Source organism: Arsenicibacter sp. R0_47, assembly GCF_057652235.1.
Window position 1 is genome coordinate 1 of the sequence record NZ_JBYFCJ010000021.1, and the last position, 115343, is coordinate 115343.

The following is a 115343-nucleotide window of genomic DNA, read 5'->3' on the forward strand; positions in this document are numbered from 1 at the left end:
AGGTGGTAGAAGAGGGTGTTGATGTGGTGAAGATGAACGCCAAGCTGCTCGAAAAAATCGAAGAACTCACGCTCTACATGATCGATCTGAAAAAAGAAAATCAGCAGATTAAAGCCGAAAACAAAGAGATTAAGCAAATGCTGAAAAAGCAGGCAACTAAAAAATAGTTGACCGAAGGCGTTTGATACCTATATTGTAGCCCGTAGCTCCCGAGAGCTGCGGGCTATTTTTTTACCGGAATGATACTGAATACCGACATAGAAGCGGCACGTACGCTTGCCTTACAGTTATACGAAAATTACCACGCTTACCGCGAGCCGTATTTTACGCACCGCCGGTTTAAGCATAAAGACATTGAACCGCTGATTCAGGAACTGGCCGCGATAGATCCCTTTGTAGTATCCGTAATTGGTAAATCACTGGAAAACCGGCCGGTTTATCAAATTAAAGCCGGAAACGGTCCGGTTCCGGTGCTGCTGTGGTCGCAGATGCACGGTGATGAAGCAACGGCCACGATGGCCATGTTCGATATATTCAACTTTCTGCGGGTATCCGGGGATGGGTTGGATATGCTCCGGCAGGACTTACTGACCAAAACAACGCTTTATTTTATTCCGATGCTGAACCCCGACGGGGCTGAACGTTTTCAGCGGCGGACCGCCCTCGACATCGATATGAACCGCGATGCGCTGCGGTTACAATCGCCGGAATCCGTTATGCTGAAAGAGCGGCAGCAAACCCTGAAACCACTCGTTGGCTTTAACCTGCATGATCAGAATCCGCGTTATACGGTCGGTTCAACCGGCAAACAGGCCGTTATGTCGTTTTTGGCAACGGCTTACGATGAAGACCGGAATATCAATGAGGTTCGGAAACGTTCGATGCAGCTCATTGTGGGGCTGAACCGGGTGTTGCAGCAGTTTATACCTGACCAGATCGCGCGCTTCGATGATGAGTTTGAGCCACGGGCCTTCGGCGATAATATCCAGAAATGGGGAACAACGCTGATTCTGGTAGAGTCGGGTGGCTATAAGGGTGATCCGGAGAAAATGTACATCCGCCGCCTGAATTTTGTCGGTATTATGTCGGCGCTGGCTGCCATTGCTAATGAGACGTATGTGCAGGAAGATATCAGCGGCTATCAGGTAATTCCGGAAAATGGCCGGACATTGCTCGATGTCCTGATACGGAATGCGCAGGTTACCTATCGGGAGCACACAACGGGTATGGACATTGGTATACTGCGCCATGAAGAAAACACAACCGGCGCTACCGGTTTTTATTACCGGAGCGTAATCGATGACCTGGGCGATTTATCAACATTCCACGGATTGCAGGAAATTGATGCAACCGGATTAACGATTCTGCCGCCGAAAGTATATCCGGACGTGCTCGAAAACCCTGATGCCGTAGCCGGGCTGGATCTGGTGGCATTACGGGAACAGGGAATTGTGGTTTTTACTGTAAAGGAAGTCCCCGATGACTATACACCTGTGCTGCCCGTTCATATTGTGCATCAGGGTAAGCTGCCGTCAGTGCCGTTGTGCCCTGGACAGATTCCGACGTTTTTGCTGGCCGACGACACACAGATTCGCTATGTGTTTGTGAACGGCTTTGCCATCAATACCATGCTGGACATCGGTTATCAGGTGACCGGTGTAGTTGATTAGCCAGTCCGGTTGCCTGGCAGGTCCGGCGTTCACACAACTTTCAGGATGTGTAAACGCCGGATTTTTGTTTCCGGGCGGATTCGTTTTCGTATTAAGCGGGCATGATAAACAGACTGAGAAAGAGCAGGAAAGATAATTTAGGCATAACGGTGGCATAACATTGAGGTAATATTAGGGCTCTAGTTTTGTGCCGTAATTCTACCAGTCGGTAATAATGCCAATATGAAAAAGATCTCGTTAATAATTTTCCTTTTAACACTAAGCATCGGCGCGTTTGCCCAGAAAGGAACCATCAGAGGTTCGGTGAAGGACGCCAAAACCAAAGAAGCGCTCATCGGCTGTACGGTTCGGATTGACGGTACACAACTTGGGTCAACAACTGATATCGAAGGGAACTTCAACGTCGCTAACGTACCGGCCGGTAACTACAACATTGTCATTTCGTACGTCTCGTACAAAAATAAGTCGCTTGCCAACGTACGGATCGAATCAGGTAACACAACGGTCATTGATACGGAACTGGAAGAAGAAGGCAAATCGCTTCAGGAAGTTGTGGTTCGGGCAACCCGCGCAACCAACACCGAAATCGCCGTTATCTCCGAAATCAAGCAGCTAAAGCCAATCGCGGTTGGTTTGTCGGCACAGCAGATTGTTAAGTCGCAGGACCGCGATGCGGCGGCGGCCATCCGCCGGGTACCAGGCGTTAGTATTGTTGACAACCGCTTTGTAATGGTTCGCGGCCTCGGCTCACGCTACAATGCCGTATTGATTAACGATGTCATTACACCCTCTACCGAAGTAGATACCCGCTCATTCTCTTTTGACTTAGTACCCAGCAATATCATCGACCGGATGATCGTCTACAAATCCGGTTCGGCAGAACTGCCGGGTGATTTTGCCGGTGGTGCCATTAAAATCTACACAAAACGTCGTCCGGATCAGAACTTTATGGACGTCGGTTTTACGGTTGGTTACCGGCCAATGACTACGCTGAACGATGCCCAGACACATTCCCGTTCAGGCGCGAACTGGCTGGGCCTGTGGGGTGCCGATCAGCAGATTCCGTCCAGCTTCCCGTCAAAGGCCGCGACGTTTAATAACCAGAGTGCGCTGCAGCGGGCAGCCTATGCCAAACTGTTGCCAAACTCGTGGGGTCTGAATACAATTACTGTTTCGCCGGATCTGCGTTTTGCCCTGAACATGGGCCGCCGGTTTGATGTCGGAAATGTCCGGGTAAGTAACCTGACCAGCATCAACTATTCAATGACGCATCAGAGCGCCAATGTGAACTTTAATCTGTATCAGAACGGCCTGACCGCAAATGACCTTTTTGAACAATATACTGATAACAGCTACGCCCGTCAGACCCGCTTAGGATTATTACATAACTGGACCCTTCGTTTCTCGCCTGCGTTTGTTCTGGAATGGAAAACGCTCTTCAACCAGTTAGGCAACACAGAAACCGTGGCACGTAACGGTCAGAAAGTAGTGGATGGCTATGATGTGCGCAGCTACTCAGAGCGCTTCGAAAACCGCAGTATCCTGACAACACAAGTATCGGGTGAACATACACTGAACGAACTGACCAAGCTGACCTGGATCGCCGGTTATGGCTATACCGGCCGTTGGGAGCCGGACTGGAAGCGTGTTCGCTACCAGCGCGCAACCAGCGCAGCCGGCAATGAGGCATCTTTCCAGATTGCTGCCCCGGTTGACCCTAACCCGATCGACGTAGGCCGCTTCTACTCAAAACTGGGCGAGCGCGTGGCTACATTCGCCGCCAACGGTGAGCATACATTCGGTAACCCGACTGACCGTGAGCCAAACCGCATCCGTTTCGGTGTCTACGGCGAAAAGAAAGACCGTGATTACTCGGCCCGCTTCTACGGCTACAATACCATTGGTAATGCTTCGGCCATTACACAACAGTCTATCAACACGGTCTTCGACCTGAAAAATATTACCGGTCAGGACGGTGGTCTGTCACTCCGCGATGGTACAAAAGACCTTGACTCCTATCAGGGCATCAATAACTACGGCGCCGCTTACGTAACGGGCGATGTCTACTTCGGCCCGAAAGCAAACCTGACGCTGGGTTTCCGTGGTGAATACAACGACCAGGGCCTGAAAGCGACAGTCGCAAACGCAAACCGCCGCCTCGTTAATAACAAGGTGTTCAGCCCGCTGCCTTCGCTGAACTTTACCTACAAACTGGACGAGAAACAAAACCTGCGTTTTGCATTCTCATCGACGGTAAACCGTGCCGAATTCCGCGAACTGGCGCCGTTCAGTTACTTCGATTTTAACCTCCTGGCCGATGTTCGTGGTAACACTGCCCTGAAAACGGCTAACATCCAGAACGTAGATGCCAAATGGGAACTGTACCCGACGCAGAATGAATTGATTTCGATTACTGCTTTCTATAAGCACTTTACAAATCCGATCGAAACGTTCCTGCTGCCAACCGGCAATGGCTTAGCTTACACTTTTACAAACGCAAAGTCGGCGCAGAACTACGGGGTTGAACTGGAGATCCGGAAAGGCTTCCCGAACGCATCCAGTGTGTTCCTGCAAAACCTGACGTTTGTCGGTAACGCATCATTCATCAAGAGCCGCGTAAATCTGGGTCAGTTTGTAACGGCTCCTGACCTGAGCGGTGCTACACAGAACTACGATCTGACAGGTGTTGCCGACAAAGAGCGCGCACTGGCCGGTCAGTCGCCGTACCTGCTGAACATGGGTCTGTACTACAGCGATCCTAAGTCGAACTGGAATGCAAACCTGCTTTACAACGTATTTGGTCAGCGGATTTTTGCGGTGGGTAACGTGAACAGCCCGACCGTTTACGAAATGCCGCGTAACGTTGTTGACCTGAACATCAGCAAGCAATTCAAAAAGCAACTGGAAATCCGTCTGGGTATCCAGGACATCCTGAACCAGTATGTCCGGTTTAGCCAGGATTTCAACCGTAACGGTAAAATCGACAGCGATGTGACATCAAAAACAGCTAACGCTGATCAGGATGTCCGGAAGTTCAAGCGGGGAAGCTACTTCACTTTGTCTGCGGTGTACACGTTCGGCCGTCGAACCATTATCCCATAAACCGCTCCGTCTGTAAAACGTATTGCAGGTCGGGCAGAACAGTCTAAAACAACCAAATCCGTTTATTTATGCAATTCCTCAAAAACTGGTCGTATTGTTTACTCGTTGTCACGGGCTTATTCATAGCCGTCTCGGCCTGTAAGAATGACAGCACGCCCGAACCTGTTTTGACAATTGAATCAATCTCCAATACGTCGGCTCCGGTTGGAACGACCATGACTATCACCGGTACCAAATTTGACGCAACAGCGGCTAACAACGTGGTTAAGTTTGGTAGTGTACAGGCTACGGTTGTTTCGGCAAGCACAACACAACTGGTTGTTCGGGTACCGGCCGGTGCGCAGAACGGCCCGATCACGGTAACCGTAAATGGTGTAACCGTGAGCAGCACACAGGCTTTCTCACTGAGCAACCGCCCGGTAATTACTGTACAGGGTGCCATCACGGCCAACACAACCTGGTCAGCTACTAACGTCTACAAGATTCTGGGTTTTGTTTATGTCCGTAACGGCGTGACACTGACCATTGAGAAAGGTACTATCATCAAAGGTGCTCCGAAGGAAGAAGATCCGGCCGCATCCGGTAAAGGTGGTACACTGATCGTGCAGCCGGGCGGCAAACTGACCGCTATCGGTACGGCTGATCAGCCAATCGTATTTACATCAAGCAAAGCTATCGGTCAGCGGAACTACGGTGACTGGGGCGGTATCGTTCTGATCGGTAAGGCTCCGATTAACCAGCCGGGCGCAACCACATTCGAAGGCGGTATCGAAGGAACAACCGGTACGTATAACGAACCAACAGACAACTCAGGTACGTTGCAGTATGTCCGGATTGAATTCGGTGGTATCGCGCTGACTAACGCATCAAACAGCGAAATCAATGGTCTGACACTGTACGGTGTAGGTTCAGGCACAACAATTGACCACATCCAGGTTTCATACAGCGGTGACGACTCATACGAGTGGTTTGGTGGCACAGTAAACGCGAAATACCTGGTGGCTTTCCGTGGCTGGGATGATGACTGGGATACTGACTGGGGTTTCTCCGGTAAAGTTCAGTACGCTGTTTCACTGCGTGACCCTGAAGTAGCTGACCAGTCGGCGTCAAACGGATTTGAGTCAGATAACTTTACCGGTACGGGTGAACCGGCAACAGGCCCTAACGCAGGTCTGCCATTGACAGCTGCCGTTTTTGCTAACGTAAGCAACTTCGTATTCAGCGGTACGCCGTCGACAGCAACGGTTAAAGGTAGCGGTGGCTATCAGTCAGCGATGCACCTGCGTCGTAATACGTCGATCAGTATCTATAATTCACTGTTCGTAGGTTACCCGGAAGGGCTTCGTCTGGACGGTACAGCAACCGGTACACTGGCTAACATAAACAGTGGTGCACTTGACCTGAAAGGTATTGTACTGGCTAATGTCGGTACCGCATCAACAACGGCCGTACGCGGTGCAAGTGCGATCACAAACCAACAGGCGCAGGATTACTTTAACGCTGCTGCCCGTAAGAACCAACTGGTTGCTTCTGCTGATATTGCTACTCTGTTGCTGAACGCAGCCTCGTTTAACCTGACAGCGCCTAACTTCCTGCCGCAAACCGGTTCACCGTTGCTGACAGGTGCCGTATGGGAAGGCAAAGGTGCTGATGCATTCTTCACGAAAGAAACGTTCCGTGGCGCCTTTGGGACAACTAACTGGACAACCGGCTGGACCAACTGGAATCCACAGAATACTGATTACGATAAATAAACTCTTTTTTTAATTCATATTGGTGTCGCAGAAAAGCCGGGAGCCTTGCCCCCGGTTTTTTTTATACTATTCATAATCAATTATATAACTGCACAAAAAAAGCAACTTATCAAACGGTGGTAAAAGTGTTAGCTGTTACGCCGGGGTTTTCCGAATTTAGCTGATCAAAAACCAAATTATCCGACCTGATGCAAAGCCAATACCCGGAATCAGTAAACCGCTATCAGAATTTATCAGTACGGAGACGGATGTCTTCTTTTGTTAATGCGCTGGCAGCCATCTTAGTGGCTGTACTGTTTTTATACGGATGTAAGAAAGAGGAGGATGTGCAGCCTGCACCGACCGTTGCCTGGACCCAGACAACCATGGAAGCTGCTGCCGGGCAGTTGATTACGATCGGGGCATCTGTCAGTGCACCCGCCGGCCTGAAAACAGTAACCGTGACACGGAACGGTGCCGCTTTTGACAGCAAAACCTACACCACCGAAACCACGGCGGCCTACAGCGCCAGTTATACAGTACCCAAAACACAGCCATTAGGCTCACAACTGGTATTTACCATTGTAGCGCAGGATAATATGAGCCGGCTTTCGCAAACCAGTACGCTGGTCGTGACCATTACGCCGAAACCGATCATCACCGTTACGGGTTCTATCACGACCAATACGACCTGGACCAACGACAAAATTTATAAGCTTTCAGGCTTTGTCCGGGTCGGTGCCGATCAGACCATTACCGGCAGCCCGTCGGCAACGGCTGTGCTGACGATTCAGCCGGGGACGATTATTCTCGGGGAGCGGTCAACACACGGTACGTTGGTAGTACAGCGGGGGAGCCGGCTAATGGCTGAAGGAACTGCCGACGCACCGATTATTTTTACGTCGGAACGCGAGCCGGGCCTGCGCGAGCCGGGTGACTGGGGCGGTGTGGTCCTGTGTGGCCGGTCAACGTTTAACCAGGACGGCTGGGGTGAGCTGGAAGGTAATTACGGCGCCTTTGCGGGCGGCGGGCCGTCGCCGGTACTGGCTGATAATTCGGGGACGCTGCGCTATGTGCGGATTGAATACGCCGGCTACACCATTTCGCCGAATGCCGAAATTAATGGCCTGACACTCGGAGCGGTCGGTAGCGGTACGACGCTTGAATATATTCAGGTATCGTATTCGGGTGATGATGCCTTTGAGTGGTTCGGCGGTACCGTAAACAGCAAGTACCTGGTGGCTTACCGGTCAATTGACGATGATTTTGATACCGATAACGGGTATACCGGCTACAGCCAGTTTGGCCTCGGGATTCGCGGCAGCATGCTGGCCGACGGGTCTGGCTCGAACGGATTTGAGTCGGATAACAACGCTGCCGGAAGCAGTGCATTGCCGGTAACCGCCGGGGTGTTTGCCAATTACAGTTTGATTGGTCCGAAAGCGGATGCCAACACGGCAATCAATGTGCAGTTTAACAATGGCATTCACCTGCGCCGCAATACGCGGCTGAAAGTGTATAACACCTTTGTTACAGGTTATCCGAACGGCTTGTATGTAGATCCGGCCGATGGCGGCAGTACGCTGACCAATGCGCTGAACGGCACTGTACTGCTTAACGGCGTAGTACTGGCCGGGATCCAGAACTGGGGTTCAAACGGCTTCGGATTGGGCGCTGCAACAGCACCAAGAGGTTATCCGGTTCGGAATGTGACCCTGTCGGCCACCGAAACGCCGTACAACATCGGCCTCCAGACGCCGACGCAGTGGTTCCTGGCGCAGACAGGCAACAAGATACTGGCAGACAACCTTACTACAGGCGTAACACCGGCCAGCATTGTTACCGGCCGGCCCTTGTTGACGGTGGCGTCAGCCGGAACATTGTTGAGCGGCTCGGCCACGTTGCCGACAAATGCCTTCCTGACGACAGCGGCCTATATCGGGGCCTTTGGCGCCACAACTGACTGGACAACCGGCTGGACAGAGTTCAACCCGCAGGTGCAGGCCTACCGTTAAGGACGGGTTTGCTTACCAAACAGGAGAAACGCAAGACTGCCGGCTGCAAGGAAAAGAAAAAAATAGGTTGTCCTTGATAAAAGCGTTGATACTGAAGCTGTTTCGGAAGCCATATCGGTTGCAAAACGGGAGGCATGCGGATACATGAGCTGATGTACAGCCAGCAGGCTTCCGGCAAAAATAAGTGTCAGTACAATTCTGATTTTATCTGAGGATATATTCATTTCTCTGGTATACTAACTGCTGATTGGGGGATTTCCGTTGACAGAAACGGCCTCTGATCAGCAGTTTTTTGTTTGAAGGCCGGAAGTTAAGCCCCATTTCCTCAAAAATTTATATAAAAATGACGCAATGGCAAGACTTTTAGCAAATGAGCGATATTAACCAAAAAACGCCTTTGTTTTATAGCTAACCTTAAACCGGTTACATTTCAGATGAAACACATCTCCTCCTTTCTGACGGGCATTATGAGCCTTTGGTTGATGATGAGTACCGTTGCGTACGCGCAGTCACCAACGCCGGTTGCCGCCAACGGCCGCCTGAAACTGGTGGGCCGCCAGTTATCGAATGAATCAGGGAAGGCCATTCAGCTGCGGGGAATGAGCTCCCACGGCTTGCAGTGGTTCGGACAGTGTTACACGGCCGGTGCGGTGCAGACACTGGCCACCCAATGGGGTGCCGACGTATTCCGGGCAGCCATGTATGTAGATGAGGGCGGGTATACCAGCAATCCGGCCGGTTTGCGGGCAACCGTCGACAACATTGTGGACTGGACCGAGCAGAATGGCATTTACTGCGTTATTGACTGGCATATCCTTAATCCCGGTGACCCGAACATTCATCTGAATGAAGCGAAGCAGTTTTTTCAGATCATGGCGCAGAAGCATGCCGGTAAAAAACATGTGATCTACGAAATCTGTAACGAACCGAACGGGGTGAGCTGGAGTTCGGTAAAAAGCTATGCCGAGCAGGTGATTCCGATCATCCGGCAATACGATAGTGAGGCTATTATTCTGGTCGGTACGCCGAACTGGAGCGGTACACCGGGTGATGTCATCAGCAACCCGCTGACAGGAGCCAATGCCTACAATGTTATGTATACCTTTCACTTCTACGCCGGTTCGCACTACTCGCAGAACTACATCGACGATGTGCTGAAAAGTGTTCCGCTGTTTGTTTCCGAATGGGGAACCAGCAACTATTCCGGCAACGGCGGCAATGACTACGTAAACGGGCAGAGCTGGATTAACCTGATGGCGGGGCAGAATTCCTCGGGAATCAAAGTGAGCTGGTGTAACTGGAGTTTCTGCGATAAAGATGAGTCGTCGGCTGCGCTGGCGCCGGGCGCATGCGGCAATAATGGCTGGAACAACACAAGCCAGTCCGGAACGTATGTAAAAAACTGGATACTGAGTCCGGCAGATGATTTCGGACCGGCCACACCGACGGTTGCCATCACCAGCCCGGCAAACAATGCCACCGCTGTTATCGGCTCTAATGTGGTGATTTCGGCCACGGTCAGCAATACCACGGCTACGTCGGTCGCGTTCTACAGCGGCAGCACGAAACTCGGCGAGGATACGACCGCGCCTTATGCCTGGACCATTACCGGTATCGCGGCGGGTTCGTATACATTGATCGCACAGGCTACCCTGCCAAACGGACAGACGCTTACGTCAACAGCCGTGCAGCTAACGGCCGTGCCAGCCCCGAACCAGATCCCGACCGTCTCTCTGACCGCTCCGTCTGCGAATGCCAGCTTTACGGTGCCCGCCCTCATTAACCTGTCGGCAACGGCAGCCGATGCCGACGGTAGTGTGGTTAAAGTCGAATTCTACAACGGCAGTACGAAACTAGGGGAGAGCACAAGCGCACCGTACACGTATGCCTGGACGAATGTAGCCGCCGGTTACTATACCGTATCCGCAAAAGCAACGGACAATCAGGGAGCTGTCGGTTCATCGGCGACGGTCAATATTATCGTCACCAACCCGGGCAGTTCGGGCGCCGATCTGATCGGGCCGGACTGTGTCAGTCTGAACGATAGTAAGGTATTCGAACTAAACCCGAATCTGTTGCAGAATGCGGCCAGCTTCTCATGGTGGAGTACAGGGTCGACCAGCAGCATCACCCCGACGCAGCCCGGCAAGGCAACGTTTAATTTCGGACCTTATTTTTCCGGTGGACAGGTTTGTGTGGGTGTAAATTATTCGGCTGCGCCGTGGTATCAGCAATTCTGTAAAACCGTAGCGGTGTGCTCAACAACCGTGACACCGCCTGCCAACCAGCCGCCGACGGTGACACTGCTGAGTCCGGCCGCCAACGCTACGTTTACTGCACCGGCTTCAGTGACGATCTCGGCCAATGCGGCAGATACCGACGGTACCGTCGCCAAAGTAGAGTTCTATAACGGCAGCACGAAACTCGGCGAGAGCACAAGCGCGCCGTATCAATTCAGCTGGGGCAGTGTGGCTGCCGGAACCTATACGCTGTCGGCAAAGGCAACGGATAATGCCGGCGCCGTCACCACATCGGCTACCCGTACAATCACCGTTGTAGCACCGGCGCCACCCAATCAGGCTCCGACCATAACGCTGACCGGTCCCGCGGCCAGTACGACCTTTGCCGCACCGGCTTCGGTGACGATTTCGGCCAATGCTGCTGACAGTGACGGCAGTGTCGCGAAAGTTGAATTCTACAATGGCACCACTAAGCTGGGTGAGACCACTACAGCGCCATACCGGTTCGTGTGGAGTAACGTGGCGGCGGGCACCTACACGCTGTCGGCAAAAGCAACCGACAATGCCGGCGCCATGACCACATCGGGTGCTGTCACCATCAATGTGCTGACTGTTACGGTAACCCCGCCGACGCCGGCCACGGCCGATATTGTAGGGCCGGATTGTGTGCCGGTCAATGCCGTAACAACGTTTGAGTTAAACAGCACATATCTGGCCAATGCAACTAACTTTTCGTGGTGGAGCACCGGTTCAACCAGCAGTGTAACGCCGACCCAGCCGGGTAAGGTAAGTATCAATTTCGGGCCGTGGTTTACGGGTGGCGATGTCTGCGTGGGAGTCAACTATTCTGCTTCGCCCTGGTACCGGCAGTTCTGCAAGCGGGTAAACAAATGTTCAGCAGGCGCGCGGGAGGCCATCGTAGAAGAAGTCCTGAACGTTGCCTATCCGAACCCGACCACAGACCGGTTTACGTTCGTGGCTGATGGCGACATTTATGCACTGCGTGTGCTGGATATGCTCGGTGTAGAACGGAGTGTGCTGGGAAGTGCACAGAAGGGCGAAAAAGTACTGTTCGGCGACAATCTGAATGCCGGGCATTATCTTCTGGACATTCAGTATACAGCCGGCGGGCGACGGACTATCAAGCTGCTGAAAGCCGGCCGTTGAGCGGACAATCAATAAAAAAAAGGTAAAAAGTAAGCCAAAGACTGCGAATGGGGGTTTATGCTAGCATGTGTTAGTGTAAACCCCTTTTTGCTTTGACAAAGAACCTGGCCTCACCGGATATTCTTTTTGGCGAACTGTTCAGGGATGTGCAGTTGAGCCGCATTTTTACGGATACCAAGACATTTGTGGACGCCGTTCCCATGTTGTCGCCTGATACTATTCTGATGCTGTACCGCGCTGAAAAAGAAAAGCCGGATTTTAATCTGGAGCAGTTTGTACGGCAGTATTTCCTGATTCCTGAATCAGCCACCAGCCATTTTGTGAGTGATACGTCGATGACGACAAAAGCGCACATCGAACGGCTCTGGGATGTGCTGACCCGACCGGCTGACCAACTGGTTGAGGGCAGTTCTCGGTTGCCGCTGCCCCATCCGTATGTGGTACCGGGCGGCCGGTTCCGCGAGATTTTCTACTGGGACAGTTACTTTACCATGCTGGGGCTTCAGCGTTCCGGACGCAACGGACTGGTACGTGGAATGGTCGATAACTTTGCTTATCTGATTGATACCTATGGTTTTATCCCGAACGGAAACCGTACCTATTTCCTGACCCGCTCGCAACCTCCTTTTTTCGGATTAATGGTCGAATTGCTGGCTGAGATCGATGGTCCGGATGTGTTCTGCGAATACCTGCCGCAGCTCGAAAAAGAATATGCCTACTGGATGGCAGGTGAACACAGCGAAGCAGCGGTAGCTGACCATGTGGTAAAGCCGGGAACCGGGGGTGTCCTGAACCGTTACTGGGATCCGACGCCCACACCCAGGCCGGAAGCGTTCCGGGTAGAGACCGAATTAAAGCAGGAGGCTAATTTTCTGGAGGTTAATCCTGATGACATGTACCGTAATCTGCGGGCGGCATGCGAGTCGGGATGGGATTTCAGCAGCCGCTGGATAAGCGATGAACAGAGTATTCCCTACACGGAGACGGTTGATATCCTGCCGGTTGATCTGAACTGCCTGTTGTATTCCTATGAACGTACACTGGCCAGGGCATTTACGCAGTGCGGGCAGGAAGCACAGGCAACGGTTTTTAACCGGAAAGCCGACGACCGGAAGCAACTGATTCAGCAGTTGTTCTGGGATGAGCAGGCCGGTTTTTACAAAGACGTCCGGATCGGAACGTTGCAGCCCACACCCGCGCTGACGCTGGCCGGGGTGTTCCCTTTGTTTTTTCAGATAGCTACGTTTGAACAGGCGCAACGGGTGCATGACCTGCTGGAACAGGAGTTCCTGCAGGCGGGTGGCTGGGTCACTACCCTCAAACAGTCGGGGCAGCAATGGGACTGGCCAAACGGCTGGGCTCCCCTGCAATGGATTGTCTATCAGGGGTTACTGAATTACGGGTTTACAACAACCGCCCGGAAAGCCCGCGACCGCTGGCTGATGCTGAACGATAAGGTATTTCAGGTAACCGGCAAAATGATGGAAAAATACAATGTCGTAGACGATGTACTGGTAGCCGGTGGTGGTAAATACCCGAATCAGGATGGCTTCGGCTGGACCAACGGCGTGTACATGGCACTGCTGCACAGCTGATCAGCGGCGGAAGTCGAGATCCCAATACACACTCAGTGTAAAGCCGTTATTCCGTTCCAGAACAGGCAGGCCGGTTGCCGGATCGGGTTCGGCATGCTGAACAAGCTGATTCAGAAAACCGCCCTCAAGCTTCAGGGATGGTGAAAACTGATAGCCAAGACCCAGAAAAATCCGGTTTTGATCAAACACATCCAGCTGAACATTTGGCCCGAAACCAATGAACAGCTCGTCGTAAGCCGTTGCGTACCACGTTGCTGTTTCCATGGTGGGTGCACCAAGCGGCAAGGCGCCGCGGATACGGTACCGGGCGCGGTTCTGGTACTGCCAGCCCAGGGATTTGCGTCCGCCTGCATCCGACCAGTTGCTCATCCAGCGTTGTTCGAGCCGGAAACGATGCGTGAGTTGCAGGCGACCGGCCGTTTGTTCCAGCTCAAGATCCTGATAAATCCGGTGCTCCGGATTGGGAACGCCCGCTTCTGATTCGGGGAAGCGTCCGTATGGAAATCCCAGCAGCAGGGTATAACCGGCCGATGCTTTGATGCGGTCGGTCAGGCTATACTGAAGTCCAACCCGGGCCAGGGATTGTTGCCAGCTCCGGATGAGGTCAATCCGCCGCCACTGGTATTCGGTATGGACAGCCCATTTATCCGACAGCTTGTGGTCGCCGAAGTAGGCGTACCAGCCAATGAGATTGGGGTCGTGTATCCGGTTCTGGGCTGATACACAGCATGGGAGAAAGGACCAGAACAGGCAGATGATAAGATAACGCTGATGAACAGACATGGATGGCGGCAGTGCCGGCTTGTTTCAGTAACAAAACCGGTAATGCAGCATCGGGGCTGAAAACCATATCAAAAGGGACTGAATACCTGGTAAGCCGGTTATTTAAGGACTCTCACTCAACAAATTACCGGTTTCCCCGTTTTTAGTCTTACTTTACCCCGGGAATGTTACAGACCATCGTGAACAATAAAACCTATGCAAGTACAACATAGATGGAAACGGGAAGCCGCTGTGCTTCTGACTGCCGCAACGATACTGGGCAGCGGCCTGCTGCCTGCACAAGGACAGGGAGCCGCGGCTGTCCGGACGGATACGGTTAAGGCCGGTCCGTACGATATGGGCAAAATGTGGACGTTCGACAGTCCGCCGAAAGATTACTTTGCCAAAACGTACGGTTTCAAACCGGATGACAAATGGTTTGAGGAAACACGGCTGGCCTCGCTTCGGTTTGCCGACTATTGCTCCGCGTCGTTTGTGTCGGCGAGCGGGCTGGTCATGACCAACCACCACTGCGCCCGTGAATCCGGCACGGGGGTAGCCCGCAAAGGAGAAGACCTGAACAACACTGGTTTTTATGCCAAAACACTGGCTGAGGAGCGCAAGGTGCCAGGCCTGTTTGTCGATCAGCTGGTGAAGATCGAAGATATTACCAAACGGGTGCAGGATGCGATGGGAACCGGCTCAGAGCGGGAGCAGCTGCGTGGCCGCGAGCAGGCATTTGCCGCCATCAAACAGGAATACACTGCCCGCGCCGACTGGAAGGGGCTGGAGCTGCAAACCGTTACGTTTTACAACGGTGGCCGCTATGCACTGTATGGATTCAAGCGGTATACCGACGTGCGGCTGGTGTTTATGCCCGAGTTACAGCTGGGCTTTTTCGGCGGCGATCCCGACAACTTTACTTATCCGCGCTATGCCCTCGACTGCTCGTTTTTCCGGGTCTACGACAATGGTAAGCCATTGCAGACCAAACATTTCTTTAAATTTAATACCAACGGTGTCCGTGAGAATGAGCCGATTTTTGTGATCGGCAATCCCGGCAGCACCGAGCGGCTGAAAACGGTTGCCGAACTGGAATTCGACCGTGATCTGAAAATTCCGTACATCCTGACCCTGATCCGGAACCGGTCGGCGGCGCTTCAGGCCTATAACGCAACCGCTAAAAGTGACAGCATCCTGAACGAGATTTTCAGCTTTGAAAACAGCTACAAAGCCTACAGCGGTCAGCTCGATGGATTGCGTGACCCGTATCTGCTCGCCCGTAAAGCGGCGTTTGAACGACAGTTCAAGGCTGATGCCCTGCTGGGGCAGTCGGCAAAGCGGGAGGCGCAGGTCGGCGGAAGTTCAGCGGCAAGCGGTGTACCGGCTGCGGGCAGTACAGCAACGGGTGGCACAGCTACCGGCCGGGCCGATGTCTGGGCTGATATGGCAGAAAACGTAGCGGCCATGCGGCAGGTGTTCAACGATAATACCTACCTCTCCCCCAACCCGCTGGCGCGGGGTGAATTGCTGACGTTTGCGCATTTACTGGCACAGTACGGAGAGTTTTTTCTGGCCCAGCCGCGGCAGGCGGAACGCATGCGGACCATGCTGGAAATGCCGGAGGTCGCTAGCCGGTCTCTGGAAGAAAGTTACCTGGCAGCCCATTTAGCCGAAGCGCAGGCCGCGCTTGGGAACGACGATCCGTATGTAAAAGCAGCGCTGACGGGTGAAAACGGGCAACTGCGGACGCCGAAAGAAGCAGCGGCTTACCTGCTCCGCTCGACAAAGCTGTTTGACAAAGCGTTTGTCGAAGACCTCATTACACGGGGCGGGGCCATCACCTCGTCGACCGATCCGATGCTGGTGCTGGCGCGGGCGGGCCAGAAACGGTATGATGCCGCCAGCCAGAAAATGCAGCAGGTCAATGCCCGTCAGGAAGTGCTGAGCAGTCAGCTGGGGCGGTATGTGTATGATGTGTATGGCAATAACGTGCCGCCGGATGCCACCTTCTCGCTGCGGATCAACGACGGCATTGTGAAAGGGTATCCGTATAACGGAACGGTTGCACCGGTCATCACTACCTTTGCGGGGCTGTATGACCGTAATTATTCGTTTGGCGATAAGTATCCGTGGAGCCTGCCCGCCCGCTGGAAAAATCCGCCGGCCGAGCTGCTGAAGCAACCGATGTGCTTTATTACGACCAACGATATTATCGGCGGCAACTCCGGCAGCCCGATGATCAACAAAAACCGGGAAGCCGTCGGGCTGGTTTTCGACGGCAATATGGAGAGCCTGCCAGGCAGTTTCATTTTTGTCCCTGATAAAAACAGAAGTATTTCGGTGCATGCCGGCGGGATGGTGGCCGCCATGCGTTACATCTACAAGGCCGACCGCCTGATTCTGGAACTGACCACAGGGAAATAACCGTGGATGCAGCCCATACGAGCCGGCGTTTCCCTATGGAATCATTCATAAGGAAACGCCGGTTTTGCATACAGGGGCGAAGAATCTTAGTAATGTTGCTTATTTTACGTTAGGATTTGAAAAAAGCAGGAAAACAAAACACATGAATTATATTGAATTGTCGCTGACACTCTCGCCCGATTATACCGATATTCTGATGGCAGAGTTGGGAGAGCTTGGTTTTGAGTCATTTGTTGAGACCGACGAAGGGCTGTTGGCATATGTTACCGAAGACCTGTTCGACGAGGCAGCTATTCAGGAAGTTATCGCGAAATACGCGGAGCTGACTGCAATAGCCTATCAAGCCAGTTCGTTAGAGAAAAAGAACTGGAATGCCGAGTGGGAACAGAATTACGAACCCATTACGGTGGGCGAAAATCTGGTCAGAGTGCGGGCGTCGTTTCATGAGCCGGATGCTGCGTTTCAGCATGAACTCGTGATTAACCCGAAAATGTCGTTTGGCACCGGCCACCACGAAACAACTTCCATGATGCTGGAACACCAGATGAGTATTGAGCACGCCGGTAAAGCCGTGCTGGATGTGGGTTCGGGGACCGGTATCCTGGCGATTCTGGCCGCTAAAATGGGGGCCTCGCCGGTGGTTGCGTTTGACATTGAAGAATGGGCCGTGGAAAACGCCGTCGAAAATGCGGCGCTGAACGACCATCCGGAAATCCGGGTCTTTCAGGGAACCATCGCCGATGTTGATCCGGCCGACCGTTATGACATTGTGCTGGCTAATATCAACCGCAACGTGCTGCTGGTCGAAATTCCGGCGTATGTGGGGTTACTTACTGACGGCGGCTACCTGTTTGTCAGCGGGTTTTATGAGTACGATGCGGCCGATATTCAGGCCAAGGCTACTGAATCGGGTATGGAACTGGTCCGCTCGCTGACGAAAAACCAATGGTCGTCGCTCGTCTTCCGGAAAGCATAACAAAAGCCCGTTGGGCAACCTTAATTGATCGATCACAAACGGGCTGGCCTGCGGGTCGGCCCGCGTAGTTGAATACAACAGATGCGGTTTATGAAACGTGTTTACCTGCTTTTGCTCGCAAGCTGGCTGGCTGGCTCAATGGCCTTCGCACAAGCCATTAAACTTTCCGAAAATCCCGACCAGTTCCTGACCGATCTCCAGAAACTGATGGCCACCGGCGGGCCTGTGGCCGCAAAGGCCCAGAAGGATCTGGAGTCGCTTTGGGCCGACAACCGGTTAAGTCAGCCGCAAAAAGAGCGCGTTATCGCGTTAAGCCGGAAAATGAACACAAAGCGCTACCAGCCGGCGACCCATTTCGCCCCGTTTTTTCAGGCGCTTTATCATGCGTTGTATACCCAGAAAAACGTCTCGCCACCCGATATCGATAACCTGATTCTGGTGGCCGAAAAGCAGTTCGACGCCAACGACCCTAAGGCTTTTACGCGGGTAATGGAAACGGCGCGGCTGTTTCTGGAACGGCGGTTATTCTACAGCAGCAACTACAATAAGCTCTATGCAGAGGGCGGTACGTTCAGCTTCCGGTACATTGAGGCAAACGCCACGGCACCGGCCAATGGTACCGTTACTGACCCGCTGGCTAATACCGGTTCGGCCGCTACCCGTGTGCTGGACGATGACGGTTGGGGTACCCCGCCCAGTCAACGTGATACGACCCAGCCTAAGCAGTACGGCAATGTGTTTATTCCGCAAAAACGGGCGCTTCCGGCCGTAACAGGTCCGGTGCTGACGGTAAAGGAGGTCTTTCTGTCCATTGTTGCCAACGGCGATTCGGTTATTGTGTCGAATACCGGCGGTGATCTGCTGCTGAAAGACGGGGTATTTGTCGGTAAAGACGGTAAGCTGACGTGGGATATTGCCGGCCGTTCGGATATTTCGGTGACCCTGGCCGACTATGCAATGGTAACCATGAACCCGCGCCTGTCAGCCGACGATGTGACGCTGAACTTTGACAAGGCAAAACCCATCAAAGGGGTACTGGAATACGTGAGTAAAAAACGGGTTGCCGGTCAGGCCGCCCAGTATCCGCGGTTTGTGTCGTGGCAGAACAACGTAACCATTCCCGACCTTGGCCCTGACATTGAGTACCGGGGGGGGCTGGCACTGATCGGTGTGCAGGTCGTCGGGGCGTCGGCCAGCGGGCAGCCGGCGGTACTGCTGGTAAAACATGCCGGTAAACCTGCTTTTAAAGCGAGCAGCCGCCGGTTCGAATTCAGCGACTCGCTCATTACAGGGAATGCCGTACAGTTTGTCGGCTACATTCAGCCGGCCGATTCGGTTACGCACCCGGCCGTGCAGTTTAAGTATTCGAAACCGCAGAAAATTGCGTGGCTGAACCGCGTTGACCGGACAGGCTACGGTCAGGTGCCGTTTGCCGATTCATACCATAAATTCTACATTCAGCCGGAGGTGGTACGCTGGGATCTTGGTCGCCAGAAGGTTGACTTTTACCAGGTTGGGGCCAAACGTGAGGTGCCGGTGCGCTTCGAATCCTACGATTATTTCCATCCGCAGCGCTATTCCGACCTGTCGGTAGATTACGGCTACCACCCGCTGCAGCTGATCGGTAACTACATTACCGTTAAGAAAACGCAGAGCTTCTTCCCTGAGGATATTGCACAGTTTGCCAAAGTGAACCCGGGCACAATGGCCGGTACGCTGGACCGCATGGTGCAGGAGGGGTATATCGACCGGGAAGCCAACGGAATGATGCACCTGAGTCGCAAAGGGATATTGTATGTGCTGGCCTACAACGACAAAAAAGATTACGACAACTTCCAGGTTCAGTCATACTTCAACTCGAACGACAGTGTTAAGAATGCGACGATTAACCTGAACGACAAGTATCTGGTCGTGCGGGGGGTATCGCAGTTTACCATCAGTGATTCGCTCAAAATATTTGGCCGGCCATCTGACAAAACGCTCAAAATCGGCAAAAACCGCTCATTTACGCTGAATGGCCAGCTGAAGTCGGGCAACTTCCGGTATTCGGGCCGTGACCTGGTATTCGATTACGATAAGTTCGGGATGAACCTGAACAAAATTGACTCCATCACCTTTACGCCCCAAAAGCTGGCTGCCCAGGGCAAAAGCGGGGAGATTGGCGGTGATATCAAATATGAAAAGCCGGGGATGGTGTATTTCGCAACAACCGACAATAAGTCGGGGCGGATGAAAGACAAAAAGACCACCCAGCGGCTGGTAATGCCGGAAGGGATGACGGTCTACTTCAACCAGCCGGATCGGGGCAATATTACCTACAACACAAAGGTCTATTTCAAAATCCCGGCCATCGATAACGACAGCATCGGCAAGGGGGATATTTCGTTTGTGGGTACATTCTACTCCGACGGTATCTTCCCGCCGTTTAAGGCTGAGCTAAAAACCATGGCTGATAACACGCTCGGGTTTGTGCACAAGGCACCGGCCACCGGCTATCCGGTATACGGCAGCAAACCGGGACCGAATCAGTCAAATGTGAAGTTTACGGGCGAAATTAAAATGGACAAAAGCGGGCTGCGGTCGGAAGGTATGCTGCATCACCTGACAAGCAACCTGACAGCAACCGGCATTTTGTTCATGACCGACTCACTGCTGGCATCCGGCGACAAGGGCGAAATCAAGGAAGGACTGATCGGGAAAGGCTACTACCCGCAGGTGCAGCTGAATAACTACAGTATGAAGTGGTTTCCGAAGGCCGACAGTATGGTGATTATGACCCAGAAGAACAACTTCAACTTCTATAACGGGACAACCAAGCTGGACGGCAATCTGCTCGTGCGGGCAACGGGTCTTTTCGGCAATGGTACCCTGCGCCGGAGTGATTCGGAGACGTTATCGGAAAGCATTAAGTTCAACAAAGAGGGCTTCTTTGCTGATAACGCGAAATTCCGGATCGTATCTGATGCAGCCCAGCGGAATGTGGCCAACAAACCGATTCTGTTAGGCAGTGCCGTCGATGTTGACTTTAATCAGGTTAAGGGCATTGTCAATGTGGCTATTAACCAGAAAAAGACGCAGAGCATTGATGACACCCTGCAATCAAGCATGGAGTTCCCGTATGCCGCCTACAAAACGAGCATCAGCCGGGCGCAGTGGAACATGAATGCCAAAACCATTGCGATGAAAGGGGATGTGAAAACGTCGACGTTTACCGGCACAAGTGATGAACTGGAAGGCTTGACCTTCAACGGGGCAGCGGCGATTTATGATATTGAAAAAATGACGCTGAATATCAGCGGCGTTCCGCATGTCAACTCGGCCGATGCACGGATTTACCCGGATAAAGGGCTGGTCTCCATCCGCCGGAACGGCGAGATGGCGGCATTGAAAAATGCCCGTATCGAGCTGGATACCATCACCCTGCACCACCGGATGAAAAACGGGAATATCCAGATTGTGTCGAGAACCCGCTTCTCCGGCGATGCAACCTACCAGTTTGCCACCGCTGCGGGAGACACGGCGAATATCAAAATGGGTAGCTTCGAGCTGAAAGAAAGCATTGGCACGCCAACCGCCCTGGCGTCGGCAAGTCCGTTGTCGGCCGCTGAAAAAGCGATGGTAGGGGATGTGAAGGAGACAAAGGAAAAAGAGAAGGAAAGCCGGTCTAAGAAGAAGACAACCAATGCGCCCGCCCGGACTTACTTTACCGTAGCCAGAGCTGAGATTGAGGAGAAGGACAACCTGATGCTGGCCCCGCGGATTGCGTTCAAAGGCGACATTGTGATGCAGGCGCCTGACAAAGACCTCGCACTCGACGGATCGATCAAGCCGGTGCTGCGGAAGCGGCAGGACCTGGTCAGCGGCTGGATTCCGTTTAAGGAAAAAGTCGTGGAGCGGATTGAGGTAAAAGTCGATAAAAACCTGAAAAATGAAGGCGATCAGCCGCTGGTAGCCGGTATCCATGCACGGGCAGACGGAACTGGTCTTTACCCGACGTTCCTGTCGCCGAAAGAAGATCCGAAGGATGCAGACCTGTTTACGGCAAACGGGGTGATGCGTTATGACGAAAAAGAAAAAGTCTACCGCATTGTACAGAAAGGCGCCGACGGGCTGGAAGATATCGAAGGCGCTTTTACCTTCAATGACCCCAAAGGCATCATGATCTTCAAGGGTAAGCTGGGCCTGATTACAACCACGTCGGAAACAAATCCGGCGGCACCGGCCCTGGTGTCATCGGCAGGCTCGGCGCGGGTGAATGTGGATAGTGTGAAGTATGATATCAACGCCTTACTGTCGTTTGCGTTCCCGGTTCCGGAACCGCTGAATCTGGCCATTGCCGACAAGATTGTCAAAACCAACCTCGACGAGAAAAACGACGATCCGGCCGATGACGACCTGAATGAGCTGGCTGATAAAATGATTCCCCTGATCGGGCAGAAAGAGACGGAGGCGTACCGTCTGAAAGCGCAGAATGCCCACGTACCCCTGGTACAGGCGTCGCCGAAGCTGAATACGGCGCTGGTGCTGTCAAATGTCAACCTGCGCTGGTCCGATAAGTTCAAGGCGTTCTACAGCACCGGTCAGCTCGGGGTGTCGCATATGAACAACACCGATATCAACGCGCAGATGGATGGCTTTGTCGAGATCCGGAAGACGGCCAACGGTGATGAGTTCAGTATCCTCCTCGAGGCTTCGCCGGATGTGTGGGTATTCTATGACTATAAACCGAGCGGTACGCTCTCGATTGTTTCATCGGAGCAGGAGATTAACGACCGTTTACTGGCTGGGTCAAAAAATACCGCCAAAGGTACTATTGAAATTGTAGCGGGTGAGGCTGAAGAGAAAAAGCAGTTTATGGCGCTTTACCTAGACCAGTATAAAACGCGGCCGAAACCACAGCCGAAAGGCGCTAAAGTGGTGAAGAAAGACGCGCCGAAAGAGAAGAAGAAAGAAAAAGAAGAGAAGCAGGAAGGCTTCTGATCAGATCATTTTTAACTCCCCGAAAGTTTAAAACTTTCGGGGAGTTATTTTTTATACCATTACTTCCGTTCGCCTTTCGGGACGTACGTATACGTTCCGTGTTCAAGCTGGCGGGCGCGGTCAAACAACGTCAGGGCCTTCTGATACGTATCATCAACTTCACCGGCCACTTTGAAATATTCGTTATTTTGGCCATTGCGGTTGTTTCGCTGATAGAGGTAGCGCGCTACATAAGCTTTCAACTGCGTCCGGATGTATTCCTTCGAGCGGGCGAATTGAGCCGGATTGGGCTTAATGCCTTCAGATGAGGCCAGACTTACCAGTTTATTCAGTTGATCATCGTCGAAGTTAACCGTCCGGTTAAACTCAGCAAATGGTATTTTCTCGAATTTCTTCCGGTTGTCATTAGCATATTCCAGCGCGTATTCCCGCAGCAGGTTTTTGCCAAACAACTGTGCTATGTATGGGGTCTGCCAGCTTGTATCGCGTGGTACAAAGTAGTCTGGCGTAATCCCGCCGCCACCGTATACTAACCGGCCTGCGTCTGTTTTAAACCGCAGTTTCGGATCATTCTTAATCGAATCGGCGATAAAGTACTCACCACGTTTCGAGCGGGCTTCCAGATCTTTTTCGTAATCACCTTCGTGACCCGGCACATAGGGTTTCTGGATACTCCGGCCGCTCGGCGTATAGTAACGTGAGATAGTCAGGCGTAACTCCGAGCCGTCGAACAGTTGCACCGGCATCTGAACCAGTCCTTTTCCGAACGACCGGCGACCAACGATCAGTGCACGGTCATGGTCCTGAAGCGCACCGGCCACAATCTCCGAGGCTGAGGCGCTGCCTTCGTCGACCAGAACGATCAGCGGGCCGTCTTCAAACTGGCCGGCAATGCGGGCAAATGTCTGGCGGTCGTAGCGACTGTCTTTGCCGTTGGTATAAACCAGCAGCTTGTTGCCACCGATAAATTCGTCGGCCAGGCTCGTAGCGCGGTCCATGTAGCCGCCAGGGTTATTCCGCAGATCAAGCATGAGCTGTTGCAGCCCCTGCTGTTTCAGAGAAGCCAGCGCCGTTTTAAACTCATCATACGTGGTTTCCGAGAAGCGGTTCACCTTGATATAACCCGTTTTATCGTCAACCATATACGCTGCATCTACCGAATAGGTCGGGATACGATCACGCACGACCGTTACGACTTTAGGCTTTTTTTCGCCACGGCTCAGGATCGTCAGCCGGACTTCGGTTCCCCGCCGGCCGCGCAGGGCCTGAAAAATAGAACCGTTGTCGACTTTATTACCCGTCAGCGCTTTCTCGTCGACTTTCAGGATTTTGTCTCCGCTCTGAATACCGGCCGTTTCCGACGGGCCACCTGCCAGCGGGGTTACCACATAAACGGTGTCCTTGTAAAGGTTAAACTCGATACCGATACCGTCGAATCCACCTTCCAGCTGCGTACGGGCCGCTACGGCGTCGTCCGGATTCATGTAACTGGTATGCGGATCCAGTTTTTCAAGCATTTTACCGATTGAATAGTCAACCAGCTCGTCGGTATTTACCGTATCAACGTAGTTGTTTTCAATGAGTTGTAAGATCTCTTTGTATTTGGTGTAGCCTCGTCCAATGTTGTTGAGGTTCTTTGAACCTCCGAAAAAAGTAGCCCCGATAAGAATACCGCCAGCCATCGTAACACCCAGCATCATGGGTAGCCGTACGGTGGCTTTGTTGTTTTGTATTGGCTTATCGCGCTTAATGCCGAACTCCTCTTTCTCTGCCATAGCCCATTAGTAAATTAAAGTTGTATCCCTGGTTGTGCCTGACGGGTTTATGTTTATGGCGATAAGACAAAGCGTTCTTTACACCACACATACGCCGATAACGTATTACGAAAGGCATAATGTTTGCCAAAAAAAAGATTTTTGTAAAAAAAGTATGTGTGTGGAAGAAAGTTTACACAAAAAGGGCCAAAACCATGACAGATACAGATTTAACGGTATACTCACTTAGTGCCTGGTAAAAAAAGTGGGGAAACTACTGTGTAGCTTCCCCAACAACTCTGTTGATTTCTCGCCAGACTCAGAGCGGTTTTATCGGCAGGCTTTTCAGGTGTACAAAGAAATTACTGCCCCCTGCCTTACGCTGTACCGATGAGCCGATAACGGTCAGCGGGTTGTTGTTGCGGATACCGAACCGACCGCTGCCGGTTCCGCTGATTTGCTGAAGTGCCGTGCTCAGGAGGTCTTCGTTCACATCGCCCAGTGGTTTGAGGGTAATCGGTTCTTCGATCTCAACCGTTGGGGCAAATCCGCCTGTATAGTCCGACTGGCCGAGGCTGTTGTACGCCTTTACGATAATCGGTTGCAGCCCCCATTTGATTTTGCCGGTATCGTCGGAGATCGTTGTCGAACCGACGTTTTTGCCATAGGTTGTCGAACCGATCGTAACCACAGACATGTATGGTTTAAGGCCGTTGATGATCAGTTCACTGGCTGATGCTGTCCAGTCCGTAGTCAGCACAAATACCCGGTTCAGGTTAGCGCCGATGCTTTGGGCTTTGTTCGTGAAATTGTTAACAAACACGCTGCTGCCATACTGGCTTTTCAGGTACTGGGTTACCTGCGAGTTGTATTCTTCATGGAAGAACTCTTTCGTGTTGTCTACATTTTTTCCGATCAGACTGGCCAGATTAATGGCCGACCGCTCGTCACCGCCGCCGTTGTAGCGCAGGTCAAGAATCAGTTCGGTGACACCCTGCGCCTTGAAACCGGCAAAGACCGCATCTACTTCATTATCATATTGTGTACCTGTGCTCCCGTAAGGAGCCTGCGTGAAGAGGTTATACACAAGATAACCGACTTTCTTACCATTGACGGTATAAACGGAATCCATAAAGACCGGATCTTCCTGAAAGGTCTCAGCCGTAACGCTGCGGGTGTCATCCGTATCGACCAGGGTGCTGTTGCTCACCTTTGCCAGTCCGAACGTAAACGACGTTTGCTGGAAGAGCAGAGCGTAGTAGTTCGTTTTCGTGAGTGAGGTACCGTTTACCTTACTGATAATGTCGCCCCGGACAAGTCCTGCTTTAGCGGCCGGTGAGTTAGGCAGCACATACAGGACCTGCGCGATAACTGCATCAGAACCTGACGATCGCAGATAAAGGTTAAATTCCATACCGGTTGTTTTGCTCTGCCCGCTCAGCTCTGCTTCAAGTGACTGGCTGTCGTCTTCAATCCACGAAAAGCGGTCGCCGTCAGGGCGCAGTGTGGCATCGTACTTATAGAGAATCGAATCAAAGAAATCTGCCGGAGCAAGTGTTGTATCCGGCTTCGCCGGTAGTTTGTCGTTCCAGTAATACAGATCACGCATATTCGACAGAATCCAGTTGTCTACCAGACCATTTTCTGCCAATGCCGGATCCGGTGCCGGTGTGACCGCATCATCTGCTTTTTTGCAACCCGTTACTACCCATGTACTGATGGCCATCAACCCTAGTACCCAACCCTGACGCAGTGAAAAGTTTGTGAGCATAAACTGTGATTATTTAGTAAACCAATAGAGCTAGTCAACTAGAGGAAAACACTGCCACGCAGTATTAACGCTCTCATAAACCATTACGCTATTGGCTTACAGGTCTGTTGCAGGGGGTAAGTGAATTAATTCGCTTTTAATTAAAAAAGGTTACAGCATCAGACCTGATCCTGGTAGGCGACAAAGGCTTCGAGCGCATCGGGATTGCGCATGGTGTCTTTGGCCGCCACGAGCGATGGGTCTAACCCGGAAAGGATCTTTTTCACCGGCATTTCCATTTTTTTGCCGCTGATAGTGTACGGAATTTCGCGAACCGCAAAAACCGCATCGGGCACATGGCGCGGACTGCATTGGGCCCGCAACGCTTTTTTAATCCGGTCAATGAGCTCGCTGTTCAGTGTCTGATCCGGTTTCAGAACCACAAACAAAGGCATGGCATATCCGCCGTGCTCCTTCTCCAGCCCGATCACGAGGCTGTCGGCAATTTCGGGCAACTGCTCAACTGCGCTGTAAATCTCGGCCGTACCGATCCGGACGCCGTCGCGGTTGAGGGTTGCGTCGGAGCGGCCGTAGATAATGACACCGTTGTGGCCCGTGATTTTGATAAAATCGCCGTGCCGCCAGACGTTCGGCCCGAAGTTGCTGAAATAACTGTCGGCGTAGCGCTGGTTATCTGTGTCGTTCCAGAAATAGATGGGCATAGAGGGCATCGGCGCCAGAATAACCATCTCGCCCAGTGCATCGCGGACTGGTTCGCCGGTCTCATCGAATGCATCGAGCTTACAGCCCAGCAACCGGCGCTGAATCTCGCCCCGGTAAACCGGCAATATCGGGCATCCCCCCACGAAACCGCTGCATATATCCGTGCCACCGCTGAACGAAATAAGCCAGACATCTTTCTTTACGGACTGGTAAATCCAGTCGAATCCTTCGTTTGGCAGGGGTGAACCGGTTGATCCGATCGAACGCAGCGCCCCCAGCGAATGGGTTTTCGCGGGCTCAAGACCGGCCCGCAGCGATGCCAGGTAATACGCAGCACCTCCCCCGAAATGGGTAACGCTGAGCTGTTCGGCCAGATCCCACAAGACGTTCATTGTTGGGTAGGCCGCTGAGCCGTCGTACAGGACCAGCGTGGCCCCTACCAGCAGTGAAGCCACCGAGAAATTCCACATCATCCAGCCCGTTGTCGAGTACCAGAAATAGCGCTCACCCGGCTTAACGTCCTGATGCAGCGCCAGTGTTTTCAGGTGTTCAATCAGGCAGCCGCCTACGCTGTGAGTGATGGCTTTCGGTTTGCCGGTTGTTCCCGACGAGTAAAGTACCCAGAGCGGATGCGAGAACGGAACGGGCGTAAATTCGAGGCCGGTATGGGGGGTATTCAGCACCTCCTCCCAGTTGATACTCCATTCGAGCCGGCTGTCAGGATTGAGGTACGGGAGCCAGACGACTTTTTCGAGCGTGGGCAGTTGCTGACGCAATTCGCGGAATGCGCTGATTTTTTCGATGGGTTTGCCGTTGTAGGTATACCCGTCGGCCGCGAAGAGTACTTTCGGCTCAATTTGCTGAAACCGGTCAAGAATGCTGCTGGTGCCGAAGTCCGGCGAGCAGCTCGACCAGATAGCGCCGACTGCGCTGGTGGCCAGAAAGGCTACTACTGCCTCCGGGATGTTAGGCAGTACGGATACCACGCGGTCGCCGGGGCCAACGTTGACGGAGCGCAGGTAGGCCGCCACGGCCGCTACTTCTTCTTCCAGCTGTACCCACGAAACAGCGACGGGCTGGAGACCGGCCGCCATTGTCCGCTCCGAATGAAAAAGAATCGCCGGGGTTTGCCTGTTTTTGAACCGGAAGGCATGTTCGGCGTAGTTAACGGTTGCGCCGGTAAACCATTCCGTGCCGATCATGCCGTCGGGGTTGCGGTCCAGTACGTCCCTGTAAACGGAATGTGATTGTATATCGAAGAACTGATAAATGCTTTCCCAGAAATCCTCCAGGTCGGTAACAGACCAGTCCCACAAGTCGTCATAGTCCCGGATGTATAATCCCTTTTTGACAAAAAGCCAGTCCATGTACCGCTTCAGTGTCGAATTTTCGATAAATCGGCGGTCAGGCTTCCATAGATACGAAGATGTTTGTTTCTGTGTCATCTGCCGGTAGTCGTTAGCCCGAAAAGATGAGTCCTGCATGGGTTAATAAGTAAGCTAACAACTTACCACTAACGATTGCTACCCCTTCGGGATTGTTTTCAGGGAAAATTACGTTGTTAAGTAACGGGCATTGCAGGTGCCAAAATACGTAAATCGGGCTAAAAAGTAAGTACTGATGTCTGGTGTAGTAAATGTCTTTTTTTGATGCATGACAGGCTTTATTCCGGCATTAATCAGAAAAGCTGTAACTTTGCATCCCTTTTACAAGCTATAAGTAAAAACAAGCTGATAATCAGCAGATATGCATGTCGACAACAGTAACTATTACTGTACAATTCCATGAAACGAGATAACGACTTCGAAGGAAACGACCGCCGCGAGGGTGGACGTGGGAAATTTGGCCGTCGCGACGACGACCGCTTTGGCAATAACCGCCGTGGCGAAGGACGCCAGACCGGCGGACCGCGCCGGGATTCCGGCAGTACTGACCGTCCGCGCGGGGCGGGAGACGGCGAGCGCCGGTTCGGACAAAACAGACCATTCGATAACAATAACGATAAACCGCGTTTTAACCGCGACAGCGACCGGCCACGGTTTAACCGGTCGGATGATGAGCGGGGAGAACGCCCACGCAGTGGCGGTTTCGACCGCAAACCATTTAACCGTGACGGCGGCGACTTTAAACCACGTTTCAACCGTGAGGAAGGTGACCGCAAGCCGTTTAACCGTGAAGAGGGTGATCGCAAGCCGCGTTTCAACCGTGAAGAAGGCGACCGTAAACCGTTTAACCGCGATGGCGGCGATTTCAAACCACGTTTTAATCGCGAAGAAGGTGACCGCAAGCCGCGTTTCAACCGCGAAGAAGGCGACCGCAAGCCGTTTAACCGTGATGGCGGTGACTTCAAACCGCGCTTCAACCGCGACGGTGATGACCGTAAACCACGTTTCAATCGTGAAGAAGGCGATCATAAACCGTTTAACCGTGATGGCGGCGACTTCAAACCGCGCTTCAACCGCGATGGCGATGACCGCAAACCACGCTTCAACCGCGACGGTGATGACCGTAAACCACGCTTCGACCGCGACGGCGATGACCGCAAACCACGTTTCAATCGTGAAGAAGGCGACCGTAAACCGTTTAACCGTGATGGCGGCGACTTCAAACCGCGCTTCAACCGCGATGGCGATGACCGCAAGCCACGTTTCAATCGTGAAGAAGGCGACCGTAAACCGTTTAACCGTGATGGCGGCGACTTCAAACCACGCTTCAACCGCGACAGTGATGACCGCAAGCCACGTTTCGGCCGCGACGGTGATGACCGTAAACCACGCTTCGACCGTGATGGCGATGATCGCAAGCCGCGCTTCGGCAAAGACCGTGACGAAAAGAAAGGACGCAGACTTGGTCGTCAGGAAGAGGCAGAAAACGGCCGTTTTTCGCGGGAACAGACTATGGACAGCCGTGAGCGCCGCGTAGGTAAGTTCGAAAAAGCACCGACGTACAACCTCGATGCGTTACGTGAAAAAATGCCGGCCGGTAAGAAAAAAGCCGCCGCCCGTGAAGAAGGTGGCAAAAAGACGGTCGATGACGGAACGGTACGCCTGAACCGCTACATTGCCAACGCCGGTATCTGCTCGCGCCGTGAAGCGGATGAACTGATTGCCAGCGGAGATATTTCGGTGAATGGCAAAGTCGTTACCGAAATGGGCTACAAGGTTAAGCCAAACGATAAGGTAAAGTTTGGTACAAAAATCCTGAACCCAGAGAAAACAGTATATATCCTGCTGAATAAGCCGAAAGATTATATCACTACAACTGACGATCCGGAAGAACGCCGCACCGTAATGGAGCTGGTAGCTGATGCCGGCCCGTTCCGGTTATATCCGGTTGGCCGTCTGGATCGTAACACAACCGGTCTCCTGTTATTGACTAACGACGGTGAGCTGGCGGAAAAATTAACGCATCCGTCTAACAACGTCCGGAAAATTTATCAGGCCGAACTGGATAAACCGCTGACCGAGGAGCACTTCGAAGCGATCCGGAACGGGATTGAACTGGAAGACGGCCTCATCAAGCCGGACGATTTAGGCATTGTTACGCCGGATGCGCAGGTGATTGGTATTGAAATCCACAGCGGCCGTAACCGGATCGTACGTCGTATCTTCGAACATTTTGGTTATGAGGTAACTAAGTTGGATCGTACAACCTATGCAAGCCTGACTAAAAAGGAATTACCACGCGGAAAATGGCGCTTCCTTGAACCAAAAGAAGTCGTTAAGCTGAAGTTTTTTTAAGGAGCCGCGTGCCCCTCTTCCATAAAGAGGGGCACGTGTATTGAAAAATCCATTACATTCGCTCCGAACTCTTCAAAACTGTCATTTCGAAGAGACACAAAACAAAAGGTAGGTTAAGTTAGTTGTTGCATGACAGGCACTTCTCGTCGTCGCGTATGTTAATCACTCCCGGTAAACTTTTAGCCACCATCAATACGCCCGAAGATCTCCGGCGGCTTGACAAAACAAAACTGCCGCAAGTCTGTGACGAGCTTCGTCAGTTTATCATTGACAACGTATCCGTTTATGGCGGTCACTTCGGTGCCAGCCTCGGTGTTGTCGAGCTTACGGTCGCATTACACTACATCTTCAACACACCCGATGACCAGCTGATCTGGGACGTAGGCCACCAGGCATACGGCCACAAGATTCTGACCGGCCGTCGGGATAAGTTTCATACCAACCGGTTTTATGGCGGGCTGTCGGGTTTCCCGAAACGGAAAGAGAGCCCCTATGATGCCTTTGGTGTAGGTCACTCCTCAACATCGATTTCAGCGGCGCTCGGTATGGCTGTGGCTTCACAGCTGCAAAACCAGATGCACCGTCACCACATTGCGGTGATCGGCGATGGGGCAATGACCGCCGGTGAAGCGTTTGAAGGCATGAACCATGCAGGGGCTACCAACAGCAATCTGCTTATCGTGCTGAATGACAACTGCATGAGCATTGACCCGAACGTGGGAGCGCTCAAGGAATACCTGACCGATATTACCACCTCTCATACCTATAACCGGGTAAAGGATGAGGTCTGGAATCTGCTCGGTAAGATGAGTACGTTCGGCAAGAGTGCGCAGGAAATTGTGTCAAAGGTAGAAGCAGGCATGAAAGCTACTCTCCTGAAAAGCAGTAACCTGTTTGAATCGCTGAATCTGCGGTATTTCGGCCCGATTGATGGTCATGATATTGACCATATGACGAGCGTGCTGGAAGACCTGAAAAATATTCCCGGTCCCAAACTGCTGCACTGTGTGACGGTAAAAGGCAAAGGGTATGGCCCTGCCGAGAAAGATCAGACCAAGTGGCACGCGCCGGGTCTGTTCGACAAGGTGACGGGTGAGATTAAGAAAAAAGTATACGAAACGCCGCAACCGCCGAAGTATCAGGATGTTTTCGGACATACGCTGGTGGAGCTGGCGCAGGCGAATGAACGGATTGTGGGTGTAACACCGGCCATGCCGTCAGGCTCGTCGATGAACCTCATGATGAAAGCCATTCCGGAGCGGGCGTTTGATGTCGGTATTGCCGAACAGCATGCCGTGACGTTTTCGGCCGGTATGGCAACACGGGGCGAAGTGGTGTTCTGCAACATCTATTCGACATTCATGCAGCGGGCCTATGATCAGGTCGTCCATGATGTCTGTATTCAGGAACTGCCGGTGGTATTCTGCCTTGACCGTGCCGGTTTTGCCGGTGCCGACGGTCCGACCCACCACGGTGCCTACGACATTGCCTTCATGCGGTGCATTCCGAATATGATTGTGGCGTCGCCGATGAATGAGAAAGAGCTCCGGAACATGATGTTTACGGCCGCCTCAGATACCATTCAGTCCGGCAAACAGGCGTTTACGATCCGTTATCCGCGCGGCGAAGGCGTGATGCCGAACTGGCGGACGCCGTTTGAAGAAATCCAGATCGGCAAAGGCCGGATGGTACAGGACGGTGAGGGTGTTGCCATTCTGACGTTCGGGCCAATCGGTAACTATGCCGTCAAGGCGTCGGCCATGCTTGAAAAAGAAGGCCTGCGGCCGGCGCATTTCGATATGCGTTTTGCCAAACCACTGGACGAAGCCTTGCTGCATACGATTTTCCAGCGCTTCGACCGCGTACTGACGGTTGAGGATGGCTGTCTGCAAGGGGGCTTCGGCAGTGCGGTACTGGAGTTCATGATTGATCACGGCTATGCGGCCCGTGTAAAACGGTTGGGTATTCCGGATGCCATCGTCGAACACGGCGAACAGATTGAACTGCACCGGGAGTGTGGTTTCGATCCGGAAGGCATTGCGGAAGCCGTCCGTGAATTAATGTTTGCGGGTTCATCCGTCAGGATTTAATATTTCCGTATTTTAGGACAGGGTTAATGGTAACTGCTTCGGGCAGGTGCCGTTAATCCTGTTTTGCGTTTCTATACTAACCCGGACTTTATGAAAATCTTTAAATTTGGAGGAGCGTCTGTCAAAGATGCGGCAGGTGTACGCAATCTTGCCCGGATTCTACAGGCTTATCAGGGTCAGCCATTGGTTGTGGTCGTATCGGCCATGGGTAAAACCACGAATGCGCTGGAAGATGTGGCCGCGGCGTATTATCAGGGTAATCCGGCAGAGGCCGTAAACCGGTGGCAGGCTGTCCGGTCATACCACAAAGCCATTATGCGCGACCTGGCGGGCGAAGACATTGCACAGACCTTCCAGATTGTGCTGGATTCGTTTGAAAAAGTAAAGACCTACCTCCAGCGCCCGGTCGAAGGCTCATTCGACCAGGTGTATGACCTGATTGTTTCGTTGGGTGAACTTATTTCCACGCAAATCATTGCCGCTTATCTCCGTAAGCTGAAAATGCCCGTCAGGTGGACCGATGCCAGGCTGCTGATCCGTACTGACGGTACGTTCCGCGAAGGTAAAGTCGATTGGGACGAGACCGAATGGCTCATTCAGGATTACAGTAAAAGCATCCCGCCCGATACCATCACCATTACGCAGGGATTCATGGGGCGTTCGGCAGACGGCAATACGACAACGCTTGGCCGCGAAGGCTCCGACTATTCAGCGGCGATTTTTGCCTACTGTCTGAATGCAGATGATGTAACGATCTGGAAAGACGTGCCCGGTGTGCTGAATGCAGATCCGAAATGGTTCGATGAAACGCAGCTTATTCCGGAACTGACCTACCAGGATGCCATTGAACTGGCGTATTACGGGGCCACGGTCATTCACCCGAAAACGATAAAACCCCTTCAAAATAAAAAGATTAAGCTCTATGTCCGGTCATTTCTGGAGCCTGCGGCACCGGGAACGGTAGTCGGAGAGTTTAACAATCACCTGTCGGTACCGTCCTTTATTTTCAAGGTTAACCAAACCCTGATTTCGCTGCACCCTAAAGACTTTTCGTTTATTGCCGAAGACAACCTGAGCCGGATTTTCAGCCGGTTTGCCGAAGCAGGCATGAAGATTAACCTGATGCAGAACACGGCCATCAGCTTTTCGGTGGTTGTGGATAATCACCCCGAAAAGATACCGGCGCTGATCGACCGGCTGCGCGAAGACTTCCGCGTAAGCTACAACGGCGGCCTCGAACTGATTACCATCCGCTATTACAATCAGGAAACGATTGACCGTGTCTGCGTCAACAAAAAGGTGCTGCTGGAGCAGAAAAGCCGCTATACCGTTCAGCTGGTTGTCAAAGACCTGGGGTAAACTTTTTGTTCTTTTTTATTGCTGATTGTTCTGGTTGTTGCTGTATTGTTCTGGTTTGTTGCTGTATTGTTCTGGTTGTTGCTGTGTTGTTCTGGTTGTTGCTGTGTTGTTCTGGTTGTTGCTGGTAGTTCTGGTTTGTTGCTGGTAGTTCTGGTTTGTTGCTGTGTTGTTCTGGTTGTTGCTGATTGTTCTTACTAACCTGTGACAACCATCAGAACTACCAGTAACCATCAGTAACTCAGCAACCTTAGAAACCATCAGCAACTCAGAAACCATCAGAACTATTAACAACCTTGAAAAGGATCAGCAACAAAAAACTATAGCGTAAACCGCCAGTTGATACCGTGGTGGATGAGGAGAAAGATAAAGACGACTAGCCAGAGCACATCCACGAAGTGCCAGTATAAGGTTATAAGCCGGATTTTGAGCTGGTTAGGCGGGTTGACGCTGTAGACAAAAGCATCAATATACTGCCGGCGGCGGAGGGCTTCTGCAAAGGCAATGGTCAGGAAAATAAGTCCGATCAGGATGTGCAGCAGGTGCAGGCCTGACAGAATATAGACAAATCCACCCGCCGGATTGGCCTGTAGGCCAATGCCGGCCAGTACCATTTGCCGCCATCCCCAGGCTTGTAAAACGATGAACAGAATACCCAACAGCAGCGTCATACCCATGTAGGTACGATACATCGGAAAACGCTCGTTGCGGAATGCCTGATTGGCGGTATGTAAGGTCAGGCTGCTCAGCAGAATAACAACCGTACTCAGCAGAAAGACATTCGGTAAGGCCACCTGTTTCCAGCCGGGGCCACCGCTCCGTAAGAGATAGGTGGCCAGAAGCACTAAAAACAGGAGCACACTGCCAGCAATGCCCAGCCAGACCATGAAGCGGAACGGCTCCCGCCGTTTCGTGAAAATATTGCTCATCCTGAATACGAATGCCTTTTGCGCTCAGAGTAATTTACCCTGCCATATAGTATAATGACTGAATTGGCCGTTGAGTTCCGGTTGCTGTGCAAAGATTCCATAGATCGTAGATCCCGAACCGCTCATACTGGCATAAACTGCCCCAAGTTCATACAACGCTTCTTTTACCTCCTGCAACACCGGATAGCGCGGAAAAAGGCTTTTTTCAAAGTCGTTGACAACTGTGTGACGCCATGTTTCGACCGGCTGTTGCAGCAGCTGGTCCAGCGGAATGGCCGGTTGTCCGGGTGTTATACCGGCATACGCTTCAGCCGTTGAAATGGCCAGAGCCGGATAAATCAGTACAATATGGTAACCAGCTAAATTAACGGCAATTTCCTGAAAAACATCGCCCTTTTCAACACAGTACAGGGGCCTGTTCTGAATAAAAAAAGCACAGTCGCTGCCAATGGGCCGGGCATACTCCTCGAGCTGTGAAACCGACAGGCCTAACCCAAACCGTTCGTTCACCATTTTCAGCACAAACGCCGCATCGGCAGAGCCTCCGCCCAGACCGGCACCGATCGGGACCAGCTTATGCAGATGCAGCTGAACCGGTGGCAGATCAAAATCGGCTTTAAGGGCATTGTAGGCACGTACGCACAGGTTTTTTTCAGGAGGACCATCAATTGGGATACCGCTCGCCGAAAACGCGAAGGTATCGGCCGGAATCAGTTCCAGCACATCGCCCCAGCCAACCGGGTAAAAGCAGGAAAGTAGGTTATGAAATCCGTCAGGACGCTTTTCGGTAATCTGTAAACCGATATTAATCTTGCTCGTCGGAAAAACGACCATAAAGGGTTACTGGCTGTTTAGCGGTTGTTGATTGAGAGAACAAACAAACAGACAAACCGCTAAACAGACAAGGATTATTTTATGGCTAATACTTTAAATTCGGTCCGGCGGTTGCGTTGGTGCTCTGCTTCGGTGCAGATAATTCCGTCGGTGCAGTTGTTAAGCAGCAACGACTCACCATATCCGTTGGCCACAATACGCTTCCGGCTGATTCCTTTCGAGACAATGTAGCTTGCTACAGACTGGGCACGCCGTGTCGACAATGTTTTGTTGTAGGTGGCATCTCCCCGGCTATCGGTATGTGAACGGATTTCGATCACCATCGACGGATAGCGGCGCAGCGTAGCGACGAGTTTGTCCAGTTCGCGTTGCGATTCCTGACGTAAACTGACTTTGTCGAGGTCAAAATTGATTTCGTCGATTGGTACAATCTCGCCGAGGCCAAGCATCCGGAGGTCAGCCGATACCTCTTTCGGTTTCGATTTCTTCGGCAGCTTTTTGATCTTGCTGGTATTGGTACCGTATTGCTCTTTCGTGGCAATCAGGGTATAATCACAGCCTTCGACAAGGTTGAAAACGTAACTACCATCCGGCCCTGTGGTTGTGCTCAGAATCTGGCCGTTGCAGTCATTCCGCAGTTTTACCAGAACGCCTTCAATCGGTTTTTTATCTTTCTGGCTCCGGATTACCCCCCGAACCCGCGAGGCGTTCAGGTTGATCTGGTTAGCCGAGGCCGATGTCGGATCGTCGAGTGTATCAATCAGCATCGTTGGCCGGGCCAGTGCCATTTCAAGGCGGCTGGGCTGATCATCGGTCAGGAAGCGGGTCGTAAACCCGATGGTGCTGCTGATGTAGGCGTCTTTAGAAGCCGTAAACATAAAGTCGTTATCGGCTTCCAGACATAATTTCAGCAAGCCATTGCGGTCGGTGAATACCTGCTGGTCGGGGCGTCCTTCGCCGCGGGCTTTGATATCTACCTGCACGCTGTCGAGCGGCTGGTCGGTATCGGTGTCGTAAAGCCGGAGCGTCAGATTCCGGCAGTTATACATGGAGCTTTCGCGGACGAAGCGGTAAATATCATCATTCCCATCGCGGCGGTTACTGCTGAAATAACCCGACTGGCGGTCTCCTTTGGCAATGAGTCCGAAATCGTCCTGCGCCGAGTTGATCGGGGCGTCGAGGTGCTCAACGCTCCGGACGGTGGTACCGGCCATGCTGGCGTAGAAAATGTCAAGCCCGCCCAGTCCTTTTAGTCCGTCTGATGCAAAATAGAGGTTCCCTGTTTCATCGACCGACGGAAACAGTTCGTTCCCCTTGGTATTGACGCCCGGACCCAGATTGACCGGTTTCGACCAGGTACCGCCTTCCAGACGGGATACATAAATGTCGCTGCCGCCAAAGCCACCCGGCATGTCTGAGGCAAAAAACAACAGCCGGTCCGGAGTCCCGTTCGGGTCTTTGCCCAGGCTCGGGTGACCAACCGAATATTCATCACTGTTAAACGGCAATTCCTCAATATTCATCCACTCGCCGTTCTGCTGAACAGCCGTGTACAGTTTCAGTTTATTAACCCCTTCAGTGCTTTTACGGGCGCGGCCGCCATTGAAGTTATTCCGGGTAAAAATGACCCGTGAACCATCCTGATAGAATGTGGCGGGGCCTTCGTGGTAACGGGTGTTCAGCGACTGGCTGAAACGTTGTGCCGGATTTTTAGGCCGTGCGTCATATCCGAGGCCTTCGCTGATGTTGATACCGCCATCGTAACTCATCACCGTGCGGGAGTCGTTGGCTGTAGGGCGGGTGTAGTCGTCTACCCCGTTGCGTTTGGTATTTTTGACGCGGTCATTCTGGCCTTTACTCGTCGTACCATCCGCATTGATTATTTCGGCAACTTTGAGCTGATTCCGGTTCGGCACATAAAACAGGTCGAGGTAGCCTGAGCCCCCGCCGCTGCCGGTCGTTTCAATGGTTGAGCCGCCTTTGCTGCCCGCGACATAAACCAGACCGTCGCGGTAGAATGCAGGACTGAATTCTTCGTTCCGTGTATTCAGGGCGAGGTATTCAAGCCGGTACTTTACGGCCTCCTTACGTTTCCCCTTATCACCGACAATGATGGGCTGTTCAGCTGCCCGCTGGGCGATAACTGTTTCCTTTAGTTTTAAATAGCGGTCATATTGTTCCTGGCCTTCCGCGAGTTTACCGTTGCCGGAAAGCGTCTGGGCAAAAGCCAGTACCCATTTAGCGTCCGGATTCGGGTTGGCGTCCAGTAACGTCCGGTACGTTCGTTCTGCTTTGGTGAGGTCACCGGCCTGCTGGTAGGCGTAAGCCAGCCCGCTGAGGGCATTATTACGTTGGGCGGTGGTCAGGCGGCGGTCTGTCTCGTCCAGTAATTGCGAATAAATCTCAATGGCACGGCCATAGGATTTCCAGCTGGCCAGACGGTCTGCCTGACGAAGAAGGGAGTCCGGTGTAACACGTGGCCCCTTGCTTGCTTTAACACCGGGCTTATCCCCGATTGACGTAGATGCAGTCCGGCCCGGGTTTTTATGCGACAGTACTCCCCGGCCGGCCGGTGTCCACGACACCAATCCCACCAGGCAAAATACGCCCATTACGAAACCGATTACTCCGAGCTTATTCATGCGTGTTGCACAAAATTAATAGTTGTCTTGTACGACGAACGAAATATTTCTATAAAAATTATAGACTATTCGGCGCTTACCATTTTGTCTGTTTTTTGCCCGAAAGGGCTAATTCACTCACCTGAAAGGCATTGCCGGTCAGGAATTTTTATCGGTTTATGGTCATAAACCGGGTAAACTCCCTGCCATTGCTCAGCCGGACAATGTAAAAATACGTGCCGTCCGGTACACCGGCACTGGTACTGCCAACGCCCTGATTGGGCCGGCCATCCCAGTCATTCCGGTAATCCTGACTACGGTAAACGATATGTCCCCAACGGTTGAAGACTTCCAGATCAACGCGGACACCGGCCGGTACCTGCTGAATTACAAAGCGGTCGTTAACTCCGTCGCCGTTAGGGGAGAACCCTTCCGGAATAAATACGGAACTGCCTTCGGTTGATGCCGCATGCAGGGTGATGACGGTTGGTTCGTCGTTATCGCCGGGGTTACCGTTCCGGTCAGGGTCCGGGCTGTTGCCGTTCGTCGATTTGTCGCGGCAAACCATTCCGTTTACGTCCGTAGCGGTGGCCCATGCACTGTTTTCAAACGTCAGTGTGTTGGCCTGGCCAATATCGATGCCGGCTGTCAGGTAAATCGTGTGACTGGCACCGGCTGTCAGCGTGTTATTAGCGGCCAGCAGCGTAGTATCGGCATTCTGACCTGTAAAGCCGGCAGCGGTTGTCCAGCCGGCGTCGGTCCGGATTGTTAAGCTCCGGATGACCGCACCGGACGCCGCGAAGGCACGGGTCAGGTTGTCAGAAACCTGCACATTCGTTAACGTGTTTTTGCCCTGATTGGTTACCGTCAGCTGGTAGGCGACTTCGACTACACTATTGCTGACCCAGATCGGGTCAAAGGCTTTTTTGCTGAGCCCGATCAGTTCTGCTGACGGAGTATTTTGCGCCGGAATGGTGGCTGTCAGCTTAGTGGTAGCACCGGTACACGGGCCGCTGCCGTCCGGATCGGGCGTTGATAGCGTAAACTCGACGGAGCCGCGTTGCTGGTCGGCATCCGAAAACAGATAACGGGTTGTGAGCGCTGCCGGGTCAATGAGCAGTCCGCTGCCGGTTGTTTGCCAGGTGAGCGATTGGGCCGTACCCCGCAGCTGCGCCTTTACGCGGACCGCCCGCGACTGAAAATCCAGGCTATCAACCCAGGCAACGATTCGGGCCGGATTGCTGATACAGACCGGAATGGCATTCCGGCAGGCCGAGATAACAGCCGTGACTGCAACCGGCTCACTGTAGCACCCGTTATTGTCTTGAAAAATAATGTAATAGGTGCCGCTTTCGACCGCAGTCGGTGACTGAACGGCCGGTGCATTGGCCGACGGACCGGTGCGGAAAAGCCAGCTGCCTTTCAGCATTGCGGCCGGTGATTCCTGAATGAGCCGTGATAAGTCGGCGGTCTGATACGGGCATCCGTTTTGGGCCAGGGTTGCAACCGCAGGTCTGAACGCAGTGCTTTGCACCTGAATGGTCTGCCGCTCGCTGCTGTCGCTTTTACAGGTACCGACCTGGCAAATGGCGCGGTATACGGTAGTTTGCGCCGGACTGACCATCCGGTTATTGCCGGTATAGCCATCTGACCAGACAGTGCTGCCGGCACAACCGACAGCCGACAACTGTACCGACTGACCGGCACAGATCACCGGTTTATCTGTCTGAATCAAGGGCCTGGTCGGGGTCTCAATCCGGACAAGGGCCGGAAGCGACGGAGTGCTGATACAGCCCGACTCCCGGCAGCTGGCCTGATAGGCTCCGGTTTGTGCAGGTTGTACTGTGAGTGTATTGCCCGAACTGCCGTTTGACCAGAGAATGGTACCCGTACAGCCGGTAGCCGATAAAATAACATTGTCATTCGGACAGGCAATCGTATTATCCGGCGTGATTACCGGTGCTTTCGGCGTATTTACCGTGATGGTATACACTTCGGCAAAGCAACTGATACACCCCTTCTGAAGGCGGCAGATTGCCGTATATTTTGTTGTGCGCTGCGGACGGACTGTAATGGCAGGTAAGGTATCATTGGTACTCCATACCACCGTTCCGGTGCACCCCAGGGCGGTCAGCCGGACCGAATCACCGCGGCAAACGGCCGAAGCCGACCCCTTGATTACCGGCGGCGTTGGCGGTGCCGGACAGGGAGACGTCTGCGCAGGGGCATTGGTTATGCCGAGGGTGCTGATGAACCCGAGCAGCATAAGCCAGTGACTGAGTATATGTAATGGTTTCGGTAAAAACTGTGTCATGCAGCCCAACAAAAAAAAGTGAGCGAAATAAAACGATAACCGTGCCTCAACGGTACCTTCTTTTATGTCGAAATTCATGCCAACTCACCAAAAAACTATTTTTGAGCGATTTCGGCATGACTTAAGCCTCCGGAATAGATCGAATGGTGTTACTAAATTTACATATATATAAATAAAGGCACGCTGTTATTAGACTCCACCGGCGTTATCATAAATCATGCCATATTGCACTTACTGAATTTTAAGTAATACGTAGCCCGGGGCTTTAGTGGGTTTTCTGTCCGGAGGTTGTATACTTAAAAATAGTTTTCGTAAATTGTTTTTTGTTAGAACCAACAAACCATCCTTTCATGAAGAAATATCTGCTAACCGCCTTTGTTGCGATGCCCTTCCTCGTTTCGGCTCAGGATAAGGCCTATACGATTAAAGGAAAGATCGGCACACTGACGTCACCGGCAAAAGTGTATTTACGTTACGTGGCTGCCGGAGCAGCCAAAACTGACTCAGCAATGGTTCAGAACGGTGCTTTTGAGTTCAAGGGAAGCGTCGATAGCCCGACCAGAGCCAGCCTGCTGGTGGATGCTAAAGGCAAGGGCATGCGTCAGATCAGCCCGTATAATGTTATCGGAATTTATCTGGAGCCCGGTACCATCTCGGTGGCCAGCCCTGACTCGGCGGCCAACGCTGCTGTTACAGGTACACAGATGAACCTGGATAACGAAAAGCTGAAGGCGTCTCTGAAGCCATCGAACGAAAAAATGGATAAGCTGATGGCAGAGTACCGTAGTGCTACGCCTGAGCAGCGGAAATCAAAAGAATTTGAGGCCGATATTGATAAGCGATACGAAGCCATCCAGGCCGAACAAAAGGCCGCCAACGGCCAGTTTGTGAAAAACTCGCCAAAGAGTCTTGTCAGTCTGGACGCGCTCCGGTCGTATGGCGGCATGGTGCCTGAATACGGTGATCTTGCTCCTTTATACAACGGCTTGTCTGACGAAGTGAAAAACAGCACGGCCGGTAAAGACTTCGCTACGTCGCTGGCGGCCATTAAAGCTACATCGCTTGGAGAGGTTGCACCTGACTTTTCGCAGGCTGATACGCTGGGTAAAGCGGTTGCACTCCGTGATTTCCGTGGCAAATATGTACTGGTTGACTTCTGGGCGAGCTGGTGCGGACCTTGCCGCGCGGAGAACCCGAATGTGGTGAAAAATTTCCACCAGTTTAAAGGTCAGAACTTCACCGTATTAGGGGTGTCGCTTGATCGTCCGGATGCTAAAGAGGCCTGGATGAAAGCCATTCATAAGGATGAACTGGCCTGGACGCACGTATCAGACCTGAAATACTGGAACAACGAAGTGGCAAAACAATACAATGTGCGGGCCATTCCGCAAAACTTCCTGATCGGGCCGGACGGTAAAATCGTGGCCAAAAATATCCGCGGCGAAGAACTGGGCAAGAAACTGGCCGAAATTCTGCCGGCGAAGCCTTAACCGGCTGCCGGATACTTGATGCCTGATAGCTTAATGCCAGATGGCTTGATGCTGTAAAATGGATAATGAATAGTGGCTGGTGGAAACCGGAAGCCCATTATTCATTATCCATTTTACATTATTCATTAACGCATATGGAATCTCAGGCTATTCTGCATCTACTTAACAGAAGGCCTTCGTTCACGAATCTACGATTGCAGTTATGTTTTTTAAACGGTTCCGGAAACCACGTCTGACCACGGATGCAGAATTTGTCGCCGCCTACAAGGCGTCCGGCGATCTGGAATTGCTGGGTGAGCTCTATGAGCGCTATATGGATATGGTTTATGCGGTCTGTTTTAAATACCTGCGGGATGAAGAAGAGAGCAAAGATGCCGTTATGCACCTGTTTGAACAGCTGGCAACAGATTTGAAACGACATGAAATCCAGAACTTCAAAAGCTGGCTGCACACCGTAGCCAGAAACCATTGTCTGATGTATCTCCGCAGCCGGGAAGCCTCACTGCTGAAGGTGAACATGCCGGATGACGAGCGGGATGAAGATGCATTGGTAGAGCAGCAACTGATGGTTGCCGACGATGAATACGCACTGGAACTGGAACAGAACCTGACGCAGATGACCGGCTGTCTGGCGAAACTGCCGCGGGATCAGCAAACATGCCTTGAATTGTTTTATCTTCAGCAAAAATCGTATGCTGACGTAGCCGACCTGACGGGTTTGTCGCTTAAACAGGTAAAAAGCAACCTGCAGAATGGCCGGCGGAATTTGAAAATTTGTCTGGAAAAGACGGCTGGGAAATGAGTAATCAACTGACTATACACGATTTACATGCGTATCGGGCCGGTTTGCTGAGCAAATCCGAACAGCACCGGATCGAGCGTGCATTGCTCGAAGATCCGTTTTATGCCGATGTGCTGGAGGGGCTCGAAGCCTTGCAACAGGCCGGTACATCGCTGACTGAACAAACGGCTGAGCTGAAAGAAGTGCTGCACGAACGTGTACATGCCTCCGCCACCAAGCAGCGGCTGATGCCGCTTTGGGTGACCTCGGCGGTTGCATCGATTCTGCTGATGCTGGCGGTAGCGATCTACATGATCTTTTTCTACAAACCGCCCTTCAAAGCCGTTGACCCGACTAAGCCAATGGTGTTTGAAGTAGAACTGATGCCGGTGCATGAACAGAAACTGCCTGAAGTGTACCAGCAGGAGTTTGCCGCCTTTGTGAAGAAAAACCGGCGGCCTGACGTAACAGGAGCGGGTCAGGTAATTGTTGACCTGACCGTGACCGGACGCGGGGCGATTGACGCAGTAGCGGTCCGTAAATCACTGGATGCGGTACACGATCAGGAGGCTGTGCGACTGGTACGGGCTTTTCAGAAATGGCCGTCCGGAAAACAGGAAGTACGCATTGACTTCCCTTGAACAAAGCGTTGCTGTTTTGTATGCGATAAGTACAATTAGGTAAATAAAAGCGGGCCGTTTACGAAAGTCTTTTAAACAAATGAAACATTTGTATTCGGCTGGCGTTTACCCCGCAGTACCTAATACATTTCGTACCTATGTTTAATACAATTTCTCAACGGCAATCGCCGACCTCTTTTCGACTACTACTGGCCACTTTAGTTTTATTATTTGTTTGTTACTCAAGAACATATGGTCAGCAGCGCTGGAGCGCAGGTCCTCGTGTCGGCGTAAATTTTTCAGATTTAATTGGTGATGTACAAAATCGAAAAGGCATGTTACCGGGGCTTTCGGCCGGTCTGGGTGTGATGTACAGTGATTATAGCCGGTTTGGTTTAGCGGCTGACGTATTGTTTTCGCAGCGTGGTGCTAAGTTTGAAATCCCTGTCGGGAATGGGCAACTCGCCTTTAATCAGCGGCTTAATTACATTGAAATTCCGATTACACTGCGTTACTACCTGAATGATGCCGGTAATTTCCGGCCAAACGTCTACTTTGGTCCGTCGCTGGGGCTGATGCTGAAAGGTAAACGTGTGAACCAGAAACTGAATGGCAATGATATTGCCGATGCTGATAACAGCCGTGATTTCCGTCCGGCCGATCTGGGCGCTACGGCCGGTATTCAGTTCAACTTCCGCGCCGGCAACCGGCAGCGGTTCACGATTGATGCGCGGTATACCTATGGTCTGACAGACATTTCGGTGCCTGCGGAGCGTATGCAGAATTCATTCATTACCGTCGGGCTTGGCTACAATTGGGGCATTGGCCGCGAATACACGCGCCGTGACCCGAAAATCCGCCAATACCGTCGCTAGTGTTCTGTCATTCCGACGAAGGAGGAGTCTTTGCCGCTTCCGGAAAGTACAACGTTTCTCCTTCGTCGGAATGACGAATCAACGGAAGTTGAGATAAACTTCAACGCCGTAATACCGTGGCCGGCTCCACGCAATCTGATCGCCCCAGTCATACTCCCAGCCGTGCTGAATAAACAGCTTGTTGGTCAGATTCTTTCCCCACAACGCAATACTCCATTTTCCGTTACGCGGTGCCAGTGAAATCCGGCCGTTCAGAATCGTAGCGGCTTTCCGTGCAATAACATCAGCGTTGGAAATGTCGTTAAACGCCTTGCCGGTATGGTTAATGTTCATGCCGAAAAACAACCGCATCTGCTCGCTGACCGGTAAGGTATATTCAGGAGCCACCGAGAATGTAAAATCCGGTGCTTTCAACAGCCGGTTGCCCGCATAATTGACCGGTCTGCCTTCCCCATCGGTCCCGAACGGAAAGTCAATATACCGGAAGTGCAGATAGCCCATTGATACATCCGTCCGGAAGTTTTTCAGCATCCCCGAAAATTCAGTTTCTACCCCCCAGCCGCGTGTTTTTGGTGCATTAGCCACCCGTACGCGGGTACCCTGATCCAATAATTCCTGCTTGTTGAAATAGTCGGTATAAAATACGGCCGCATTAAACCGTGTGCGCTCGCTGAAGCGCGATTTAAATCCGAGCTCATAGTTGTTTACAAACTCCGGTTTAAAGACCAGACCCGTGCCTTCGGGATCCCTGGTGACCGAGGTATTGAAACCGGCCCCTTTGAAACCACGGGCAAATTTGGCATACCCCATCAGATAGGGCGAAAAGCGGTAATCGAGGCCGAGGTCGTACGACAGCGCCGTATTATTGGCTTCCCGCCGTATGGGTTCCGCTTTCGACCCGACATTAACAGCATAAATATTAATCAGCTCAAACGGCACCCCATTGACATACTGGTTCCGGATCCGTTGCCAGTAATCCAGCTGCCGTTTTTCGGAGGTAAGCCGCAGCCCGAACGTTAACCGTAGCTTTTTAGACAACTCATACGTTCCCGAACCAAATGCCGCCAGACTCCGCGAATGAATGAGGCTGTTGGTGGTGTAGCCCTCACTGGTAAATAGTTGTCCGTCCGGAATTGGCCCGCCCTTCATTTCTTCGCCGATGAGCATAAAATCCTTTTCGAGCGTGAAGGTGTCAATAGCGGCAATCTGTTCGGTCAGGAAATAGAGCCCGCCGATGTACGCAAACTTCTGATCGCGGGGGGAGTGGATGCGGAGTTCCTGACTGAAATTTTTCAGTTTTTGGGTGCGGCCCCAGATGGATACATTGGCCCGTGCCACATCGTTATCGCCGAAGTACTCATCAACCGAATTATTGAAGGCCGTAATCGAGGTCAGCGTGTTGCGGCCAAATTTAAATTCGCCTTTGGCCACGGTTCCGTATTGATTGCGTTGAAAAGTATTCGGTACGCTCTGATTCGTGTGCAGGCCTTCGTCGGCCGGAATACCCAGTGGCTCGTAATCGGGCTTGCCGGCGTATACGAACGTGTTTTCGGCGTTGCCGTCCTTACCGTAATAGGCCCGCAGGGTTACGGCAATATTCGGGTTCGGCGTGTAGAGGGCCGATGCCCGGAAGCCGTAAAAACTGGTTTTGTTCGTGGCCTGAATAGCGGGTACCTCGTCTTTGATATAGCCCTGCCGGCTGGTATAGGCACCGGTTACCCGGAGTGCCAGCTTGTTTTTAATGAGTTCGCGGTTGATTTTAGCACGGGCCTGAACGAAATTATAGTTGCCGTAGTTAAGCTCGACCTGTCCGTTGTTGGCCAGTTCCGGCTTTTCGGAGACCACATGGATAACGCCGCCGATAGTGTTTTTACCGAACAATGTCCCGTGCGGACCGCGCAGCACCTCAATCCGGTCAATATCCATCAGGGTAGAGTTAAAGGCAAAACTCCGCGAGAAATAAACGTCGTCGATATACAGCGCTACCGTTGATTCGAAACCTACGTTATCGAACACCGTTGACAGGCCCCGGATGGAGAAGGAGACCTGCGAATTGAGCCAGGAATCGGTAATCAGGTTCGGTACATTATTGAGCGATTCCATGGTGTTATAAACGCTCCGGCGCTCCATATCCCGCTGCGAAATAACCGAAGCGGCCACCGGTACTTTTTGCAGATACTCTTCAACGCGGTTGGCGCTTACCACAATGTCTGACAACTGCATGTCGTTGCTGATCAGCCGGAAGTCAATGGTCTGCCGCCGGTCGGGCGTCGGGCGGACGGCTCTGGACTGGTCTTTAAAGCCGATAAACCGCACCACCAGTTCGGACGGCTGGCTGATACTAAGCCGGTAACGGCCAAACTGATCGGTAATGGTACCCCGGTTAGTGCCCTTGATAAAAACAGATGCACCGACGAGCGGTTCGTCATTGGAAGCCCGTGCTATGCGGCCGGTAAGGATAGTGCTGGTCTGGGCCGTTGCGTGCTGCCGGCTGAGGATGCCGAGCAATAGAATGCAAAGGATACGGAAACAGCGTACTGTGTTACGGAAAGGATACGGTAAAGCTACATTCATGGGGATAGCATCAGAAAGAGGAGAGAGAACGAAGGGTTATTTATCGGAAGTGCCCTGTAGCTTACCTTCCAGGAGCCGGAATGTTTTTTCGCGGTACAGCCTGATTTTTTCCTGATCATGCTGTTCTTCAAACGGTTTGTTGCTGTACCTGGTCTTTTGCAGCAGGCGGGTGTCGCCGAAAACAATGCATTTCTGCGGGTCGTAAAGATGGGGCTTAATCCGGATTTTCAGCTCCAGGATGGTATCCAGCGTTTTGTCGAACACCCACCACGCTTCGGCCTGATCGTTGAAATTGCGGGTAATCTGGATTTCGTCATCTACCAGCGCATCGTCGTACTGAAAGCCTGACCCTTCTTTCGAAAGGCTCTGTACGAACTGCTTCCGCACATCATTGGCAGAGAAGTTATACACCCTGACAATTTTATCGTCGATCAGGTTTTTCTTATCATACTCAAGGATGCTGATTTTCTGGTTGGTGGCTTTCAGTTCATCGGTTTGGCGGGCAATGATCTGCTCCAGCCGCCTGGTTTCCTGAACCTGATCACTCAACTGGTGCTTCAGATCGTTGATAGTTTTATACTGCGCCTGAATACTGTCGTTGCGGGTAAGAATGGTTTTCTGGAGGCCGGCGACGATGTTTTGCAACTGTACTTTTTCGGAGCCTGCCTGACGAAGGGCGATGCGGAGGTTATTGTTTTGCTGGGTTAGTGTGGCTAGCTGCTTTTTCGGGTCTTCGGCGGTAGGAGTAACCGGGGTTTGTGCCCTTGTACTCCTGCCACAAAAGAGAACCAAAATTAAGATTAAGAAAGCTTTACGGTCCATAAGGGTACACATTTTTTATAATGGTAAATATAGACGAACTTTCAAGTATTCAATCAAGACAAACTATAAAAAAAATTAATAGGATTGGCGTATTTGTACGTATAGAATAACTTGTTGGTAAGTTTTTGATTACTAACGACTTTGAAAGGGGTGTTTTCGGTGGGTTCTGCGAAAACAGGCATCGCAAAATGCAGGTCACGGCAGCTCTGTTCGTAGACCTCCCGGCGGGTCGGATGCAGGGGCGCAACGACATTGTAGGTGCCGGTCAGCTGCTTCCGGAGCAGGGCAGCAATGATCCCGGCGGCATCATCCCGATGGATGTAATTAACGGGGACATCGCCGGTCGTAACGGTCTTGCCGGCGACATACTTACCGGGTATCCGTTCGTAGCCCATCAGCCCTCCGCAACGCAGAACGGTCACCATGCGGTCGCCGGACTGGTCCAGCCATGTTTGTTCGGCGGTAACCAGTGCCGGAGCGGCCGATTCTGCGGGCAGCACTACATCGGCTTCGGTAACCTCACGGTTTAGTTCCGGGTACACCGACGTGGAGCTGATGTAAAGTACCCGGTTAACGGCAGATTGCCTGACGGCCTGCGCCAGCCGGCGGATCTGTTCCGGATGAAAATCGTCGCCGAACTTACCGGCCCGCGGCGGAATATCCACGATGAGAATATCCGTGTCCAGCAAGGCTGCCAGCTCGCCCACCGGCTCCGGATTCAGCTGTAGCAGGTGGGCATCGATGCCTGCCTGCTGTAGAACAGGCAGTTTTTCGGGCGTTGTGGTGCTGCCTTTTACAAGATAGCCTTCCTCAATAAGGAGTTTGGCCAGTGGCAGGCCAAGCCAGCCGCAGCCGAGGATTGAGACGGTTTGCATAAGTCGTTATCGGGTTAAGTACGCCATGACCGGCAAAACAGTGAACGAGTCGGATACATGATCGAACGTCCGGTAAGAGTCGGTTGTGTATATGGCGTCAATACCGGCTAACGAAAAGCCCTTGCTGAAAATTCCGTGGCTGACGATCAGGACAATCCGGCCGGCGTTGTGGGTTTTCAGTGCTTCGGCAATGCCGGTAAAGGTGCCGCCACCGTCGCAGATGTCATCGGCGATATAACAGGTTTTTCCACCCAGATCATCTGCAAATACCTTGAAACCAGATAGTTTTCCGGTTTTTACGTCGCGTGATTTAAGGCATTCAACAACGTCATCGGCTCCGATAGCCTGTGCTGCCTCATGCACTTTTTTCAGCGCACCGGCATCCGGCGAGACCAAACACCAGGCGTCTGCCGGATAACGGGCTTGATCTGCCTGAATGGCATCACGGACAAACTGAATATTGTCAATAGCATGACTCCGGTCGAGCAGGGCAGTCGAGACGTTGGAATGTGGATCAAAAACCGTGACACGGTGAAAGCCGGCCATGTTGATGATATTGGCAATAACCCTGAGCGAAAACGGTTCGCCGGTAGTCATGACCCGGTCCATACGGGCGCCGAGCAAATAGCTGATCACCAAATGAATGCGCTCAACGCCTGACGTGCTGAGCGTTTGCTGCGCCAGTAAGGCTACCAGCAAATCGTCTGAATTAGCGATGCGGGTGATAATCCGGCAGTTGTCGCGGTTATCCGGCAGACTCTCCGGTCTGATCCGGAGGTGCGGCTGGCCGTCCGGGAAGGTAAACCGCTCAAAAGCGATATCCGACGCAGCCGGGTCGAGTAAGTTAAGGGTAAGCATCGTTTGTTGTGGTTAAAGCTGGTCCAGTAGCCGGGTACGTATCTCGTTTACTGTCTGATCGGCCAGCAACCGGCCGTCGCGGAAAACAGGCCTTAGTTCACCTGTTGCTTCTTCTTCCCATGTGCATTGGTCTTTGAGGACCAGTTTACCGGTGGCCGGATCGCGATGTACGGCCAGCAGGCCGCGCGCCGAACGCTTGGTACCGTCGTCGGTTTTAGGATCTTTAAAAATGTCGCGGCCAACGTGATTCACCTCGCCATAGGTAGCTTTCATGGCAAAACCATAGGTATCCCGCGTGACGTACTCGTAGGTGTAAGAGCCGATGCCAAGCACGACGTTATAGCTGGCAAAGCCCTTTTGGGCCAGCCCCTCCAGAATACGCAGTTGCCGTTCGGTGGTGATGCTGTCGCCGTAAATCAGGCCAATGTGCGGGTCAAGGAGTTTATAGCCGGTTTCGGTCAGACTACCGCCGAAGGTTTCCCAGAGGCAGACAACGGCGCCCTTGTGCTGCGGTGTACCGGCGGGTGCGTCGGGGTCACCAACGATGATCTTTACCGGATCGCCGCTGTCGGGCCGGATCACTACCTTACCGTCGCGGCTCAGAATCGTTTCTTTCAGCTCAGGCAGAAAGCCGGTGATCACCTGCCAGAAATCCCAGGTGTCTGACACAATCGAGATAATACCGGTTGGGTAAACCTCCGTGATCAGCCGGGTAAAGGTACCGATCTCGTCGTTCTGCGTACCCATGCACATAACACTGTGTTCGGTGGCCGCCACCGAACCGCCGACCAGCTCCTGTTCGCAGTCGGCGTTGTAGTATGTTTCCAGAAAGTCGATGGCCGGAATGGTATCGGTGCCGGTGAAGGACAGCAGGTGGGCCGCTCCGCTCAGTATCGCATCTTCAACCCCCGACATACCACGGAATGAGAAATCATGGCCCTGCCACGGGACAAAGCTCATGTCGCTGCCTACGGTTCGGGCGGCGTATTGCCGGAACACGCGCAGGTACTGAAACGCCGTTGTTGCCGACGTACAGGGTTTCCAGAGAATGGTGCTCATCAGTGTTTCGAGCATATTGGTTAACCAGAAAAATTCAGGCCGCGTATTCCGGATGGTCAGCACCGGTACGCGCATCGGGGTCAGCTGGCCTTCGGGTAACGCCTTGATCTCAAGCGGCAGGTAGCCAAGATCGTGCAGATCGGCAATGTGCTGGTACGAAATGCTGCCCGGGCCCAGGTAATTGTCGATGCGGCGGCGGTACTGCGCCATTACCTCGTCTTTCGGGCGCTGAAAAAACTGTTCGTTGAATTGCCGGATCAGGTACTCTTTCAGAAAATACTGCAATCCGAAGAAGACAACCTCCTGTGTATCAGAAACCCTTGACTTGCGGGGTGTCAGGTTTGAATAAACGAGTGTTGTTCCGTCCGGATACTGAAACTTGTGGCCAACCTTGTAGCCGTCTTTCAGCAGAATAGGTAAGGTATTCATAACAGTGTCTGGTTAAATTTTAAACTGAAAACCACTTTTGACTAACGCATCGTACCGTTCCCGGTCAAATTCGAACAGTTCGGGGGCGCGGTTTTTTTCGCCGAGCCGTTTCTGACCGGTAGGTTTTACGATGCCACTCGCGGTGATTTTCTTGTGAAAATTGCGCCGGTCAAGCCTGACGTTGAGTATGCATTCGTATAAGTCCTGTAATTCGCTGATGGTAAACTGCGGGTTCAGTAGCTCAAAACCAACAGGTTGGTAGGTGACTTTAGCCTGTAGCCGCTGGATGGCGGTCTGTAAAACGTCCTTGTGGTCGAACCCAAGGGCGGGCAACTGACTGACCGGAAACCAGTTAACATCGTTAGCCATTTTTCCGGTTGTCAGCTCAACGTGCTCTGGGTTAATCAGTGCGTAATAGGTCACCGACAATACCCGTCCGCGGGGGTCCCGGTCAGGTCTGCCAAACGTGAAAAGCTGCTCCAGATAGAGACTGCCAAGGCCGGTTTTTGTTCTAAGAATCCGGTCCGCCGATTCCTCCAGGGTTTCGTCAAGGTACAAAAAGCCGCCCGGAACGGTCCACATGCCTGCATAGGGTTCTTCTTTCCGGTTCAGAAGAAGAACGGAGAGCTTTTCACCGTCATAGCCGAAGATCACACAGTCGATGGTGACAGATGGTTGCGGATAGGCTGATAGCGATTGCATAACGTAGTTTGCGTATTGTTTACGCAAACATAAGGCAGTACACCGGATTTACAAATAGTTTGCGTGTTTTTTACGCTAACTATCGAGCAAACGGTCTGTCTAACACTGTTAGATTATGATCAGGGGATGAAAAACCTTAGAAACGTTCGTGAATCAGCGCCAGAAAACCGGCCGTACGTTTGCGGATTTCGGAAACGGACTGGGTAAAATTATTGTGCATCATACTGAACAACAGTACCTTTCCTTTTTTCGTAACGAGATAGCCGCTTAGGTTATAAACGCCGGTCATGGATCCGGATTTAGCAAAAATATAGGGTTGGGCACCGCTGCCCATGCTGCGCAGCGTACCGGACCGGCCGGCTGCCGGTAGTAAAGCAAAGAGCCGTTGCTGCGAAGCACGCCGGCTGATTTCCTGCAGTAGCTGAATCAGGGTGTTGGGGGTAAATAAATTATACCGCGACAACCCCGACCCATCGACCCAACGGTCCTGTTTAAGCTGACCATTAAGGGTTTTGTCGAGAACGACGTTCATCGCTGTGCGGGCGTTCAGCTGGCCATCGGTCTGGGCGGCACCCATCAGCAGGATGTGTTCGGCAAACATGTTATCGCTCACCTGCAACATGCGTTTATAAAGCGAGTCGGCCGGAACGCTGCCGTAAAAAATCCGTGAACTGGCCGGTAGTGGCTGGTTTATAACCGTAACCGGGCGGTTCAGGGTGTCAGCCAGCAGGGTTGCTGCCAGTGTAGCCGACCAGCGGAAGGGTACATCCTGACGAACCGGCTTCGTCACGGTTCCTGCCGTAAAGCGGTTGCCGGTCTCCTGCCGTTGTACGGTGTTCCCGCCCGGATCGGTTACCAGGCTATCGGCAAACAGGTGCGGACTTATGCCGGTTGGTTTATCCGGAGCACTCGTGAAGCGCACCAGATTGCCATAAACGGGCAAGGGGGCCAGCTCTGCCGAATAATCGTCGTTATAGTCGTCCCACGCCCAACCGGCGCCGAACCGCTGACCAGTATAGTTGGCTGGTGAGAAAAAGAGTTTTTCGGGCCGCTTCCGGAGGAAACCGAGCAGGGCTGTATCGGGCAGATCGGGGTGGAGCAGCAGCGGGTGACCGGTCCCCCAGAAAATAAGCGAGTCGTTGCGGCTGACGTACCGGATCGCCGGCAGCGAGTCACCAAGTGTCATCAGGCCAGCCAGAAACGTAACCAGTTTGGTGTTAGAGGCCGGCGTAAAATGAAGATTTCCGTTGTGGTCGATGAGCGTTTTCTGCGCCGCCGGATCGTACAGGGCGAAACCGGTAAGGTGGTCCGTATAGAGGGGATTACCGGTTAATTCGCGGCGGAGTTTACGGGCTGGTGAACAGCTTACCAGTACCAGACCAAGCAGGGCAAAAAGGTAGTATCTCATCGTTTGTCAAAAAAGAAGCAGGGCCAACACCCCGGCTATGTAGTCCGCGGCGTTGGCCCTGCTAAAAACGGCGAAAAGATGTTATCGTGCAATCATAATCTTCTTCGTTTGCACAGAATCACCGGCTTTCAGTTGTAAAAAGTAAAAACCGGTCGGGAGCTGCGTCAGATCAAGCTGTTCGTTGATGCTGGTGCCCTGGACTTTCAGCGGCAGCTGACGAAGCGTCTGGCCTGAAGCAGTCGTAACGGTCAGGTCGGCTTCGGTCGTGGCTTTGGCCAGTTTGGCCTGTACCCGGATCTGTCCGTTGCTGCTTGGATTCGGGAATACCTGAAACGTTGAGGTAATCTGCGGTTCCGTGGCCAGAATTTTGGCGGCAGGCGGTGTCTGAATCCGGAGGTTATCAATGCCCCAGCCCCAGCCAATGGCTAACTGATCCGAGAAAAGGCGGAAACGGATCAGAATGACGTCGTTTGCCTTGAAGTTGCCGTTATCGAGCATGTAAATCTCGCGGGTTTTGTACAAGCTTGGCGTACCAACGGTGCTTGAGTTTTTCTCTCCAGGCTGACCATCAACCAGGCTGCGGTTATAGGCTGTTAACCAGGCCGACTGGTCATTGGAATCATAACCGTCAGCAAGCGGTAACCAGGTAATACCGCCGTCTTTAGATCCTTCAGCTACAACGTAATCGTAGAAGCCATCATCACCGAACTTGGTACCGGCATCACCCGGCTCAACCAGTACAACCTCATCAAAACGTAGGGTAGCGCTGTCGGGATTCGCTTTCAGTCTGATGGGTGTCAGATAGTTAAGGTATGTATTGCGTTCGTAAAACACATCTGCACCCCGCTCATACGGGTGGGCCGAATGTATACCCGGATCGGTAAAGCCCGAAGGCTGCGTGATAGAGAAACTGTTACCGACGAAATCACTGGCGTTGACCGACGCAAATGAGGTCGAGAAGCTATTTAAGGCTGTTGTTTGCGGAGCAATGATTTTTACTTCATAAAAACCCGTTGCCGGCAGAATGGTCTGGTTTTTATTCTTCGACTTATCCCGGGCAATAATCCGGTATTTCAGGACATCGCCCGCATTCAGGAATTTATTGGTAGCCGTGCCTGGTACAATTAACCCCACATACACACTGTCTCCGCTTGCCAGACTACCGGCATAGCGTAATCCGCTTGTTTTAGTAGCCTGCGAGTTCACGGCATATTCAACATAGGCCGTATCCATATTCATCTGCCGGTCGTCGTTAATGGCTACAGACAGGAACAGGGAGTCCGAAGCGCCCCGTAACTCATATGGCTGCGGAATGTGGCGGCGAACGGCGGGTGCTACATTATCAGGACCCATCACGAAGTAGTTGACGACCTGGCCACCGGTGTAGTTTTTACCCGGATTGGTAAAGGTCCGGCCACTAGCATCCTGTACTTCAAAATAGTAACGGTATTGTCCTACGGCCTGATTGGCGGGAATGGTATATGTATACTGATCGGTGGTGCCAACGCGGGTTGGCGTTACGGTCTGGAAACTACTCAGGCTCGTTGGTGGTGTTGTACCTTTATAAATGTACAGTTTTACCGAAGAAGGGTTATAAACAGTATCACTCACTACCCGCGCAGAAAACACCAGGTCTTTTATTTCCTCCATATCGTCAAAGGCCGTATGCAGCAACGAGGTCGTTTTCCATTCCATATCTTCGAACATGGCAAGGGTCATCGGTCCCGGCGAGTGAATGGCCTCCGCGTTGGCAATGGTCGGGGTCATCAGCGAGTTGGCTGTGCCCTGCGGATACGTCGATTCGTCTAAGTGAGAGATACTCGATCCTGCATTGTAGGTGGACGGTGCGTAGAGGCGTGCTTTACCACCGGTTCGTTTCGTCACCATGTCTCCCGAGAAATAGAGACTGCCGCCGGTCAGCTGCTGCGCCAGCGCCTGTGATTCGTCAGGATAGGTGGAGAAGTCAACCAGACTTTTGGCTTGTGCATTCTGTATAAAGTGAGCAAATACAGTCGGATAGCCGTACCCGTGAAAGCCGATTCCCTGTGATAAGCTCATGCCGCTGACGAAACCGAGGCCGTGGCCCAATTCGTGTAACACAACGGTTGCCAGGTCAATCTGGCCGGCACCCGGTTTAGCGTCTGTGCCGTAATAGAATTTTACACTGCTGTTGCTGTTGAACGCCGCGTAGATATCGGCGCTGTCAGGGCTGTTCAGCTGCCGGCGGGCAATTTTTTCGGCGAGGGCAATCGGATAAACACCGAATGCTTTTTGTGCCCCGTCGAAACCAATACGGTAGTCATCCGGCCGGGCCTGACCGATGGTTGTTCCGCTTGACGAGCCGGCGCCCAGATCCTGCCAGTAGGCTTTAATCCGGATCGGGACAGGCGACGAAATCAGGGAAGCCCAGATATCAACGGCATACTGGAATGCTTTCTGGGCTTCCGGAGAGAAACCTTTGTATTCAACGATAAACTGTGCGGTTGGAGCCGCTGCTACGCGTGCATTCCGGCGTTGCAGATAGGCTTCCGGTGGTGGAACGGTCGTAAACGCGTCGGTACGGGAACCGTAGCAGGTTACGCTGGCGGGCTTATAAACCCGCATCTTCATGGCAAAATTTTTGTAATCGCTCTGGTTGGGAGCAGCAGTGGCTTTAAGTTTAGCGGGCGGGTCAAATTTGGGTGCGCGCTGAGCCATGGCAGACCCGATGGACAGCAACCCCAGCACAACCCAAAGTCGGGCGAGGAGAGAAATAGTCATGTAAATGTGTAAAAGTTAAAGACGATACCGAATAAGTTGTGTTGTTGGCTTTTATAAACTAATCTACTAACGTTTAACCGTTCTGACTGTTGTATGAAAAAAAAGTGAAAGTTTGCGTTTCCGACCTGAAAACGGCAATCTTCCGGACCTGAAAACCGCCGTGTATCCGGCCCGTTGCTTTAAAACCAAATATACCGAATTGATACAGAATCGCAAGCTGCCCGGCAGGAGCCGCTTGAGTAGCCCGGCTGGTTTCAGATACGCATCGAACATGAAATACGTTGCATGTCGTTAACCAAAACAGGCGTAAAATGTCTGTAACAGCATATAATTTTGTAGTATGACACCGAATCAGATCTTACAACAGTATTGGGGGTACCCGGCTTTCCGGCCCTTGCAGGAAGATGTCGTCGGGGCGGTATTGAACGGGCAGGATGTGCTGGTGCTCATGCCGACCGGTGGCGGCAAGTCGATCTGCTTTCAGGTGCCTGCCCTTGCCATGGAAGGTGTCTGCATCGTGGTCACCCCGCTGATTGCGCTCATGAAAGATCAGGTGGAGCAGTTGCGGCGGCGGGGTATACCGGCAGCAGCGGTATTTTCGGGCATGCACTGGCGCGAAATTGACTCCACGCTGGATAACTGCATTTACGGTACCGTCAAGTTTCTCTATGTCTCGCCCGAGCGGTTACAGACCGAAATCCTCATTGAGCGGGTAAAGCAGATGAAGGTGTGCCTGCTGGCCATTGATGAGGCACACTGTATCTCGGCCTGGGGCTATGATTTCCGGCCACCTTACCTGCAGATTGCCGACTTCCGGCAATTGATACCCAACGTACCGGTGATTGCCCTGACGGCCTCGGCTACGCCCGACGTACAGGCTGATATTCAGGCTAAACTACAGATGCGCCCGTCGCCAACCGGCGAAACACTGGTGTTCCGGCAGACCTTTGCCCGCCCTAATCTGTCCTATTCGGCCATTGCCGAAGAAAATAAAGAGGGTCGTTTACTGCGGGTGCTGAGCAATGTGCCGGGGTCGGCAATTATTTATGCCCGGAGCCGCCGGCAGACCCAGCAGATTGCCGAATGGCTGCGGTGGCAGAACATCGTGGCCGATTATTACCATGCAGGGCTGAGCAACAAGCAGCGGGGCGAAAAACAGGACGCCTGGATCAATAACAAAACGCGGGTAATGGTGGCGACCAATGCCTTCGGGATGGGCATCGACAAGCCTGATTGCCGGGTCGTGATTCACGTTGATCCGCCCGATACGCTGGAAGCGTACTACCAGGAAGCCGGCCGCGCCGGGCGCGACGGGCAGAAGGCGTATGCCGTATTGCTCTACACACCCGCCGACCTGACTACCCTTTTGCAGCGCACCGAGCAGCAGTATCCGCCGGTCGATCTGATCCGGCGGGTATATCAGGCCGTAGCGAATTTTCTGGCCGTACCGGTCGGCAGCGGGCAGTTTACGAGCTATGATTTCGACCTGCAGCAACTGATCAGTAAGTTCAACCTGCCGGCTCAGGAAACACACTACGCGCTGAAACAATTACAACATGAAGGTCTGATCGAACTCAGCGAAGGCTATTACCGGCCGTCGCGGATCATGATGTCGGTGGATAACCGGCAACTGTATGACTTTCAGCTTAAAAACCCGCATTATGATTCGTTTATCCGGCTCCTGATGCGCATGTATGGCGGAGAGTTGTTTACCGATTTCCTGACCATCTCGGAAAGCGCACTGGCCAGGGCCTTTCTGATTTCGGAGCAGGAGGTGATGAACGTGCTGGACCAATTAAACCAGCGCGCCATTCTGGTTTATGAAAAACAGAAAGATAAACCGCAGCTGACCTACCTGACCCCGCGCATCAATGCAGAGCAGCTGGTGATCGACACGGCGGCGCTTGCCGAACGGAAACACCGTGCGCTGTCGAAGGTGAAGGCCGCTATCGATTATGTGCAGCATCCGCAGCAGTGCCGCACCCGTTTGTTACAGAACTATTTCGGGGAAATACCCGAAGAAGCCTGCGGGGTGTGTGATAACTGCCTGAAAAATAAAAACAAACAGCATAGCGTAGACGCGGTGCGGGAGCAGGTGAGGAGCTATCTGGTACAAGCGATGACACGGGGCGTATCCCCGCGGCAGCTGGCGGATCAGTTTGCGGCAATGGATAGTGATGTACTGGCACAGGCTGTCCGGCAGTTGCTGGCTGATGAGCAGATCGGGTATAATGAAGGTGGGAATCTGATCGTGCTGATGCCCTGAAATGGCCCAAAGGCCGGCGATGTTAACTATAGGCGTTAGCCAATATCGCCGGCCGTTCCGGTTGATAGAGCGGGCTCTCCTGCTCTTCCTGCCATTTCCGGAGCCAGAAACGGTATTTTTTCCGGCCATACTCAATAAAGCCGGGAATCGACGTCGCCTCTACGGCAAAGAGCCGGTACGGCCGCTGTTTCATTACGCCGACAAAAATAAACCGGAACCGGCGGGTATCGACCCATGAGCGGACACCGGCATCGGCATGCCGCAGACTGTCGAGGTAAAAAGCTGCCTGCCGGTCATAATCGTAGGTGTAACAGCTTTCCAGAAACTGCGCCTGTGTGCGGGCAGAGGTGGTTTTAAAATCCAGTACCAGCGCATTCTGCCGCTTAGGACTGGTATAGACCAAATCCAGCCGCGCTTTACACTCAACCTGGCTGACCGGATCCGTAAACAGCACAACGTGTTCGCGCAGGGCCTCACCCATATGCGGGCGACGCTTCTGCGCCTGTTGCAGGTAGCGTTTACAGAAGCTGTCGTTGTAAATCGTATCCATCAGCGAGGTCAGCTGCTGTGTTTCTTTCGGGGCCATATCCGGCAGCAGTTCGCCCATAACATCGCCGATGGTTTCCGGTTCGAGCAGGTGCTGGTGAAAGGCCCGTCCGAAGGCCTTTGCCTTTTCCGACGAAAACCGGGCTGAAGGCAGCGAGCCGTATCCCAGATGTTCTTCTTTCAGCCGTGTCAGATCTGAATTAGAGACCCGTGGCAAGGCCCGGTAGTCGGCGGAGGTGCCGGCAAATACCGGTGCGCTATCAAATTTACTAAGCATGGCGTTTTGATGAGGGTACAAAAAAGTGCTGCCCGGCCGGAAAGGCCGGTTCAGGCAGCACAGATGGGTGGAAACCGGATTAGTTACCCGTCGTTACCGGAATCTGGATGGCGTCGGTCTCATCGCCGAGATTGGCAAACGGGTTGTAGTAATTGAATGCCGTTTTGATATTGGCAATATCGGTCAGCGTTTCCTGCCGGAAGATTTTATGCTCATGCGCAAACTGCTTCAGCTCGGCCGTACGCTCGGGTGTTCCGAGCTTATACGAGAACGTGGCAATGTGGTATATTCCCTTCGGCTGGATCTTGTTGTTTTCCTTCTTTTCTGCCACCGCCGTAATCACGACATCAGCCAGTGTAAGGTCGTCGTAATAGAGCGGCTCAATCAAACGGAAAATATTATCGACAGAATAGCCATGAAACAGGACCGCTGACACACAATTTTTGTCATCCACGAAAAAAATTTCAGCCCAGTTCTTCGTACCCATATTCAGGATATTATCCGTGAAGATGCGCCACGCAATCGGCTGAAACGTAAGAGTATTTCCCAGCTTTTCGGCCCCGTTGATGTTAAAACCGCCTTCTTTCGCATCGAACCGGTACTGGCGCGGATGTCCTTCCAGGTATTTGAAGCGACGGCTTTTTTCCGTTGAGACAATTTCTATTGTACCATTTTGAAATTTTTGATAAGGATTTACAGCCTGATCATTTTGATTTGTCTCAATTGTGTTTTTGTTTTGCATGTTCATTAGTATTTGTTGTTTACTGTTCAAGCAGGGGGCCCACATTGCGGTCCCTTTTGCCTTTTATAGCGGTCTGCTTTATGATATAAATTTACACAGAAATGTGTAAAAAGACAACGCCTGCCGCAAAGATTTCTGCCCCTTAGAGGAGGGCCTGTTTTATCCCCGTAAAATGGCTTGGCGGGCACTTTAAGGACACTTACGGGGACTATTCCGGGAACTTGTCACTAAGCCAGCTGATTTACATAAATGTGTGTAAGCTGGCACAAGGATTATGGCGATTGAAACGCGTTTACAGCAGCTGATTGATGCACTTGACCTGAGTGTACTGGAGTTTGCCCGGCATCTGGGCGAGCACAGAGGAGAAAAAATATACCATATTCTGCACGGGAGGCTCAAACCACGCTTCGAAACGCTCGAAAAAATCCTGCAGGCGTTTCCGCAGGTAAACGGCGACTGGCTTATCCGTGGCGAAGGACTGATGTTTAAGTCGTACCAGCCATCACCATCAGCTGCCATTACGACCGAAGAAAGGCTCCGCAACGTTGAATTCCTGCTCTTTCAGCTCAACGAACGGGTAGCCCTGCTGCAACAAACACTCGACGAACTTCGCTGCCAATCAAACAAGCCCTGACCTTTGGTAGTTATAGAGAAAACTACCAACGTCATGGAAAACGAAAATAAATCATTTGACCCCCAGGATGTCGATAACGAGTATTACTCGAAAGACCCCTATCAGCACGGCGATTCTGACTACGGTCGGGTAAGCGAAGGTGTTGGCAATAATTCGTACAAAAGTTCTACGTCCGGCATGGATATGGACACTGAAAATCAGGAGTACATTGCCGAAACGCGCGAAGCGAATAAACATGAAGGCAATCCGGCTTTACCTACGGGTGAAACCATTGCTACCGGTACCATGGAGTGGGACGTAGATGCCGAAGCCGTTGAGCGGGGCCATAACAAGCCACATCCCGTAATCAGCGATGAGGCTGCTAAGAAATTCAGCGAAATTGCCGAAAATCCGTCAGACGATGCCTTATTTCACCGCGCCGATGCCACCTATCTGGAAGAAGGTGACCATCCGGGAGAAGGGTATGACCCGCATCATATGGGCTATGATGCCAACGAAAAAGACAAGGAATAAAGAGCCGATAGATAATTGTTGAACCGATTGGGGCGGCTGGAGAGCGATCTTCAGTCGCCTTTTTTTTGCAGATTTTTGTAAACTTGCTCCCTGATTCATTTCTGCCGGAGCAGGGGTATCCACCCGCCTGGTTACAGACCGTACAGCGGTATTTTTTTGCCGTAATAACCGATTTGCAGGACTTTTTGGGCCATGTATTCCGGTTTGCCATAATAAATCCTGTGAATTCTGTAATCTTGTCAAAATAAAGCTCCTTCAGGTATATTTACGATTCAAACAAGTACGAACTTGATTATCGAGACCCGCGCCTATGCCCGAGCTGGGTTATTGGGCAACCCTTCCGACGGTTTTTTTGGTAAGACCATTTCCATTTCTGTCCGCAACTTTGGCGCGTCAATTACGCTCTATGCTTCACCTGAACTGATCATTGAACCACAGCCACAGGATACGAACGAATTCCGGAGTGTGTATCACCTGCGCGATGCCGTCAGTACGCTGGGGTATCACGGTGGGGTACCGCTGCTCAAGGCGGCCATCAGGAAGTTTGTAGAATATTGCGAGCAACAGCAGATACGGCTGCACAACCGCAATTTTTCCATCCGTTATTCAACGTCAATTCCCCGTCAGGTCGGGCTGTCAGGGTCCAGTGCCATCATTACGGCGGCATTTCGGGCATTGATGCAGTTTTACCAGGTAGAAATTCCGCTTCCGATCCTTCCTAATCTGGTAATGGCCACAGAAACAGAGGAGTTAGGGATTACGGCCGGCTTACAGGATCGGGTGATTCAGTGTTATGAAGGCTGTGTCTACATGGATTTTGACCGGTCGGTTATGGACGCTCAGGGCTATGGTAATTACGAGCAGATTGACCCGGCCCTGCTGCCGAAACTGTACCTGGCCTACAACACGGATCTGGGCAAACAGTCGGGCCGTGTGCATAATGATGTAAAATCGCGGTGGCTGAAAGGCGAGGAGCTGGTCGTTAATACCATGGCCGATATTGCCGATGTAGCACGGCAGGGGCGGGATGCCATTCTGAATCAGGATATCGAATCACTGAACGGGCTGGTAAACCGCAATTTTGACCTTCGGACAAAGATTTATAACATCAGCGACCGGAACATGTCACTGATCAATACCGCACGGGCCTGCGGGGCTTCAGCGTCGTTTACCGGTTCCGGTGGCTCCATTATCGGTCTCTACCGCGATGATGCGATGCTGAACCGGTTGTTTGTTGAACTGAAAAAAATTAACGCACGCGTTATAAAACCGTACATAAGTTAGCGCGTCTGCGGCATTCCCGCAGGCATTCATTCCCGCATAACCATGATAAAAAAAGCTGTAATTCCGGCGGCCGGTTTAGGCACCCGTTTTTTGCCGGCGACAAAAGCACAGCCGAAAGAGATGCTCCCGATTATTGACCGGCCAACGATTCAGTATGTGGTTCAGGAAGCGGTCGATTCAGGAATCGAAGACATTCTGATCATCACGGGCAAAGGCAAACGGGCCATCGAAGACCATTTCGACCGGAACTTTGAGCTGGAAAACCGGCTCGAAGAAAAAGAAGACCAGCTGTTGCTCGACGAAATGCGCCGGTTGTCAGACATGGCGAACCTTCATTATGTCCGCCAGCGCGAGCTGAATGGTCTGGGCGATGCCATCCGCTATGCTCGTCACCACGTTGGTAACGAGCCGTTTGCGGTTCTGTTGGGCGATACAATCATGGATTCGGTCATTCCGGTAACGCAGCAGCTGATTGATACCTTTGCCCAGTTTGGCGGATCGGTGATTGCCGTTGAAGAAGTGCCGCACGACAAGGTCAACCGCTACGGCATCGTGGGCGGCCGTCCGCAGAGCGACCGGATTCTGGAGCTGGATACGCTGGTCGAGAAGCCGTCAATCACGGAGGCACCGTCGAATCTGGCCATTGCCGGCCGGTACATCCTGACGCCCGATATTTTTGACGCCCTGGAGCAGACTGAAATCGGTAAAAACGGCGAAATCCAGCTGACAGATGCCATGCGTATTCTGCTGAAACGCGAAAACATCTATGCGCACCGGATTGAGGGCAAGCGCCACGACATCGGCAATAAGCTTGATTTCCTGAAAACCACGGTTGAATTTGCGCTGAAACGCCCTGAATTTGCCAAACCGTTTATGGCGTATCTGAAGGAAGTGGTAGCGCAGGCTGAATAGGCCATATACCAGAAACCGGCCAGTATTCGTTCTGGCAACAATGACGTAACTGAAATAACTCTTCTTAACAATAATCGGTAAACTATGAAAATGTTAAAGTTGACAACCCTTGGTGTGGTTGCTTTAATGCTCAACGTACAGGCAGGAAATGCGCCTAAAAAAGGCAAATGGGAAAAACTGTTTGACGGCAAATCACTCACGGGCTGGCACACGTATCTGAAGGCAGGACAGCCTGTTTCGGACAAGTGGAAAGTAGAAGACAACGCGATTGTACTGACTTCAGGCGGTGCCGGTGACCTGGTAACGGATAAAGAGTACGGCGATTTCGAACTGGAAATCGAATGGAAAATTGCCGAGAAAGGCAACAGCGGTGTCATCTTCCACGTAAATGAAGATCCTAAATACCGTGCCACTTACGCCACAGGCCCTGAAATGCAGGTACTTGACGATGAGCGCCACCCTGATGCAACTAAAGGCCGGGACGGTAACCACAAAGCCGGTTCATTGTATGACTTGCTGCCACCATCGGACTTTTCCGTGGTTAAACCGGCCGGTGAGTGGAACAAGGCAAAGCTGATCATCAAGGAAGGCAAGGCGGAGCAGTATCTGAACGGCAAGAAAGTTGTTGAGTACGCGACGACCGGCCCTGAGTGGGACAAAATGGTAGAGAACAGTAAGTTCAAAGGCTGGCCGGGCTTCGGTAAGTTCCAGAAAGGCCACATCGCCCTTCAGGATCACGGCGACAAAGTGTGGTACCGCAACATCCGGATTCGCGAACTATAATTTATTGAGTGAATGAGTGATTGAGCGAATGGGTGATATACTGTCAACAGACGCATTTATATCTAAGGGTTCACTCAATCACTCATTCGCTCAAGCACTCACTATCATGCAGACAACCCGTCGGAATGCGCTGAAAACCCTGAGTGGCAGCGCCCTAACCTTAACCGCCCTCGAAACCTTGGCTTCGGGTATGGAACCTCAAACAAAATTAAAAGGCAATATCCGCCATTCAGTCAGTCGCTGGTGTTACTCAAGTATTCCGCTTGACGATCTCTGCCAGGCTTGTAAGGAAATCGGTATTGAGTCCGTTGAGCTGACGGGCCCGGACGAGTGGCCGACACTGAAAAAATACGGCCTGACGTCGGCCCTCGGACAAGGCAACTGGCCCAAAGGAACGGGTCTGCCCAGTTTCTTTAACAATCCGAAAAACCACGATACGCTGGTTGATTTCTACACAACCCTGATTCCGCAGGCTGCCGATGCCGGTGTAACAAACATCATCTGTTTCTCCGGCAACCGCAATGGACTGAGCGAATATCAGGGCCTGCTGAACTGCCAGAAGGTACTGAAGCGGTTGATGCCACTGGCTGAGAAAAACAAGGTAACCCTGACTATGGAGTTGCTGAGTTCCCGTCACAGTCATCCTGATTATCAGTGCGATAATGTAGAATGGGGCGCTGTGCTGTGCGAGATGGTCGGATCCGAAAACTTTAAGCTGTTGTACGATATTTTCCACATGCAGAGCATGCACGGGGATCATATCCGCAACGTACAGCGCTACGGCAAATACATCAGCCATTACCATACGGGTGGGATGCCTGATCGCCGGGAAATTGACGAGCGGCAGGAGATTTACTACCCTGCCATCGTAAAAGCCATTGTGGCAACCGGCTACAAAGGTTTTATCGGCCAGGAGTTTGTGCCGACGCCAAAAGACAAGGAAGGCATGCTGGCCTCACTGAAACAAGGCGTTCTGATCTGCGACGTGTAGGCGGGTTAGTACAAACAAAAAGGCGGCTGGTATCTCCCGGCCGCCTTTTTGTTTATTTATCGTTTGCCAGCGTCTGAATCTCCGGATTGGTCAATGGGCGGTTGTAGATGCGGATGTCGTCGAGCTGGCCCCAAAAATAGCCTGCATGTGTATAGTTACCCCAAGGTGAATCAGATACACCAAAATCGACATGGCTGAATGAGCTATAAGGTGAAGTTACCGGGGATTGTCCGATGAAAGATCCATCAATATACAATTTCTGAACACGCTGAGTAGCATCATAAACGGCAACAAGGTGATGCCACGTACTGTCCATATAGATCTTTTCGGTACGAAAAGACGAGTTCTGCATAATGCCTGACTGATAGGATGAAATCGCTATTTTACCATACAGGCCTGCATAAACCGGCTCTGTTGAACCAAAGGACTGAATTGTGAACATTTCTTTACCGAACGAAGCAAGAACCGGCCATCTGCCGTTGGCATTAACCGGAAAAGGCGCTTTAAACCAGAGCGAAATACTCATTTGGTCGGAGAAGGCAGCTGAAGCTTTTATGCGGTCGTTAACACCATCAAAGGAATAGGCTTTGTTAGTATTTCCAAACCTGTCTGTCGTTAATGAGGCTTCATAGACTGTCCCATGACGGTTATTACCGCTTTCGTCGTTGGCATTGCCGTTGAAGGGGTAATAGGCAACAAGGCCATCGGTTAACGAGGGAGATAACCGGAGAAACGCGCCGGGATTTGCGAAACGCAGCACCCCTGACTGCTTTATACGAGATGCAGAGACTGTCGTGTTTGCCGGAATGGTAATCGTGTGACCTTCTGTAATCTGAACATAGTCGTCTGCCGTGGGGAGCCGGTTGCAGGGCCAGACGGCCGGGTCGGTCCATAGACCGCTTTTGACCGAGGTCAGGCTGGTACATGGGCTGACGGGAATTGGGCTGGTAAACGAAACCGGTTTTGAAGGAGTAGCCTGTAAAGGGCCTGAGTACGCTATGAATAGAAGGTAAGCCAGACGCCAGAGTGTAGATTTCCGAAAGTATGGGAATAAAGATGGCATGTTGTGTAGTGAATGAATAGTGGAAAACCAAAGGTAAAAATTAGATACAAAAAACACCTTATCATACCTGCAGCCGGGTATGATAAGCGTATTCGCCATCCCTGATCAAACTTTTCACTACACATGCTCAAAAATTCAAACATTCAGTCCCGGATTTGGTAATTTAATGTAGCATAATACAAACCAAAACGTACAGCTATGTTGGAACGATTGGAGGAAATAAGAGAAAATATATTCCGATATCTCGAAGCTCGTATTGAGCTGTTTACCCTCGAAACAAGAGGCAAAATTGAAGACGGAGCAACAAAAGCCATTCATGGCATTGTACTGGGTTTTCTGGCCACCATCACACTTATCTTTTTATTCAGTCTGCTGGCGGCATGGCTGAACTATGTACTGGACAGCCGGTATCTGGGCTTTCTGATTGTCGCGTCATTTTTTCTGGTGCTGACCATTATCTGGGCCGCAGCTAAAAACTTCTGGATTAATATGATCCGTGAAATGGCGTACAATACCATTAAAAAACAGCAGGAGACCAAACAGAAAGAGCGCGCCGACGCGGTAGAGGAGTTGATGGATAAAACCCGTAATTCATTGAATGAAAGCGGTCGTTACATAAACGAAAACCGTCCGAATGCATAAGATTCTCTACTCAACAGATTTTTTCACTAATTTAGACCTGTAAAACCATGGAAGATCCTAAAGTACCGTTCGCTGACACAACCGCCCGCCGGGCCGAATTACTCGAAGCTACCGAACGGTATAAGTCAACTATCGAAACAAGTGTTCAGTCTCTTAAAGGCGATGCCACAGAGATGGGCAAGACCGTTGCGCTGGTTGCCGGGGTAGCATTAGGGGTTTTCCTGATCACTAACGCTATTCTGCCAAAGTCAAAAGAATACCGGTATGCCGAAAAATACGGCGAGCCGGAAGATACTGATTACAGCGAGGTCGATGAGGAGGACGAAGATGACCGATTCAAGTCGAACCGCCAGTTAATTAAAGAAACAAAGCAGGAGCAAACGAAAAAATCAGCTATCGGCGGGTTGATTGGTGGGTTGGTGACATCAGTGCTGACCAACATCGCCCGCGAACAGTTGACCAATGTGTTGACCCGCATCCGTGAGAATAATGCAATCAATCCAACAGCACGAGCTGAAAATAACCAATACTACCACGAACAAGCCCCGGCCGACGCTGTACGCTACTCTTCGTAGCTATCAACAGACCGGACGTAAAGCGCTCGCCGTCCTGCTCGACCCCGATAAGGTGGAGCTGGGCGGCTTTTCCTCTTTTTTGCGCCGGACACTCGACCATCCGGTTGATTTCTTTCTGGTTGGTGGCAGCCTGGTAACCGAATACACACATCAGGAAATTATTCAGACGATCCGGCAACATACAGATACACCGGTAGTGCTTTTTCCCGGAAACAGTTTACATATCGAACCCTCCGCCGATGGTATTCTGTTGCTCTCCCTCATATCGGGGCGTAACCCTGATTTTCTGATTGGTCAGCACGTAGTAGCGGCTCCGCTGCTCAAAAAAAGTAAACTTGAGGTGTTACCGACCGGCTATATGCTGGTAGATGGCGGCGCGCAGACGACCGTGTCCTACATTAGCGGCACCATGCCGTTACCGCACGATAAACCGAGTGTGGCTGCCTGTACGGCAATGGCCGGTGAGATGCTGGGTATGCGCCTGATGTATCTCGATGCCGGCAGCGGTGCCCGCCGGTGCGTGTCGGCGGAAATGATTACAGCCGTTCGGGAGGCGGTTGATACCCCGCTGATCGTTGGCGGCGGCATCAATTCAACTGAAAAAGCGGAAGCTGCCCTGCTGGCCGGCGCTGACATGATTGTGGTTGGCAACGGGATTGAAGCCAACCCGGATTTACTGCCCGAACTTTCAGCCCTTGTCCGGTTCTATAACCGTCAGATTGTGACCGGCAATTAACTGGCCGGCCCCGTCAGATTTCCCCGCCAGTATTCCCGGCTCCAGATCCTGCGGAAGGGCCACTGCCTGCCTGCCAGTGCCAGCGGTATATACGCATGGGCTTCCTTCGTCGTTTGCTGCCAGTACTGATCGTCATCGGTCAGCAGAACCCCCTGATAGGTTTCACCGGTTTTAATGGTCAGGTCGGCAAACGGCAGTTCAGGGCGATAGGCCGGCTCCCGGCGCGCCAGCCGGTCTTTGAGCAGCGCACCGGTCCGCAGTCCTTCAACTACACGTGGTTGCGGCCGGAACTGCCCTTGTGATACCTGAAGCGCATAGGCAAGGTAGGCTTTCAGCAGTCGTGGGCCATCGTGGGCGGCCGTATCAACCTGCAACTGCTCCGGCCAGAGACTCGTAATCACAACGACTTTCTCGCGGGCGCGGGTGACGGCTACATTCAGCCGGTTTTCGCCGCCGCGCGTATTCAGGCTGCCAAACTGCATCGCCAGCCGCCCGGCTTCACCGCTTTCAGTGATACGCGGTGCATAGCCAACCGAGAAAATGATGATATCACGTTCATCGCCCTGCACATTTTCGATGTTTTTAACAAACAGCGGAGCAAGGGCGGGCGCTGGCTGCTGACTGCCCTTTTTCGACTGATCAATAAGCTCCTGGATTAATATCTGCTGGGGATAATTAAACGTGACCACACCAATTGACCGGTCGGGCTGTTCGCGCTGAAGACGGTCAATCAGGGCAAGGACAGCCTGCGCTTCAGTCAGGTTCGTGTTATTCAGCCATGTACCACCCACATGCTGGTACTCAATGGCGGGTTCTTTCTGATTGATTTCCCGAAAATCAGGGAGTAAGGTCAGGCGGTTCTGGTAGAAATGCTGGTTCGAAAACTGAATGAGATCCAGTGTACGGCTGCGGTAATGGCCCGTCAGCGAGACTTGTGGCAGCCATTGTGCGGCCAGTTCCAGCAATGATTCCACTTCGAGAGCAGCAGGTATATCATCATCCATCGCCGGGTCTTCGGGGCGGATGCGGTACAGATCGCCGGGCCGGAGCTGCTGACTATCGCCGGTAACAACCAGCTGTTTACCCCGGAAAATAGCCGGAATACCATTTTCCGCAAAACACTGCGAAGCTTCGTCAAAAATGACAATGTCGAACAGTCCCTTTTCCAGCGGGAACATGGCCGACACTGATTCAGGAGATGCCATCCAGCACGGAATGAGCCGGAATACTTCATCTTCATGTTGCTGCAGAAGCTTCCGGACAGGCCAGATGTTGCGTTTTTTTGTCGTCTGGTGCAGCAGTTCGCGATAGGTCGTCAGGTTGTTGAGCCGGTTGAACGACAGGTTGCGGTAGGTCTGCTCCCGCAGCTTAACCAGCAGAATATCGCGGCTAAGGGCCTGTTTTTTCTGCACGCTGGCCTGTAGCGTCGCCTCCATCTGCTGCATGCGCAGCGAGGATACAATGCGCAGTTCCGGATAATGCCGTTCGAGGTGGTTGAGCCACGCAAACTGTAACGCGCCGGAAAACTGATCTACAGGCCGTCCGGCCAGTTTCGCCAGTACCGCCTGTTCGGTCGGTGAAAAACGCTCGTGCAGGCGGTCGGCTTCAATCAGAAAATCAATGTCCTGTTGCAGCGAATGCCGGAGCCGGGCCGCAAATGCTTCATCCTGCTGCCATAACCGTTCAATCTGTGCATCGGTCAGGTAGGTTTGCCAGCCGACACGCTGAAGATGCAGGTGCTCTGCAGCGTTCAGCAGCCTGCGTACCGCGTCTGTAAAGGAGGCTGCTGTCAGCCAGACATGTGCTTCCAGTTGTTGCAGGATAGTCTGGTCGGCAAAACGGGCTGCGAGTCCGTGGGCCTCATGTAGTTGCCGGAGCAGAATGGCTGTCTGCTGGTCTGTATCCGCCGTACCAAAGCCTGTTAGCAGGCGCTCTGCCTGTTGCCTGAGCCCAGCCAGTGTCTGCCGTTTAGCCAGTTTTTGGCCTAGTAGCTGCAAATCAGGCTCGCTGTTTGTCAGGCCGTTGGCCTGTACGACACGCTGAAGGTCATCTTTACCGGCGTGCGTCAGCTGCCACCACTGCCAGTTCACCCACGATGCCCGTGCCTGTTGCGCTTCCCGCAGCAGGGCAGCGAACGGGTTGAGGTCTGTGTCGGGAACGCCGAGCAAGGGCCCGGCGCCGGTCAGGGCTTCTTCCCACTGCCGGATAAGCTGATCCAGCGCATGGTCGGAAAACTGGTTTGCCGAGTGGTCGGGATGCCGGCGTAATTCCCGGGCAATTGTCCAGATAGCAGGATCGGGCCGGGTATCAATCAGCGTCAGCAGGGCATTCAGCGGCCATGCTTCTTCCTGCCAGCTATCTATGTCGGCCAGCGTAAATGGGTTCGTCAGGAGCTGGTTTAGCTGCGCAGCGGTTTCATTGGCTACTGCCGGAATGGCCGTCAGTAACCGGTCAATAGTGGCGATGTCTCCGGTACCCAACTGACTGAACGAGCGCCGGTCATACCACGGATGCGTCGGGCCGAGGCGCTGTTCATAAGCGGCATAGTCGGTGAGCTGCCGCTGAAACACCGCCAGCTTTTCGTCAAACGGGAATTGGGTATATAAATCGCCTAAGTCAGGTAACCGGTCCTGTTCCTGCATTGGCGCAGAGAGGTAAAGTTCCTTGGCTGAGAGACCGCAAATGCTGCTATCAAAAAGGGCGTTTTTGAATCCGGTCAGCTCTGTCAGTAACTGGTCGATCTGCCGGCTTTCGGCGTCGAAATCGCGTTCGAGCAAAACGGCATCCAGGCTGTGATTCTGTTGCCGGTATGCGTCAATCTGGTCAATCTGAGCAGCAACCTGCTGATACAGGGCCTTACGATCATCCTGAAAATCGTGAATCAGGGCGGTAAAGGCCGACATGCCGACCTGCTTCAGCCGTTCGTAGACCACATCCAGCGCGGCCCGTTTCTGGCAGACCAGCAATACCCGCTTTCCTTGAGCAGCGGCATCGGCCATCAGGTTGGCAATCAGCTGGGACTTGCCGGTGCCCGGAGGCCCCTGGACCACCAGCGACTCACCGGTTTTGACCGCCCGGATGGCCCGTTCCTGCGAGGCATCCACCGGCAGGGGGGTATGCAACTGCTCTTCCCGGACTGGCTGGTCCCGGACTGGATGGTCAGTCAGCTGTGCAATGCTGTTGAGATCAAACGGGTTGGGCTGGTCAGCCTCTTCCATAAACTGATCAAGCAGGCTGTCATAGTCGGGAACCAGAAAGGAACCGGCCTGCGGAAAAATGCCCAGTACGGCTTCGGAGTAGAGTTTGAGTTCGCCGGTACGTTCGAGCTGCTCAAGGCTTTTAGCCGTCAGCTTGTCAAACGCCTGCAACCGGTCGGTAAAGAGATCCTGATTGAAATGAATCTGTAGCGTACTTTCTTTCAGCCATTCATATAGCTCATTACGGAAGGCCAGCGCCGCCGGTACTTCCTTTGGCCGTTCTGCATCGTCAAATGATTTACTGACAACCGACTCATCCAGCCGGACCTGATTGTAATGGGCATAGGCCAGCAGCATACTCTGATTGATCCGCGCCAGTTCATCGCCGCGGCGCATCAGCCGCCATTGATCCTGATGTTGTTCCAGATGAACCGGAAAGAAAAGCAGCGGCCCGTGTACAACGGTACCGTCCATAAACTTTCCTCTCACAAACGGCCAGCCAACATACAAATCCTCTGAGCCCCGCTCGGCTTCAATGAACCGCTCGGTACGGGAAATCCGGCGGAGCTTTTTGCTGACCAGGTTCACCCGTTCGTCGCGGGCGTCCATCACATCGCACAGGGCGACCGGCCGTTTGCTGCCAATCAGCTGGGCCAGTATCTCAAACGATGGTTTATTGAGCAGGAAGTCGGCTTCGTGCAGGTCCAGAAACTGCTCGGCGGGCAGGCCGGGGAGTAACAGGGAGCGGTTGCGGCTGCTGAGGTTGGTCAGGCGCCGGCGATAAGTGCGCAAAATACCAGGCGTAAGCATCAGGTAAGCCAGATCGGGTTGTCTATAAACAGCTTCGGGAAGTTCAACGACTTCCCGAAGCTGTTTCCACAATATAACGAAAGGACGTTAATTCTGTTCGTCCGATTTTTTTTCAGGGATAAGCCAGGAGGCCAGTACACTGACGGCCAGAATGCCGACAATGATATACAGCGAGTAAACCGGCTGGAAACCAAGGTGTTCCAGATAGGGTTCGGCCAGCATTTTTACCCCGATAAAGGTTAACAGTACAGCCAGACCGGTCTTCAGGAAACGGAACTGATCCATGATGCTCGACAGGAAGAAGAACATTGACCGGAGCCCCATAATGGCGAAAACGTTCGAGAAAAAGACAATGTACGGGTCCTTGGTGATCGAGAAAATCGCCGGAATTGAGTCTACAGCAAAAATCAGGTCAGTGAACGCAACGACAATGACGACGATAAACAAGGGTGTGACAAACAGCTTGTTATCTGTTTTGCGACGGACGAAGAAGTGGTCGATTACGTTCCGGCGGTATACGTTCAGGTACTTAGCGGTGAACTTAACAACGGGATGGTTTTTGGTATCCATCTGTTCGTCTTCATCTCCTTCAAAAAAGAGTTTCACGCCGGTGTATATCAGGAATGCGCCGAAAATGTAAATGATCCAGTCGAAGCGTTGCAGGAGTGCCGACCCCACAAAGATGAAGATGAACCGCAGGACAATGGCACCGAGAATACCCCAGACCAGAATTTTCTTGTAAAACTTCTCCCGTACGCCGAAGGATTTGAAAATCAGGATAAAGACAAAAATATTGTCCGCCGAGAGAGAATACTCGACCAGATAACCGGTGATGTATTCCAGCGCCATATTGGCCTGAAAACGGGCCAGACTGGCTTCAAAATCACCGGCAATCAGCTGTACGTGATCGGCATAGCGCTTTTTTACTTCCAGTAGCCTGGCCATGTCGGTAATGCCATGTACCAGATAACCGAAATTGCGGATAAAGAAGTAAAAGGCAACGGAGAGTGCTACCCAGACCGCACTCCAGAAGGCGGCTTCCTTAAACGAGACAACGTGACTTTTTTGTTTGGTAAAAACGCCGAGGTCGAGGGCCATCACCAGCATGACGAAGGCCGCAAAGCATAGAAAGAATAAAGTTTCGTTAGTTAGCATAATGTCTTGTATGGTTAACAAGAAAACATGGAGTTATCAGGAAAGTTGATGGACATTCGTCAAAACAAAGCGCAATATCGGGAAAGGAAGTGGTTTGTTTGTGTAAATTTTTGTCACATAGCGGAATAGGCATTAGTTTTGGGCTATGTTTAATGGCAAGAAAGTGATTGTGGTTATGCCGGCCTACCGGGCAGCCCTCACCCTCGAACGCACGTACCGTGAAATTCCCTTCGATATCGTTGACGATGTTATCCTTGTCGACGATGCGAGTCCTGATAATACAGTCGAAGTCGCCAAAGCGCTTGGGATTCGTCATGTGATCCGGCATGATAAGAACAAAGGCTATGGTGGCAATCAGAAAACCTGCTACCGGAAAGCGTTGGAACTTGGTGGTGACATTGTCGTGATGTTACACCCTGACTACCAGTATACACCCATGCTGCTGACCGCCATCATCTCCATCATTGGTAATGAATTGTATCCGGTAGTTTTTGCTTCCCGTATCCTCGGTAAAGGTGCCCTGAAAGGCGGCATGCCGATGTACAAATACATTGCGAACCGTTTCCTGACCTTTTTCCAGAACCTGGTCATGAACCAGAAACTCTCCGAGTACCATACCGGCTACCGGGCGTTTTCGGGCGAGGTACTGCGCAGCATTGACTTTACGCATAACTCCGACGACTTCATCTTCGATAATGAAATGATTGCCCAGGTGTTTTACAAGGGCTTCGAGATCGCCGAGGTGACGTGTCCGACAAAATACTTCGAAGAGGCTTCATCAATCAATTTTCGCCGGAGTTCCATCTATGGCCTCGGCGTACTGAAAGTGTCCGTTCTGTACCGTCTCACAAAGTGGGGACTGTTTCGCTGGAACGTACTGACGAAGTAACGACCGGTTCGTTTACATGCGCTTCCAGAATCAGGGATTCCAGGGTGAGCCCCGGGCCGAAGGCGCAGCTTAAGATATTTTCGGAAGAGGTGGCGTCGCTTGCAAGCGAGGCTGCCTCTTTTTTTATACCCAGCTCTTGCCAGATTTCGCGCAGCACAAACAGAACGGTTGCCGATGACATGTTGCCGTATTGCTTTAGCACATGGTAGGCGTAGCGGTTGTCATGGATGTCCAGTCCGAGCTGTTTTTCGATAGCCTCCAGAATACGGCGGCCGCCCGGATGCAGGGCATAATAATGAATATCGCCGATAGTCAGCCCGCTTTTCTCCAGTAGCCGCGACAATAACCGGCCGATGTTGCGCTCGATCACGCCGGGTACTTCGGCCGTCAGCGTCATTTCAAAGCCAAAATCAGAGACATGCCACGCCATTTCGTCACGTCCTTCGGCCAGCAGGTCGCAGAAGAAGGTGCGCATCCGCAGCGATTTATCCGCGCGGGGCTTTCCTTCGACCAGCACTGCGGCAGCGCCGTCGGCAAAGAGTGCATTCGACAGTAAGTAATCCAGGTCCGGTTTTTTCTGGAAATGAATGGTGCAAAGTTCAGTGGATACCACCAATACTTTGGCTTCCGGATTAGCCCTGACAATGGCATCAGCCGTTTTCAGGCCGTTGAACGCACCGTAACAACCCATGAAATTGATCAGAAGCCGGTGCGTGGTCGTTGGCAGACCCAGTGCTTCGACCAGCTCAATATCGGGACCGGGGGCATAAAAGCCCGTACAGCTCACGACAATAACGTGGGTTATCGTTTGCGGATCAAAGTCCGGATAGTCGGCAAACGCGTTGCGGGCAGCGGCCATGGCCAGTTTCGGCGTTTCGCGCCGGTAAACTGCATTTCGGTCGCTGACTGACGGAAAGGGTTCCAGTCCCGGTGTATTCGGATAAAATGTATATTCACCCATCCGAAGACCGTAGTCCGGCAATACCGAATGCCGCTGATCAATCCGCGTCTGACGGTAAATAACATTCAGCTTACGGCGGTCGGCAGTATCCATGTTCAGCGCTTCCGCCATAAATTCAGCGATTTTCTGTTGCGGGATAGCGTTTCCGGGAACGGCCGTTCCGATAGCATTTATATAACTTTTATGATCCTGTTCCTGCATAGTGTTAGCGACGGATTATCCGATGGCAAAACAATATAACAATCGCTGCCGGAGAAGGTTAGGGAAAGCAACTGCCATTCAAAAAAAACTATTACATGACCGCCCGTACTATTTTACTGCATCTGCGTTTGCCGTTTTCGGTTTTTCTGCTGCCGGTATTCCTCTTTGCCCTGACGCAGTCGCCGGAACCGGATACATGGCGGACCGCCGGTGTGTTTTTTATTCTCCATTTTTTGCTCTATCCGGCCAGCAATGCCTACAACAGTTATTTTGATAAGGATGAAGGCAGTATCGGTGGTCTGGAAGCACCGCCGCCGGTCGGGAAGGAACTCTTTTACGTTGCCTGGGTACTCGACATCGTTGCACTGGGATTAGGCGCTTACATCGGCTGGCCCTTTGTGGCCTATCTGCTGATCTACGGGTTTATCTCCAAGGCCTATAGCCACCCAGCTATCCGGCTGAAGAAATATCCCGTGGCCAGCTGGCTGATCGTTAGCCTGTTTCAGGGCGGCTTTACCTATATGATGACCCTACAGGCAATCAATAGCATACCTGTAACCGGCCTGCTGACGCCACAGGTGTTGTTAGCGTCGGCCCTCTGTACGCTGAACCTGCTGGCGTTGTATCCCATTACGCAGGTTTACCAGCACGACGAAGACGCCCGTCGCGGTGATCTAACCATGAGCCGGTTACTGGGTATCCGGGGAACGTTTATCAGTACAGCCGTTATTTTCAGCCTGTCGGCGGTTGGGTTTTACCTTTACTTCGGCAATACGACACCCTTTTATCTGTTTTTGCTGTTTTTATTTCCGTCAGTAGCCTTTTTTCTCCGCTGGAGTTATCTGGTCTGGCAGGACGAGCGGCGTGCTAATTTCCGCCTGACAATGCAAATGACACTGATTGCAGGCCTTGGGTTAAACTTTTTTTTCATGGTTTTATGGTTTCTGCATGTACCTCCAGTGGTTTGAAGAGAAATCAGTCAAAAAAAACAGAAAAATTTTCAGGATAAAAGTTCCTCAAAATCAGCTTATAGGCGTTTGTGATGGCTTTTTTGAGAAAAAAAGTTGATGTTTTTTTTGAGATGCCTCTTGACACAAGTCAAAAAAGCGCTACCTTTGCATCCACAATCGCCAATCAAATGGCAAACGCGAAAGTAGCTCAGCTGGTAGAGCGCGACCTTGCCAAGGTCGAGGTCGCGGGTTCGAACCCCGTCTTTCGCTCTACAAACTCAGCCCCGACCCCTCGGGGCTTTTTTGTAAGCAGCGGCATCACCGCGCCGGGATGGCGGAATAGGTAGACGCGCAGGACTTAAACTAACTTGAGTGCCCGGCTGGAAACAACCGGAGTAGAACCGCTTAAATTCGGGGAAGCCTTACAGATAATGTTGGTAATCCCGAGCCAAGTTCCGGATCAAACCGGAAAAGGTGTAGAGACTTAACAGGCGGTACCTTCCTTCGTGGAAGAAGATGGTAAAGAGAAAGTCCAGACCACAAATTTCTGCGCAGGCAGAAAGCAGTGAAAACTGTAGATGGTACGAAAATCCTGTGGGCCGTAAAAGCCCGTGCGGGTTCGATTCCCGCTCCCGGTACGAATGTGGCCCAAATCGCTGATTTGGGCCTTTTTTTATTCTGCCACAATACTTGCCACAGATTTTGCCACAAAAACACCTGTAACAACTCCATTCATATCCTAATGAAATCTAATCCTGAACGTAAGAAGAAAATCGCTTCTGAGCGATTCCGCTTGCCTAAACTGAATAACAGGGGAGGTGATCTAAACAAACGGTGGTATGTCGAATACTACCTTTGGAATGAAGCCGAACAACGTTTAGACAGACAACAGCAGTTCGCTCCGAGTGCCTGTAAAACTGCAAAAGAGAGAAAGGTTTGGGCTGTATCAACCATCACTGAAATAACAGAGTTGATGCGGCAAGGATACATATACACTACGCATAAGGAAAAAAACGACAGTAAAAAAACGGAAGTAAAAGTTTCGCCGGAATCTGAGAAAAATAAGATAGATCATCTTACGGTTCAAGAAAGTGAAATAGATGAAAATCTTAAAAAGAGTGTAAAAGATACAATAAACTTAATTGTAAATGTAAAAGCCCGTACAGCAAGAGATAGGACAGGAGAAACTTACCGAAATACGTATAATCGTTTCGTTGATTTTCTTACGTATGCAAAATTGCTTGATCTGACTTTTGAAAAACTAAGCCCTCGTATATTTTATGATTTTTCTGATTACATCGTTGTAGAAAAAAAACTTTCTAATAGATATAGAAATAATATGCTAAATGACTTGAAAGTAATTTTCAACGAAATAGTAGAACGAGAGATTATTTTAAAAAGTCCGCTAAAAAAGATTCCACCATTAACAGTTGATCCTAGCCGAAAAAATATTGCCTTTACAGACGCACAAATGACTGAATTAGAAAAGTACTTAATTAAGAATGATGAACGTCTGTATTTTTTTACGCGATTTATTTACCAGGCATTCATTCGTCCAAAGGAGCTAGTACAGTTGCAGGTAAGAGATATACAGTTAGAAAACAATAGAATAGCGATTCCCGGCCATATTGGTAAGGGTGGGGCAAGGAAAGGCTTAAAGGTTGAATATGTGCAGATTACGCCTGTGCTACAGGAGACGATTCACAAAATGAAATTAGGTTCACATATGCCAACTGACTATTTGTTCGGCAGAAAGCTTGAAACGTCTTCTTTACCAACGGTTCGTAATCGCGTGTCGGATCGTCATCAGGCAGCGTTAAAGGGGGCTGCTCTTTACAACGGTGAACTGACGCTCTACAGTTGGAAACACACCGGAGTAATGAAAGCTTGGAAGGCAGGAGCTTCAATAGAATGGTTACGGGAACATTTACGACACTCTGATTTAAAAGACACCGTTGTTTATATGAAAAGTTTAGGGCTAATGCTGGAACGTGAACAAAAGCCTCCTGTGTGGTGATTTTGCAAAAGATAAATTTATATAGTGTGTTTGTGTGTAAACCTTGACAACTTAGTCAACCAAATTATTAATTTCCTGATTAACAGTATTTTTTTTATCACAGCGCTACTGAAAAATGGTTGACGATGGTTGATAAGACCCTTGAAAAGGTTGACAAAAAAAGAGCCGGACTAACAGCCCGGCTCTTTTTAACTACCCATTCCCATGTTACGCAGCTACTTGTCCGAAGTTCCAGGTATCTGTCTTTTTTATCGTATTATTATCAATATATCCTCCTACCGGCCATCCTGAATTATCAATTTTTCGCTGTAAAAAATTGATACCCGAATAAATCTCAAACTCTGAAATGCTTCTGATACTTCCTAGTCCAAATGCTCCAAGTTTTTCGCGGTCATCCCCGAATTGCGCTTTTTGGCCTGTTAGTTTTCTCAGTCGCCGGAACCATCCTTGTTCGCGCTCTGAAATATAATGTTCATCCCAATGTTTTATCAGCTTTTTCTTCTGGCCGCTTTCGTTTTCTATTTCCCATCCATAGCGGTGATACACATACATTTTGTGAGGGTGAAATAAATCATATCCCATCGTGTATAATCTCACCGTTAAAGAAAGCTCTTCGCCAAAAAAATAAGAGTATGGATCATAACGATGCTCTTCAGCGAAGTCGCCGACAGTAAAAATGTAATGGCCGGAAACAGCTCTGGCCGGGATTGGCGCATTAGATGTAAACCAGTGAAAGAAAAAAGGAATCGTATAGCCGTTTTCACGAAATTCCTTCATGAACATCAAAGACCCCTGATCAACTGAACAGGTTAATTCTCCCGTTTTGGGATTGTATGGCCCTGCATAGGTAGTCAGAACCGGTTTAGCGTGGCCTTTTGAGCGTAAGAGTTCAATTTGCTCAATATGAAACACGTCCCAACCTTGCCGGAAACGATGATGGGCGTCCAGCTGAAGACAATAATCCTGTCTGTTGTAATTCGTCTGTGCCAACGCCCGGGCCTGTCCTAGTCCAAATGTGTTATGTTCCGGAACATATATCCAACGTACATTATTCATCCGGATCATATCCTTGATGTCAGAATAATCCCCCTGATAACATACTGAAACGGTAATGTTCTGCGGGTATGTGGCTTTCATGAACAAGTCATTAAGGGTAGCCTGTAGATCAGTCTCCTTGTAAGCTGCTATTTGAACGAAAATTGTGTGCATGGCTGCTATTTCAGTTAATCGTTTTGCGGATCTCAGCTGATATCCGAAATGATACAAAATTTTATATTGTCAGTGTTGTTGGCGGACAACCCGCGTTGATCAGTAAATCCCGGAGTTTTCCGGGATTTACTGCGGCCGGCAAAAGGTCAGGGATAGGAACCGTAGCAAACTTTTTGACAGTTATGTAGGCAATCTCAGAACAAAACCGCTCGCTCTGATTCTGCAATCTTAGTCCCAATCCTTGTGTTGCAATCAGGCTTGGGTAATTGAATGACTTACCCAACTCTGGCAATAGGGATTCGAAAATTGCATCTTCAGATACGGCGGTCGGAACCTTATACAAATCCCATCCCCTTGGATATGTCGGCATTGCATCCCGTAATGGCAATGCTGTCAGTGCATCGAATTGAGTTCGTGCTGCAACAGCGAAGTTGTAGGGGGCTTCAAGAATTATTTCGACATGCATGTAGTCAGAACCGGTGTAAAATCTGATTAACTCATGGGTTATGTCAAATCCTGTGTCGGCTTGTCTGTTTTTACAGGCTATGATCATATCGTTTCATTCATTACGTACAGAGTATTGCCACGGGCTTCTAGTGGGAATGTCCGTCCGGCTATATCAGCTTCAATAAGTTTGATGTCCCATTCCGGCCGTGACGGGTCGAAATAGGCCCAATCGACAAAACGTGCTTCCACCCGATACATTGAGTCACCGCGTCCCATACGCGCAGAACTATGCGTAGCGCCGGGACCGTCGTTTGCCGCTGCATGATACAAGATGTCTGAACCGTTGCTTTGTGGCTCAATCCATGACCCTCCGTTTTCACGATAACGGGTATAACGCCACGGCTGGCCACCTGTCCGATACGTTGACGAGTAGTATTGTGCTGCTTGATGTGCTGCATCATGCCAGCGTAGCGGCTCCTCCGGATAACCACCTTTTTCGAGTGCAGGAGCTGCAATACCCGGCTGATCGGGCTGCCATAAAACCAGCTTATCCCGTAGGTTCGTAGGGTTAGGATTCAGGCCCGACATTGTGTTGGGATTGGTGCCGAATAAATCAAAGGTATCGAACGGGGTAACTCCATCAGTCGTTACAAAACCAATAAAAAAGGCAGCCCCAACCATGAAGTTGTAGCTGACATTCGGGTGAACCCGGGTAATAGCGTACCCCGCAGGACTGATTATCCGGCGTTTACCTTCTAAGCCGACATGAATTTCAATGGCATCACCCAATCCCTCTATTTTCCCCCAATCAGAGTAGGTGAAAAATCCTTCTCCCGGTAGCCCTCCATTTCTGCCAAGCCCTTTAGCCATTACTTCAGCCGCATGTTTCTTGATATAATACTTCCATGCGTAGTTCGGAATGTCAGGGTAAAATTTAATGTTGGTTCCAACCAGATTAGCCAGGCCACTAGACCAGTATCCGCAGCTGTTACGTGCATTCTGAACACTGTCATACATGGAGGTATACCGTGGATGGATCGGAGAGACTGACCCGCCGCCCGTATCGCGCCAGTGCTCACCGACGCCACCCTGATAACTATCCATACTACCATGAAAGCCAAAATCACGTCTGACCAATTGATAGGGATTTGTGGCCAGATTGGCGTATTTGTCTTTTCTGGCTTGCAGCCACCAGCGGTATTGTTGCGCGGACTCGTACATAAAATACTCACCTTCGCCAAAGTCATTTCCTTCCATTCTGACACATGGAAGCATATCTGAGACTCTGCGTATGTCAGCCTCCGTTAAGTTCGATGCTCTGTTATTGGGGTCTGAACTTGGTGCCGTACCGGAAAGGCCAAGCGTTGTAGGGGGGAGCCACAAAAAACGCTCATGAAAAGCCGGTTCCGGATCTGCAACCATAACGGCAATTGTTCCTAGACGTGCCAGCATTTGTGACGCAGGAACTCCGTAACGTTTACCAACAACGGTCATGATCTTACCATCGGGGAGGCTGGTAATTGGTGAATTTGTGATTCCGTAGTGCTGCCAGATGTCGAACTTGTTCAAATAGTTCGGTGATGTTTGAGTCATGTTATACAGCGTTATCAGGTGCAATAAAAACTACAGTAGCGCAGGCTCTCGGATCAAAATGCGACTGCCAGGGGTCTGGCGTATCTGCAATTGCACAATACAATTGAACTTCATCGCCGGGCAACCATTGATATTCACCGGAAAGTGAATTTGATGGGTTTCGGCCGTTGATCCAGTACCAGATTCTGCCTGACGGGTTGGCTCTGTTTTTAAGACGTGCCTTGCCATCGCGCCACTCGTCGATCAAGTCAAGAATATTACTGCTCTTCGCTATGTAAATAATCGAGGAGCCGCTGCCGGTTGGCGGATTGGTAGAAGGGTTTTCTGTGGCCGTTGGTGTTGGTGTTGCCGTTGCTGTTGGCGTTGGCGTTCCTGTGGCCGTTGGCGTTGGATTGGTACCCGGGGCATTGGCTGTAAATGACTTTTGCACGGTGACAGAAGCATTATTTTGCAGGCGAGCCATTACCGTAAACTGTGTGCCATTGCGTTGGTAATCCGGCACTGTCATCACATTGTTGGTGCTCCACGACTGAAGCCCTACAGCCATGTATTCAACTGTGCCGGCCGCATTAACAGGACTGGCAGTCACCTGCCCTGTAGCGGCGTTGTAGCTCAGATTGATGTCAAACGCCCCTGACGCTGTAGGCGTCGGTGTTGGCGTGGCCGTAGGCGTCGGTGTTGGATTGGTACCTGGCGCAGTAGCGGTAAACGATCTTTGGGCGGTTTTTCCGGTACTGGTAGTGGCTACTACGGTAAAGGTTGTGCCATTACGCTGATAGCCAGGAACCGTCATTGTTGTGCTGGTGCTCCACCCCTGAAGCCCTGCTGCCATATATTCAACTGTGCCAGTAGCATTAACAGGGGTTATGGTTACCTGTCCTGTAGCGGCGTTGTAGCTCAGATTGATGTCAAACGCCCCTGACGCTGTAGGCGTCGGTGTTGGCGTGGCCGTAGGCGTCGGTGTTGGATTGGTACCTGGCGCAGTAGCGGTAAACGATCTTTGGGCGGTTTTTCCGGTACTGGTAGTGGCTACTACGGTAAAGGTTGTGCCATTACGCTGATAACTAGGAACCGTCATTGTTGTGCTGGTGCTCCACCCCTGAAGCCCTGCTGCCATATATTCAACTGTGCCAGTAGCATTAACAGGGGTTATGGTTACCTGTCCTGTAGCGGCGTTGTAGCTCAGATTGATGTCAAATGTCCCTGACGCTGTAGGCGTCGGTGTTGGCGTGGCCGTCGGTGTCGGCGTGGCCGTAGGCGTCGGTGTTGGCGTGGCCGTAGGCGTCGGTGTCGCTGTTGAGCCTTGTCCTGACGAAATTGGCAATGATGCAAGGCTTGATAACGATGACAGTGGCGTCGGCTTTACTGTGGACGATTGCTGTGTTTTGCTGCTCTCTTGTCCGAAGAGCCAGTAAAACACAGCAACGACCGCCAGAATTGCGACACCATACACAATGTATAGCTGATTCTTTTTCATCGTGTGAAGTTTTGATTTACGTCAAGTTTGAAATACTGGCCTTGTGTGGTCCAGGCTTCAATTGACGATATATAGTACCCTGCTCTTGGCCCCCAGATTGTAACAGTGCCATTTTCCTGACGCCCTTGTGTACCCCAGTTATTAGCTGGCTGTGAATTGATTCTCAGATCAACGACGCCTAAGTCTGCTCCTGTGAATGGAAACAGGATATATACCAGGCTTTCCATGCCTGCCGGTGGTGTCGGCAAAGTAGGATTATTCTGAAGCGCAAAACCCCAATTTGGTGGCGGTGTTGGTGTCGGTGTAGCCGTTGCCGATCTAGGTGGTGTTGGCGTGGCCGTTGGTGTCGGCGTGGCCGTTGGTGTCGGCGTGGCCGTTGGTGTTGGCGTGGCCGTTGGTGTCGGCGTGGCCGTTGGTGTCGGCGTGGCCGTTGGTGTTGGCGTGGCCGTTGGTGTTGGCGTGGCCGTTGGTGTTGGCGTGGCCGTTGGTGTCGCTAAAATGATATTCTTCTCAATCAACTGACCACTGCTCGTTAAGGCAGAAACTGTTAGTTGTTGGCCGATGCTGTGCTGATTTACCAGCTGAATAGTATTGGTGTCAAACCATTTACCATCAACAAAATAGGAAGTCGATTCCACCACATTGGGGAAAACAGTGAGCGTATTGGTTTCCGCACTGTATTGTGTTTGGAAATCAAAACCGCTGGCTGTAGGTGTAGGTGTCGGCGTGGCTGTAGGTGTAGGTGTTGGCGTGGCTGTAGGTGTCGATGAAAGAAGCGACCCGCCGCCTGATGCAAATAATGATAGAAGCTTGTTGCTCGGCTCCGGAACAGTTGAATTGCCGGTTTCAATTGCCGGTTCGTCTGACTGGATAAAATACCAAAGTACTGCCCCGATAAGAAGCAGTACCAAGATTATAATAATGGCTTTTTTTTTCATGACTGATGAAGTTTAGGCTCTGTATGACATCTGGCCTGTAGTTACGTATTTGTCCGGTTGATATGCCTCTATGCGTAGCTCAGCAAGTCTTCCAGCCGTCTGATTATAGCCCTGGTAGTTCTCAATCAGGACATTTTGATTAGCGCCAATTACCTTAATGTTGCCTTGACCGGCCTGCAATACAGATACGTCCATATAGCTTTCTAAACCGGCCGGAATGGTTATTGTGCATAGACTATCACTGGTAAAGACCAGTTTTTTCCCATGATCTGTATTCGATAGTGTATGCGTTGTTGTATGAACTGTAATTATGTCGTCGGCAACCCTTGCCCGTAAACGTAGCTGTTGACGAGCAATCTCCTTGAAGGTTTCGGTTAAACTCTCGTTCATTGGGATTGGGATTTAAAAAATATCATGGCCTGACAACCGACACAGGCCATGATATTTTTAGTTTGTTGGATTTACTACCGATTCGGATTAAGCATTCAGCTCATCCAGATACACTTGCAGGTAGTCAGTTGTGTCTACCAGGCTTTGAACCTGCGAGCTGAGTGTATTCAGGTCAGCTTGTGATGCTGCACCGATGTTATTCCGGCCCTGAGCCTTCTCTTGGTCTGTGAAGTTTTGAGCGATGTCAACACGAACAGATTTGCTTTGAACCTGCTGCATACCTTGCAGCTGAGTTGTTAAGCCATCAATTTGACCCTGTTGTGTCGAACCCTGAGCTTGCAGGCCGCTAATTGCTGTTTCGGCCGCTGATACCCGCGCTTGCAGGGCTTCATACGTCGCAATCGCAACCGCACCAATGTTATTCAGTACAATCGCTTTTTGCTCCGAAGTCAGCTCCTGTGCTGTCGTAAAGCTTACTTTGCTGCCAATGAGCGTAACCAAAGCTGATAAATCAGCGTTTTGGTTTGCCCACAGGTCAGCCAGTTCTTTCAGGGTATCAACCGCTTCACCGGCCCCGCCCAGAATTTCAGATTTCAGGGCTGCTTTCTGGTCAATTACAAACTGCTCGTTAACCTTTGTCTGAAGACTATTGTGCAATTCGATAATTGCAGCGACAAGGTTTTCCTTTGCTACGGTTGGCAGACTGGCTAACGGCCCTACTTTCGCTTCGAGTGATTGAATTAACGCCTTAGTGGCTTTGTCTTCCTGTGCAATACGAACGATTGCCTGCTGAAGTGATGCATTCATCTTGTTAGATGGTTTTTAGTTGGGAAAAATGAAAGAATATAAATTTGAAACGTCGGTTGCATTTTGAGCGCCACCGTTTTTAGCGGTGGCGCTATAATCCATTATACGGCAGTTACTTCAAACGTTACGACAACGTTCTGCTCCCAGGCATAACCCCGGAGTTCAATGGAGTATGTACCTGGCTGAGTAATACTTGCAGCAATAAATTTATTCTGGCCTAATGTGCGTTTGCGGAATACCTGACTGTATACATAGCCGTTCGGGCCAGTAGTTACCATGCTGGTAGCTATATAATCACCCATGATTTTACCGGCGCTATAATACAAATTGGTCGCTGACATTCCCGGATTAATCGAACATGTACCATGTTCGTCTGCATAGGCTTGCGTATCCATTGCTGTTGCAGCTGCCTGAGCTTGTGTATCTGCGTCTGCCTGGCTAATCACTGAAGTATATGCGCCTGCTGCCACAAATATTGTTGCTGGCCCGCCTGTTGGTGGCGTTAATCCTGCACCTACTGATGCTGCTGTGCCGCAATTACTCCGATTATAGATGCCTGGACGCGAAATTTCTGCACTGCTATATGTCGTCGGTGTCGGCGTCGGTGTCGGCGTCGGTGTCGGCGTCGGTGTCGGCGTTGGTGTCGGCGTTGGTGTCGGTGTCGGTGTCGGTGTCGGTGTCGGCGTCGGTGTTGAACCGAGTACTGACAGGAATGTAGCCAAATAGTCGTTACTATCAACGAGCGTATTATCAACTGTTTGACTAAGTGCCTGCACATCCGCAAGTGATGCAATGCCAATATTATCCCGGCCTTTCTGCTTTTCCGGATCACTATTGCCCATGTCAGCATCAACTTTCAACGTCTTGCCAAGTTGGCTATTCAGAACGTTTTTGGCTTCGATCAGACTAATTAGAGCATTAGCACGGTTGGTGGCTGCGGTATTCAGATCGCTCAGATCGCCTTCGATCTCCGTAACCCGGCCGGTCAGGATATTAAAGGCATTAGCCGAAATGGCACCGATTGACTGAATGACGAGCGCCTTTTGCTCAGCTGACAGGCTTTGTGCTTCAGTATAGCTCAGAACGCCACTGAGGTCATTGACCAGATCGCCCATGCTGTCGTCCTGACCTGCCCAGAGGTCAGCAAGTTCTTTGAGCGTATCGACGCTGGCCGCTGCGCCGCCAAGGATTTCGTCGCGGGTCGTACCGAACGCACTGGCGATGTCGCTGGCAGTCAGCTTACCGGCCAGAACGCCATGAATTTCGATCAGAGCAAGAACAATGCTGTCCTTGGCCGTGGTCGGCAGATAGGCGAGTGGCCCTACCTTGTTTTCCAGCGCCTGAATTAACGCCTTGGTGGCTTTGTCTTCCTGAGCTATGCGCTTAATTACAAGCTCAATACTTTGATTGGACATTGGTTGTTAGTGAATTAGTTGATTGAAAAGGAAGCAATAGAGCACGGCACACAGATGAACGTGCTCTATTGTAATGAAATCACTATGGACGGGTGATGTACAGAGTTTTGCCCTCAAATTCCACCGGAATCTCGTAGGTCAGCAGACCGCTCTCATTTGAGAGTGGCGTCAGAACTACACTGTAGGAATCGTCGAGAGTAGCGGCATTCAGCTGGTAACCATCTGCGGCCCATGTACCTGGTGCGATTGGATTGCCAGTTGGAGCATTCAGATCAATTTGAAGATAGAAGCCTGTCATCTCAACCTGACCTGCGCCCAGAACACCGCTGTCTAATTGACCATAGGCATCATCAACGAGATAGTATTGTAACTGCCCGTTTGTGTTGCTATCGAACGAATCGACGGTAAACGTGCGTAACTGATTTGTAGGCACATTGGCTACTTCGGCTACTTCAGAATATTCTGAGTACTGGCCAGATGCTTCAGCGCGTGCGCGGTAGAAGTAAACCGCTGAACTGTTAAATGGCCCATAGTCAGTATACGAGCCTTCATCTCCGCCCGACACCGGCACTACAGCAATTTCCTCAAAATCCGTTTCACCCTCAATTGCGCGTTCGATGTGAATGTTGACCGGGAAATCATTGTCATAGTTTTGTAGGCTTAAAGTCACGGCACCTGTATCAATTCCAACATCGCTACCAAGCCAGAAGTTATTCGCAAAGACAACCGGAGCCGGTGTTGGCGTAGGAGTCGGCGTTGGTGTTGGTGTCGGTGTCGGTGTTGACACCAGTGACTCGGAGTAAAGCTGTAGGTAGTCGGTTGTGTCTTCAACGTCTACTGCTGCTGCGCTTACACTGGCCAGATCACTGGCAGATGCAATGCCAAGGTTATCCCGCCCTTGCTGCTTTTCAGGGTCAGTGTTGCCCATGTCAGCATCAACTTTCAGCGTCTTGCCTAACTCGACATTAAGCACATCCTTCGCATTGATCAGGCTAATAAGAGCATTAGCGCGGTTGGTGGCTGCGGTATTCAGATCGCTCAGATCGCCTTCGATCTCCGTAACCCGGCCGGTCAGGATATTAAAGGCATTAGCCGAAATGGCACCGATTGACTGAATGACGAGCGCCTTTTGCTCAGCTGACAGGCTTTGTGCTTCAGTATAGCTCAGAACGCCACTGAGGTCATTGACCAGATCGCCCATGCTGTCGTCCTGACCTGCCCAGAGGTCAGCAAGTTCTTTGAGCGTATCGACGCTGGCCGCTGCGCCGCCAAGGATTTCGTCGCGGGTCGTACCGAACGCACTGGCGATGTCGCTGGCAGTCAGCTTACCGGCCAGAACGCCATGAATTTCGATCAGAGCAAGAACGATGCTCCCTTTCTCGGTGGTCGGCAGGCTTGATAGTGGCCCTACCTTACTTTCCAGTGCCTGAATTAACGCCTTGGTGGCTTTGTCTTCCTGAGCTATGCGCTTAATTACAAGCTCAATACTTTGATTGGACATTTGTTAGATGGTTATTAATTGTTGAAAAAATGCTTAGTCATTAGCCTCGTAAATGGCTAAGTAGTCAATATCATCCTCACTTGACGATGTGGGTGGCACAAACACTGTTTGCCATTGCCCTGAAACCTTTTCATAGATGACTCCATTGTCTCGCCGGATATAGTAATCACCATCTTTCGCCATTACTGGATTTGGTGGCCCATCGCCATTGTGAAATTTTGACCCTTCTATGATGTTTTCTCTGACATTTTCAGGCAAACGGTCGGCCGTAGTACTGGCCGTTGCTGACGGCACTACGTTAGTGTTTGCTGATTTGGCGGAGTCTGGAAGTAATAAGTCCAGAAACCACCAAACCAACAGAAACAGGACGATGAAGCCGCAAGCGAGCCAGAACCAACGTGGTGGCTGCTGTTTTAACTTCATTTTTTCTTTTTGATGACAAACGTATAAATCATAAGAGCGACACCTGCCAGGGCAATACCGCCCAAAACGTACCACCAAATGTCGTTTGAGCTTGAAACAGTTTCGGCGTTATTCCCCGTTGTTTCACTATTTGCCGTGGTTGATAATAGTGCAGACGACAAAAAAGAAGTATAAACTGATCCTGAACCTGATGTCGGAGCCGGTGTTGGTGTTGGTGTTGGCGTGGCCGTACCTGAAGGCGTTGGTGTTGGCGTGGCCGTACCTGAAGGCGTTGGTGTTGGCGTGGCCGTACCTGAAGGCGTTGGCGTCGGCGTGGCCGTACCTGAAGGCGTCGGCGTTCCGGAAGCCGTTGCGGTAACTGATTTTGTAGCTGTCTGTCCACTGCTTGTCCTTGCTGCGGCTGTAAAGACAGTCCCATTCCGTTGGTAGTCTGGAACAACAAAAGAGTTATTGCTTCCCCATGTACGAATCCCGTTAACCATATACTCTACTGTCCCAACTGCCCCGGATGGCGTGATGGTGATTGTCCCGGTTGCGGGGTCATATACAGCTGAAATAGAAAATGCACCTGAAGGCGTCGGCGTCGGGGTAGCTGTGCCCGATGGCGTCGGCGTCGGGGTAGCTGTGCCCGATGGCGTTGGCGTCGGGGTGGCCGTACCTGAAGGCGTTGGCGTCGGTGTAGCCGTTGGTGTTGGCGTCGGCGTTGCTGATCCGGACGCTATAGCCGTAAATGACTTCTGGGCCGTTACCGACATGTTCCCTTGCAGGCGAGCCATTACCGTAAACTGTGTACCGTTGCGCTGGTAATCCGGTACGGTCATGACGTTGTTGGTGCTCCATCCCTGAAGCCCTACGGCCATATATTCAACCGTGCCGGTGGCATTAACGGGTGTAGCTGTCACCTGTCCCGTAGCTGGATTGTAGCTCAGGTTGATGTCAAACGTTCCTGAAGGTGCCGGTGTCGGGGTGGCCGTCGGCGTTGGCGTCGGGGTGGCCGTGCCTGAAGGCGTTGGTGTCGGTGTGCCTGATGGCGTTGGCGTCGGCGTTGCTGATCCGGACGCGGTAGCAGTAAATGACTTCTGGGCCGTTACTGAAATATTGCCTTGCAGTCGTGCCATAACGGTAAACTGCGTACTGTTACGCTGATAATCCGGTACGGTCATGACGTTGTTGGTGCTCCATCCCTGAAGTCCTACTGCCATATATTCAACAGTTCCGGTAGCATTAACAGGGGTAGCCGTTACCTGTCCCGTAGCTGGATTGTAGCTCAGGTTGATGTCAAACGCACCTGAAGGCGTCGGCGTCGGGGTAGCTGTGCCCGATGGCGTTGGCGTCGGGGTGGCCGTACCTGAAGGCGTTGGCGTCGGTGTAGCCGTTGGTGTTGGCGTCGGCGTTGCTGATCCGGACGCTATAGCCGTAAATGACTTCTGGGCCGTTACCGACATGTTCCCTTGCAGGCGAGCCATTACCGTAAACTGTGTACCGTTGCGCTGGTAATCCGGTACGGTCATGACGTTGTTGGTGCTCCATCCCTGAAGCCCTACGGCCATATATTCAACCGTGCCGGTGGCATTAACGGGTGTAGCCGTTACCTGCCCTGTAGCTGGATTGTAGTTCAGATTGATGTCAAACGCTCCTGAAGGTGTTGGTGTCGGGGTGGCCGTTGGCGTTGGCGTCGGGGTGGCCGTGCCTGAAGGCGTTGGCGTCGGGGTTGCCGTTGGCGTTGGCGTCGGCGTTGCTGATCCGGACGCGGTAGCAGTAAACGATTTCTGGGCCGTTACCGACATGTTCCCTTGCATACGGGCAAAAACGGTGAATGAATATGAACCGTCCCGCTGGTAATCCGGTACGGTCATGACGTTGTTGGTGCTCCATCCCTGAAGTCCTACTGCCATATATTCAACCGTGCCGGTGGCATTAACGGGTGTAGCCGTCACCTGTCCCGTAGCTGGATTATAGCTCAGGTTGATGTCAAATGCACCTGAAGGTGCCGGTGTCGGGGTGGCCGTTGGCGTTGGCGTCGGGGTGGTCGTGCCTGAAGGCGTTGGTGTCGGTGTACCTGATGGTGTTGGCGTCGGCGTAGCTGATCCGGACGCGGTAGCAGTAAACGACTTCTGGGCCGTTACCGACATGTTCCCTTGCAGGCGAGCAAAAACCGTAAACTGCGTACCATCGCGCTGATAGTCCGGTACTGTCATGACGTTATTGGTGCTCCATGACTGAAGCCCTACGGCCATGTATTCGACGGTTCCGGAAGCATTAACGGGTGTAGCTGTCACCTGCCCGTTAGCTGGATTGTAGCTCAGGTTGATGTCAAACGCACCTGAAGGTGCCGGTGTCGGTGTAGCCGTTGGCGTCGGGGTAGCCGTGCCTGAAGGCGTTGGTGTCGCTGTACCTGGAGCTACTGCCGTGAAAGTTGCTTGGGTAGTTTCTGAGGTATTGTCTTGCAGACGAGCAAAAACAGTGAATGAATATGAACCGTCGCGCTGATATTCTGGTACGGTCATCACATTGTTGGTACTCCATCCCTGAAGTCCTACGGCCATGTATTCGACGGTGCCAGTTGCACCGATAGGTGTAGCTGTCACCTGCCCGTTAGCTGGATTGTAGCTGAGATTAATTTGAAACATTGGATTTGGCGTTTGAGTTGCTGTGAAATTTGTCGGCGTTGGTGTCGGCGTTGGTGTCGGCGTCGGCGTTGGTGTCGGCGTCGGCGTTGGCGTCGGTGTCGGCGTTGGCGTCGGTGTCGGCGTTGGCGTCGGCGTTGGCGTCGGGGTAGCCGTTGGTGTCGGCGTAGCCGTTGGTGTCGGCGTGGGCGTCGGCGTCGGTGTAGCCGTTGGTGTCGGCGTTGGCGTCGGTGTCGGCGTCGGCGTTGGCGTCGGCGTTGGCGTCGGCGTTGGCGTCGGTGTCGGCGTCGGCGTCGGCGTCGGCGTTGGTGTCGGCGTTGGCGTCGGTGTCGGCGTTGGCGTTGGCGTCGGCGTGGGGGCGGCCGTAGCGACAAAGGACTCGCTGGTGGTTATCTGCGGATGCTCCTGAATCCGTGCAAAAACGGTGAACGAATAAGAGCCGTCGCGCTGGTAATCCGGTACGGTCATGACATTATTGGTGCTCCAAGACTGAAGCCCTACCGCCATATATTCGACTGCGCCAGTTGTGCCGTCAGGTGTAGCTGTCACCAGCCCTGTCACCGGATTGTAACTGAGGGAAATACTCAGTGTCGGTGTCGGCGTTGGCGTCGGTGTCGGCGTTGGCGTCGGTGTAGCCGTTGGCGTCGGTGTAGCCGTTGGCGTCGGTGTCGGCGTTGGCGTCGGTGTAGCCGTTGGCGTCGGTGTAGCCGTTGGCGTCGGTGTAGCCGTTGGTGTCGGCGTTGGCGTCGGTGTCGGTGTCGGTGTCGGCGTCGGCGTTGGCGTCGGTGTAGCCGTTGGCGTCGGCGTTGGCGTCGGTGTCGGCGTTGGCGTCGGTGTCGGCGTTGGCGTCGGTGTCGGTGTCGGTGTCGGCGTTGGCGTTGGTGTCGGCGTCGGCGTTGGCGTCGGTGTCGGCGTTGGCGTTGGCGTCGGCTCACAGTCCAGTGTAAAACCTTCAGAGGTAAGTAGCGTCTCTTCTCCTAAAAAGAACCAAACACGGTATTGCCCGTTTAAAAGTCCGGTAAATGACTGACTTGATGGAGAAAAAGACGGGTAAATTGGCTTGTGCCCATTTGGCTGGTTACCTGTCCAAATGCCATTAATTAATTTTTCAAGATAAACGGTATATGAACCCTGCCGGTAGTCTCCCCCGACAATATCCATGATCAAAACCCCTGTGCCCGCATCACATGAGCTTGCTATATTTAGAACGGGCACAGGCTTCTGTGTTGGTGTTGGCGTCGGGGTTGGAAAACTGTTACCCGGCGTGAATGATGCCTGATCGAAACTACCCTGACTGTCTTTTGCCTGAAATGTAAATGTATCCGATCCGCCCCGTTGATAGTCAGGTATGAACATGACGTTATTAGTGCTCCACGACTGAAGCCCTACCGCCATATATTCAATCTCTCCGATACCGCCAGATGTGTTGAGCACAACCTGCCCGGTATTCGCGTCGTAGCTGACGATATGAATTAAGAAAGCCATAATGTCCTAAAACGGGTTCTGAACAGGTGCCAAACAAGTACTGTGATGGTCGTTGTAATCAAGGCGATGAATGCCCAGGTGTAAATTTGCTTCCCGATCCCGGTTGAGCCGGGTATTTCTGATGACGCAGTAAGCGCCTGCTTATCCGCCGGTACGGGTATTGGAATGAAAGGTGTTGATCCCTTCAGGAATGTTTCACTTACCGCTTCTGACCACATCTGAGCCGCCTTGTCTTGCCCCGCAGGCGTCAGGTGTATATGATCGTATCGGTCACTGACGGTTAATAAGTCATAGTCCGGACCAGGGAAGCAGTCCGGAAACGTTGTCATCCGATCCTGTACCCGGCGAATCCAAACGCCGTGATCAACGTTCGGCATTGTTATATAAGGCGTCTGCCTGTTGATCAGAACCGCCAGCCTCGTGAATCCAAGGTCAGTTCTTGCCTGTGTAACCCACGTCTGATAGTTTGTCAGAATTGCCGTCTCATCCCGACTATCATAATCGTTCTGGCCGTGATCAGCCAATATTGCACGAATGCCGGTAAGCCTTGCATACTTATTCAGGGCATTTCTGACGTTTGCATAGGGCATCCCAATATCTGAGCGAATGAAACCGTGCTGAAACTGCTGCCCCTGGCTCGACATTGCCCAATGCACCAGATTACTGCCGCCGAATCCGGCATTCATGATCATTACAGGTACATTAATCCTGTCACTGAGAGTCCCGGCAAACTTTGACCAGAAATATTGATTTGTGCCAAAGGGGGCCGGTCTGATACCGGAACCGTACTGCACAAACTTCATGTCCGGCAGATCACTGGCTAAACCAGAGTCGCCATACGGCTTAGCGTATGGCTCCCCTGGCAATGGAATGGCAGAAATGCGGTCAGAGATACTTCCGGCGATTGGATTGGCGTCGCCATGTGCAACCGAATGTCCGGCTACCAAAAAGACCTCCCCAATTCCAACACGCTCAACGTTTGCCTTCTCTACCGCCGTGCCAATCACATTGAGACCTTCAATGACCAGCATGTACCAACCTCCGTTGACAACCGGCAACCCTGAAAATGTAGTGCCGGATAACGAGAGATCAAGCCAACCGGTATCAACACCCCCCTGAACCGGCACGAACCGGCATCGTACACGTACAACGCCAAACGTTTCGGTCTGTCCGGATACCTTTACGATAGCGCGGTTCAGGTTGTCTCTTTGTTGAATTTGCCGGTTCAGGGGGGTGAAAACTTTCATTATACTTTGAGTTTAACGTTCTTAACTTTTCCGGATTTGACATTCTTCAGCGTTCGGAAAGCCTGACGCTTGGCTTCACTGCGACTGATACGATATACAGGATAAGTCACTGTTTTATCAGTCCGTGACTTCTCATGTATCTGATCTGCCAGCTTATCAACCTGACGAATGAATTGCTTACCCTTCAGGTCAGCCTTGCCGGCCGATACCGGCACCAGCTTGCGATCCCCTAATGTGCGCTTAATACGGCGTTCGTTGGCTTTGCGTTTTGTCGCTACGGAGTTCTGAAAGCTACGTTTGCCTTTTTTAGGAGCCTTCGGCGCATCTCCGCGTAATGCGTCCAGAACTGCCCTGCCCAGCGTTGTCCTGACGGTTCGTGTTCCGGCAGCCTTCGGGGTAGAAGTCTTCTTAGCGGCCGTCTTTTTGGCCTTTACGGGCTTAACTTCTTTCTCTTTACGCGCTTTGGCTTTTTCTGTAGCTTTTTTTGCCTTTGCCTGAACGCTGGCCTTACGGCTGGCTGAAGCTGTTTTTTTTACAGATGATGCCCGGCGTAACGTGCCGATTTTAGCCGTATTTGCCTTTTTCTTACTGCCTGCCCCCAGGCACTTTTCCATTTCCGCAAACTGCAAGTCTACCACTTCGCGGAATGCCGCATCCGACTCGTACCGGCTCCATGACTTGAAATTCCGGGTACCGAACTTAATGACATCGTGACCGGACTGTAATGCTTCCGGCAGTTGGGTTTCGTCAAGCCCTTCAGTCAGGGTCTTGTAATTGTTGATGGAGATTTTCATTTGCGAGTTGATTGAAGTAATAAAAGTTTAGCTTTGGCAATCTTGGTTTTGATCTGAAGCTCACGGTCGATGTAGGCATCAGCTTTGCGGGTTCCTGTTTTTGCACGGCCAGCCTGCGCCACATTTAAGCTTGACGCTCTGCCTATCTGCGACTTGTTCAGATATTTCGATAGCTTCTGGTAGTACAGGGCTTCCAGGGCGCTCACCTCTTTGTCGGCGTCGATGCGGGAATAGTCGAAAAAGCTTTTGGTGTCATGAGCCAGATCGTCATGAATCTCCTTAAACGTATTTTGGGCGGTCGAACTGGAAATTCCCTTAAACCCTTTCTGAGCTAAAGGCACTACCGTTTTTACGTAGTTTTGCCGGGTGATCTTCATAGTGAATTTAGTTTGTTGATATATGGTAAAGCTTTGGTTTTAAGCTTGGTAGTACTTCCTTTTGCCGGTGTCAATACACTTTCCAGCAGCAATGGCTCGTCACCGTCAATGTAAGCGACATAGTAATATTCATTGTGCCTCAATGACCATCGGGCTTTCTCTGTAATCTGTACTTCTTCAGACCAGTGATTTTTCGGCGTGTAGTTCACCCAATCCCCTTTCTGAAATTTAGGCGCTGGCCGGTTTTTGGCATTAGTGCCTAAAACCTGTTCAATCAAAGCATTTTGTATAGAGTATGCGCCGGGTACCCGGACATCAATATCATAGACACGCATGTTATTGGCACTTAAATACCTGTTCAGTATTTGCATTGCCAGTTCATTAGTGATCCGGTCGAACTCAGGGCCATTTGGAATCCGTTCAGGAATAGCAATTCCTTCAAGTGACATTTTTGTTTTCAGCCCTCTGTCAATATTACCCCTGGCAGACCAGCTTACTGTAATTGCAGATGGTCTGGTTACAGAATTTGCGGCATTCCGTTTGCTAACGGTGGTAGTTATACGCGCCTTGTTCCGGCGACGTTTTACACCCCATAACCCTTTAATGATCCGGTTTACGTAAGAGATCGTATTGTTGCCGTTGTCGCCTCGGTAAATCACTTCAGTATGAGCAATACGGTCTGTGTATTTTACAAAGTCATCAGTCGCTACATGCTTGCCCGAACGGGAGTAATAGCGCACTGTCAAGACATCGTTTGCCTTATGCCGTTTAACCACTGCATACGCTACTTTTTCGGCATTGATAATAACCGGCGAATCATAGATGACAAAGTAGTCAGCATTTTCAGGAGTCAGGTTAGTCATGTACCGATACTGATAGCTGCTGTCCGGCAACAGGTTATCTGTCTGCTTTACCTGTGAAAACAGACCTTGTACGCTTTTTTTTGTGCCTGTACCCCGGCGATACTGAATGTCCGAAAAACGGCCGAAACGTCCGGTTCGTGAGTCTTCAGTGATTTTCCGGGCTTTCTTTATGGTTTTAATCTTTTTTTCAGCAAAGGATGCACCAACAAGCAAATCAGGCATCTTTTGCAGGAGTGCTTCAGCCGTTTTTTTGTCTCCTGTCCGCAGGGCATCATAGTAGGCATTACGCAGGATACTTGACTGATAGTGAGTTGGCCCCGGTTTCTGGGTGGCCTTTTGTTTCTGGCTGTTTTCCAGTTCCTGACGCCTGGTAAACAAGCTATCGACCGGAAACTTTACCATGAAACTTTGTTCGTTATCCCAATACTCCTGAATAACGATGAACGGGCCTTTTTTATCCGCTGGTAATGAGGATACTACAAAGCCGTATTTGTTACCGGCATTCTGAAAATCCCGAAATACAGCGTCAAAAGTATCTTTATTTTTGATGATCTGTGCCAGCTCCCATCCGTGGTATTCGTCCTGCGCTCTCCTGCCTGTAAAGCCCTGCCGGGCAGCTAATCCCTGATTACCCCACACAACGCGGGGAATGTAGTGCTGTCCTACGATAGCCAGTTCTGCCAGCAAGTCAAGAAGCCGACTCTGCCGGTCGCCAGCTGTCTGCTTTACAACTGGTTTCTTCGCTGGCTTTTTATCAGGTGCAGCAACTTTAGGCTTATCCGGATTGTATTCGTAGCGCGGAGACAATCCTTTGGTATTAAGCACGTCAATAATAGCATTCAGCATTCCGTGAATGCCTAAACTTCTGACAGTTAACTCAATTTTAAGGCTTGCATCCTTAATTGCTTCATCTTTCGTAGATGCCAGCTGCGCCAGTGAATGACCGGTAAGTGCATCCCATGCAATCCAGGTTTTTGCTCCTTTCCCTTTGTACAGAAAGCAGTCCATTTCCAGATTTTCATTAATCCGGATCGTGAATGGAATCCCTTTTACCTCATTGAACTCATACGTTTTCTGAGTGCCCTGGTAGTAGGTGGTTCCATTTGCTTCTTTCGTTTGCTCTTCAAACTTTGGCACACAGGTATAATATTTTTGCTGAACCACATGGAAGCTCTGCAAAAACTTTATCGAATCGGCCTCAGTTGCGAGTTTTCTGAAAGTGACTTTTTTCATTTGTGAACGAAGTAAATAATTGAGATTGGTGGCCATTGGCCCTAACCGGCATTAATCGGTATTTAACGGCCCAAAACCACCCTAAAGCGAGTTAAGTACACCCCGATACCGGCTTTTTCTGACACCGAGTAACAGCGGTATTTTTTTTACCTTGATACGTGCGGCCTTCAACTCTGCCATATGGCCAGCCTGATCGTATTCATATCGTGGAGACAAACCCATGCGGTTGATATTCTCAATCAGCTTATCAAACATGTTGAATTTGTCCGTTGCGGCAGCGTATCTGTCAAGCTTGCCCTTTGCTGATGCCAGGGCTGCTGACTGCGTTTTGCTCTCTGCCACCATACTGCCGGTCATTGCTTCGGTTACAACCCAGGTTTTGTCAGGGTCCTGGTAGATGAAACAATCGAGGGGTATATCATCAATCTGTAGCTTAACCGGTTTGCCTGCTACCTTAATCGCCTTGATTTCTACAATCGCATTCCGGCTGTCATCTGAAAATGTGAAGGAGTTGATGTAATAGTTTTGTGGCTCCTTTACTCTCAGGTGTTTTCTCAGAATATCAAGTTCCTTTTGCGAATCCAGTGAAGTAGACACAATGAATACCTTACCCAGACGCTTATATCCGCTGCTCATAAGCTGTATAGTTGCTGTTTTAAACGGGTTTGTTTCGACTTTAGCCGCAGGTTATACCTGGCAGGGCCGGTCATAACATACCACCGAAGTTTACCTTTTGCGGTCAGTTGGTCAGCCAGCTCCTTTTCTGTGCGTTCAGACACTTTATCCTTTTTGTCGAAGGCGGTTTTACGTGGCTGTCCGAATGGCGTCTGATGCTCACTTTTGATACCCTGAAACCATCCGGCTTTCTTTTGTAGAAAACACATCCAGAAACCGGGCTTAGACTGCCAGGAGATTAACCCGGCACGAATGAGGATCATACCTTCACTGAATTTACCGTCCCAGACCGGCAGGTGATTGATCTGAGGTTCAAATCTGTCTTTAAGCTGTTCTAACAGACCCTGTGTTTCCTTGCGACGTTCTTCCTGATCGGATTTATACTTAGCCTGAAGGTCTGCCTCACGCTTCTGCTGGTCTTTTTGAGCCTGCTCATAACGTTGTTCTACGTCACTTTGACTATCCCCGGTAATGGCCTTGATAAAGCTCCATACTTCACGCTCAAAGATGGCTTTGAGGAAAATACGGACATAAAATCTACCGGTAAACGGGTTATACATTACCGTTTTGGTAGCATAGTAATTGCCCACATCTATCCGGTTGTAGTCGGCCAGTGCGTCACGTTTTTCGATAAATGCTTTACTATATTCATCGCCTGAACTGTCGCGGTAGTAACTGAAGCCATAGGGTTGAAGGTACTTGCCGATGCGCTTTTTCTTTTCATAGTCGATTGCATTGTACTTGATGCCAATCGACCCGTTTTTATTCACAATTACATTCTGATACCCGCCGACCGTGATACGGTCAAGATCATTGGCCGGAAAAATGCCATGCAATGTAATCTGAGTGAAGTATTTATAAACCGGATAAGGGAATGATTCGATATACTCAGAAGTCAGTCCGTCTTTCTGAAGCATATCAAAAAACTCAGGATCAATTTTGGCGTTACCAGCACGGTTAATGACCTTCCGGGTGTCATAACGCTTTGATTCTTCAGAATATAACTCTTCTATTTTCATAGCTCTGACAATTTTGCTTTATAGTTGTTGCCTGCCAGTTTAAGCGGCATGTATAACCGGTCTATTAATTCAACCACACGGCGATTGACGAATAATGCCAGCGTGGTTTCATCGTATGCAGTCCAATACTCTTTTGCAGCAAAAAAGCGTTTGATTGCACTGACGGGCTTACCATACAACTGAATCATTTTAGGCTTCAAAGCAGCGTAGTGATCAAGATCTCCTTCCAGATTCCGGTTTAGCTCCAGTATGTACTCTTTTTCATCAAGTGCCTCTTGCCGGCCGCTAAATGAAATGAATGTATACCCCCTTTGGCCAGTGGCCCTATAGGTTATTTTCTCGGGAGTAAGGCTCTCGAACTCGATCCAGTAAAAGCTACCACTCGACGGCCGCTTATCTGACTCCTTATCACCGACAATGCGTTTCTGGAAATCCATTGCTATAACAGCTTCAGTTGATCAATCCGGAATAATGTATTCTCCTGTAGCCTTAACCGGGTCCCTTTCCCGCCCAGCAACCCTTTTTCTTTTGCCTTACGAATGATGTATTCATAGGCCATCCGTTTGGCTGCCCAGCTGTCATTCTCGGAATCAAAATAGTCCGCTCCGTTTTGATCCTTCTGTACTTGCAGCGTATCCCGGTTTACGTACAGATAGTAGTAGTACCGTCTGCTATTACGCTGGCTGAAGTATTTCGGGTCTGAGTACATCGGCCGTGAATATGACTGTGACCGTACTGTCTTCTGAAATTCCTCAAATGACATTTGCCAGTAAGGCTTAATATCTGTCAGCCTTTCCCGGCTCACTTTCACCAACCGACCGCCTGGCTGGCCGGTAATCTGATTATGTCCGGTGTACCGGTAAAGGGTGCCGTCACAGACTACAATGTTCCAGTTCATCAAATCTGGCTGTTCCGGCCCCTCGTAGGGCTTATACTGCCAGAAACGGACGGTAAGTTTACCTGACCGGCGGGATGTCTCACGGCTGATAATCCGGATAAGCCTGCCGTCGTTGAGCACGTACCAGGAGTTCGTTCTCATAATTTACTGAGCCTTTTCGTCAGTGCCCGGCAATTCATTTTCAGGTACGGTAGCCCTTCCGGCTCCTGGAGACCGGCGTTGTTATACTGGTCAATCAGGTCTTTCAGGCGGTTCCGCTTAAATCCGGACTGAACATCTTCCCGCCAAACGTCAAGATGACGCTGACATAACCCAACGCTGGACGATCCGTTACCGCGAGCAACAGGGTCTTTGCAGTACGAACAGAATTTCGTCGTATTCTTATTTGGGTTATAAGCGTCGGTTTCCAGTGTCTCAGCCATGTTACAGCGTATTGAGAATATCAGTTAAATACAAAGCTTTTGAATGCAGCCGGAGCCTGACAATCGGCGGATAATCTATCCAGGCCGGTAGTGATTCAGGATCTTCTCCAAAGTCCAGATCATCAATCAGGAAGCCCGTTTTTTGGGGCTTCGGCACTGCTTTAGGCTTCGGCTCCTTCTTTACCGGTGCTACGATCTCTTTAACCGGGTTGTTCAGCGGCTTCGAGTAGAAACTAAGCGAATCGCTGAATACGTCCTCTTTCCATGACTTGTCTCCCCATACATTATTCCGGATGTAGGCAGGACTTGCCTGCACCTTATAGCCGTCGAAAAGAGCACCATTCTTATCCACAATTTCAAGCCAAATCCGCCACGATGTCGGATGATCAACAAATGGTATAATGGCTCTGAACTGAATATATAGTGGCGTTTTTGCCTTACGTTTGCCGTATTTCTTCAGCGCCTTTTCAACGTCATTCTGAGTAACATAGGCAGGCATATTAACCCAATCCATCAGGTCTTTCCATTCCTGCTCTTTGCGCGAGAGTTCACGGTCTTCAATCTCCCTGGCTATCTCAATCGCTGTTTTTGGTTTCAATGCTGCCATATGGGTATTTCGGTCAAAGAACCGGCTAAACGAAGTTGGCCACGTTTCCGGTAATGATATAGTGTGAACGGCAGGGCAGGTTATAGTTTCCCACCGATGGGCTGATACTTACCTTGCCGTTCTTTTCAGTCAGCTGCCAGAAGTTTTCTGCAAATGGTAGCACAACCTTATGTCCACAGCCACAAAAACAGCTGTGTGTCGATGTTCGGTAATGACGTGATATGTACAACTTACCTGGTTCCAGAACCTCCGGAATAAATTCAACAAAAACAGGCTCAATTGAGACCTTTTTCAGCGTTTTCATAGCCCGGCCAGCTTCGTATACAACTCCGATACCCGCCCTTTCAGCCGCATCACAAACGCCGTCACCTTACGCTTTGGCTTTGTCAGTGCTGCCAGCTGCCGACTGATCTTGTATTCTTTCAGCCCCTTAGCAATACGACTCAGTTTTTCGATTTTGGCCTTATTCAGCGTCCGGCGCTCAATGCCTTCCTTTTCGATGACCACCAGACGGGTATTTACACCGGTTGACCGGAAAGCCGACTTAAATGAGCCTTCAGGCAACTTTTTGTCCCATGCACCGATTTCTTCCAGCCATTCACGGAATGCGGTTGCTTTCCGATCCTGGCGGTAAAAACAACCTTCTGACACAATTGCCACCACCCAACCGCCCGGCTTCAGCAAACTATGAGCATGTCGAACATGATCAATATCCTGCCCCTGCTCAAACGGGGGATTCATAATGATCCGGTTGAACTTTTGCTTTACCTTCAGGAAGTCATCCTCCGGAGTTACGTCAAAACCCTTCAGGGTAAGAATTTCACGTAAGGAACGCCACTTTTCACAGACTGTCAGCTGTGCTTTAGGATACATTTCGCGGATAACTTCCGCAATATCTCCCAGACCGGCCGATGGTTCCAGTACAGTATTCCCCGGCTTGATATTGGCCGTCTTTACGAGTTCTTCAGCAAGTCCTTTGGGTGTCGGGAAAAAGCCTTCCTGTTTCGAAAAACGCCATTCATCAATAAGCCGGTTAAGCTTACTTTGGTGTTCAATTCGTTTTTCAAGGCTGTTTGCCCCGCCGAATGCCCGTAGGTTCTGCTGAAGCGCAAACATGAACTGAGAGCCGCTGTTATCCTGATTCCTCGAAATTTCTTTTAAAGCGCTGTATGCCTGCTCGATTTCATCATAGGAATTTAGTCCGATTTTCTGCGCCTGGTCTAACAGGCTTTTGACGAACAGCGGATTGTCTATCCGGTAGGTCTTGAATTTGGGTACAGTATCCCGGAATGCTTCATAGTAGCCTGTTCCGGGCTTCTCCCCGACAATGAACAGGTGCAGATCATCCCGCTTCCGGATGGGTGTAATACCCTTCAGGACATCAGGCAGTGTACCGGCCTTTATGGCTTCGCCGATGGCACGGTAATACATTGCCTTATCGGCTTCCATATCGGCCTCAATGTTTTTACTGTTCCATTCCCGGTTACGCTTAGGGGTATTCCGGGACGCCCTTTCCAGTTCAGTTTTTTTCTTCTTACTGTCAAAGTCCAGACTGTTGGCCAGCGTGATAAACTTCTCTGCAAACTTCAATGGATCAGCGTCTTTTATGGGAGCCGTAGACCGGCCGGACTGCTCATGTAACTGAGGGACACCCGCCGACAAATCCAGATAGGCCGGTGCATTTTTACCGGTATATCTAAGGTAAATACTGCCCCAGACTATGCGGTTGTTTTCGTTATGAAACGGAGCATTATACCCTAAACTATAGCCGATTAGCCCATCTTTGGGTACGATCCATTTTAACTGTTCTCTATCTACATAGTCATACATATCCTGCATAGAATCAAATGTCTTCCATACAGCAACTTCCATTTTACCAAGCAACACCTCAATCTCTATCAGATCAGAACGTACCTTTACGGGCTTGACAGAAGATTTGCTTTTTCCGTCTCCGTCAACCTTCAGGTCATAATAAGGCGCTCGCCACTGCTTAGGCACATTTACTTTATACGGCAATACCAGCGGCTTATAATCGCTTTCACTACTGGCGCTTATCTTCTCAGGGAGTTTGCCGCCTTCCGGAATCCGGAACGACACACCAAACCGGCCAAAGCTTTTCACGCTGGAAACGATCAGGCCCAATGCTTCCAGTTCACGCACGTTGGCATCAACCTGTTTCCCATTGCTGATGTATTTGGTTATGCCATCTTTGGTGCAAGGGTCAAACACTGCGCTCCGCAAATCAGAAGCATTGGCCGGATCAACCCCCCTTTTCCGGGAAGGAATCCCGTACACATTAGGCCCAAACTTATACACCTCTGTAGTGGCGTAACTTAGTTTACCCGGTTCGATTACGTCAATCTTACCAGCCTTTGAAACGCGATACCACTTGTTGTAGTCATTGTATTCAACCTCACTGGATGATGACCACTGCTTTTCGACTTTTCCTGACTGATGGAGTATGACATTCCCGTCATTATCCAGGTAGGTAGTAACCTTAATGTCAGTTGGCTTATACCGGCTGTATCGGTCTTTTTCGTCTGGCTGAAGCAAACGGTACTGCATGTAGGCTTTCATGTGCTGTAGAAACGGCAGATCAACCTTGCTGCTACGATCTTCTGCACTACGCTGCGCCTTTTGCGGCCGTTCAGTAGTAGAATAACTGTCGTCCGCTTGTACTTCTACACCTAAAAGCTTATGCACTTTTTCCCATAGGTCGGCATCGTAGTATGCCCACCATACAATTGATTTAGGTGCCCACTTAAAGCCAAGTGCTTTAAGTGCATCAAGTATCTCTTTCACAGGCTTAGCGGGGAATCCAACCTCAATACTGCCTGTTTTCGAGTTTCGTGTGATAACTGCCTTCATATCGTTTCAGTTAAGATGTCCAGCCAGCCGCGAACGCCCAGCATTTTTACGAGGTAGTTTTTGCATTCACCGGGCACCTTTTCCATGAGTGCCTTTACGCCCAGACCACGGGGTATTTTACGGGCTGTCAGCAGATAGTAACCCTGATTGTACCGGGCTACCACGTATTGCAGCCACGACGATGACTCTGACTGATGCTCAGAAATGAGCAGGCTCAGGTAAATACCGGCCAGCATCAACGAAAATTCAGGGTCTTTCAGATCGCTTGCCGTTATGATGGTTTTACCAAGTTCCGCACTCAGTACCTGACTCATCCGGGCACCAAGGCGTTTCTTCAGAACGGCCTGCTTTTCAATGGAAAGAAGCCGCTTTTTACGGGCAGTGACAAGTATATCTGTCGCAGAAAGCGGCTTAATCATAGCGATGCCGACTGCCCCCGCAGCCGAAACGCTATCAACATCAATACGGTCATTTTCGACGAGAATAACCGCTTCAAGAAGGTTGGCAGGCAAATTATTCAGGGATACCGATTGCTGGATATAGTTTCCGTACATCGTTACCAGTTTATTATATGCCGCTTTTCGCTGTGCAACACTGTTAGGGTCGTAATACTTATACGACTGCTGCACCATTGGAAGTTCTATTGTAAGCGTTGCCATATTATTCTTGATAGTCAACGAGTTCGACCGCCAGCGACTGACCGGCGAGTAATGTATTTTTCGTGCTTTCGTCCGTTCCGGAACCAGTAGTCCGGACGAATTTGAAGCTTCGGGCTTTTTCTTTCCGGCGCGGGAATGTCCACCAGATATAGGCGCTGACAGAAACTCCGACGATGACCAGGATTGCAAAGACCCCGGTAAGCTGCTGTTTTGTAGTCATGGCGGTAAATACTTGGCTCTAAGTTTGAATACAGGTACGGTGTCTGCCGGTGGCGATGTGCGCCAATCGGTCGCCCAGACCATATCTTTCCAGAATCGTTTTTTCCGGATAACGCCCTCGGTTTTTAGCTTATAAGTCCCGATGGCACCGGAAAGGCTGGTATTCCCCTCAATTGTGATAGCATACAACGGGAATTTCTCTTCGAGAATGCCGACGTGGTTTTGCCGGCCGAATCGAAACCCGACTACCCAACCGGGGGCAAGCCTGTCAATTTCTTTTTTAGGGGCAAACGGCCCCAGTTTGATTTTAGTAGGGTGGTATGACCACGACAACGCGGTACCGGGCGATTTGACGGAGGGTTTTAGTCCCGCCTGCCTGTGCCAGGCATTAACCGCATATCCGCAGTATGGCTCATACCACCCCTGACGACTTACCGGGTTTCGGCTTCCGGCCAGAATCCGGTAATAATCAAAAAGCGGATGCTCATTGCGCCATGTACGTTCCTGTGTGCCTACATCGCGGGATGCCGCCTTTACTATTTTCGTTCCTACAATCGTCCCTGCATCAGACTGGCTAACGCCATGATGACAACGCAATAGGCAAACAAGTAGGATAAATACTTTTGCTGGTTGAGTCGGCATTTTTCGTATGGCGTTAGTTCATTTGATCGCATGAGTGTGGAGTAGTCACCTGCCCCCGTTTCGACAAAGGGATTCAGAAAATCGAAATTGACTTTGTGTTGAACAAACAAGGCCAGTTCGACAAGCAATCCACCGAAAATGATTATGTAAGCAGCAGTGAAGCCAAGCCATACCACACTGTTTGTCAGCGGGTCTACGTAAGGCTGCAACACATAAGGCGCAGCCCAGCAGATCAGGATCAGGAGCACCGCGAGCACAACCTTTGAGGTGATGTCATAAAAAATACTATGACGCACACGCTCCCAGAATGGTTTAACCGGCTCCGCTGGCGGCAACTCTGCAACGGGTGCAGGGTGTTGTAACCTGTACTGATCGTCGATAAATTCCGAGCGATATTCTTCTAGTTCGGCCTCTTTGATCCCGAACATTTTGGCCGCTTCCGGAATGCCTATTTCAAAGCTCTTCAGGACTGCCGTTCGAATCAGTTCTATCGTTAGTCGTGCCATCGTCCTTTTTCCGGTTAAGCGGGTGATAACGAATATCAAGAATCAGCTTCACAATGCTGAGCAGGGCAAAAATTGCCCCCAGGACCGTGAGAATTACACTGAAGTCATTTGCAGCCAGCAGTATTGTGGCCAACCCCTTCATAGTGTCATCGAAATTGCTGTCGGCAGTGGTCATAAGAATCATTTTTTGCTATGATCACGAATGGTTAACCAGCTGGCCCAACCAGACAAAGCCGCTGACGCAATGAATATCAGGCTGATTACGATTGCGAACCAGCCATAGGCATAGTTATTATTATTCTTCATTTCCAGAATGCGAGTTTTTTGGTTCTGAGTTTGACGTATCCCCACATTTGCCCCCATTTGCCATCGAAAGCATAATACGCAGCAACCCCAAGCAGAGTAAAGGCAAGTACGGCAAGAATAGTGCTACCATAATCGAGAGTTGTCTGATCCTGTTCAACAGGAAGAGTTACGTCGTATTCCTGATTGCCAAGCCATTGTGCGACATCAGAAACCGTTACGGCACCATCGTTATTTTTATCAAGAGCACGGTTTGCGCTGTAGGCATCACTGCCCGAACGGTATAGTACATACGTACTGTCTTTAGCCATGCCTTTCGGGTAATGTACGGCCAGATAGGTATCTGTCAGAGACTTCAGTTTAGCCTTGTACGGCTTATAGTAATCATAGACAAGATCCATCTGCTTCAGTCCATCCATTGCCCTGATTTGAGCCGTAGTTACACCATGTTGCTTTTGGGCGGTGCTTTCCAGCCATTGAATCAGTCCGGAGGCCGTTGACTTAGGATTCTTTGCCCAGGGTTCCAGACGCGATTCCTTGTACATGACTACCATCAGCCATTCCGGAGCAATGCCCAGACGGCTGGCTACATTTCTGACCTTCGCCACAAATGCCGCCCGTGTCACACCCTTGTAATTGGCCGGTACGTAATTTTCGTATGGTAGTGCCATTTTGCTTACTGCGTTTATGTTTCCGGTAAATGGCGAAGGCCATCAGCCGGTCGTAATTGCTTTTTTTAGTCATGGGTGATATTGTGGACAACAACATCCTTTACGCCCGCCATTACCACGATAATTACACCTACCAGGAGCATCGCACCGGCAAAATAGCTTACAGTCTGGGTATCAAACTTGTGTTCCAGTGAGATAGGAACACCTTTGTCAGAAATCTTCTGAATACCCTCAATTACTTTATTAAGATCGTCTACGAGAGCCATAATTAACGTTTTATGATTGAGAAACGATTGGTTAGTGGCCGGTTCGACCACCAACCCTTTACTTCATGCCCAGCCCTTCCAGGCGCAATACGATACGGTCGCGGATGTCGTCGGCCGTGCCGTAGCCAAGCAGAACAAATATGTCCCGCAGATCAGTAGTCAGTGTCTGTTTGCCTTCCGGATGGAAAGAGCGATTATAGAGATTATAGCAATACTTCAGCTGGCCGTCTGATAATCCCTCTAACCGTTGCATAGCTAAAACCTTCCCTTCCATTGAATTGAAAAGGCCCAGAGAGTCATACATTTCCCGCACAATAACCGGGGCAACAGTATTGACCCAACTTTCCGTGACATCATCCCCCTTTTGATAAGGAACCTGAGTACCACTCACCGACCGTTTGCCGGCCGCTTTACCCACCAGATAAACCAGCAGCAGTAAGCCGCCAATCACGATGACATATTGCAGCGGCTTGTTTGCCAGAGCTTCCTTGAAATTGTCTTTGAACTTGCTCATTGCGGTTAATCCTTATCGTTCAGCAATCTGACAATCAGAAAAGCGAGACCGGCAGCCAGCAGGCCGATACCTGCCCATTTAGCCAGTTCGGCCGTACCATCACCAAAGGTATTTTCAAGGATCGTTTCAACCTTTGAAAATACCGGCGCGTCCTGTGGATCACTTACAACAGCAGGAGAGCCACCCGACGTTGATGCCGGAGTAGTTCCGGTATTGGGGTCCCGGGTCGTCAGATAATTCTTACTAACCCATGCCCAGTTATATCCCTTCAGCGGAGTGGCCAGCTTCATGAACATGTACCCGTTCCGTGTCGTACCGTCCGAACCGCCTACCAGTTTGCCTTTTTTCAGGCTGCCAAGCAGCGTTTTGGCATTCAGCTTAGGTTCAGACCGGACATTGACGGCAGATGCCCCTGTGACGAAATAGGGCACCATCGACGGCGTATAGGCGAAGACCTTACTGGCTTCAATCCAGATATAGCTATAGGTTTTGCCCTGGTAAGTGATGGCTTCAAGCAATTTGATATAGTAATAGCGCGTAAATCCGGAAAGCTTTTCCGTGTTATACAGCCCGATTACTGTATTTGGGTTTAAAACCGTGATTGCTTTACCCCCGGGCACATCGTATGCCTTGAATGCTCCGTTCGGCTGTGTGCTGGCAGTCGATGACGCTTTCGTTTTGATTAATGTACCAACTGTCATTGCTGAACCGGTGCTTTAGGCTTACGGAAACTATTAATCAGGATCACGATTAACGCAATGGCAGACAGGCCAATGATGCCATATAAGCCATACGTCAACAGCTTCTTGGTTGAGTCTGAACTTGTATCCGCAGACTCAGAAGAAACCATAGACCGTAGCTGTTCAATATCCACATAGACAAGGTTACCGTCTTTATCCTTGTATGGGATTCCCGTTCCCGGCTTATCACTGACCACTTCCTCTTTTTCGGAAGCGGCTACCGCTGGTGCCGGTGTGCCATCATCGGCAGGTTTATTGGTGTCGAGAGATGCGTCATAAGTTGGGTTTGAATCCAACAGAATAGCACTACGCAGTACATATCGCAGGGCAGGAACCGGAGCCAGGGCCGTAATGCCGGTGACATAGACGACTTCAATCATATCGACCGTCCCGGTCCCTTTAATTTGATCCGGAAGCTGAAAGTAGTAGCCGGTAGCCTGACCTACCGTAGTAGGGCCGGTCAATCGACTCCAATCATTCGTTAGCTCAGGAGCCGGATAGGCAAACGCGATATTCCCAGACGACACAGTGACCAACTGCCCACGAAGTTTCTTATCGTATAATTTCGTTGATTTTGAAGTTGCCATGTCATTTACGTTTACGAAGCGTCAGCCACAGGACAAGCCCCATAGCGATGACGCCCAATGCAATCAGAATAATGTTTGTTGTGGTAAAAAAGCCTGGATTGGGCGCTGGGTCAGGCGTGGAAATTCCAGCCGTAGCCTTACCGGTAGCCTTATACAACCGATTTGCCGTATCGAGCTTTTTATAGTCAGACCAGTAAGCCGTTTTTCCGCTATCCCATGTAAGCAGCCAGTCCGCTGTTTTTGTAGTAGGGTTTGTAACCGATTCGATTTTAACCGGCATCGGGGTTTCAGTTCGCTGTAATTCAGCCTGAACCTCGTCCCAGATTTGTCGGTTATCTTCTTCCTTACTGGCCAGATCGTACCATTCGGCCCGTACCCATTGGTCACTTTCCTGATCAACTACGACGAAATACTCATATGGGATAGCTACAAATCTTCCGGTTGGAAAACCTTTTACCCATTCCCAACTCTGAGTGAGCACGGGATACAATTTACTTCCCTCAGGTGAAGACATGGCGGCTCCTTTAATCGTACCAATGATTTCTCCCCTTTTCCAGTACCGTAAAACTCGGTCGCTTTTTGATACCGGAGCGTCAATATATGCCTGAGCTAAGCCAGAATTAGTACTGAGTTTGGTGTACACATTCGGATTGTCAACAACCGCCCGAATCACTGTACCGTTGGGTATCTCTGCTGTGCTGGCCATTTTAGTAAGAAGGCCCGGCCGTTTGGCCGGGCCTTACGTTTGTTGATGAAGTGAAGTATAGAAGTATGGACTAGCGGTTACTTCTTTTTCTTAACCGGGATTTTGGCAATCAGCACTACTGCCAGAATTACCGCAGCTGCAATACCGACACCGATCAGCACCTTTTGAGTGGTTGTCTTGGCCGTAGACGAAGTTCCGGTTGTAGTGGTTGTAGAGCCGGTTGCATTGCTCGTCAACGTTTCGAGGATTTTCTGATTAACCTCTGACGGATCGACATAAGCCTTCACATAACCATCAGCATCCTGCTGGAAGGGAATCGGCAGATCAGACGGCTGAGTTGGCACATTGCCGTTATCCGGAATGTTCAGGCTTTGCAGCTTGGAAAGCGACGCTACCAGCGTAGCCAGATCGCGCAGAGTCGGAACCGCTGTCGAGCCTACAGCATTGGCAACGTTCAGCAGGTACTGAGCCTGTTTAACCATGTATGCTTCAACGACTGAATTGTCGCTCTGCTTCAGCACACCAACAACAGCGATAAGGGTGTTTTGGTAGTAGCGTACACGAACATCATACAGCACGGTAATTGCGCTGCTTTGTCCGGAAGGGAAGTAATTGGTTACGGTAAAAGTACCGATTGATTGCCCGTCTCTTAATTGACCGGCAGCGAACCCTGAACGCGGGTTGTGACCACTAGGAAATGCCATTTTTTGTAATGGTTTTTAGTTATGAATTGATTGAAGTTCGGGGTCTTTTCGTTAGCGCCTGGTAACAGGCCAGTACAATTAAGGTTATTGCAGCAAACAGGAGTGCGGATTGCGTCAGCTGCTTTGTTTGCTGCTGCTGAGTCCTTAGATTATCCAGTTGGGTTTCAAGTTTGGCTTTCGATTCTGCCTGTAACCTGAGATAGTCAGCATCAGCGTTTAGCCGCTGGACTTCATTCTCAGCCTGTAGGCTCGCCGTTGCCAGCTCTCCCTCTTGTTGCGCTTGCTTATTGGCCTTGTTTTGCGAAAAAATACTGAGTCCGGTCCCGGCAACGGATAGGAGGATCAGGCCAATCGAAACCGGGTCCATTATTTTTTACGGACAATAAGCAGAATCGCCACGGTTAAGGCTGCGCCAACCAGCAATACCAATGCGGCAGCCTGTATGTATAGCTTAGTCTGCTGCGCCTTAACGTCTCCGGTTGCCTTGGCATATTCCGTGTTAAGCTTCAGAAGCGCCTGGTCTTTTTGGGCCTGAGTCATTGCGGCATCATTCTGAAGTGCCTGAAGCTCTACCGCATACTGCCCCTTAATCTGTGAGCCGCGATTCTGCAAGGCAGTAAGCCCCAGATTACCGCCGACATTCAACAGGTTCGACCAAACCGACAGGCTACCGGCTTGATTTGTGTTGGTTGAACTGGTGTTATCGCTCATTTGGTTTGCGTTTACGGAATGCAAAAAATAACACGATGCCAATAGCCAGAACCCCGATAACAGAGCCAACGATGATATACATACGTTGCCGGGCTTTACGGGCTTCTTCTTCCTGCAATACCTGATCGGCCGACGTGTCGATTACCGATTCAGTTGACGTTTTCGTACCGGTGGTGCCTGACTGTTTGGCCGCTTCCTCCTGTATGATCTTTCCGAGTTTATCCAGGCCAGCATAACCCATTGCGCCCAGAACCTCATTGATCTTCTTTTTTGTAGAATCATTGAGGTTTGCAGGATCAACGCCGTACTGAGCATAGAAATACTGAATATCCATAGTTGAAAATTTAGTTGCGATCATATAGGGTTGGGCCATCAGACCCAACCCTACTACAGTCGGCTGACCGGCATACCGTGAATGGGCCGCGCGGTTATTTCGGGAGACTCTGTTATCTCAGTCGTCTCGACGGGAGTAATAACCGGCATCCCGATGATCACGGTTGCCGTCATATCAACCGGACTGCTTTCGTTGGATAGCGGAGTATCTGCTACTGCATCCATATCATTTTATATCAGCCTGTTTACGGCTGCTTTTTTTTGTGGCTTTTGCTTTAACGACACTTACCTTTTTTACTTCAGGCTGGATACCTGCGGTGTTGTCATCCGCTGGTTCTTCTGCCTGAAGTACCTGGCTTTCCGGAGCAATTCCGCCGGGCATAGCCAGGTCGTCATCGTCGTCATCGTCGTCGTCGTCGTCGCTTCCGCGATAACCAAAATCGTCGTCATCGTCGTCGTCGTCGTCGCTTCCGCGATAACCAAAATCGTCGTCGTCGTCGTCGTCGTCGTCGCTTCCGCGATAACCAAAATCATCGTCATCGTCGTCATCGTCGTCGCTTCCGCGATAACCAAAATCGTCATCGTCATCGTCCGGATCACCGGCAAATGAAGGGGCAGGAGGGGCCAGATGTTCAAGCTCTTTGACAGTAGCCTCAATTTGGCGTTTCATCAGATAGCGACCCAGGAACATGAGAATACCCATTGCCGCCAAACAACCAAGAATGGCCGCGATAAAGATGCTAAACGTTTGCGTCCAGTTGACGCGGTTGCTGCGGTATTGCTGTACCGTCATCATTTGATTTTCCATTGTTTTGTTCGGGTTATTGTTTTGATTCTTTTCGGGCTTTCTGGCAGCGAGCCGGAAAGCAGTTTTTACGTTGCTTTCCGGCCTTGACTACCATTGCCCCGAAACAAAAGCGACCGAAAGTTGTGACGAGTTTTTGAAACGCTATGGCGCTACTGATACCCTGATCGCGCAAAAACAGGGTATAACCCTATTAAACCCGAATAACACCGGACTAAAGCCAGGCAGAAGAAGAAAAACTAAAGAACCGGGGGAGAAAACAGAGAGTATATATGCCCAAAGTGATTTTATAGGGCACATATTTCGGGTCAACAGCGTCAACTTTGTCAACCTGCCAGCTAAAGTGCTGGAAATCTGGAATAAACCACTGGCGCTAATGGTTGACACTGGTTGACAATACCCCTAAAAAGGTTGACAAAGGTTGACAACAGGAAGTATAAAAGAGCTACCTGAACGACGAACAGTAATAGTTGAGAGAAAGAGAGCCTATATATGCCCCATAAAACGCCCAAGGTGATTTTATGGGGCATATATTTCGGGTCAACTGCGTCAACCTTGTCAACCTGTCAGCTAAAGTGCTGGAAATCTGGAATAAACCGCTGGCGTTAATGGTTGACAAAGGTTGACAACACCCCTAAAAAGGTTGACAAAGGTTGACAATAGGGCACAAAAAAGCCGTTGACATATTGCCAACGGCTTTTTTGTGCCCTATTGTCTGACTTGTTGGCGGCTAACGGGTTGATGGGCCGGACAACTCAGCTGAAGCCATTTCTCTAAACACGTCTCTTAACTGTCTAAGGGTAAACTGAGAGTCCTGAACAGCCCTGAACGACTCCCTGTCTTCCATTGCCTGAACATCAGCGTACTCTATTACATGAAAAGCATGGCTATCCAGCGACATAGAGAAGTCATTGAGTGTACTGCCGCGATTGTCAAGCATCCGGAACAGAGGTTCTACGTTGATCGGTTTTCCGGAATACGGATTTACAGCCCATACGGGTACATTTGCTGTCATTTGTGAGTTAGTTCCCATTGTTCTTTAGGATATATTTAGTTTATGTAAGTCATTAAGCTTCTCTAAATCAAACGCATAACCGCGAGTAGACACACGGCCAAACTTGCGCTTATAGGTAAGTCCATAACAGGCAGGGTGTTGATCAATCCAGTTGCGTAACGATTGCTGATCAATCGCTTTGCCGGCCAAACATTCAGCCACATATGCTTTATAGACCGGCGCAAAATTCAGGAGTAAGATTTGTTTTCCGGTTGATTCGGCACCAGTGGCCAATGTAATTGTCACTTTATCAGACATCATTATTGAAGACAGAAAAAGAACCTGATAATCAGAGTCTTCGTTAATTTGTTTCTTTTCAATCAATGACTGAACAATCTGGATAAAGCTGCTTTGCATGGTTGTCGGTGGCAAAGACATTGGCAAGGGGCTAACCAACTTTGTTTTTATATTTTGATAGAGTTGCGCCAGCTCACGGGCCTGATTCTGCTTTTCGGTAAGCTCTATGATCTGACAATCAAGAGATTCCACAAGTGAACTGTAATAGATTACCTGACTTTCGATGTGTGACAACTGTTGACCTGGCTTTACGTCGTGCTGTTGGTGTCGATACTGCTTTTCGATCTCAATAAAATATCGACGTACCTCTTTTCCTCGTTCGGTTTGAGCCAACATACAAAAGGCTTTGAAGCAGTCGATACTAAGGCGAATGTCTTTGGCGCGACGGCCACCATTAGGGCCGGAGGTTTTTGGCATCAATGCCAAAAACTCGGTATTAATCATAAAATTTCGTTCTAAGGCTTCGAGCGCCCTTCTTTTTTCTGAATACCCAACCCATTTCCAGGCATCATCAAAATTAATTGGATATAGAGTCTGATCTATAAGTGCAGACCGAAAACGGACTTCTAGTTCTTTCTCGTAGCTCATTGTCTTGATTTTTTGTGTCGCAAATGTTGAATATTTAAATATTATATGCAAATATTTAATCGATATTTTATTGGGAGGTTACGTTTTTTATTTATCATTGCACTATGGAAAAAAGATTAACTGTCGATGTTACGGAGAAACAGTATGAGCAACTGCTTCGTATTCAGCTAGATAAGTCGCTAAATGAAAAAAGAAAAGTATCATTAGGTGAGTTGATACGAACAGCACTCCAAGAATGGCTTGAAAGGAATGACGTCAAGTTGAGTTAAGCTAACATTTTGGTTGGTTTACTAGGCGTTCTTTATTTTTGTTTATTTAATAAATAATCATAAGTTAATTATTTTATAAAATGGTGACCACATTGAAACGATTCCTGTTCATTAGTACCCTATTAATTGGATTGGGCGTTATTGAAAATGCTTGTAAACAAAAAGATCCTGAACCACCAGTAGCAAACTTTACTTTCGTAGTTCAGGATGAAGGAAGAGTGGCGTTTACTAATTCATCCACAAATGCAGACTCTTACGAATGGGATTTTGGTAATGGGAGTACCTCGATAGAAAAGAATCCTATATCCCAATACACTAAAAATGGTGACTACACTATAGTGCTAATTGCTAAGCAAGGGCAAAGCCAAAGCACAAAAATTCAACGGATCACAATAAGCACTGCACCTAAGCCAGCAGTTAAGTTTTCTTATAAGAGTTTAGGAAACGGCTTAATTAGCTTCACAAATGAATCAACTAATGCAGATAACTTTAAATGGGCCTTTGGAAATGGGCAGGTCTCAACAGAGAAGTCTCCTCAGGTACAATATGTGACAAATGGTACATACGAGGTAACCTTGGAGGCTGCAAACATAAACGGAATGACATCGTTTAAACAAAATATTACAATAGCCGATGCTCCTAAACCTGTAGCAAACTTTACTTTTTCTTATGGGACTGATGGTAGAGTGGTTTTCACAAACTCATCTACAAATTCAGAATCTTGGCAGTGGACATTTGGAAACGGGCAAACTTCGACGGACTGGTCTCCTCTAATGCAATACTCTTCTAATGGCACTTATACTGTGACTCTTACCGCTAAAAATAAGAATGGTGAGAACACTATTTCAAAGACATTAAATGTTACTAATATAGCCGTACCGACAACAGGCAGCCTAATCTTTTGGACGAATTTCAACAGTAACAGCATTAAAATTTATATCAATGGTGTATATCAAGGGAGTAATACAAGTTATATTAACTCTTCTACTGCTCCTGCTTGTGGTACATCTGGACTTGTGACTGTAACATTACAACAAGGAGCATACAGTTTCACCGCTGAAGAAGATAAAGCTCTTTTCCCGCTAAAATGGAATGGCACGATCAATATTACAAATGGACAATGTCGGTCAATGCAACTTACTAAATAAGATAAAATAATGGAAGAGCAACTAATTGACATTGAATTATATATGGGAGCTGAGAATGGCTTAGGTTATTTTCTGACTTCATCTCCTTTCGTCTTTCTACCCGGCGTTTTTTTGTTGATAGTGATTAGTCA

96 protein-coding genes and 1 tRNA gene are annotated in these 115343 nt (G+C 50.8%); 33 read left to right on the forward strand and 64 right to left on the reverse strand.

The features are described 5' to 3' along the window. Nucleotides 1-239 precede the first annotated feature (239 nt). The 6 genes from AC23NW_RS25585 (at nucleotide 240) to treF (ending at nucleotide 13522) form a co-directional block, all read left to right on the forward strand. Nucleotides 240-1670 carry a M14 family zinc carboxypeptidase gene (locus AC23NW_RS25585; RefSeq protein ID WP_487453039.1) on the forward strand — a complete coding sequence of 477 codons (1431 nt, stop codon included), beginning with the start codon at nucleotides 240-242 and terminating at the stop codon, nucleotides 1668-1670. A 222-nt stretch (nucleotides 1671-1892) separates the two neighbouring features. Then, nucleotides 1893-4772 (forward strand): TonB-dependent receptor, encoded by a 2880-nt coding sequence (locus AC23NW_RS25590; RefSeq protein WP_293837790.1) that lies wholly within the window; start codon nucleotides 1893-1895, stop codon nucleotides 4770-4772. Between the two features lie 68 nt (nucleotides 4773-4840). Beyond that, nucleotides 4841-6526: an IPT/TIG domain-containing protein gene (locus AC23NW_RS25595; RefSeq protein ID WP_487453040.1), complete on the forward strand. Its 1686-nt coding sequence runs from the start codon at nucleotides 4841-4843 to the stop codon at nucleotides 6524-6526. Nucleotides 6527-6774: 248 nt separating this feature from the next. Continuing rightward, entirely contained in the window at nucleotides 6775-8520 is a 1746-nt protein-coding gene (locus AC23NW_RS25600) for an Ig-like domain repeat protein (RefSeq protein WP_487453041.1), read from the forward strand. A gap of 434 nt (nucleotides 8521-8954) precedes the next feature. Continuing rightward, the gene (locus AC23NW_RS25605) at nucleotides 8955-11927 is read left to right on the forward strand and encodes an Ig-like domain-containing protein (RefSeq protein WP_487453043.1); all 2973 of its coding nucleotides are present in this window, start codon (nucleotides 8955-8957) and stop codon (nucleotides 11925-11927) included. A 92-nt stretch (nucleotides 11928-12019) separates the two neighbouring features. Then, nucleotides 12020-13522, forward strand: coding sequence for an alpha,alpha-trehalase TreF (treF, locus tag AC23NW_RS25610; protein WP_487453045.1), 1503 nt, complete (start codon nucleotides 12020-12022; stop codon nucleotides 13520-13522). Here treF and AC23NW_RS25615 read toward each other — a convergent pair whose 3' ends face one another. Then, complete coding sequence (locus AC23NW_RS25615; protein ID WP_487453046.1) at nucleotides 13523-14305, reverse strand: DUF2490 domain-containing protein; 783 nt, start codon at nucleotides 14303-14305, stop codon at nucleotides 13523-13525. A 195-nt stretch (nucleotides 14306-14500) separates the two neighbouring features. On the opposite strand from AC23NW_RS25615, the gene AC23NW_RS25620 reads away from it, so the two are divergent. The 3 genes from AC23NW_RS25620 (at nucleotide 14501) to AC23NW_RS25630 (ending at nucleotide 22667) form a co-directional block, all read left to right on the forward strand. Continuing rightward, entirely contained in the window at nucleotides 14501-16711 is a 2211-nt protein-coding gene (locus AC23NW_RS25620) for a S46 family peptidase (protein ID WP_487453048.1), read from the forward strand. 142 nt (nucleotides 16712-16853) lie between these two features. Further along, nucleotides 16854-17687 carry a 50S ribosomal protein L11 methyltransferase gene (gene prmA / locus AC23NW_RS25625; protein WP_293837804.1) on the forward strand — a complete coding sequence of 278 codons (834 nt, stop codon included), beginning with the start codon at nucleotides 16854-16856 and terminating at the stop codon, nucleotides 17685-17687. 90 nt (nucleotides 17688-17777) lie between these two features. Next, nucleotides 17778-22667: a hypothetical protein gene (locus tag AC23NW_RS25630; protein ID WP_487453050.1), complete on the forward strand. Its 4890-nt coding sequence runs from the start codon at nucleotides 17778-17780 to the stop codon at nucleotides 22665-22667. Nucleotides 22668-22726: 59 nt separating this feature from the next. Here AC23NW_RS25630 and AC23NW_RS25635 read toward each other — a convergent pair whose 3' ends face one another. The 3 genes from AC23NW_RS25635 to AC23NW_RS25645 all read right to left on the reverse strand — a co-directional run bounded on the left by AC23NW_RS25635 (nucleotide 22727) and on the right by AC23NW_RS25645 (nucleotide 28378). Beyond that, on the reverse strand, nucleotides 22727-24442 hold the full coding sequence (locus tag AC23NW_RS25635; protein ID WP_293834020.1) for a S41 family peptidase: 1716 nt from the start codon (nucleotides 24440-24442) through the stop codon (nucleotides 22727-22729). 298 nt (nucleotides 24443-24740) lie between these two features. Further along, the gene (locus AC23NW_RS25640) at nucleotides 24741-26192 is read right to left on the reverse strand and encodes a S41 family peptidase (RefSeq protein ID WP_487453051.1); all 1452 of its coding nucleotides are present in this window, start codon (nucleotides 26190-26192) and stop codon (nucleotides 24741-24743) included. A gap of 158 nt (nucleotides 26193-26350) precedes the next feature. Next, entirely contained in the window at nucleotides 26351-28378 is a 2028-nt protein-coding gene (locus AC23NW_RS25645; protein ID WP_487453053.1) for an acetoacetate--CoA ligase, read from the reverse strand. Nucleotides 28379-28678: 300 nt separating this feature from the next. Here AC23NW_RS25645 and AC23NW_RS25650 point away from each other — a divergent pair, with 300 nt between their 5' ends. From AC23NW_RS25650 to AC23NW_RS25660, 3 genes are all read left to right on the forward strand, one after another. Beyond that, nucleotides 28679-30634 (forward strand): pseudouridine synthase, encoded by a 1956-nt coding sequence (locus AC23NW_RS25650; protein ID WP_487453055.1) that lies wholly within the window; start codon nucleotides 28679-28681, stop codon nucleotides 30632-30634. 155 nt (nucleotides 30635-30789) lie between these two features. Next, nucleotides 30790-32724: a 1-deoxy-D-xylulose-5-phosphate synthase gene (dxs, locus tag AC23NW_RS25655; RefSeq protein ID WP_487453057.1), complete on the forward strand. Its 1935-nt coding sequence runs from the start codon at nucleotides 30790-30792 to the stop codon at nucleotides 32722-32724. Between the two features lie 90 nt (nucleotides 32725-32814). Further along, a complete protein-coding gene (locus AC23NW_RS25660; RefSeq protein ID WP_487453059.1) occupies nucleotides 32815-34083 on the forward strand; it encodes an aspartate kinase in 1269 nt (422 codons plus the stop codon). A gap of 15 nt (nucleotides 34084-34098) precedes the next feature. On the opposite strand, the gene AC23NW_RS25665 is transcribed toward AC23NW_RS25660, so the two are convergent. The 5 genes from AC23NW_RS25665 to AC23NW_RS25685 form a co-directional block, all read right to left on the reverse strand. Next, nucleotides 34099-34359, reverse strand: a complete 261-nt coding sequence (locus tag AC23NW_RS25665) for a hypothetical protein (RefSeq protein WP_487453061.1) — start codon at nucleotides 34357-34359, stop codon at nucleotides 34099-34101. Nucleotides 34360-34400: 41 nt separating this feature from the next. Beyond that, the gene (locus AC23NW_RS25670; RefSeq protein ID WP_487453063.1) at nucleotides 34401-35009 is read right to left on the reverse strand and encodes a cytochrome c oxidase subunit 3; all 609 of its coding nucleotides are present in this window, start codon (nucleotides 35007-35009) and stop codon (nucleotides 34401-34403) included. A 24-nt stretch (nucleotides 35010-35033) separates the two neighbouring features. Next, the gene (locus tag AC23NW_RS25675; protein ID WP_487453064.1) at nucleotides 35034-35843 is read right to left on the reverse strand and encodes a 4-(cytidine 5'-diphospho)-2-C-methyl-D-erythritol kinase; all 810 of its coding nucleotides are present in this window, start codon (nucleotides 35841-35843) and stop codon (nucleotides 35034-35036) included. A 74-nt stretch (nucleotides 35844-35917) separates the two neighbouring features. After that, on the reverse strand, nucleotides 35918-38485 hold the full coding sequence (locus AC23NW_RS25680) for an OmpA family protein (RefSeq protein WP_487453066.1): 2568 nt from the start codon (nucleotides 38483-38485) through the stop codon (nucleotides 35918-35920). A gap of 148 nt (nucleotides 38486-38633) precedes the next feature. Continuing rightward, nucleotides 38634-40730: a T9SS type B sorting domain-containing protein gene (locus AC23NW_RS25685; RefSeq protein WP_487453068.1), complete on the reverse strand. Its 2097-nt coding sequence runs from the start codon at nucleotides 40728-40730 to the stop codon at nucleotides 38634-38636. Between the two features lie 398 nt (nucleotides 40731-41128). Here AC23NW_RS25685 and AC23NW_RS25690 point away from each other — a divergent pair, with 398 nt between their 5' ends. The 4 genes from AC23NW_RS25690 (at nucleotide 41129) to AC23NW_RS25705 (ending at nucleotide 44544) form a co-directional block, all read left to right on the forward strand. After that, nucleotides 41129-42268 (forward strand): TlpA disulfide reductase family protein, encoded by a 1140-nt coding sequence (locus AC23NW_RS25690; protein ID WP_293834029.1) that lies wholly within the window; start codon nucleotides 41129-41131, stop codon nucleotides 42266-42268. Nucleotides 42269-42470: 202 nt separating this feature from the next. After that, nucleotides 42471-43070: an RNA polymerase sigma factor gene (locus tag AC23NW_RS25695; RefSeq protein WP_293834030.1), complete on the forward strand. Its 600-nt coding sequence runs from the start codon at nucleotides 42471-42473 to the stop codon at nucleotides 43068-43070. Next, the gene (locus AC23NW_RS25700; protein ID WP_487453070.1) at nucleotides 43067-43690 is read left to right on the forward strand and encodes a hypothetical protein; all 624 of its coding nucleotides are present in this window, start codon (nucleotides 43067-43069) and stop codon (nucleotides 43688-43690) included. The genes AC23NW_RS25695 and AC23NW_RS25700 overlap by 4 nt, the downstream gene beginning before the upstream one ends. Nucleotides 43691-43827: 137 nt before the next feature. Then, nucleotides 43828-44544: a porin family protein gene (locus tag AC23NW_RS25705; RefSeq protein WP_293834032.1), complete on the forward strand. Its 717-nt coding sequence runs from the start codon at nucleotides 43828-43830 to the stop codon at nucleotides 44542-44544. A 78-nt stretch (nucleotides 44545-44622) separates the two neighbouring features. Here AC23NW_RS25705 and AC23NW_RS25710 read toward each other — a convergent pair whose 3' ends face one another. The 8 genes from AC23NW_RS25710 to AC23NW_RS25745 all read right to left on the reverse strand — a co-directional run bounded on the left by AC23NW_RS25710 (nucleotide 44623) and on the right by AC23NW_RS25745 (nucleotide 56031). Continuing rightward, nucleotides 44623-47052 carry a TonB-dependent receptor gene (locus AC23NW_RS25710; protein WP_487453073.1) on the reverse strand — a complete coding sequence of 810 codons (2430 nt, stop codon included), beginning with the start codon at nucleotides 47050-47052 and terminating at the stop codon, nucleotides 44623-44625. A gap of 102 nt (nucleotides 47053-47154) precedes the next feature. Then, nucleotides 47155-47910, reverse strand: a complete 756-nt coding sequence (locus AC23NW_RS25715) for a hypothetical protein (RefSeq protein ID WP_487453074.1) — start codon at nucleotides 47908-47910, stop codon at nucleotides 47155-47157. Between the two features lie 83 nt (nucleotides 47911-47993). Continuing rightward, complete coding sequence (locus AC23NW_RS25720; protein ID WP_487453075.1) at nucleotides 47994-48815, reverse strand: SDR family oxidoreductase; 822 nt, start codon at nucleotides 48813-48815, stop codon at nucleotides 47994-47996. A 6-nt stretch (nucleotides 48816-48821) separates the two neighbouring features. Beyond that, complete coding sequence (prs, locus tag AC23NW_RS25725; protein WP_487453077.1) at nucleotides 48822-49673, reverse strand: ribose-phosphate diphosphokinase; 852 nt, start codon at nucleotides 49671-49673, stop codon at nucleotides 48822-48824. Nucleotides 49674-49685: 12 nt separating this feature from the next. Next, complete coding sequence (locus tag AC23NW_RS25730; RefSeq protein WP_487453078.1) at nucleotides 49686-51161, reverse strand: nicotinate phosphoribosyltransferase; 1476 nt, start codon at nucleotides 51159-51161, stop codon at nucleotides 49686-49688. A 12-nt stretch (nucleotides 51162-51173) separates the two neighbouring features. Continuing rightward, on the reverse strand, nucleotides 51174-51863 hold the full coding sequence (locus AC23NW_RS25735; protein ID WP_487453079.1) for an NUDIX hydrolase: 690 nt from the start codon (nucleotides 51861-51863) through the stop codon (nucleotides 51174-51176). Nucleotides 51864-51999: 136 nt separating this feature from the next. Beyond that, nucleotides 52000-53271 carry a D-alanyl-D-alanine carboxypeptidase/D-alanyl-D-alanine-endopeptidase gene (locus AC23NW_RS25740; protein ID WP_487453081.1) on the reverse strand — a complete coding sequence of 424 codons (1272 nt, stop codon included), beginning with the start codon at nucleotides 53269-53271 and terminating at the stop codon, nucleotides 52000-52002. Between the two features lie 81 nt (nucleotides 53272-53352). Then, on the reverse strand, nucleotides 53353-56031 hold the full coding sequence (locus tag AC23NW_RS25745; protein ID WP_487453083.1) for a T9SS type A sorting domain-containing protein: 2679 nt from the start codon (nucleotides 56029-56031) through the stop codon (nucleotides 53353-53355). Nucleotides 56032-56371: 340 nt separating this feature from the next. Between AC23NW_RS25745 and AC23NW_RS25750 the strand changes: the two genes are divergently transcribed. Then, on the forward strand, nucleotides 56372-58297 hold the full coding sequence (locus AC23NW_RS25750; RefSeq protein ID WP_487453085.1) for a RecQ family ATP-dependent DNA helicase: 1926 nt from the start codon (nucleotides 56372-56374) through the stop codon (nucleotides 58295-58297). Between the two features lie 22 nt (nucleotides 58298-58319). On the opposite strand, the gene AC23NW_RS25755 is transcribed toward AC23NW_RS25750, so the two are convergent. Together AC23NW_RS25755 and AC23NW_RS25760 are read right to left on the reverse strand one after the other, a co-directional pair. Beyond that, entirely contained in the window at nucleotides 58320-59120 is an 801-nt protein-coding gene (locus AC23NW_RS25755; RefSeq protein WP_293834042.1) for a PD-(D/E)XK nuclease-like domain-containing protein, read from the reverse strand. Between the two features lie 79 nt (nucleotides 59121-59199). Further along, nucleotides 59200-59868, reverse strand: coding sequence for a hypothetical protein (locus AC23NW_RS25760; protein ID WP_293834043.1), 669 nt, complete (start codon nucleotides 59866-59868; stop codon nucleotides 59200-59202). A gap of 268 nt (nucleotides 59869-60136) precedes the next feature. Here AC23NW_RS25760 and AC23NW_RS25765 point away from each other — a divergent pair, with 268 nt between their 5' ends. The 6 genes from AC23NW_RS25765 (at nucleotide 60137) to AC23NW_RS25790 (ending at nucleotide 64979) form a co-directional block, all read left to right on the forward strand. Beyond that, complete coding sequence (locus AC23NW_RS25765) at nucleotides 60137-60496, forward strand: helix-turn-helix domain-containing protein (RefSeq protein ID WP_487453086.1); 360 nt, start codon at nucleotides 60137-60139, stop codon at nucleotides 60494-60496. 33 nt (nucleotides 60497-60529) lie between these two features. Continuing rightward, nucleotides 60530-61009 (forward strand): hypothetical protein, encoded by a 480-nt coding sequence (locus AC23NW_RS25770; protein ID WP_293834045.1) that lies wholly within the window; start codon nucleotides 60530-60532, stop codon nucleotides 61007-61009. A gap of 288 nt (nucleotides 61010-61297) precedes the next feature. Next, nucleotides 61298-62293, forward strand: a complete 996-nt coding sequence (locus tag AC23NW_RS25775) for a mevalonate kinase family protein (RefSeq protein WP_293834046.1) — start codon at nucleotides 61298-61300, stop codon at nucleotides 62291-62293. Nucleotides 62294-62335: 42 nt separating this feature from the next. Beyond that, entirely contained in the window at nucleotides 62336-63205 is an 870-nt protein-coding gene (galU, locus tag AC23NW_RS25780) for a UTP--glucose-1-phosphate uridylyltransferase GalU (RefSeq protein ID WP_293834047.1), read from the forward strand. A gap of 126 nt (nucleotides 63206-63331) precedes the next feature. Continuing rightward, nucleotides 63332-63988 (forward strand): 3-keto-disaccharide hydrolase, encoded by a 657-nt coding sequence (locus AC23NW_RS25785; RefSeq protein WP_487453188.1) that lies wholly within the window; start codon nucleotides 63332-63334, stop codon nucleotides 63986-63988. Between the two features lie 106 nt (nucleotides 63989-64094). Then, nucleotides 64095-64979, forward strand: a complete 885-nt coding sequence (locus AC23NW_RS25790) for a hydroxypyruvate isomerase family protein (protein WP_293834049.1) — start codon at nucleotides 64095-64097, stop codon at nucleotides 64977-64979. Nucleotides 64980-65031: 52 nt separating this feature from the next. Here the strand turns inward: AC23NW_RS25790 and AC23NW_RS25795 are convergent, their stop codons facing one another. Continuing rightward, a complete protein-coding gene (locus AC23NW_RS25795) occupies nucleotides 65032-66042 on the reverse strand; it encodes a LamG domain-containing protein (RefSeq protein WP_487453087.1) in 1011 nt (336 codons plus the stop codon). A 198-nt stretch (nucleotides 66043-66240) separates the two neighbouring features. On the opposite strand from AC23NW_RS25795, the gene AC23NW_RS25800 reads away from it, so the two are divergent. Genes AC23NW_RS25800 through AC23NW_RS25810 form a run of 3 tightly spaced genes read left to right on the forward strand, consistent with a single transcriptional unit; the run spans nucleotide 66241 to nucleotide 67995 of the window. Beyond that, entirely contained in the window at nucleotides 66241-66684 is a 444-nt protein-coding gene (locus AC23NW_RS25800; RefSeq protein ID WP_293834051.1) for a phage holin family protein, read from the forward strand. A 47-nt stretch (nucleotides 66685-66731) separates the two neighbouring features. Then, on the forward strand, nucleotides 66732-67259 hold the full coding sequence (locus tag AC23NW_RS25805; protein WP_487453088.1) for a hypothetical protein: 528 nt from the start codon (nucleotides 66732-66734) through the stop codon (nucleotides 67257-67259). After that, nucleotides 67174-67995 (forward strand): phosphoglycerol geranylgeranyltransferase, encoded by an 822-nt coding sequence (locus AC23NW_RS25810; protein WP_293834053.1) that lies wholly within the window; start codon nucleotides 67174-67176, stop codon nucleotides 67993-67995. The genes AC23NW_RS25805 and AC23NW_RS25810 overlap by 86 nt, the downstream gene beginning before the upstream one ends. On the opposite strand, the gene AC23NW_RS25815 is transcribed toward AC23NW_RS25810, so the two are convergent. Both AC23NW_RS25815 and AC23NW_RS25820 read right to left on the reverse strand, forming a co-directional pair. Next, nucleotides 67992-72074: an AAA domain-containing protein gene (locus tag AC23NW_RS25815; protein WP_487453090.1), complete on the reverse strand. Its 4083-nt coding sequence runs from the start codon at nucleotides 72072-72074 to the stop codon at nucleotides 67992-67994. The genes AC23NW_RS25810 and AC23NW_RS25815 overlap by 4 nt on opposite strands. Before the next feature lie 15 nt (nucleotides 72075-72089). Further along, the gene (locus AC23NW_RS25820; protein ID WP_487453092.1) at nucleotides 72090-73157 is read right to left on the reverse strand and encodes a TerC/Alx family metal homeostasis membrane protein; all 1068 of its coding nucleotides are present in this window, start codon (nucleotides 73155-73157) and stop codon (nucleotides 72090-72092) included. A 145-nt stretch (nucleotides 73158-73302) separates the two neighbouring features. Here AC23NW_RS25820 and AC23NW_RS25825 point away from each other — a divergent pair, with 145 nt between their 5' ends. After that, nucleotides 73303-74046: a glycosyltransferase family 2 protein gene (locus tag AC23NW_RS25825; protein ID WP_487453093.1), complete on the forward strand. Its 744-nt coding sequence runs from the start codon at nucleotides 73303-73305 to the stop codon at nucleotides 74044-74046. Here the strand turns inward: AC23NW_RS25825 and AC23NW_RS25830 are convergent. Next, complete coding sequence (locus AC23NW_RS25830; protein WP_487453095.1) at nucleotides 74003-75208, reverse strand: type III polyketide synthase; 1206 nt, start codon at nucleotides 75206-75208, stop codon at nucleotides 74003-74005. The two genes, AC23NW_RS25825 and AC23NW_RS25830, sit on opposite strands and share 44 nt — an antisense overlap. 95 nt (nucleotides 75209-75303) lie before the next feature. On the opposite strand from AC23NW_RS25830, the gene AC23NW_RS25835 reads away from it, so the two are divergent. The 3 genes from AC23NW_RS25835 (at nucleotide 75304) to AC23NW_RS25845 (ending at nucleotide 78175) form a co-directional block, all read left to right on the forward strand. Beyond that, nucleotides 75304-76176, forward strand: coding sequence for a UbiA family prenyltransferase (locus AC23NW_RS25835; RefSeq protein ID WP_487453096.1), 873 nt, complete (start codon nucleotides 75304-75306; stop codon nucleotides 76174-76176). 179 nt (nucleotides 76177-76355) lie between these two features. Further along, nucleotides 76356-76428: transfer RNA gene (locus AC23NW_RS25840), tRNA-Gly, on the forward strand. 472 nt (nucleotides 76429-76900) lie between these two features. Beyond that, complete coding sequence (locus AC23NW_RS25845) at nucleotides 76901-78175, forward strand: tyrosine-type recombinase/integrase (protein WP_487453098.1); 1275 nt, start codon at nucleotides 76901-76903, stop codon at nucleotides 78173-78175. Between the two features lie 207 nt (nucleotides 78176-78382). On the opposite strand, the gene AC23NW_RS25850 is transcribed toward AC23NW_RS25845, so the two are convergent. From AC23NW_RS25850 to AC23NW_RS26045, 40 genes are all read right to left on the reverse strand, one after another. Continuing rightward, entirely contained in the window at nucleotides 78383-79384 is a 1002-nt protein-coding gene (locus tag AC23NW_RS25850) for a GlcNAc-transferase family protein (RefSeq protein ID WP_487453100.1), read from the reverse strand. A gap of 61 nt (nucleotides 79385-79445) precedes the next feature. Further along, entirely contained in the window at nucleotides 79446-79937 is a 492-nt protein-coding gene (locus AC23NW_RS25855) for a hypothetical protein (protein WP_293841456.1), read from the reverse strand. After that, on the reverse strand, nucleotides 79934-81400 hold the full coding sequence (locus AC23NW_RS25860; RefSeq protein WP_487453102.1) for a hypothetical protein: 1467 nt from the start codon (nucleotides 81398-81400) through the stop codon (nucleotides 79934-79936). Before AC23NW_RS25860 ends, AC23NW_RS25855 begins: the two co-directional genes overlap by 4 nt. A gap of 25 nt (nucleotides 81401-81425) precedes the next feature. After that, on the reverse strand, nucleotides 81426-82901 hold the full coding sequence (locus AC23NW_RS25865; protein WP_487453104.1) for a hypothetical protein: 1476 nt from the start codon (nucleotides 82899-82901) through the stop codon (nucleotides 81426-81428). Then, entirely contained in the window at nucleotides 82898-83839 is a 942-nt protein-coding gene (locus tag AC23NW_RS25870; RefSeq protein WP_487453105.1) for a hypothetical protein, read from the reverse strand. The genes AC23NW_RS25865 and AC23NW_RS25870 overlap by 4 nt, the downstream gene beginning before the upstream one ends. A gap of 12 nt (nucleotides 83840-83851) precedes the next feature. Next, nucleotides 83852-84229, reverse strand: coding sequence for a hypothetical protein (locus AC23NW_RS25875; RefSeq protein ID WP_487453107.1), 378 nt, complete (start codon nucleotides 84227-84229; stop codon nucleotides 83852-83854). 87 nt (nucleotides 84230-84316) lie between these two features. Continuing rightward, the gene (locus tag AC23NW_RS25880; RefSeq protein WP_487453108.1) at nucleotides 84317-85036 is read right to left on the reverse strand and encodes a hypothetical protein; all 720 of its coding nucleotides are present in this window, start codon (nucleotides 85034-85036) and stop codon (nucleotides 84317-84319) included. Nucleotides 85037-85137: 101 nt separating this feature from the next. After that, a complete protein-coding gene (locus AC23NW_RS25885; protein ID WP_487453109.1) occupies nucleotides 85138-86451 on the reverse strand; it encodes a DUF5977 domain-containing protein in 1314 nt (437 codons plus the stop codon). Nucleotides 86452-86533: 82 nt separating this feature from the next. Next, entirely contained in the window at nucleotides 86534-87952 is a 1419-nt protein-coding gene (locus AC23NW_RS25890) for a hypothetical protein (protein ID WP_487453110.1), read from the reverse strand. Nucleotides 87953-87985: 33 nt separating this feature from the next. Then, the gene (locus AC23NW_RS25895) at nucleotides 87986-88375 is read right to left on the reverse strand and encodes a hypothetical protein (protein ID WP_487453111.1); all 390 of its coding nucleotides are present in this window, start codon (nucleotides 88373-88375) and stop codon (nucleotides 87986-87988) included. Next, nucleotides 88372-92487 (reverse strand): hypothetical protein, encoded by a 4116-nt coding sequence (locus AC23NW_RS25900; protein ID WP_487453112.1) that lies wholly within the window; start codon nucleotides 92485-92487, stop codon nucleotides 88372-88374. Before AC23NW_RS25900 ends, AC23NW_RS25895 begins: the two co-directional genes overlap by 4 nt. Next, the gene (locus AC23NW_RS25905) at nucleotides 92475-93518 is read right to left on the reverse strand and encodes a hypothetical protein (RefSeq protein ID WP_487453113.1); all 1044 of its coding nucleotides are present in this window, start codon (nucleotides 93516-93518) and stop codon (nucleotides 92475-92477) included. Before AC23NW_RS25905 ends, AC23NW_RS25900 begins: the two co-directional genes overlap by 13 nt. A gap of 215 nt (nucleotides 93519-93733) precedes the next feature. Further along, nucleotides 93734-94528 (reverse strand): hypothetical protein, encoded by a 795-nt coding sequence (locus AC23NW_RS25910; protein ID WP_487453114.1) that lies wholly within the window; start codon nucleotides 94526-94528, stop codon nucleotides 93734-93736. After that, nucleotides 94525-94905 carry a hypothetical protein gene (locus AC23NW_RS25915; RefSeq protein ID WP_487453116.1) on the reverse strand — a complete coding sequence of 127 codons (381 nt, stop codon included), beginning with the start codon at nucleotides 94903-94905 and terminating at the stop codon, nucleotides 94525-94527. Before AC23NW_RS25915 ends, AC23NW_RS25910 begins: the two co-directional genes overlap by 4 nt. Further along, complete coding sequence (locus tag AC23NW_RS25920; RefSeq protein ID WP_487453118.1) at nucleotides 94902-97001, reverse strand: hypothetical protein; 2100 nt, start codon at nucleotides 96999-97001, stop codon at nucleotides 94902-94904. The genes AC23NW_RS25915 and AC23NW_RS25920 overlap by 4 nt, the downstream gene beginning before the upstream one ends. Nucleotides 97002-97082: 81 nt before the next feature. Beyond that, complete coding sequence (locus tag AC23NW_RS25925; RefSeq protein WP_487453119.1) at nucleotides 97083-97637, reverse strand: hypothetical protein; 555 nt, start codon at nucleotides 97635-97637, stop codon at nucleotides 97083-97085. Further along, entirely contained in the window at nucleotides 97634-98695 is a 1062-nt protein-coding gene (locus tag AC23NW_RS25930) for a hypothetical protein (RefSeq protein ID WP_487453121.1), read from the reverse strand. Before AC23NW_RS25930 ends, AC23NW_RS25925 begins: the two co-directional genes overlap by 4 nt. After that, nucleotides 98692-99132, reverse strand: a complete 441-nt coding sequence (locus tag AC23NW_RS25935) for a hypothetical protein (RefSeq protein ID WP_487453122.1) — start codon at nucleotides 99130-99132, stop codon at nucleotides 98692-98694. Before AC23NW_RS25935 ends, AC23NW_RS25930 begins: the two co-directional genes overlap by 4 nt. A gap of 2 nt (nucleotides 99133-99134) precedes the next feature. Next, nucleotides 99135-99734, reverse strand: coding sequence for a hypothetical protein (locus tag AC23NW_RS25940; RefSeq protein ID WP_487453123.1), 600 nt, complete (start codon nucleotides 99732-99734; stop codon nucleotides 99135-99137). Then, the gene (locus AC23NW_RS25945; protein ID WP_487453125.1) at nucleotides 99731-100015 is read right to left on the reverse strand and encodes a hypothetical protein; all 285 of its coding nucleotides are present in this window, start codon (nucleotides 100013-100015) and stop codon (nucleotides 99731-99733) included. Before AC23NW_RS25945 ends, AC23NW_RS25940 begins: the two co-directional genes overlap by 4 nt. Nucleotide 100016: 1 nt before the next feature. Then, the gene (locus tag AC23NW_RS25950; protein ID WP_487453126.1) at nucleotides 100017-100622 is read right to left on the reverse strand and encodes a hypothetical protein; all 606 of its coding nucleotides are present in this window, start codon (nucleotides 100620-100622) and stop codon (nucleotides 100017-100019) included. A gap of 25 nt (nucleotides 100623-100647) precedes the next feature. After that, nucleotides 100648-100926 carry a ubiquitination-like system serine protease family protein gene (locus AC23NW_RS25955; RefSeq protein WP_487453128.1) on the reverse strand — a complete coding sequence of 93 codons (279 nt, stop codon included), beginning with the start codon at nucleotides 100924-100926 and terminating at the stop codon, nucleotides 100648-100650. Further along, nucleotides 100923-103490, reverse strand: a complete 2568-nt coding sequence (locus tag AC23NW_RS25960) for a methyltransferase (RefSeq protein WP_487453130.1) — start codon at nucleotides 103488-103490, stop codon at nucleotides 100923-100925. Before AC23NW_RS25960 ends, AC23NW_RS25955 begins: the two co-directional genes overlap by 4 nt. Next, on the reverse strand, nucleotides 103487-104149 hold the full coding sequence (locus tag AC23NW_RS25965) for a lysozyme family protein (protein ID WP_487453132.1): 663 nt from the start codon (nucleotides 104147-104149) through the stop codon (nucleotides 103487-103489). The genes AC23NW_RS25960 and AC23NW_RS25965 overlap by 4 nt, the downstream gene beginning before the upstream one ends. A gap of 1 nt (nucleotide 104150) precedes the next feature. Further along, nucleotides 104151-104369, reverse strand: a complete 219-nt coding sequence (locus tag AC23NW_RS25970) for a hypothetical protein (RefSeq protein WP_487453134.1) — start codon at nucleotides 104367-104369, stop codon at nucleotides 104151-104153. Further along, nucleotides 104366-104965: a hypothetical protein gene (locus AC23NW_RS25975; RefSeq protein ID WP_487453135.1), complete on the reverse strand. Its 600-nt coding sequence runs from the start codon at nucleotides 104963-104965 to the stop codon at nucleotides 104366-104368. The genes AC23NW_RS25970 and AC23NW_RS25975 overlap by 4 nt, the downstream gene beginning before the upstream one ends. Then, on the reverse strand, nucleotides 104917-105516 hold the full coding sequence (locus AC23NW_RS25980) for a hypothetical protein (protein WP_293838580.1): 600 nt from the start codon (nucleotides 105514-105516) through the stop codon (nucleotides 104917-104919). The genes AC23NW_RS25975 and AC23NW_RS25980 overlap by 49 nt, the downstream gene beginning before the upstream one ends. Next, the gene (locus tag AC23NW_RS25985) at nucleotides 105464-105691 is read right to left on the reverse strand and encodes a hypothetical protein (RefSeq protein ID WP_293838578.1); all 228 of its coding nucleotides are present in this window, start codon (nucleotides 105689-105691) and stop codon (nucleotides 105464-105466) included. Before AC23NW_RS25985 ends, AC23NW_RS25980 begins: the two co-directional genes overlap by 53 nt. Nucleotides 105692-105818: 127 nt before the next feature. Then, on the reverse strand, nucleotides 105819-106490 hold the full coding sequence (locus tag AC23NW_RS25990; protein ID WP_293838576.1) for a transglycosylase SLT domain-containing protein: 672 nt from the start codon (nucleotides 106488-106490) through the stop codon (nucleotides 105819-105821). Between the two features lie 65 nt (nucleotides 106491-106555). Then, nucleotides 106556-106756: a hypothetical protein gene (locus AC23NW_RS25995; RefSeq protein WP_487453138.1), complete on the reverse strand. Its 201-nt coding sequence runs from the start codon at nucleotides 106754-106756 to the stop codon at nucleotides 106556-106558. A 58-nt stretch (nucleotides 106757-106814) separates the two neighbouring features. After that, complete coding sequence (locus AC23NW_RS26000) at nucleotides 106815-107270, reverse strand: hypothetical protein (RefSeq protein ID WP_487453140.1); 456 nt, start codon at nucleotides 107268-107270, stop codon at nucleotides 106815-106817. A 5-nt stretch (nucleotides 107271-107275) separates the two neighbouring features. Continuing rightward, nucleotides 107276-107971, reverse strand: a complete 696-nt coding sequence (locus AC23NW_RS26005) for a hypothetical protein (RefSeq protein ID WP_487453141.1) — start codon at nucleotides 107969-107971, stop codon at nucleotides 107276-107278. Further along, nucleotides 107968-108597 (reverse strand): hypothetical protein, encoded by a 630-nt coding sequence (locus AC23NW_RS26010; protein WP_487453142.1) that lies wholly within the window; start codon nucleotides 108595-108597, stop codon nucleotides 107968-107970. The genes AC23NW_RS26005 and AC23NW_RS26010 overlap by 4 nt, the downstream gene beginning before the upstream one ends. A 1-nt stretch (nucleotide 108598) precedes the next feature. Further along, a complete protein-coding gene (locus tag AC23NW_RS26015; RefSeq protein ID WP_487453144.1) occupies nucleotides 108599-109240 on the reverse strand; it encodes a hypothetical protein in 642 nt (213 codons plus the stop codon). Nucleotides 109241-109380: 140 nt separating this feature from the next. Further along, nucleotides 109381-110007 carry a hypothetical protein gene (locus tag AC23NW_RS26020; protein WP_487453146.1) on the reverse strand — a complete coding sequence of 209 codons (627 nt, stop codon included), beginning with the start codon at nucleotides 110005-110007 and terminating at the stop codon, nucleotides 109381-109383. A gap of 19 nt (nucleotides 110008-110026) precedes the next feature. Further along, complete coding sequence (locus tag AC23NW_RS26025; protein WP_293838562.1) at nucleotides 110027-110374, reverse strand: hypothetical protein; 348 nt, start codon at nucleotides 110372-110374, stop codon at nucleotides 110027-110029. Next, a complete protein-coding gene (locus tag AC23NW_RS26030) occupies nucleotides 110374-110718 on the reverse strand; it encodes a hypothetical protein (protein WP_487453148.1) in 345 nt (114 codons plus the stop codon). The genes AC23NW_RS26025 and AC23NW_RS26030 overlap by 1 nt, the downstream gene beginning before the upstream one ends. Beyond that, nucleotides 110708-111052: a hypothetical protein gene (locus tag AC23NW_RS26035; RefSeq protein WP_293838558.1), complete on the reverse strand. Its 345-nt coding sequence runs from the start codon at nucleotides 111050-111052 to the stop codon at nucleotides 110708-110710. Before AC23NW_RS26035 ends, AC23NW_RS26030 begins: the two co-directional genes overlap by 11 nt. 53 nt (nucleotides 111053-111105) lie before the next feature. Next, nucleotides 111106-111276: a hypothetical protein gene (locus tag AC23NW_RS26040; protein WP_487453150.1), complete on the reverse strand. Its 171-nt coding sequence runs from the start codon at nucleotides 111274-111276 to the stop codon at nucleotides 111106-111108. A 1-nt stretch (nucleotide 111277) separates the two neighbouring features. After that, entirely contained in the window at nucleotides 111278-111859 is a 582-nt protein-coding gene (locus tag AC23NW_RS26045) for a hypothetical protein (RefSeq protein ID WP_487453152.1), read from the reverse strand. A 70-nt stretch (nucleotides 111860-111929) separates the two neighbouring features. On the opposite strand from AC23NW_RS26045, the gene AC23NW_RS26050 reads away from it, so the two are divergent. After that, the gene (locus AC23NW_RS26050) at nucleotides 111930-112250 is read left to right on the forward strand and encodes a hypothetical protein (protein WP_487453153.1); all 321 of its coding nucleotides are present in this window, start codon (nucleotides 111930-111932) and stop codon (nucleotides 112248-112250) included. 645 nt (nucleotides 112251-112895) lie between these two features. On the opposite strand, the gene AC23NW_RS26055 is transcribed toward AC23NW_RS26050, so the two are convergent. Continuing rightward, nucleotides 112896-113795, reverse strand: a complete 900-nt coding sequence (locus AC23NW_RS26055; protein WP_487453155.1) for a hypothetical protein — start codon at nucleotides 113793-113795, stop codon at nucleotides 112896-112898. Nucleotides 113796-113899: 104 nt separating this feature from the next. On the opposite strand from AC23NW_RS26055, the gene AC23NW_RS26060 reads away from it, so the two are divergent. Next, nucleotides 113900-114064 (forward strand): hypothetical protein, encoded by a 165-nt coding sequence (locus AC23NW_RS26060; protein ID WP_487453156.1) that lies wholly within the window; start codon nucleotides 113900-113902, stop codon nucleotides 114062-114064. Between the two features lie 92 nt (nucleotides 114065-114156). After that, nucleotides 114157-115212, forward strand: coding sequence for a PKD domain-containing protein (locus AC23NW_RS26065; protein WP_487453157.1), 1056 nt, complete (start codon nucleotides 114157-114159; stop codon nucleotides 115210-115212). Nucleotides 115213-115343: the final 131 nt, after the last annotated feature.

Excerpts from the sequence above, each read along its gene's own strand:
- AC23NW_RS25585 (WP_487453039.1), top strand. The coding sequence starts at position 240 with ATGATACTGAATACCGACATAGAAGCGGCACGTACGCTTGCCTTACAG.
- AC23NW_RS25590 (WP_293837790.1), top strand. The coding sequence starts at position 1,893 with ATGAAAAAGATCTCGTTAATAATTTTCCTTTTAACACTAAGCATCGGC.
- AC23NW_RS25595 (WP_487453040.1), top strand. The coding sequence starts at position 4,841 with ATGCAATTCCTCAAAAACTGGTCGTATTGTTTACTCGTTGTCACGGGC.
- AC23NW_RS25600 (WP_487453041.1), top strand. The coding sequence starts at position 6,775 with ATGTCTTCTTTTGTTAATGCGCTGGCAGCCATCTTAGTGGCTGTACTG.
- AC23NW_RS25605 (WP_487453043.1), top strand. The coding sequence starts at position 8,955 with ATGAAACACATCTCCTCCTTTCTGACGGGCATTATGAGCCTTTGGTTG.
- AC23NW_RS25615 (WP_487453046.1), bottom strand. The coding sequence starts at position 14,305 with ATGTCTGTTCATCAGCGTTATCTTATCATCTGCCTGTTCTGGTCCTTT.
- AC23NW_RS25620 (WP_487453048.1), top strand. The coding sequence starts at position 14,501 with ATGCAAGTACAACATAGATGGAAACGGGAAGCCGCTGTGCTTCTGACT.
- prmA (WP_293837804.1), top strand. The coding sequence starts at position 16,854 with ATGAATTATATTGAATTGTCGCTGACACTCTCGCCCGATTATACCGAT.
- AC23NW_RS25630 (WP_487453050.1), top strand. The coding sequence starts at position 17,778 with ATGAAACGTGTTTACCTGCTTTTGCTCGCAAGCTGGCTGGCTGGCTCA.
- AC23NW_RS25635 (WP_293834020.1), bottom strand. The coding sequence starts at position 24,442 with ATGGCAGAGAAAGAGGAGTTCGGCATTAAGCGCGATAAGCCAATACAA.
- AC23NW_RS25640 (WP_487453051.1), bottom strand. The coding sequence starts at position 26,192 with ATGCTCACAAACTTTTCACTGCGTCAGGGTTGGGTACTAGGGTTGATG.
- AC23NW_RS25645 (WP_487453053.1), bottom strand. The coding sequence starts at position 28,378 with ATGCAGGACTCATCTTTTCGGGCTAACGACTACCGGCAGATGACACAG.
- AC23NW_RS25650 (WP_487453055.1), top strand. The coding sequence starts at position 28,679 with ATGAAACGAGATAACGACTTCGAAGGAAACGACCGCCGCGAGGGTGGA.
- dxs (WP_487453057.1), top strand. The coding sequence starts at position 30,790 with ATGTTAATCACTCCCGGTAAACTTTTAGCCACCATCAATACGCCCGAA.
- AC23NW_RS25660 (WP_487453059.1), top strand. The coding sequence starts at position 32,815 with ATGAAAATCTTTAAATTTGGAGGAGCGTCTGTCAAAGATGCGGCAGGT.
- AC23NW_RS25665 (WP_487453061.1), bottom strand. The coding sequence starts at position 34,359 with ATGGTTTCTGAGTTGCTGATGGTTTCTAAGGTTGCTGAGTTACTGATG.
- AC23NW_RS25670 (WP_487453063.1), bottom strand. The coding sequence starts at position 35,009 with ATGAGCAATATTTTCACGAAACGGCGGGAGCCGTTCCGCTTCATGGTC.
- AC23NW_RS25675 (WP_487453064.1), bottom strand. The coding sequence starts at position 35,843 with ATGGTCGTTTTTCCGACGAGCAAGATTAATATCGGTTTACAGATTACC.
- AC23NW_RS25680 (WP_487453066.1), bottom strand. The coding sequence starts at position 38,485 with ATGAATAAGCTCGGAGTAATCGGTTTCGTAATGGGCGTATTTTGCCTG.
- AC23NW_RS25685 (WP_487453068.1), bottom strand. The coding sequence starts at position 40,730 with ATGCTGCTCGGGTTCATCAGCACCCTCGGCATAACCAATGCCCCTGCG.
- AC23NW_RS25690 (WP_293834029.1), top strand. The coding sequence starts at position 41,129 with ATGAAGAAATATCTGCTAACCGCCTTTGTTGCGATGCCCTTCCTCGTT.
- AC23NW_RS25695 (WP_293834030.1), top strand. The coding sequence starts at position 42,471 with ATGTTTTTTAAACGGTTCCGGAAACCACGTCTGACCACGGATGCAGAA.
- AC23NW_RS25700 (WP_487453070.1), top strand. The coding sequence starts at position 43,067 with ATGAGTAATCAACTGACTATACACGATTTACATGCGTATCGGGCCGGT.
- AC23NW_RS25705 (WP_293834032.1), top strand. The coding sequence starts at position 43,828 with ATGTTTAATACAATTTCTCAACGGCAATCGCCGACCTCTTTTCGACTA.
- AC23NW_RS25720 (WP_487453075.1), bottom strand. The coding sequence starts at position 48,815 with ATGCAAACCGTCTCAATCCTCGGCTGCGGCTGGCTTGGCCTGCCACTG.
- prs (WP_487453077.1), bottom strand. The coding sequence starts at position 49,673 with ATGCTTACCCTTAACTTACTCGACCCGGCTGCGTCGGATATCGCTTTT.
- AC23NW_RS25730 (WP_487453078.1), bottom strand. The coding sequence starts at position 51,161 with ATGAATACCTTACCTATTCTGCTGAAAGACGGCTACAAGGTTGGCCAC.
- AC23NW_RS25735 (WP_487453079.1), bottom strand. The coding sequence starts at position 51,863 with ATGCAATCGCTATCAGCCTATCCGCAACCATCTGTCACCATCGACTGT.
- AC23NW_RS25740 (WP_487453081.1), bottom strand. The coding sequence starts at position 53,271 with ATGAGATACTACCTTTTTGCCCTGCTTGGTCTGGTACTGGTAAGCTGT.
- AC23NW_RS25745 (WP_487453083.1), bottom strand. The coding sequence starts at position 56,031 with ATGACTATTTCTCTCCTCGCCCGACTTTGGGTTGTGCTGGGGTTGCTG.
- AC23NW_RS25750 (WP_487453085.1), top strand. The coding sequence starts at position 56,372 with ATGACACCGAATCAGATCTTACAACAGTATTGGGGGTACCCGGCTTTC.
- AC23NW_RS25755 (WP_293834042.1), bottom strand. The coding sequence starts at position 59,120 with ATGCTTAGTAAATTTGATAGCGCACCGGTATTTGCCGGCACCTCCGCC.
- AC23NW_RS25760 (WP_293834043.1), bottom strand. The coding sequence starts at position 59,868 with ATGAACATGCAAAACAAAAACACAATTGAGACAAATCAAAATGATCAG.
- AC23NW_RS25765 (WP_487453086.1), top strand. The coding sequence starts at position 60,137 with ATGGCGATTGAAACGCGTTTACAGCAGCTGATTGATGCACTTGACCTG.
- AC23NW_RS25770 (WP_293834045.1), top strand. The coding sequence starts at position 60,530 with ATGGAAAACGAAAATAAATCATTTGACCCCCAGGATGTCGATAACGAG.
- galU (WP_293834047.1), top strand. The coding sequence starts at position 62,336 with ATGATAAAAAAAGCTGTAATTCCGGCGGCCGGTTTAGGCACCCGTTTT.
- AC23NW_RS25785 (WP_487453188.1), top strand. The coding sequence starts at position 63,332 with ATGCTCAACGTACAGGCAGGAAATGCGCCTAAAAAAGGCAAATGGGAA.
- AC23NW_RS25790 (WP_293834049.1), top strand. The coding sequence starts at position 64,095 with ATGCAGACAACCCGTCGGAATGCGCTGAAAACCCTGAGTGGCAGCGCC.
- AC23NW_RS25795 (WP_487453087.1), bottom strand. The coding sequence starts at position 66,042 with ATGCCATCTTTATTCCCATACTTTCGGAAATCTACACTCTGGCGTCTG.
- AC23NW_RS25800 (WP_293834051.1), top strand. The coding sequence starts at position 66,241 with ATGTTGGAACGATTGGAGGAAATAAGAGAAAATATATTCCGATATCTC.
- AC23NW_RS25805 (WP_487453088.1), top strand. The coding sequence starts at position 66,732 with ATGGAAGATCCTAAAGTACCGTTCGCTGACACAACCGCCCGCCGGGCC.
- AC23NW_RS25810 (WP_293834053.1), top strand. The coding sequence starts at position 67,174 with ATGCAATCAATCCAACAGCACGAGCTGAAAATAACCAATACTACCACG.
- AC23NW_RS25820 (WP_487453092.1), bottom strand. The coding sequence starts at position 73,157 with ATGCTAACTAACGAAACTTTATTCTTTCTATGCTTTGCGGCCTTCGTC.
- AC23NW_RS25825 (WP_487453093.1), top strand. The coding sequence starts at position 73,303 with ATGTTTAATGGCAAGAAAGTGATTGTGGTTATGCCGGCCTACCGGGCA.
- AC23NW_RS25830 (WP_487453095.1), bottom strand. The coding sequence starts at position 75,208 with ATGCAGGAACAGGATCATAAAAGTTATATAAATGCTATCGGAACGGCC.
- AC23NW_RS25835 (WP_487453096.1), top strand. The coding sequence starts at position 75,304 with ATGACCGCCCGTACTATTTTACTGCATCTGCGTTTGCCGTTTTCGGTT.
- AC23NW_RS25845 (WP_487453098.1), top strand. The coding sequence starts at position 76,901 with ATGAAATCTAATCCTGAACGTAAGAAGAAAATCGCTTCTGAGCGATTC.
- AC23NW_RS25850 (WP_487453100.1), bottom strand. The coding sequence starts at position 79,384 with ATGCACACAATTTTCGTTCAAATAGCAGCTTACAAGGAGACTGATCTA.
- AC23NW_RS25855 (WP_293841456.1), bottom strand. The coding sequence starts at position 79,937 with ATGATCATAGCCTGTAAAAACAGACAAGCCGACACAGGATTTGACATA.
- AC23NW_RS25865 (WP_487453104.1), bottom strand. The coding sequence starts at position 82,901 with ATGAAAAAGAATCAGCTATACATTGTGTATGGTGTCGCAATTCTGGCG.
- AC23NW_RS25870 (WP_487453105.1), bottom strand. The coding sequence starts at position 83,839 with ATGAAAAAAAAAGCCATTATTATAATCTTGGTACTGCTTCTTATCGGG.
- AC23NW_RS25875 (WP_487453107.1), bottom strand. The coding sequence starts at position 84,229 with ATGAACGAGAGTTTAACCGAAACCTTCAAGGAGATTGCTCGTCAACAG.
- AC23NW_RS25880 (WP_487453108.1), bottom strand. The coding sequence starts at position 85,036 with ATGAATGCATCACTTCAGCAGGCAATCGTTCGTATTGCACAGGAAGAC.
- AC23NW_RS25885 (WP_487453109.1), bottom strand. The coding sequence starts at position 86,451 with ATGTCCAATCAAAGTATTGAGCTTGTAATTAAGCGCATAGCTCAGGAA.
- AC23NW_RS25890 (WP_487453110.1), bottom strand. The coding sequence starts at position 87,952 with ATGTCCAATCAAAGTATTGAGCTTGTAATTAAGCGCATAGCTCAGGAA.
- AC23NW_RS25895 (WP_487453111.1), bottom strand. The coding sequence starts at position 88,375 with ATGAAGTTAAAACAGCAGCCACCACGTTGGTTCTGGCTCGCTTGCGGC.
- AC23NW_RS25900 (WP_487453112.1), bottom strand. The coding sequence starts at position 92,487 with ATGGCTTTCTTAATTCATATCGTCAGCTACGACGCGAATACCGGGCAG.
- AC23NW_RS25905 (WP_487453113.1), bottom strand. The coding sequence starts at position 93,518 with ATGCTGGTCATTGAAGGTCTCAATGTGATTGGCACGGCGGTAGAGAAG.
- AC23NW_RS25910 (WP_487453114.1), bottom strand. The coding sequence starts at position 94,528 with ATGAAAATCTCCATCAACAATTACAAGACCCTGACTGAAGGGCTTGAC.
- AC23NW_RS25915 (WP_487453116.1), bottom strand. The coding sequence starts at position 94,905 with ATGAAGATCACCCGGCAAAACTACGTAAAAACGGTAGTGCCTTTAGCT.
- AC23NW_RS25920 (WP_487453118.1), bottom strand. The coding sequence starts at position 97,001 with ATGAAAAAAGTCACTTTCAGAAAACTCGCAACTGAGGCCGATTCGATA.
- AC23NW_RS25925 (WP_487453119.1), bottom strand. The coding sequence starts at position 97,637 with ATGAGCAGCGGATATAAGCGTCTGGGTAAGGTATTCATTGTGTCTACT.
- AC23NW_RS25930 (WP_487453121.1), bottom strand. The coding sequence starts at position 98,695 with ATGAAAATAGAAGAGTTATATTCTGAAGAATCAAAGCGTTATGACACC.
- AC23NW_RS25935 (WP_487453122.1), bottom strand. The coding sequence starts at position 99,132 with ATGGATTTCCAGAAACGCATTGTCGGTGATAAGGAGTCAGATAAGCGG.
- AC23NW_RS25940 (WP_487453123.1), bottom strand. The coding sequence starts at position 99,734 with ATGAGAACGAACTCCTGGTACGTGCTCAACGACGGCAGGCTTATCCGG.
- AC23NW_RS25945 (WP_487453125.1), bottom strand. The coding sequence starts at position 100,015 with ATGGCTGAGACACTGGAAACCGACGCTTATAACCCAAATAAGAATACG.
- AC23NW_RS25950 (WP_487453126.1), bottom strand. The coding sequence starts at position 100,622 with ATGGCAGCATTGAAACCAAAAACAGCGATTGAGATAGCCAGGGAGATT.
- AC23NW_RS25955 (WP_487453128.1), bottom strand. The coding sequence starts at position 100,926 with ATGAAAACGCTGAAAAAGGTCTCAATTGAGCCTGTTTTTGTTGAATTT.
- AC23NW_RS25960 (WP_487453130.1), bottom strand. The coding sequence starts at position 103,490 with ATGAAGGCAGTTATCACACGAAACTCGAAAACAGGCAGTATTGAGGTT.
- AC23NW_RS25965 (WP_487453132.1), bottom strand. The coding sequence starts at position 104,149 with ATGGCAACGCTTACAATAGAACTTCCAATGGTGCAGCAGTCGTATAAG.
- AC23NW_RS25970 (WP_487453134.1), bottom strand. The coding sequence starts at position 104,369 with ATGACTACAAAACAGCAGCTTACCGGGGTCTTTGCAATCCTGGTCATC.
- AC23NW_RS25980 (WP_293838580.1), bottom strand. The coding sequence starts at position 105,516 with ATGGCACGACTAACGATAGAACTGATTCGAACGGCAGTCCTGAAGAGC.
- AC23NW_RS25985 (WP_293838578.1), bottom strand. The coding sequence starts at position 105,691 with ATGACCACTGCCGACAGCAATTTCGATGACACTATGAAGGGGTTGGCC.
- AC23NW_RS25990 (WP_293838576.1), bottom strand. The coding sequence starts at position 106,490 with ATGGCACTACCATACGAAAATTACGTACCGGCCAATTACAAGGGTGTG.
- AC23NW_RS25995 (WP_487453138.1), bottom strand. The coding sequence starts at position 106,756 with ATGGCTCTCGTAGACGATCTTAATAAAGTAATTGAGGGTATTCAGAAG.
- AC23NW_RS26000 (WP_487453140.1), bottom strand. The coding sequence starts at position 107,270 with ATGAGCAAGTTCAAAGACAATTTCAAGGAAGCTCTGGCAAACAAGCCG.
- AC23NW_RS26005 (WP_487453141.1), bottom strand. The coding sequence starts at position 107,971 with ATGACAGTTGGTACATTAATCAAAACGAAAGCGTCATCGACTGCCAGC.
- AC23NW_RS26010 (WP_487453142.1), bottom strand. The coding sequence starts at position 108,597 with ATGGCAACTTCAAAATCAACGAAATTATACGATAAGAAACTTCGTGGG.
- AC23NW_RS26020 (WP_487453146.1), bottom strand. The coding sequence starts at position 110,007 with ATGGCATTTCCTAGTGGTCACAACCCGCGTTCAGGGTTCGCTGCCGGT.
- AC23NW_RS26025 (WP_293838562.1), bottom strand. The coding sequence starts at position 110,374 with ATGGACCCGGTTTCGATTGGCCTGATCCTCCTATCCGTTGCCGGGACC.
- AC23NW_RS26030 (WP_487453148.1), bottom strand. The coding sequence starts at position 110,718 with ATGAGCGATAACACCAGTTCAACCAACACAAATCAAGCCGGTAGCCTG.
- AC23NW_RS26035 (WP_293838558.1), bottom strand. The coding sequence starts at position 111,052 with ATGGATATTCAGTATTTCTATGCTCAGTACGGCGTTGATCCTGCAAAC.
- AC23NW_RS26040 (WP_487453150.1), bottom strand. The coding sequence starts at position 111,276 with ATGGATGCAGTAGCAGATACTCCGCTATCCAACGAAAGCAGTCCGGTT.
- AC23NW_RS26045 (WP_487453152.1), bottom strand. The coding sequence starts at position 111,859 with ATGGAAAATCAAATGATGACGGTACAGCAATACCGCAGCAACCGCGTC.
- AC23NW_RS26055 (WP_487453155.1), bottom strand. The coding sequence starts at position 113,795 with ATGAGCTACGAGAAAGAACTAGAAGTCCGTTTTCGGTCTGCACTTATA.
- AC23NW_RS26060 (WP_487453156.1), top strand. The coding sequence starts at position 113,900 with ATGGAAAAAAGATTAACTGTCGATGTTACGGAGAAACAGTATGAGCAA.